The organism is Aquamicrobium ahrensii, assembly GCF_040545755.1.
Lineage (GTDB): Bacteria > Pseudomonadota > Alphaproteobacteria > Rhizobiales > Rhizobiaceae > Mesorhizobium > Mesorhizobium ahrensii.
The window spans coordinates 56274-168483 of record NZ_JBEPMN010000003.1 but is presented as its reverse complement, the minus strand read 5'-3'; the positions used below and the strand labels follow the sequence as shown (position 1 = coordinate 168483).

At 63.4% G+C, this 112210-nt stretch carries 109 protein-coding genes and 2 other RNA genes (2 of these 111 only partly in view); 78 read left to right on the top strand and 33 right to left on the bottom strand.

The window, feature by feature from the left end; genetic code table 11:
* On the bottom strand, positions 1–533 hold the 5' portion of the coding sequence (locus tag ABID44_RS05840; RefSeq protein WP_354150752.1) for a transglycosylase SLT domain-containing protein. The gene continues 64 nt to the left of window position 1, outside the view; 533 of the gene's 597 nt are visible here — the first part of the coding sequence; its start codon is at positions 531–533; the stop codon falls past the left edge of the window.
* Between the two features lie 240 nt (positions 534–773).
* Here ABID44_RS05840 and ABID44_RS05835 point away from each other — a divergent pair, with 240 nt between their 5' ends.
* From ABID44_RS05835 to ABID44_RS05820, 4 genes are all read left to right on the top strand, one after another.
* Positions 774–2144 carry an NAD(P)-dependent oxidoreductase gene (locus tag ABID44_RS05835; protein WP_354150751.1) on the top strand — a complete coding sequence of 457 codons (1371 nt, stop codon included), beginning with the start codon at positions 774–776 and terminating at the stop codon, positions 2142–2144.
* Between the two features lie 2 nt (positions 2145–2146).
* Positions 2147–3460, top strand: a complete 1314-nt coding sequence (gene preA / locus ABID44_RS05830) for an NAD-dependent dihydropyrimidine dehydrogenase subunit PreA (protein ID WP_354150750.1) — start codon at positions 2147–2149, stop codon at positions 3458–3460.
* Positions 3461–3655: 195 nt separating this feature from the next.
* Complete coding sequence (locus ABID44_RS05825; RefSeq protein ID WP_354150749.1) at positions 3656–4168, top strand: RrF2 family transcriptional regulator; 513 nt, start codon at positions 3656–3658, stop codon at positions 4166–4168.
* A gap of 17 nt (positions 4169–4185) precedes the next feature.
* Entirely contained in the window at positions 4186–4644 is a 459-nt protein-coding gene (locus ABID44_RS05820; RefSeq protein ID WP_354150748.1) for a carboxymuconolactone decarboxylase family protein, read from the top strand.
* Between the two features lie 85 nt (positions 4645–4729).
* Here the strand turns inward: ABID44_RS05820 and ABID44_RS05815 are convergent, their stop codons facing one another.
* Positions 4730–5353, bottom strand: a complete 624-nt coding sequence (locus tag ABID44_RS05815; protein WP_354150747.1) for a TetR family transcriptional regulator C-terminal domain-containing protein — start codon at positions 5351–5353, stop codon at positions 4730–4732.
* 224 nt (positions 5354–5577) lie between these two features.
* Between ABID44_RS05815 and aptA the strand changes: the two genes are divergently transcribed.
* From aptA to ABID44_RS05780, 7 genes are all read left to right on the top strand, one after another.
* The gene (gene aptA, locus ABID44_RS05810; RefSeq protein ID WP_354150746.1) at positions 5578–6906 is read left to right on the top strand and encodes an omega-aminotransferase AptA; all 1329 of its coding nucleotides are present in this window, start codon (positions 5578–5580) and stop codon (positions 6904–6906) included.
* Between the two features lie 172 nt (positions 6907–7078).
* A complete protein-coding gene (locus ABID44_RS05805) occupies positions 7079–8329 on the top strand; it encodes a Zn-dependent hydrolase (protein ID WP_354150745.1) in 1251 nt (416 codons plus the stop codon).
* A 68-nt stretch (positions 8330–8397) separates the two neighbouring features.
* Positions 8398–9849 carry a dihydropyrimidinase gene (gene hydA / locus ABID44_RS05800; RefSeq protein WP_354150744.1) on the top strand — a complete coding sequence of 484 codons (1452 nt, stop codon included), beginning with the start codon at positions 8398–8400 and terminating at the stop codon, positions 9847–9849.
* Positions 9850–9895: 46 nt separating this feature from the next.
* Entirely contained in the window at positions 9896–10732 is an 837-nt protein-coding gene (locus tag ABID44_RS05795) for an ABC transporter ATP-binding protein (protein WP_354150743.1), read from the top strand.
* 8 nt (positions 10733–10740) lie between these two features.
* Complete coding sequence (locus ABID44_RS05790; protein WP_354150742.1) at positions 10741–11619, top strand: ABC transporter permease; 879 nt, start codon at positions 10741–10743, stop codon at positions 11617–11619.
* A complete protein-coding gene (locus tag ABID44_RS05785; RefSeq protein ID WP_354150741.1) occupies positions 11616–12731 on the top strand; it encodes an ABC transporter permease in 1116 nt (371 codons plus the stop codon). Before ABID44_RS05790 ends, ABID44_RS05785 begins: the two co-directional genes overlap by 4 nt.
* Before the next feature lie 25 nt (positions 12732–12756).
* A complete protein-coding gene (locus ABID44_RS05780; RefSeq protein WP_354150740.1) occupies positions 12757–13722 on the top strand; it encodes an ABC transporter substrate-binding protein in 966 nt (321 codons plus the stop codon).
* Between the two features lie 93 nt (positions 13723–13815).
* Here the strand turns inward: ABID44_RS05780 and ABID44_RS05775 are convergent, their stop codons facing one another.
* On the bottom strand, positions 13816–14274 hold the full coding sequence (locus ABID44_RS05775) for an Lrp/AsnC family transcriptional regulator (RefSeq protein ID WP_354150739.1): 459 nt from the start codon (positions 14272–14274) through the stop codon (positions 13816–13818).
* 135 nt (positions 14275–14409) lie between these two features.
* On the opposite strand from ABID44_RS05775, the gene ABID44_RS05770 reads away from it, so the two are divergent.
* A complete protein-coding gene (locus ABID44_RS05770) occupies positions 14410–15693 on the top strand; it encodes a cystathionine gamma-synthase family protein (protein WP_354150738.1) in 1284 nt (427 codons plus the stop codon).
* Positions 15694–15698: 5 nt separating this feature from the next.
* On the opposite strand, the gene ABID44_RS05765 is transcribed toward ABID44_RS05770, so the two are convergent.
* Together ABID44_RS05765 and ABID44_RS05760 are read right to left on the bottom strand one after the other, a co-directional pair.
* A complete protein-coding gene (locus ABID44_RS05765; protein WP_354150737.1) occupies positions 15699–17348 on the bottom strand; it encodes a thiamine pyrophosphate-binding protein in 1650 nt (549 codons plus the stop codon).
* 91 nt (positions 17349–17439) lie between these two features.
* Positions 17440–18426 carry an alpha/beta hydrolase gene (locus tag ABID44_RS05760; protein ID WP_354150736.1) on the bottom strand — a complete coding sequence of 329 codons (987 nt, stop codon included), beginning with the start codon at positions 18424–18426 and terminating at the stop codon, positions 17440–17442.
* Between the two features lie 152 nt (positions 18427–18578).
* On the opposite strand from ABID44_RS05760, the gene ABID44_RS05755 reads away from it, so the two are divergent.
* The 3 genes from ABID44_RS05755 to tam all read left to right on the top strand — a co-directional run bounded on the left by ABID44_RS05755 (position 18579) and on the right by tam (position 21565).
* Positions 18579–18977: a DsrE family protein gene (locus tag ABID44_RS05755; protein WP_354150735.1), complete on the top strand. Its 399-nt coding sequence runs from the start codon at positions 18579–18581 to the stop codon at positions 18975–18977.
* A 109-nt stretch (positions 18978–19086) separates the two neighbouring features.
* A complete protein-coding gene (ettA, locus tag ABID44_RS05750) occupies positions 19087–20736 on the top strand; it encodes an energy-dependent translational throttle protein EttA (RefSeq protein WP_354150734.1) in 1650 nt (549 codons plus the stop codon).
* A 58-nt stretch (positions 20737–20794) separates the two neighbouring features.
* A complete protein-coding gene (gene tam / locus ABID44_RS05745; protein WP_354150733.1) occupies positions 20795–21565 on the top strand; it encodes a trans-aconitate 2-methyltransferase in 771 nt (256 codons plus the stop codon).
* Between the two features lie 25 nt (positions 21566–21590).
* On the opposite strand, the gene ABID44_RS05740 is transcribed toward tam, so the two are convergent.
* Positions 21591–21905 (bottom strand): DUF2293 domain-containing protein, encoded by a 315-nt coding sequence (locus ABID44_RS05740; protein WP_354150732.1) that lies wholly within the window; start codon positions 21903–21905, stop codon positions 21591–21593.
* Complete coding sequence (gene tsaA, locus ABID44_RS05735; protein WP_354150731.1) at positions 21902–22408, bottom strand: tRNA (N6-threonylcarbamoyladenosine(37)-N6)-methyltransferase TrmO; 507 nt, start codon at positions 22406–22408, stop codon at positions 21902–21904. Before tsaA ends, ABID44_RS05740 begins: the two co-directional genes overlap by 4 nt.
* A gap of 122 nt (positions 22409–22530) precedes the next feature.
* Here tsaA and ABID44_RS05730 point away from each other — a divergent pair, with 122 nt between their 5' ends.
* The 3 genes from ABID44_RS05730 to ABID44_RS05720 all read left to right on the top strand — a co-directional run bounded on the left by ABID44_RS05730 (position 22531) and on the right by ABID44_RS05720 (position 24920).
* Complete coding sequence (locus ABID44_RS05730) at positions 22531–23544, top strand: ArsR/SmtB family transcription factor (RefSeq protein WP_354150730.1); 1014 nt, start codon at positions 22531–22533, stop codon at positions 23542–23544.
* Positions 23544–24461, top strand: coding sequence for a methylenetetrahydrofolate reductase [NAD(P)H] (gene metF, locus ABID44_RS05725; RefSeq protein ID WP_354150729.1), 918 nt, complete (start codon positions 23544–23546; stop codon positions 24459–24461). The genes ABID44_RS05730 and metF overlap by 1 nt, the downstream gene beginning before the upstream one ends.
* 228 nt (positions 24462–24689) lie before the next feature.
* On the top strand, positions 24690–24920 hold the full coding sequence (locus tag ABID44_RS05720; protein ID WP_354150728.1) for a hypothetical protein: 231 nt from the start codon (positions 24690–24692) through the stop codon (positions 24918–24920).
* Positions 24921–25031: 111 nt separating this feature from the next.
* On the opposite strand, the gene ABID44_RS05715 is transcribed toward ABID44_RS05720, so the two are convergent.
* Positions 25032–26207, bottom strand: coding sequence for a lytic murein transglycosylase (locus ABID44_RS05715; RefSeq protein ID WP_354150727.1), 1176 nt, complete (start codon positions 26205–26207; stop codon positions 25032–25034).
* 123 nt (positions 26208–26330) lie between these two features.
* Positions 26331–27134 (bottom strand): glycoside hydrolase family 25 protein, encoded by an 804-nt coding sequence (locus ABID44_RS05710; protein ID WP_354150726.1) that lies wholly within the window; start codon positions 27132–27134, stop codon positions 26331–26333.
* Positions 27135–27283: 149 nt separating this feature from the next.
* On the opposite strand from ABID44_RS05710, the gene ABID44_RS05705 reads away from it, so the two are divergent.
* Complete coding sequence (locus tag ABID44_RS05705; RefSeq protein ID WP_354150725.1) at positions 27284–28666, top strand: serine hydrolase domain-containing protein; 1383 nt, start codon at positions 27284–27286, stop codon at positions 28664–28666.
* 92 nt (positions 28667–28758) lie between these two features.
* On the opposite strand, the gene ABID44_RS05700 is transcribed toward ABID44_RS05705, so the two are convergent.
* Positions 28759–32499, bottom strand: a complete 3741-nt coding sequence (locus tag ABID44_RS05700; RefSeq protein ID WP_354150724.1) for a hydantoinase B/oxoprolinase family protein — start codon at positions 32497–32499, stop codon at positions 28759–28761.
* A 179-nt stretch (positions 32500–32678) separates the two neighbouring features.
* Between ABID44_RS05700 and ABID44_RS05695 the strand changes: the two genes are divergently transcribed.
* From ABID44_RS05695 to rnpB, 5 genes are all read left to right on the top strand, one after another.
* A complete protein-coding gene (locus ABID44_RS05695; RefSeq protein ID WP_354150723.1) occupies positions 32679–32930 on the top strand; it encodes a hypothetical protein in 252 nt (83 codons plus the stop codon).
* A gap of 119 nt (positions 32931–33049) precedes the next feature.
* Positions 33050–33769: a TerB family tellurite resistance protein gene (locus ABID44_RS05690; RefSeq protein WP_354150722.1), complete on the top strand. Its 720-nt coding sequence runs from the start codon at positions 33050–33052 to the stop codon at positions 33767–33769.
* On the top strand, positions 33766–34530 hold the full coding sequence (locus tag ABID44_RS05685; RefSeq protein ID WP_354150721.1) for an N-acetylmuramoyl-L-alanine amidase: 765 nt from the start codon (positions 33766–33768) through the stop codon (positions 34528–34530). The genes ABID44_RS05690 and ABID44_RS05685 overlap by 4 nt, the downstream gene beginning before the upstream one ends.
* A 183-nt stretch (positions 34531–34713) precedes the next feature.
* On the top strand, positions 34714–35367 hold the full coding sequence (locus ABID44_RS05680; RefSeq protein WP_354150720.1) for a lytic transglycosylase domain-containing protein: 654 nt from the start codon (positions 34714–34716) through the stop codon (positions 35365–35367).
* Between the two features lie 58 nt (positions 35368–35425).
* An RNA gene (gene rnpB, locus ABID44_RS05675) (RNase P RNA component class A) lies at positions 35426–35824 on the top strand.
* Positions 35825–35899: 75 nt separating this feature from the next.
* On the opposite strand, the gene ABID44_RS05670 is transcribed toward rnpB, so the two are convergent.
* Both ABID44_RS05670 and ABID44_RS05665 read right to left on the bottom strand, forming a co-directional pair.
* Entirely contained in the window at positions 35900–36046 is a 147-nt protein-coding gene (locus tag ABID44_RS05670) for a hypothetical protein (protein ID WP_354150719.1), read from the bottom strand.
* Complete coding sequence (locus ABID44_RS05665) at positions 36018–36425, bottom strand: hypothetical protein (protein ID WP_354150718.1); 408 nt, start codon at positions 36423–36425, stop codon at positions 36018–36020. Before ABID44_RS05665 ends, ABID44_RS05670 begins: the two co-directional genes overlap by 29 nt.
* A gap of 444 nt (positions 36426–36869) precedes the next feature.
* Here ABID44_RS05665 and mraZ point away from each other — a divergent pair, with 444 nt between their 5' ends.
* The 22 genes from mraZ to ABID44_RS05555 all read left to right on the top strand — a co-directional run bounded on the left by mraZ (position 36870) and on the right by ABID44_RS05555 (position 63081).
* Positions 36870–37325, top strand: coding sequence for a division/cell wall cluster transcriptional repressor MraZ (gene mraZ, locus ABID44_RS05660; protein ID WP_354150717.1), 456 nt, complete (start codon positions 36870–36872; stop codon positions 37323–37325).
* Positions 37322–38311: a 16S rRNA (cytosine(1402)-N(4))-methyltransferase RsmH gene (gene rsmH / locus ABID44_RS05655; RefSeq protein WP_354150716.1), complete on the top strand. Its 990-nt coding sequence runs from the start codon at positions 37322–37324 to the stop codon at positions 38309–38311. Before mraZ ends, rsmH begins: the two co-directional genes overlap by 4 nt.
* Positions 38312–38315: 4 nt before the next feature.
* On the top strand, positions 38316–38678 hold the full coding sequence (gene ftsL, locus ABID44_RS05650; RefSeq protein WP_354150715.1) for a cell division protein FtsL: 363 nt from the start codon (positions 38316–38318) through the stop codon (positions 38676–38678).
* On the top strand, positions 38675–40390 hold the full coding sequence (locus ABID44_RS05645) for a peptidoglycan D,D-transpeptidase FtsI family protein (protein ID WP_354150714.1): 1716 nt from the start codon (positions 38675–38677) through the stop codon (positions 40388–40390). Before ftsL ends, ABID44_RS05645 begins: the two co-directional genes overlap by 4 nt.
* A gap of 47 nt (positions 40391–40437) precedes the next feature.
* Positions 40438–41892, top strand: coding sequence for a UDP-N-acetylmuramoyl-L-alanyl-D-glutamate--2,6-diaminopimelate ligase (locus ABID44_RS05640; RefSeq protein ID WP_354150713.1), 1455 nt, complete (start codon positions 40438–40440; stop codon positions 41890–41892).
* A complete protein-coding gene (locus ABID44_RS05635) occupies positions 41889–43310 on the top strand; it encodes a UDP-N-acetylmuramoylalanyl-D-glutamyl-2,6-diaminopimelate--D-alanyl-D-alanine ligase (protein ID WP_354150712.1) in 1422 nt (473 codons plus the stop codon). The genes ABID44_RS05640 and ABID44_RS05635 overlap by 4 nt, the downstream gene beginning before the upstream one ends.
* A gap of 35 nt (positions 43311–43345) precedes the next feature.
* Complete coding sequence (gene mraY, locus ABID44_RS05630) at positions 43346–44428, top strand: phospho-N-acetylmuramoyl-pentapeptide-transferase (protein ID WP_354150711.1); 1083 nt, start codon at positions 43346–43348, stop codon at positions 44426–44428.
* 5 nt (positions 44429–44433) lie between these two features.
* Entirely contained in the window at positions 44434–45834 is a 1401-nt protein-coding gene (murD, locus tag ABID44_RS05625; protein ID WP_354150710.1) for a UDP-N-acetylmuramoyl-L-alanine--D-glutamate ligase, read from the top strand.
* Positions 45834–46985: a putative lipid II flippase FtsW gene (gene ftsW, locus ABID44_RS05620; protein WP_354150709.1), complete on the top strand. Its 1152-nt coding sequence runs from the start codon at positions 45834–45836 to the stop codon at positions 46983–46985. Before murD ends, ftsW begins: the two co-directional genes overlap by 1 nt.
* Positions 46986–48113 (top strand): undecaprenyldiphospho-muramoylpentapeptide beta-N-acetylglucosaminyltransferase, encoded by a 1128-nt coding sequence (gene murG, locus ABID44_RS05615; RefSeq protein ID WP_354150708.1) that lies wholly within the window; start codon positions 46986–46988, stop codon positions 48111–48113.
* Positions 48110–49516, top strand: coding sequence for a UDP-N-acetylmuramate--L-alanine ligase (gene murC, locus ABID44_RS05610; protein ID WP_354150707.1), 1407 nt, complete (start codon positions 48110–48112; stop codon positions 49514–49516). Before murG ends, murC begins: the two co-directional genes overlap by 4 nt.
* Positions 49513–50478, top strand: coding sequence for a UDP-N-acetylmuramate dehydrogenase (gene murB / locus ABID44_RS05605; protein ID WP_354150706.1), 966 nt, complete (start codon positions 49513–49515; stop codon positions 50476–50478). The genes murC and murB overlap by 4 nt, the downstream gene beginning before the upstream one ends.
* Before the next feature lie 220 nt (positions 50479–50698).
* A complete protein-coding gene (locus ABID44_RS05600) occupies positions 50699–51625 on the top strand; it encodes a D-alanine--D-alanine ligase (RefSeq protein ID WP_354150705.1) in 927 nt (308 codons plus the stop codon).
* On the top strand, positions 51613–52524 hold the full coding sequence (locus ABID44_RS05595) for a cell division protein FtsQ/DivIB (protein ID WP_378226875.1): 912 nt from the start codon (positions 51613–51615) through the stop codon (positions 52522–52524). The genes ABID44_RS05600 and ABID44_RS05595 overlap by 13 nt, the downstream gene beginning before the upstream one ends.
* Entirely contained in the window at positions 52521–53828 is a 1308-nt protein-coding gene (gene ftsA / locus ABID44_RS05590) for a cell division protein FtsA (RefSeq protein ID WP_354150704.1), read from the top strand. Before ABID44_RS05595 ends, ftsA begins: the two co-directional genes overlap by 4 nt.
* 67 nt (positions 53829–53895) lie before the next feature.
* Positions 53896–55596 (top strand): cell division protein FtsZ, encoded by a 1701-nt coding sequence (gene ftsZ, locus ABID44_RS05585; RefSeq protein ID WP_354150703.1) that lies wholly within the window; start codon positions 53896–53898, stop codon positions 55594–55596.
* Positions 55597–55878: 282 nt separating this feature from the next.
* On the top strand, positions 55879–56817 hold the full coding sequence (gene lpxC, locus ABID44_RS05580; RefSeq protein ID WP_354150702.1) for a UDP-3-O-acyl-N-acetylglucosamine deacetylase: 939 nt from the start codon (positions 55879–55881) through the stop codon (positions 56815–56817).
* A 168-nt stretch (positions 56818–56985) separates the two neighbouring features.
* Positions 56986–57867, top strand: coding sequence for an outer membrane protein assembly factor BamD (locus ABID44_RS05575; RefSeq protein ID WP_354150701.1), 882 nt, complete (start codon positions 56986–56988; stop codon positions 57865–57867).
* An 8-nt stretch (positions 57868–57875) separates the two neighbouring features.
* The gene (gene recN, locus ABID44_RS05570; RefSeq protein WP_354150983.1) at positions 57876–59552 is read left to right on the top strand and encodes a DNA repair protein RecN; all 1677 of its coding nucleotides are present in this window, start codon (positions 57876–57878) and stop codon (positions 59550–59552) included.
* 234 nt (positions 59553–59786) lie between these two features.
* Complete coding sequence (gene ligA / locus ABID44_RS05565; protein WP_354150700.1) at positions 59787–61934, top strand: NAD-dependent DNA ligase LigA; 2148 nt, start codon at positions 59787–59789, stop codon at positions 61932–61934.
* 101 nt (positions 61935–62035) lie between these two features.
* Positions 62036–62788, top strand: a complete 753-nt coding sequence (locus ABID44_RS05560; protein ID WP_354150699.1) for an AzlC family ABC transporter permease — start codon at positions 62036–62038, stop codon at positions 62786–62788.
* Positions 62785–63081 (top strand): AzlD family protein, encoded by a 297-nt coding sequence (locus ABID44_RS05555; RefSeq protein ID WP_354150698.1) that lies wholly within the window; start codon positions 62785–62787, stop codon positions 63079–63081. The genes ABID44_RS05560 and ABID44_RS05555 overlap by 4 nt, the downstream gene beginning before the upstream one ends.
* An 88-nt stretch (positions 63082–63169) precedes the next feature.
* Here the strand turns inward: ABID44_RS05555 and ABID44_RS05550 are convergent, their stop codons facing one another.
* The 3 genes from ABID44_RS05550 to ABID44_RS05540 form a co-directional block, all read right to left on the bottom strand.
* Positions 63170–65017 (bottom strand): aminopeptidase P family protein, encoded by a 1848-nt coding sequence (locus tag ABID44_RS05550; protein ID WP_354150697.1) that lies wholly within the window; start codon positions 65015–65017, stop codon positions 63170–63172.
* 92 nt (positions 65018–65109) lie between these two features.
* Positions 65110–65988, bottom strand: a complete 879-nt coding sequence (locus tag ABID44_RS05545) for a 50S ribosomal protein L11 methyltransferase (protein WP_354150696.1) — start codon at positions 65986–65988, stop codon at positions 65110–65112.
* A gap of 21 nt (positions 65989–66009) precedes the next feature.
* On the bottom strand, positions 66010–66585 hold the full coding sequence (locus ABID44_RS05540; RefSeq protein WP_354150695.1) for an SCO family protein: 576 nt from the start codon (positions 66583–66585) through the stop codon (positions 66010–66012).
* Between the two features lie 244 nt (positions 66586–66829).
* Between ABID44_RS05540 and ABID44_RS05535 the strand changes: the two genes are divergently transcribed.
* From ABID44_RS05535 to ABID44_RS05525, 3 genes are all read left to right on the top strand, one after another.
* Entirely contained in the window at positions 66830–67267 is a 438-nt protein-coding gene (locus ABID44_RS05535; protein ID WP_354150982.1) for a CreA family protein, read from the top strand.
* A 55-nt stretch (positions 67268–67322) separates the two neighbouring features.
* Positions 67323–67964, top strand: coding sequence for a DapH/DapD/GlmU-related protein (locus ABID44_RS05530; protein WP_354150694.1), 642 nt, complete (start codon positions 67323–67325; stop codon positions 67962–67964).
* Positions 67965–68175: 211 nt separating this feature from the next.
* Positions 68176–68562 (top strand): hypothetical protein, encoded by a 387-nt coding sequence (locus tag ABID44_RS05525; protein WP_354150693.1) that lies wholly within the window; start codon positions 68176–68178, stop codon positions 68560–68562.
* 115 nt (positions 68563–68677) lie between these two features.
* On the opposite strand, the gene ABID44_RS05520 is transcribed toward ABID44_RS05525, so the two are convergent.
* On the bottom strand, positions 68678–69883 hold the full coding sequence (locus tag ABID44_RS05520) for a hypothetical protein (RefSeq protein ID WP_354150692.1): 1206 nt from the start codon (positions 69881–69883) through the stop codon (positions 68678–68680).
* 235 nt (positions 69884–70118) lie between these two features.
* On the opposite strand from ABID44_RS05520, the gene ABID44_RS05515 reads away from it, so the two are divergent.
* A complete protein-coding gene (locus ABID44_RS05515) occupies positions 70119–70532 on the top strand; it encodes a low affinity iron permease family protein (RefSeq protein WP_354150981.1) in 414 nt (137 codons plus the stop codon).
* Between the two features lie 49 nt (positions 70533–70581).
* Complete coding sequence (locus ABID44_RS05510; protein WP_354150691.1) at positions 70582–70869, top strand: hypothetical protein; 288 nt, start codon at positions 70582–70584, stop codon at positions 70867–70869.
* A gap of 16 nt (positions 70870–70885) precedes the next feature.
* Here the strand turns inward: ABID44_RS05510 and ABID44_RS05505 are convergent, their stop codons facing one another.
* Positions 70886–73504 carry an ATP-dependent helicase gene (locus ABID44_RS05505; RefSeq protein ID WP_354150690.1) on the bottom strand — a complete coding sequence of 873 codons (2619 nt, stop codon included), beginning with the start codon at positions 73502–73504 and terminating at the stop codon, positions 70886–70888.
* A gap of 204 nt (positions 73505–73708) precedes the next feature.
* On the opposite strand from ABID44_RS05505, the gene ABID44_RS05500 reads away from it, so the two are divergent.
* Positions 73709–73852, top strand: coding sequence for a hypothetical protein (locus tag ABID44_RS05500; RefSeq protein ID WP_354150689.1), 144 nt, complete (start codon positions 73709–73711; stop codon positions 73850–73852).
* A 259-nt stretch (positions 73853–74111) separates the two neighbouring features.
* Positions 74112–74360 carry a hypothetical protein gene (locus ABID44_RS05495; protein ID WP_354150688.1) on the top strand — a complete coding sequence of 83 codons (249 nt, stop codon included), beginning with the start codon at positions 74112–74114 and terminating at the stop codon, positions 74358–74360.
* A 126-nt stretch (positions 74361–74486) separates the two neighbouring features.
* Here the strand turns inward: ABID44_RS05495 and ABID44_RS05490 are convergent, their stop codons facing one another.
* Both ABID44_RS05490 and ABID44_RS05485 read right to left on the bottom strand, forming a co-directional pair.
* A complete protein-coding gene (locus ABID44_RS05490) occupies positions 74487–74729 on the bottom strand; it encodes a hypothetical protein (RefSeq protein ID WP_354150687.1) in 243 nt (80 codons plus the stop codon).
* Between the two features lie 59 nt (positions 74730–74788).
* The gene (locus ABID44_RS05485; protein WP_354150686.1) at positions 74789–75310 is read right to left on the bottom strand and encodes a thioesterase family protein; all 522 of its coding nucleotides are present in this window, start codon (positions 75308–75310) and stop codon (positions 74789–74791) included.
* Positions 75311–75427: 117 nt separating this feature from the next.
* Between ABID44_RS05485 and ABID44_RS05480 the strand changes: the two genes are divergently transcribed.
* Positions 75428–76837 carry an FAD-binding oxidoreductase gene (locus tag ABID44_RS05480; protein WP_354150685.1) on the top strand — a complete coding sequence of 470 codons (1410 nt, stop codon included), beginning with the start codon at positions 75428–75430 and terminating at the stop codon, positions 76835–76837.
* 90 nt (positions 76838–76927) lie between these two features.
* Positions 76928–80671, top strand: a complete 3744-nt coding sequence (locus tag ABID44_RS05475) for an AsmA family protein (RefSeq protein ID WP_354150684.1) — start codon at positions 76928–76930, stop codon at positions 80669–80671.
* Positions 80672–80738: 67 nt separating this feature from the next.
* On the opposite strand, the gene ABID44_RS05470 is transcribed toward ABID44_RS05475, so the two are convergent.
* The 5 genes from ABID44_RS05470 to ssrA form a co-directional block, all read right to left on the bottom strand.
* On the bottom strand, positions 80739–80960 hold the full coding sequence (locus ABID44_RS05470) for a ribbon-helix-helix domain-containing protein (protein ID WP_354150683.1): 222 nt from the start codon (positions 80958–80960) through the stop codon (positions 80739–80741).
* Between the two features lie 21 nt (positions 80961–80981).
* Positions 80982–81179: a DUF4169 family protein gene (locus ABID44_RS05465; RefSeq protein WP_354150682.1), complete on the bottom strand. Its 198-nt coding sequence runs from the start codon at positions 81177–81179 to the stop codon at positions 80982–80984.
* Between the two features lie 14 nt (positions 81180–81193).
* Positions 81194–81715 (bottom strand): SspB family protein, encoded by a 522-nt coding sequence (locus ABID44_RS05460; RefSeq protein ID WP_354150681.1) that lies wholly within the window; start codon positions 81713–81715, stop codon positions 81194–81196.
* 128 nt (positions 81716–81843) lie between these two features.
* Complete coding sequence (locus ABID44_RS05455; RefSeq protein ID WP_354150980.1) at positions 81844–82404, bottom strand: AAA family ATPase; 561 nt, start codon at positions 82402–82404, stop codon at positions 81844–81846.
* A gap of 116 nt (positions 82405–82520) precedes the next feature.
* Positions 82521–82876, bottom strand: a transfer-messenger RNA (tmRNA) gene (gene ssrA / locus ABID44_RS05450).
* A 164-nt stretch (positions 82877–83040) separates the two neighbouring features.
* On the opposite strand from ssrA, the gene ABID44_RS05445 reads away from it, so the two are divergent.
* Entirely contained in the window at positions 83041–83349 is a 309-nt protein-coding gene (locus ABID44_RS05445) for a DUF2853 family protein (RefSeq protein WP_354150680.1), read from the top strand.
* A gap of 267 nt (positions 83350–83616) precedes the next feature.
* Complete coding sequence (locus ABID44_RS05440) at positions 83617–84411, top strand: thymidylate synthase (protein ID WP_354150679.1); 795 nt, start codon at positions 83617–83619, stop codon at positions 84409–84411.
* Positions 84412–84638: 227 nt separating this feature from the next.
* Here the strand turns inward: ABID44_RS05440 and ABID44_RS05435 are convergent, their stop codons facing one another.
* The gene (locus ABID44_RS05435; protein ID WP_354150678.1) at positions 84639–84848 is read right to left on the bottom strand and encodes a TOBE domain-containing protein; all 210 of its coding nucleotides are present in this window, start codon (positions 84846–84848) and stop codon (positions 84639–84641) included.
* Between the two features lie 148 nt (positions 84849–84996).
* Between ABID44_RS05435 and modA the strand changes: the two genes are divergently transcribed.
* The 4 genes from modA to ABID44_RS05415 all read left to right on the top strand — a co-directional run bounded on the left by modA (position 84997) and on the right by ABID44_RS05415 (position 88060).
* On the top strand, positions 84997–85803 hold the full coding sequence (gene modA / locus ABID44_RS05430) for a molybdate ABC transporter substrate-binding protein (RefSeq protein ID WP_354150677.1): 807 nt from the start codon (positions 84997–84999) through the stop codon (positions 85801–85803).
* 15 nt (positions 85804–85818) lie between these two features.
* Positions 85819–86523, top strand: a complete 705-nt coding sequence (gene modB / locus ABID44_RS05425) for a molybdate ABC transporter permease subunit (protein WP_354150676.1) — start codon at positions 85819–85821, stop codon at positions 86521–86523.
* Positions 86520–87629, top strand: a complete 1110-nt coding sequence (gene modC, locus ABID44_RS05420) for a molybdenum ABC transporter ATP-binding protein (protein WP_354150675.1) — start codon at positions 86520–86522, stop codon at positions 87627–87629. Before modB ends, modC begins: the two co-directional genes overlap by 4 nt.
* A gap of 89 nt (positions 87630–87718) precedes the next feature.
* On the top strand, positions 87719–88060 hold the full coding sequence (locus ABID44_RS05415; RefSeq protein WP_354150979.1) for a winged helix-turn-helix domain-containing protein: 342 nt from the start codon (positions 87719–87721) through the stop codon (positions 88058–88060).
* A gap of 22 nt (positions 88061–88082) precedes the next feature.
* Here ABID44_RS05415 and cobF read toward each other — a convergent pair whose 3' ends face one another.
* Complete coding sequence (cobF, locus tag ABID44_RS05410) at positions 88083–88856, bottom strand: precorrin-6A synthase (deacetylating) (protein WP_354150674.1); 774 nt, start codon at positions 88854–88856, stop codon at positions 88083–88085.
* A 198-nt stretch (positions 88857–89054) separates the two neighbouring features.
* Here cobF and ABID44_RS05405 point away from each other — a divergent pair, with 198 nt between their 5' ends.
* The 5 genes from ABID44_RS05405 (at position 89055) to ABID44_RS05385 (ending at position 93612) form a co-directional block, all read left to right on the top strand.
* Positions 89055–89555, top strand: a complete 501-nt coding sequence (locus tag ABID44_RS05405) for a dihydrofolate reductase (protein ID WP_354150673.1) — start codon at positions 89055–89057, stop codon at positions 89553–89555.
* A gap of 166 nt (positions 89556–89721) precedes the next feature.
* Positions 89722–90825: an FtsH protease activity modulator HflK gene (hflK, locus tag ABID44_RS05400; RefSeq protein ID WP_354150672.1), complete on the top strand. Its 1104-nt coding sequence runs from the start codon at positions 89722–89724 to the stop codon at positions 90823–90825.
* Positions 90825–91757 (top strand): protease modulator HflC, encoded by a 933-nt coding sequence (hflC, locus tag ABID44_RS05395; RefSeq protein ID WP_354150671.1) that lies wholly within the window; start codon positions 90825–90827, stop codon positions 91755–91757. Before hflK ends, hflC begins: the two co-directional genes overlap by 1 nt.
* Before the next feature lie 3 nt (positions 91758–91760).
* Positions 91761–91946, top strand: a complete 186-nt coding sequence (locus tag ABID44_RS05390) for a DUF2065 domain-containing protein (RefSeq protein WP_354150670.1) — start codon at positions 91761–91763, stop codon at positions 91944–91946.
* Between the two features lie 142 nt (positions 91947–92088).
* Positions 92089–93612 (top strand): DegQ family serine endoprotease, encoded by a 1524-nt coding sequence (locus ABID44_RS05385; protein WP_354150669.1) that lies wholly within the window; start codon positions 92089–92091, stop codon positions 93610–93612.
* Positions 93613–93747: 135 nt separating this feature from the next.
* On the opposite strand, the gene ABID44_RS05380 is transcribed toward ABID44_RS05385, so the two are convergent.
* Together ABID44_RS05380 and serB are read right to left on the bottom strand one after the other, a co-directional pair.
* A complete protein-coding gene (locus ABID44_RS05380; RefSeq protein WP_354150668.1) occupies positions 93748–94317 on the bottom strand; it encodes a GNAT family N-acetyltransferase in 570 nt (189 codons plus the stop codon).
* Positions 94314–95201, bottom strand: coding sequence for a phosphoserine phosphatase SerB (serB, locus tag ABID44_RS05375; RefSeq protein WP_354150667.1), 888 nt, complete (start codon positions 95199–95201; stop codon positions 94314–94316). Before serB ends, ABID44_RS05380 begins: the two co-directional genes overlap by 4 nt.
* On the opposite strand from serB, the gene miaA reads away from it, so the two are divergent.
* Positions 95191–96129, top strand: coding sequence for a tRNA (adenosine(37)-N6)-dimethylallyltransferase MiaA (gene miaA, locus ABID44_RS05370; RefSeq protein WP_354150978.1), 939 nt, complete (start codon positions 95191–95193; stop codon positions 96127–96129). The two genes, serB and miaA, sit on opposite strands and share 11 nt — an antisense overlap.
* Before the next feature lie 137 nt (positions 96130–96266).
* Here the strand turns inward: miaA and ABID44_RS05365 are convergent, their stop codons facing one another.
* Complete coding sequence (locus ABID44_RS05365) at positions 96267–96473, bottom strand: hypothetical protein (protein WP_354150995.1); 207 nt, start codon at positions 96471–96473, stop codon at positions 96267–96269.
* On the opposite strand from ABID44_RS05365, the gene ABID44_RS05360 reads away from it, so the two are divergent.
* On the top strand, positions 96375–97118 hold the full coding sequence (locus ABID44_RS05360) for a GGDEF domain-containing protein (RefSeq protein ID WP_354150977.1): 744 nt from the start codon (positions 96375–96377) through the stop codon (positions 97116–97118). The two genes, ABID44_RS05365 and ABID44_RS05360, sit on opposite strands and share 99 nt — an antisense overlap.
* Positions 97119–97256: 138 nt before the next feature.
* Here ABID44_RS05360 and ABID44_RS05355 read toward each other — a convergent pair whose 3' ends face one another.
* Positions 97257–99104 carry an ATP-binding protein gene (locus ABID44_RS05355; protein WP_354150666.1) on the bottom strand — a complete coding sequence of 616 codons (1848 nt, stop codon included), beginning with the start codon at positions 99102–99104 and terminating at the stop codon, positions 97257–97259.
* A 343-nt stretch (positions 99105–99447) separates the two neighbouring features.
* On the opposite strand from ABID44_RS05355, the gene ABID44_RS05350 reads away from it, so the two are divergent.
* The 4 genes from ABID44_RS05350 (at position 99448) to ABID44_RS05335 (ending at position 103831) form a co-directional block, all read left to right on the top strand.
* Positions 99448–101229, top strand: coding sequence for an acetolactate synthase 3 large subunit (locus ABID44_RS05350; RefSeq protein ID WP_354150665.1), 1782 nt, complete (start codon positions 99448–99450; stop codon positions 101227–101229).
* Between the two features lie 72 nt (positions 101230–101301).
* Entirely contained in the window at positions 101302–101874 is a 573-nt protein-coding gene (gene ilvN / locus ABID44_RS05345; RefSeq protein WP_354150664.1) for an acetolactate synthase small subunit, read from the top strand.
* A gap of 168 nt (positions 101875–102042) precedes the next feature.
* A complete protein-coding gene (locus tag ABID44_RS05340; RefSeq protein ID WP_354150663.1) occupies positions 102043–102639 on the top strand; it encodes a LysE family translocator in 597 nt (198 codons plus the stop codon).
* A gap of 64 nt (positions 102640–102703) precedes the next feature.
* A complete protein-coding gene (locus ABID44_RS05335) occupies positions 102704–103831 on the top strand; it encodes an ATP-dependent DNA helicase (protein WP_354150662.1) in 1128 nt (375 codons plus the stop codon).
* Between the two features lie 16 nt (positions 103832–103847).
* Here ABID44_RS05335 and ABID44_RS05330 read toward each other — a convergent pair whose 3' ends face one another.
* On the bottom strand, positions 103848–104246 hold the full coding sequence (locus tag ABID44_RS05330; protein ID WP_354150661.1) for a SpoIIAA family protein: 399 nt from the start codon (positions 104244–104246) through the stop codon (positions 103848–103850).
* Positions 104247–104352: 106 nt separating this feature from the next.
* Here ABID44_RS05330 and ABID44_RS05325 point away from each other — a divergent pair, with 106 nt between their 5' ends.
* Together ABID44_RS05325 and ABID44_RS05320 are read left to right on the top strand one after the other, a co-directional pair.
* Entirely contained in the window at positions 104353–105096 is a 744-nt protein-coding gene (locus tag ABID44_RS05325; RefSeq protein ID WP_354150660.1) for a pyridoxine 5'-phosphate synthase, read from the top strand.
* Positions 105097–105191: 95 nt separating this feature from the next.
* Entirely contained in the window at positions 105192–107111 is a 1920-nt protein-coding gene (locus ABID44_RS05320; RefSeq protein ID WP_378226878.1) for a potassium transporter Kup, read from the top strand.
* Between the two features lie 15 nt (positions 107112–107126).
* Here the strand turns inward: ABID44_RS05320 and ABID44_RS05315 are convergent, their stop codons facing one another.
* Together ABID44_RS05315 and ABID44_RS05310 are read right to left on the bottom strand one after the other, a co-directional pair.
* Positions 107127–107972 (bottom strand): hypothetical protein, encoded by an 846-nt coding sequence (locus ABID44_RS05315; RefSeq protein WP_354150659.1) that lies wholly within the window; start codon positions 107970–107972, stop codon positions 107127–107129.
* 10 nt (positions 107973–107982) lie between these two features.
* Entirely contained in the window at positions 107983–108747 is a 765-nt protein-coding gene (locus ABID44_RS05310) for a hypothetical protein (protein ID WP_354150658.1), read from the bottom strand.
* A gap of 47 nt (positions 108748–108794) precedes the next feature.
* On the opposite strand from ABID44_RS05310, the gene ABID44_RS05305 reads away from it, so the two are divergent.
* The 4 genes from ABID44_RS05305 to ilvC all read left to right on the top strand — a co-directional run.
* Complete coding sequence (locus ABID44_RS05305) at positions 108795–109316, top strand: hypothetical protein (protein ID WP_354150657.1); 522 nt, start codon at positions 108795–108797, stop codon at positions 109314–109316.
* Positions 109317–109518: 202 nt separating this feature from the next.
* Positions 109519–110787, top strand: a complete 1269-nt coding sequence (locus tag ABID44_RS05300) for an FAD-dependent oxidoreductase (RefSeq protein WP_354150656.1) — start codon at positions 109519–109521, stop codon at positions 110785–110787.
* A gap of 199 nt (positions 110788–110986) precedes the next feature.
* Complete coding sequence (locus ABID44_RS05295; protein ID WP_354150655.1) at positions 110987–111637, top strand: TetR/AcrR family transcriptional regulator; 651 nt, start codon at positions 110987–110989, stop codon at positions 111635–111637.
* Positions 111638–111678: 41 nt separating this feature from the next.
* On the top strand, positions 111679–112210 hold the 5' portion of the coding sequence (ilvC, locus tag ABID44_RS05290) for a ketol-acid reductoisomerase (RefSeq protein WP_354150654.1). 488 nt of this gene lie beyond the right edge of the window; 532 of the gene's 1020 nt are visible here — the first part of the coding sequence; its start codon is at positions 111679–111681; its stop codon lies off the right edge, out of view.

Below are 112210 nucleotides of genomic sequence, written 5' to 3'. Positions count from 1 at the left end.
GCATAGTTGCGGATGCCGGAATTGTTCTTCCAGGAGCCGCGCCTGTAGCCGATCCATCCGGAATAATAGGCGAGATAGAGATTGTAGGTGTCGTTGCGTGCGATGCCCAGCGTGCTGGCGCTCCTGGCGTGATACCAGCCGACGAAATCGACCGCGTCGGCGAATGAGGTGCGCCTTGCCGCGAAGTTGCCGGTCTCGGAACGATACTGCGCCCAAGTTCCGTTGAGCGCCTGTGAATAGCCGGCGGCGGTGGAGGGCCGCTTCCATGGAATGAAGCCGAGCAGCTTGCCGCGCGGCGGCTTCGCATTGGCCTTGAAACCGGATTCCTTGCGCACCGTGGCCATCAGCACCGGCACCGGTATGCCGTGTTTCGCCTCGGCGCGCTTCGCCGCCGAATGCCAGTTGTCGATCCAGCCGTCGCGCTGGTCGAAGACCGCGCAGACATTGTTGATCTGGCTGGGCGGCGTGGCGCAGGCCGAGAGGCCGAGCAGCGCCACAACAGGTAAAACCCGACTAAAATTGTACGCAAACATGCGCCGAGCTTTAGGCGCAAATCATAAAGGGAGTGTTGACGGGATTTTAACGGATGCGGCGGCTTTGCGAAGCTGCGGCAGCCGTTTTTTGGCGGGGCTGTTCACAGGCGACAAGACAAACATGATTTTAATAATCATGTTTGTCTTTGTATTTTCAATCACTTGGTCAAAATTGACTAATTGATAAAAGCTCCGGATATGCTAGCCTTCCCCAAAACATAAAAACAAGGGGAACGTGGAATGGCGGCAGGTCATTTCAAACAGGGCATCGCCGGAGGCCGGCTGCCGGCGGAAGCCTATGCCGAAAACTTTGCCGATCTTCATCCGCCGTTCGATCACCACGAGGCGCTGGTCGAATCCGACAGATGCTATTTCTGCCACGATGCGCCGTGCATGGAAGCCTGTCCGACCTCCATCGACATACCGATGTTCATCCGGCAGATTTCGACCGGAAACCCGCTCGGCGCGGCGAAGACGATCTTCGACCAGAACATATTGGGCGGCATGTGCGCGCGGGTCTGTCCGACCGAGACCCTGTGCGAGGAAGCCTGCGTGCGGCAGGCCGCCGAGGGCAAGCCCGTGCAGATCGGCCGCCTCCAGCGCTACGCCACCGATGTGGCGATGGAGGAGGGGCGGCAATTCTACCATCGCCCCGGTCACGGCAGCGGCAAAAGGGTGGCGGTCGTCGGCGCTGGCCCGGCGGGCCTCGCCTGCGCCCACCGCCTTGCGCTTCGCGGCCATGACGTCACCATATTCGAGGCGCGGCCCAAGGCCGGCGGCCTCAACGAGTACGGCATCGCCGCCTACAAAAGCACGGACGATTTCGCGCAGGCCGAAGTCGACTATGTAACGGCCATCGGCGGCATCGAGATCAAAAACGGCATGGCGCTCGGGCGCGACGTCCAACTCGCAGATCTCGCCGGCGGTTACGATGCCGTGTTCCTCGGCATGGGGCTCGGCGGCATCAATGCGCTGCGGGCGGAGGGCGAGGATGTGGCGGGCGTGGAGAACGCCGTTGATTTCATCTCCATCCTGCGCCAGACCGCCGATCTCGCATCGCTGCCGGTCGGTCGGCGCGTCATCGTCATCGGCGGGGGCATGACGGCCATCGACGCCGCCATTCAGTCGAAGCTGCTCGGCGCGGAGGAGGTGACGATCTGCTACCGGCGCGGCAAGCAGGATATGAAAGCCTCTGTGTACGAACAGGACCTCGCCACAGCCAACGGCGTGATCATCCGCCACTGGCTCCAGCCGCGACGGGTGATCTCGCATAACGGCAAGGCGACAGCTCTGGAACTGGAATACACGACCATGGAAGGCGATCGGCTGGCCGGCACGGGCGAATTGCTCAGCCTGCCGGCTGACCAGATATTCAAGGCCATCGGCCAGACCTTCGCCGCAGCCGGCCTCAACGGCTCCGGCGGCGTCGCCATCGAACTGGGGAACGGCCGTATCAGAGTGGACGGTGAAGGGCGCACCACCATGGCGAAAGTTTGGGCCGGCGGCGACTGCATCCATGGCGGGGACGACCTGACCGTGACCTCGGTGGCGCAGGGGCGCGACGCGGCCGAGAGCATCCATCGGGCGCTGACGGCAAACGGGAGGGCATGAGCATGGCGGACCTGCGCAGCAATTTCGTCGGCATAAGGTCGCCCAATCCGTTCTGGCTGGCGTCCGCGCCGCCGACCGACAAGGCCTACAATGTCGAGCGAGCCTTCAAGGCGGGCTGGGGCGGCGTCGTCTGGAAAACGCTGGGGTCGGAAGGACCGCCGGTCGTCAACGTCAATGGTCCACGCTACGGCGCTATCTGGGGGGCGGACCGGCGTCTGCTCGGCCTCAACAATATCGAACTGATCACCGACCGCGACCTGCAGACCAACCTGCGCGAGATGAAGCAGGTGAAGATGAACTGGCCGGACAGGGCTCTGGTCGCCTCGATCATGGTGCCTTGCGAGGAGGAGGAGTGGAAGGCGATCCTGCCGCTGGTCGAGGAGACCGGGGCGGACGGCATCGAGCTCAATTTCGGCTGTCCGCACGGCATGAGCGAGCGCGGCATGGGCGCCGCCGTGGGGCAGGTGCCGGAATATATCGAGATGGTGGTGCGTTGGTGCAAGCAATATACGCGCATGCCGGTCATCACCAAGCTGACGCCCAATATCACCGATATTCGCAAGCCGGCGCGGGCGGCGAAGGCCGGCGGCACCGACGCGGTGTCGCTGATCAACACCATCAACTCCATCACTTCGGTCGATCTGGACAATTTTTCGCCGGAGCCATCGATCGACGGCAAGGGCAGCCATGGCGGTTATTGCGGGCCGGCGGTGAAGCCGATCGCGCTCAACATGGTGGCTGAAATCGCCCGCGACGCCGAAACGGCGGGGTTGCCGATCTCTGGCATCGGCGGCGTGACTACATGGCGGGACGCCGCCGAGTTCATGGCGCTGGGGGCGGGCAATGTGCAGGTCTGTACGGCGGCCATGACCTATGGCTTCAAGATCGTTCAGGAAATGATTGCGGGTCTTGAGAACTGGATGGACGAGAAGGGGCATCGCTCGCTCTCCGACATTGTCGGGCGTGCCACGCCGAACGTCACCGACTGGCAGTATCTCAACCTCAACTATGTCGCCAAGGCGCATATCGACCAGGAGCTCTGCATCAAGTGCGGGCGCTGCCACATCGCCTGCGAGGACACATCGCATCAGGCGATCACCTCCATGGTCGATGGCGTGCGCCATTTCGAGGTGATGGAGGCTGAGTGCGTCGGCTGCAATTTGTGCGTCAATGTCTGTCCGGTGGAAGGCTGCATCACCATGCAGCCGCTGCCTGCAGGCGAGATCGACGAGCGCACGGGCCAGCCCGTCTCGCCCGTTTACGCCAACTGGACCACACACCCGAACAACCCGATGGCGCGCACGGCGGCCGAATAAAGTTCCTCCCGGGCCGGGCGGAGCCGCGACCGGGGGGAAGCGGCTCCGCCTGTGCTTGTCGGGCAGCGGATAAGATGCCTGAAATCGCGGGCCCCATTTCAGGAGGTGTCAGCAGAGACGCCTGCATTCGTTCTGTCTAATTGTGGATATTATTTATCCATGATAATCCTTATCCATGAAATGGAGCAGGACTGAATGAAACTCAGCGAGGGCGTCGAGGCGGCCATTCATTGCGCGGCGACGCTGGCAGGGGTCGATGGAGGGGCGACGATACCGGGTTCGGCGCTGGCCGAACAGTTTGGCCTGTCGCAGAGCTATCTGCTCAAGCATCTGCAGGCGCTGACTGGCGCAGGCATTCTGGAATCCGTTCCCGGGCCTGCTGGCGGCTACCGGCTGGCGCGTGCCGCAGAGCACATCTCCCTGCTCGATATCGTGCTGGCGGTTGAAGGGCCGCAGCCGGCGTTTCGCTGTGGTGAAATTCGCCGTAACGGTCCGGTGAAACTGCCGGACGCCGCCTATGTGAAGCCGTGCGGCATCAAGGTTGCGATGCTTCGCGCGGAGAAAGCCTGGCGTGCGGCGCTGGCCGCCGAAAAGCTTTCCGCCATCGTGGCCGACTTCATGGGCGACGCAGATCCCCGTTCGGTCGCTGCCGCCTGCGCCTTCGTGGCGCAACACCGGCGGCCGCAAAAGCCTGTTTCAGGCAAGTGAAATGAAAGGATGAAGAGATGAAACAGAGGATGGATTTTTTCGCGGCGGCGCCTGCGATCATGAAACAGGTGCGGGCGCTCAATCAGGCAGTCGAGGCGTCCGGCCTTGAACACTCGCTGCTGCATCTGGTCAAGCTCAGGGCCTCGCAGATCAATGGCTGCTCCTTCTGTGTCGACATGCACAGCCGCGAGGCGATGCGGGACGGCGAGAGCCAGCAGCGTGTGTTCCTGGTTTCGGCCTGGAAGGAATCGCCGCTCTACTCCGAGCGCGAGCGCGCGGCTTTCGCCTACACCGAAGCGGTGACGCTGATTTCCGGGCAGGGTGTTCCGGAGGCGCTTTATGAGGCGAGCCTGAAGCACTTTTCCGAAGAGGAGCTGGTCAAGCTGACGGTCGCCATCGGCATGATCAACGTCTGGAATCGCCTGTGCGTGTCTTTCCACGCGCTGCATCCGGCCGAGGCGGCCAGGGCTGCCTGAGGCCGCCGGGCCGTTGTCGCAAGTTACGACGCTGATTCAGGCTATTGGCGCAAGCGGCTGATATGTCGTCCGTTCGCAGCGCTGCTTAAATCCTGAGGCAGCCGATGAAGAGCTGTTCGAGGAAGCGGGCGGCGTCGTCGTAGCGACCGTCGCCGTCGCGCGCCGGGCTGAGTACGGCACGCACCTGTACGTCGAAATCGGCATAGTGCTGGGTGGTCGCCCAGATGGCGAAGATGAGGTGATAGGGATCGGCTTTGGCGATCTTGCCGGTGCGCATCCACTTTGTGATGATGCGCGCCTTCTCGTCCACGAGCTGCTTCAGCTCGCCTTCCAGCAGGGACGCAATCCGCGGTGCGCCCTGAAGAATCTCGTTGGCGAACAGGCGGCTTTCCCTTGGAAAGTCGCGCGCCATTTCGAGCTTGCGACGGATATAGCTCCTGATCTCGGTGATGGGGTCGTCCCCGTCATCGAACTCGCGCAGGGGAGCCAGCCAGGTGTGCAGCAGACGCTCCATCAGCGTGGCGTGGATTTCTTCCTTGCTGCGAAAATAATAGAGCAGGTTGGGTTTGGACATGCCGGCCGCGTCTGCAACCTGATCGATGGTGGAGCCCCGGAAACCGTTGGCGGAAAAGACATCGAGCGCGGCTTCAAGGATCACCTCCCGCTTTTCCTGCTGGATGCGCGTCAGCGGCCGTGCTGCGGTTTCCATGAAATGAGCGTCCTTCCTGTCCGGTGCAATCTGGACCAATTCTCTGGACCAGTTGTTCCCGCCCCTGTGGAACGGGAAAACCGCAGGGCTTTTCGGCTAGTAATGGCTTGACCGCTCATACAGCGGTGCTAACGTTTGTCCAACCGGTCAAAAATTGCCTAGCATGAATTGACGCGACGGACCAAGCGTTGGCCGCGAGACATCAACCATCAGGAGGCTTGGTCATGTCCAACAGGCTCAAGGTAACGCCAAACGATCTTTCCGCATTCTGGATGCCTTTTACGGCAAACAGGCAGTTCAAGCAGGCGCCGCGCATGCTGGTCGCCGCCAAGGATATGCATTACACCGCTTCGGACGGCCGCAAGATCCTGGACGGCACCGCCGGCCTGTGGTGCGTGAACGCCGGCCACTGCCGACCCAGGATCACCGAGGCCATCCAGAATCAGGCCGCCGAGCTCGATTATGCACCGGCCTTCCAGATGGGGCATCCCATCGTGTTCGAACTGGCCAACCGGCTCGTCGACGTCGCGCCGAAGGGCATGGAGCATGTGTTCTTCACCAATTCCGGTTCGGAATCGGTCGACACCGCGCTCAAGATGGCCATCGCCTATCATCGCGCCAAGGGCGAAGGTTCGCGCTTCCGGCTGATCGGCCGCGAGCGCGGCTATCACGGCGTGAATTTCGGCGGCATCTCGGTAGGCGGCATCGTCTCCAATCGCAAGATGTTCGGCACGCTGCTGACCGGCGTCGATCATCTGCCGCACACCCATCTGCCCGGCAAGAACACCTTCACGAAGGGTGAGCCCGAGCACGGCGCGGATCTCGCCGACGAACTGGAGCGCATCGTCGCGCTGCACGACGCTTCGACCGTCGCGGCGGTGATCGTGGAGCCGGTGGCGGGTTCGACCGGCGTTCTCATTCCGCCGAAGGGCTATCTCAAGCGTCTGCGCGACATCTGCACCAAGCATGGCATCCTTTTGATCTTCGATGAGGTCATCACCGGTTTCGGCCGTCTGGGCACGCCGTTCGCCGCCGATTATTTCGACGTGATTCCCGACATCATCACCACCGCCAAGGGCGTTTCCAACGGCGTGATCCCGATGGGCGCGGTGTTCGTGACCAAGGACGTGCATGACGCGTTCATGAACGGTCCCGAGCACATGATCGAGTTCTTCCACGGCTACACCTATTCGGGCAACCCGATCGCTTCGGCGGCGGCGCTCGCCACGCTGGACACCTACAAGGAAGAAGGCTTGCTGACCCGTGGCGCGGAACTCGCTCCCTACTGGGAAGAGGCGCTGCATTCGCTCAGGGACGAGCCGCATGTCATCGATATCCGCAATATCGGTCTCGTCGGCGCCATCGAACTGGAGCCGATCGCCGGGGCGCCGACGAAGCGCGCCTTCCAGGCTTTCGTGGAGGCGTTCGAACGTGGGGCGCTGATCCGCACCACCGGCGACATCATTGCGCTGTCGCCGCCGCTGATCATCTCCAAGGGCCAGATCGACGAACTGATCGATCATGTCCGCGAGGTGTTGAGAATGGTCGACTGACCGGCCACAATGATCGGGTGAGGGACGGCGCGGGGAGAAGCGCCGCCCCCGCCTTCAGGACAGTCCCGCCAGAGACGGAAAAAATTCCGCCGGGGCTGCCAAGGAAAACAATAATGGGTGTTTCCGCGTCCCGGTAAGGGGTGAAAGCGCTCGCTGAAAGAGAGGGAATGGAATGGCCGCCTCCGGCGAGAACCTTCGCATTGATCCGGATCGTTTGTGGTCGTCGCTTATGGAGATGGCGCAGATTGGGCCGGGGGTTGCGGGCGGCAACAACCGCCAGACGCTGAGCGACGCCGACAATGAGGGCCGCCATCTGTTCCGGCGCTGGTGTGCGGATGCGGGGCTTGAGATGGGCGTCGACCGCATGGGCACGATGTTCATGACGCGGGCGGGCGCTGACCCGGATGCGCTGCCGGTCTATATCGGCTCGCATCTCGACACCCAGCCGACCGGCGGCAAGTTCGACGGGGTTCTGGGCGTGCTGGCGGGGCTGGAGGTGGTGCGCTCGCTCAACGACCTCGGCATCCGGACGAAGCATCCGATCGTCGTCGCCAACTGGACCAACGAGGAAGGGGCGCGCTTTGCGCCGGCCATGCTGGCGTCGGGGGTGTTCGCGGGCGAGCTTTCCCTCGACTACGCCTATGCGCGCACCGATCAGGAGGGGCTGCGCTTCGGCGACGAGTTGCAGCGCATCGGCTGGGTGGGCGAGGAAGAGGTGGGGGCGCGCAGGATGCACGCCTATTTCGAATACCACATCGAGCAGGGGCCGATCCTGGAGGCGGAAAACCGGCAGATAGGCGTCGTCACCCATGGCCAGGGGCTGTGGTGGCTGGAGTTCACGCTGAGCGGCAAGGAGGCGCATACGGGCTCGACGCCGATGGCGATGCGGGTCAACGCCGGGCTGGCGATGGGCCGCATCCTTGAACTGGTGCAGGCGGTGGCGATGGAGAACCAGCCGGGCGCGGTGGGCGGCGTGGGGCAGGTGACGTTCTCGCCCAACTCGCGCAACGTGCTGCCGGGCACGGTGGTGTTCACGGTCGACATCCGCTCGCCCGACCAGGCCAAGCTCGACGCCATGCGGGCGCGGATCGAGGCGGGGGCGCATGAGATCGCAAAAGAACTCGGCGTCGGCTGCGCGGTGGAGGCGGTGGGGCATTTCGATCCGGTGAGCTTCGCGCCCGAACTGGTGGAACGGGTGCGGGCTTCTGCCGACAAGCTTGGCTACTCGCACATGGACATCGTCTCGGGCGCGGGCCACGATGCGTGCTGGGTGGCGAAGGTGGCGCCGGCGACGATGATCATGTGCCCGTGCGTGGACGGGCTGTCGCACAACGAGGCCGAGGACATCTCGAAGGAATGGGCCGCCGCCGGAGCCGACGTCCTCCTCCATGCCGTCATCGAAACGGCGGAGATCGTCGAATGAATTGAATCGCATGAACCGAATGCTTCAAGCCGCTCGTTAAAGAAGCGGCGGCAACAAGGGGAACCAGAATGACGAGAGTAATCAGAAACGGCACTGTCGTAACCGCTGACCGCAGCTGGAAGGCGGACGTGCTGATCCAGCACGGCAGGATAGTGGCGATCGGGCAGGACCTGCACGCCGATCACGAGTTCGACGCTTCCGGCTGTTATGTGATGCCGGGCGGGATCGACCCGCACACCCACCTCGAAATGCCCTTCATGGGCACCTATTCCGCTGACGATTTCGAAAGCGGCACGCGCGCGGCGGTGGCTGGCGGCACGACGATGGTCGTCGATTTCTGTCTGCCGGGACCACAGCAATCGCTGCTCGAAGCCTTGCAGATGTGGGACAACAAGACATCGAAAGCGGCCTGCGACTTTTCCTTCCACATGGCCATCACCTGGTGGGGCAAGCAGGTGTTCGACGAGATGGCCGAGGTGGTGGACAAGGGCATCCCCTCGTTCAAGCACTTCATGGCCTACAAGGGCGCGCTGATGGTGGACGACGACGAGATGTACGCCTCGTTCCAGCGCTGCGCGGAACTGGGCGCGCTGCCGCTTGTCCATGCCGAGAATGGCGATGTCGTGGCGGCCCTTTCGCAGAAGTTGCTGGCCGAGGGCAATAACGGGCCGGAGGGGCATGCCTATTCACGTCCGCCGGAGGTGGAGGGAGAGGCGACCAACCGCGCCATCATGATCGCCGACATGGCGGGCGTTCCGCTCTATGTGGTGCATGTCTCCTGCGAGCAGAGCCATGAGGCGATCCGCCGGGCGCGCCAGAAGGGCATGCGCGTCTATGGCGAGCCGCTGATCCAGCACCTGACGCTGGATGAAAGCGAATATTTCGATAAGGATTGGGACCACGCCGCGCGCCGCGTGATGAGCCCGCCGTTCCGCAACAGGCTGCATCAGGATTCGCTGTGGGCCGGCCTGCAAGCGGGTTCTCTGCAGGTGGTGGCGACGGACCATTGCGCTTTCACCACCGAACAGAAGCGTTTCGGCGTCGGTGATTTCACCAAGATTCCCAACGGCACCGGCGGTCTGGAGGACCGCATGCCGGTTCTGTGGACGAGGGGGGTGAACACCGGGCGGCTGACCATGAACGAGTTCGTGGCGGTCACCTCCACCAACATCGCCAAAATCCTCAACATGTATCCGAGGAAGGGCGCGATCGTCGAAGGGGCCGACGCGGACATCGTGGTGTGGGACCCGGAGCGGAAGAAGACCATTTCGGCTGGGGGGCAGCAGTCGGTGATCGACTATAACGTCTTCGAGGGGATGGAGGTGAGGGGCCTGCCGCGCTTCGTCTTCTCGCGGGGGGAATTGGTGGTTCAGGAAAGCGAGATGAAAACAAAGCCCGGCCACGGACAGTTCGTGGCGCGCGAACCCAATGCGGCGCCGAACCGGGCGTTGTCGACATGGAAGGAGATTACGGCGCCGCGCAGGATCGAGCGCAGCGGCATCCCGGCCACGGGGGTGTAAGGTCTATGGCGGACGACAAGAACAATCGGGAAAAGGCGTAAACTTCATGAATGCGATTGCCAGTCACCAGCCAGCCCCCGCAATCCCGATCGCCCAGGGCGGCATTGCCGATGTGGTCGCCGCCAGCAAGCTCAGCCTCGTCTTCGATACGAATGACGGCCCCGTGCAGGCGCTCAGCAATGTCGACCTGACCATCGGCAAAGGTGAATTCGTGTCCTTCATCGGCCCTTCGGGATGCGGCAAGACCACGCTGTTGCGGGTCATCGCCGATCTGGAGAAGCCGACCTCGGGCACGATAATGGTGAACGGCATGACGCCCGAACAGGCGCGTGAACGCCGCGCCTACGGCTATGTGTTCCAGGCGGCGGCGCTTTTCCCCTGGCGGACCATCGCCGACAATGTGGCGCTGCCGCTGGAAATCATGGGCCTTTCGAAGACCGAGCGGGCCGAGCGGATCAGACGCACCCTCGAACTCGTCAATCTCTCGGGCTTCGAGAAGAAATATCCCTGGCAGCTTTCAGGCGGCATGCAGCAGCGCGCCTCCATCGCCCGGGCGCTCGCCTTCGACGCGGACCTGCTTTTGATGGACGAGCCGTTCGGCGCGCTGGATGAGATCGTGCGCGACCATCTCAACCAGCAGCTTCTGGAACTGTGGGCGCGGACAAACAAGACGATCTGCTTCGTGACCCACTCCATCCCGGAGGCCGTCTATCTTTCCACCCGCATCGTGGTGATGTCGCCGCGTCCTGGGCGGGTCACCGACGTCATCGACACCAACCTGCCGCTTGAGCGGCCACTGGATATCCGCGAAAGCCCGGAATTCCTCGCCATCGCTGCGCGCGTGCGCGATGGCCTCAAAGCCGGGCACAGCTATGAGGATTGAGAGCTGAAATGGACAGTTTTCGATCCAAAATCATCCCCGTCACCACGTTGCTGGCTGTGCTGGTGGTGGCGTGGTACGCCTTCGCCGTGGTGCTGAACGGTCCGTTCCAGCGCGATCTCGACCGCCGGGCGGGCGAGACGCCGGGACAGATCGAATTCCTTATGCGCACCTGGTCGCAACCCAAGCCGACGCTGCCGGCGCCGCATCAGGTGGCGCAGAATTTCTACAAGTCCACCTTCACGGTGAAGCCGTGGAGCAACCGCAGCCTCATTTACCATTCATGGGTGACGCTCTCCTCCACCTTCGTCGGCTTCGTCTTCGGGGCCGCGCTCGGCATTCTGATCGCCGTCGGCATCGTGCATTTCGCCTCGCTCGACCGCAGCCTGATGCCGTGGATCATCACCTCGCAGACCATTCCCATCCTCGCCATTGCACCGATGGTGGTGGTTGTGTTCGCTTCCATCGGCATCACCGGCCTGTTTCCCAAGGCGCTGATCTCGACCTATCTGTCGTTCTTCCCCGTGGCCGTCGGCATGGTGAAGGGGCTGCGCTCGCCGGAAGTGATGCATCTTGACCTGATGCGCACCTACAACGCCACAAGGCCCCAGGTGTTCTGGAAGCTGAGGGCGCCGGCGTCGCTGCCGTTCCTGTTCGCGTCGATGAAAGTGGCTGTGGCGGCGAGCCTCGTCGGCGCGATCGTCGCTGAACTGCCGACCGGCGCTGTCGCGGGCATTGGCGCAAAATTGCTCAACGGCGCCTATTACAGCCAGACCATCGACATATGGGCGGCGCTGGTGGCCGGATCGCTGGTCGCCGTCATGCTGGTGGCGCTGGTGGGGCTGGCCGGGCGCATCACCGACCGCGCCATGGGCGGGAGGCCGGCATGAGAGCTTCGCTTCCATGGCAGATCGCGCTGGTCCTGCTGGCGGCCGCTGCCGGCGGCGTCTTGCAGGTCGCAGCGGCCGGGGATGGCGGCCCCGGCAATATATGGCCCGCTCTCGGGCTGATCGCCCTTGCGGCGGCTGGCGCATGGTCAATGGCCGGCAAGCCGGCTGCGCAGGCCATACTTCTCTTCATCGGCGCGCATGGCGCTGCATGGCTGCTGCTCAATGGTGTCTCCGGGCATGAAGGGCGGGCGGGGCCTTCCTTCTATCTGGCGCTCGTCGGCGCATGGCTGCTCGCCTGGCGCTGCGTGAGCGTGCTGTCCATGCTGAAGCCCGCTTCGCTGGGCGGAAGGCGGCTGCTTGGCCTGATCATTCCGCTGATCTTCGGCGCCTGGGTGCTGATCCTGTGGGAAGCGATCGTGCGCGGCGCAGGCATACCATTCCTGCTTCTGCCTCCGCCGAGCGCCATTGCGGAGCGTATCGGGGTCTCGACGGCGGTGCTGGCCGCCGATTTCAGGCAGACGGTGCTGAAGGCGGTTCTGGCCGGCTACATCATCGGCTGCGCGAGCGGCTTCATAGCGGCCATAGCCGCCGACCGCTTCGTGTTCCTGCGGCGCGGGCTTTTACCCATCGGCAACATGGCGGCGGCGCTGCCTATCATAGGGGTCGCGCCCATCATGGTCATGTGGTTCGGCTTCGACTGGCCTTCCAAGGCGGCGGTGGTGGTCATCATGACCTTCTTCCCAATGCTGGTGAACACGGTGGTGGGGCTTTCCGCATCCGGGCACATGGAACGCGACCTGATGCGCACCTATGCGTCCGGCTACTGGCCGACGCTCGTCAAGCTGCGGTTGCCGGCGGCCATGCCCTTCATCTTCAACGCGCTGAAGATCAACTCCACGCTGGCGCTGATCGGCGCGATCGTGGCCGAGTTCTTCGGCACGCCGGTGGTGGGCATGGGCTTCCGCATCTCCACGGAAGTGGGGCGCATGAACATCGACATGGTGTGGGCAGAAATTGCGGTGGCGGCGCTGGCCGGCACGCTGTTCTACGGCGTGGTGGCGCTGGTGGAGCGCGCCGTCACGTTTTGGCATCCGTCTATCCGTGGTGGCTAGGCGGCTCTTTCAGAGGGTGAGAACAATGAAAAAAATGCTTGTATCATTGCTGGCGGGGGCCATGTCTCTCGCCGCAGCTCAGGCCATGGCCGCCGACAAGGTGGTGCTGCAGCTCAAATGGGTGGCGCAGGGCCAGTTCGCCGGCTATTTCGTGGCCAAGGAGAAGGGTTTTTACGAGGAAGAAGGCCTTGACGTCGAAATCAAGAACGGCGGACCGGATATCGCGCCCGAACAGGTGATCGCCGGCGGTGGCGCCGATGTGATCGTGACGTGGATGGCGGCGGGTCTGGCCGCGCGCGACAAGGGCGTCAAGCTGGTCAACATCGCCCAGCCTTACGCCAAGTCCGGCCTTGAACTGATCTGCCCGAAGGATGGACCGATTCAGACCGAAGCCGACTTCAAGGGCCATACGCTGGGCGTTTGGTTCTTCGGCAACGAGTATCCGTTCTATGCGTGGATGCACAAGCTTGGCCTGCCCACCGAGGGCGGTCCCGATGGCGTCACGGTGCTGAAGCAGAGCTTTGACGTGCAGCCGCTGATCCAGAAGCAGGCCGACTGCATTTCGGTCATGACCTATAACGAATATTGGCAGGCCATCGACGCAGGCTTCAAGCCGGAAGACCTCGTGGTCTTCAATTACACCGAGCTCGGCAACGACCTGCTCGAGGACGGGCTCTACGTCATCGAGGACAATCTCAAGGACGCAGCCTTCGAGGACAAGATGGTGCGGTTCGTGCGCGCCTCCATGAAGGGCTGGAAATATGCCGTCGACAACCCGGAAGAAGCGGCGGAAGCCGTGATGGAAGCTGGCGGGCAGGATGAAAACCATCAGCAGCGCATGGTGGGCGAAGTGGCGAAGCTGATCGGCGACGGCAAGCTTGATCCGGTCGTCTACGAGCGCACGACCAAGGCGCTCCTCGACCAGAAGATCATCACCAAGGAGCCGGAGGGCGCCTATACGACGGCGATCACAGACAAGGCGCTGCAATAAAGGCAGCCGGTTCGAAACAAGGCCGAAGGGGCGGGAAACCGCCCCTTTTTTCGCCTGCGGCTTTCCGTTGACCCCGGAACGGAATTACCGGTTTCACATGCGTCGTTCCTTGATCGTGTTCATGATGAAACTGGTCTCGATCGAGGCGACGCATTTCAGCCGCGCGATCTTTTCCTTGATGAAACGCTCATAGTCGCCAAGGTCGCGGGCGACGACCTTGAGCATATAGTCGCGCGAGCCGGTGACGAGATGGCACTCCAGCACCTCTTCCCAGCCGCGCACCGCCTGCTCGAACATGACGATGTCATCCTCATTCTGCTGGACGAGCCGTATGGTGGCGATGGCCGTCATGGTCCAGCCATAGGCGGCCGGATCGACCAACGCCGTGTAGCCACGGATGACGCCGGTTTCCTCCAGCCGGCGCACGCGGCGCAGACAGGGTGAGGGCGACAGGCCGATGCGCTCGGCCAGTTCGATATTCGGCAGGCGCGCATCGGCCTGCAACTCTTTCAATATCCTGCGGTCGAAATCGTCGGCAATTTTCTGGGTCATGAATTGATATTTTTGGATGAGGATTGCGCTATCTCAGTCATGGCTGGTCGAAAATAGCAAGGATTGAGCCGTCTGGTTGCGCTAGATTGCGCGAGAGACTGAAAAACGGCCGCAAGGCCACTTCCGGGGATCGTCATGACAGCGCCAAAACCCTCCAGAACCCATATCGGCAACCACAAGCTCCATCCCGAAACGATGATGCTGAGCTACGGCTTCGATCCGCTGCTTTCGGAAGGCGCAGTGAAGCCGCCGGTGTTTCTCACCTCGACATTCGTGTTCCGTTCGGCGGAAGAGGGCCGCGATTTCTTCGATTACACCTCTGGCCGCAAGGAGCCGCCGCAGGGCACGGCGGCCGGGCTTGTCTATTCGCGCTTCAATCACCCCAACAGCGAGATCGTTGAGGACCGGCTGGCCGTCTACGAGAATACGGAAAGCTGCGTGCTGTTCTCGTCGGGAATGTCGGCCATAACCACCGCGATCCTCGCCTATGCGCGGCCGGGCGATGTGGTGCTGCATTCTCAGCCTCTCTATGGCGGCACGGAAGTGTTGTTGGCGCGTACGCTGGCCGGATTCGACATTGGCGCGACAGGATTCTCCGACGGGGTGAACGGCGAAGCGGTGCGCAAGGCGGCGCAAGAGGCGGTGGCAAAGGGCAGAGTGTCGATCATACTGGTGGAAACGCCGTCAAATCCGATCAACAGCGTCATCGACCTTGCACTGATGAAGGCGGTGGCCGACGAGCTGGAGCAATCGCAAGGCCATCGCCCGGTGGTGATGTGCGACAATACGCTGCTCGGGCCGGTTTTCCAGCGCCCGGTGGAGCTCGGCGCAGACGTGTCGCTTTATTCGCTGACCAAGTATGTCGGCGGCCATTCCGACCTGATCGCCGGTGCGGCGATGGGCAGGACGGACGTCATCAAGCCGATCAAGGCGCTGCGCGGGGCCATCGGCACGCAACTCGATCCGCACTCCTGCTGGATGCTCGGCCGCTCGTTGGAAACGCTGGCGCTGCGCATGGAAAAAGCGGACGCCAATGCGAAAATCGTGGCCCAGTTCCTGCGCGATCACGCCAAGGTGGAAAAGGTGCAGTACCTGCCGTTTCTCGATCCCGAAAGTGCTTCCGCAAAGGTGTTCCGGGCGCAATGCTCGGGTGCGGGCTCGACCTTCTCCTTCGACATTCGCGGCGGCGAGAAGGCGGCGTTCGCCTTCCTAAACGCGCTGCAACTGTTCAAGCTGGCCGTCAGCCTGGGCGGCACGGAATCGCTGGCCAGCCATCCGGCGGCGATGACCCACTCTGGCGTGCCGCTGGAAGTGCGCCAGCGCATCGGCGTGCTGGACACCACCATTCGCCTGTCGATCGGCGTCGAGCATCCCGACGATCTGGTCGCCGATCTGGCGCAGGCGCTGGCGGCGGCCTGAGGGCGTCAGCGCTTCTCCCGAATGTCGGTCAGCGTGCGTGTGGGTGTGATCGCGTCCGGATCCAGCCGGATCTCTATGATCGCCGGCTTGCCGCTCGCCCGTGCGCGCTCGAATGCGGGCGCGAATTCGATGGTCGTCTCCACAGTCTCGCCATGCCCGCCGAAGGCGCGGGCATAGGCGGCGAAATCCGGGTTCTTCAGGCTGGTTCCTGATACGCGACCGGGATAGTCCCGCTCCTGGTGCATACGGATGGTGCCGTAGATGCCGTTGTTGAGGATGACGACGATGACCGGCAGGTCATATTGCACGGCCGTTGCAAATTCCTGACCATGCATCAGGAAGTCGCCGTCTCCGGCCCAGACGATCACCTCGCGGTCCGGAAACACGCTCTTGGCGCCGACGCCTGCCGGCACGCCGTAGCCCATGGAGCCCGAAGTCGGCGCGGCCTGCGTGTTGTATCGGCGAAAGCGGTGGAAGCGGTGCATCCAGGTGGCGAAATTGCCGGCGCCGTTGCAGATGATGGCGTCCTGCGGCAGCGTGCTTTCCAGATAATCCATGATCGGCCCCATCTGCACGGGACCGGGGCCGGTTTCGGGCGGTGTCGACCATGCCAGATAGTCTGCGTGGCGCTGCTTCGTCTCATTCGCCCAGACCGGCGCAGCCTTCGGCTTGCGGTTGGCGAACGCCTCGACGAAGGCGGCGGGGGACGCGTTGATCGCAAGCGCCGGCCGGTAGACGCGCCCGAGCTCGTTGGCGTCGACATGGACATGGACAAGCTTCTGGTCCGGATAGGGGCTCTTCATAAGCGTATAGTCCGACGACGGCATTTCGCCGAAGCGCCCGCCGATGAGCAGAACGAGATCGGCGTCCTTGATGGCGCTCGCCAGCTTCGGGTTGACGCCGATGCCGACGTCGCCGGCATAACTCCCGTGCAGATGGTCGAACAGCATCTGGCGGCGGAAGGACACGCCGACCGGCAGCGCCCAGTTTTCCGAAATGCGCTGCATGTGCTCGACCGCCCCCGCGTTCCAGCGCGTTCCGCCGAGAATGACAAAGGGGCGTTTCGCCTCGGAAAGCAGTTTTTCCAGCTCATCGATCTCCGCCACGCCGGGACGAGTTTCGACCGGCGTGTGGGGCAGGGCGGCGGGCGCTTCGACTTCCGAGACAAGCATGTCTTCGGGCAGTGAAATGATGACCGGGCCGGGCCGGCCGGAGGTGGCCACCGCGAAGGCGCGCGTGACCAGTTCGGGGATGCGCGCGGCGTCGTCGATCTCGACCACCCATTTGGCGATATCGCCGAAGAAGGCGTGATAATCGACTTCCTGAAAAGCCTCACGATACTTTGCATGGCCGGCGATCTGGCCGATGAACAGGATCATCGGGATAGAATCCTGCATGGCGATGTGGACGCCAGCGGAGGCGTTGGTCGCGCCGGGGCCGCGCGTGACGAAGCAGACGCCGGGCTTGCCGGTGAGTCGACCCTGACAGTCGGCCATCATGGCCGCGCCGCCTTCCTGACGACAGACGATGGTGCGGATGCTGGAATCGTGCAGCGCGTCCAGCACGGCGAGATAGGATTCGCCCGGCACGCAGAAGATACGGTCCGCACCATTGGCCTCAAGCGCCTCGACGATCAGCTTTCCACCGGTTTTCATTGCTAATTTAACTCCAGTTCAGTCCGATTTGTTCGGTGTGTTCGCTAAATGGCGCGGCGAGCTTCGGTGGTAACAAGCCTTTCCGATGCTGTCACGCGCTGTAGGATGGGCCAGAAAAGGTGGCGTCCGCTCCTGTCGCAGCCGGATTGCGAGGACAGATGCGGTCGAGCCAGACCGCGAAATCGTCCATCACCTGCTCGCGGTTGATTTCGTTGAGGCTTTCGTGGCGGGTTCCAGGGTAGGTGGTGGAGGTCACCTCCGAAAAGCCCATGGCGTTGAGGCGGGAGGCAAGCTGCGACATGCTTTCGCCGCCATTGGTGGCGGGGTCTTTCTCGCCACCTGTCAGATAAAAGGGCAGGCTCCTGCGAACACCGGCGAAATTGGCGTTGTCCGCGCCGGTTCCGGCAAGGCGGAGCAGATCGAACCAGAGGGAGATGGAGCCGTTCCAGCCGCAAAGCGGATCCGCGATATAGGCGTCCACCTCGGCCGGATCGTGCGAGAGCCAGTCGAAAAGCGTACGATGAGCGGGAACCGCCTTGCCCCACGCCTCAAAGGTGAGTTTCGGCAGCAGGCGGGACGGCACATCCGAGCCCAGGCGGAAGCGCTCCCAGGAAAGGATCGCCTTCGCGGCGAGCGCAAGCGGACCGGACTGGAAATTCGAGTTCCAGACGGCGGCGGCGTGGATGCGGCTGGAATGGCGAAGCACATGGTTCAGCGCGATCATGCCACCCATCGAATGGCCGAAGATGACGACCGGCAGACCTGGATGCTCGTCGGCGATCAGATCGTGTACGGCGTTGACATCGGCGATGACCTTGTCAACGCCGTCCCGTTCGGCGAAGCGGCCGATCGGCTCATCGGGCGCACGGGTGAAGCCGTGGCCGCGATGGTCCTGCGCATAGACGTGGAAGCCTCGCGCCGACAGGAATTTCGCAAAAGGTGCATAGCGGGCCGCATGTTCGGCCAGCCCGTGATTGATCTGCACAATACCGCGCGGGGACGCCGCCGCCGGCTCGATATACAGGTTGAGCGCTGCGCCGCTCGCAGTAGAAAGAGTTCGCTGGCTGTTGAAGCTCATTTCCTTCCCCCGCCCGCCGCAAAATTGCATGGTCGATGTCGAGGCGTCGCCCTTGTCGGCAGTCGATCGTCAATCGCGTGGCTGCATAAAACGCTTTTACGTGCAACAAGCGCAATCCGGTCATGACAAATTTACATGGGATGATGCGCGTCGTGGTGAACAGAACCCCGGAAAGATACCGAAAGCAGCAGGTCGTCTATCATATCAATGGCGATGGCGGGCCGGAAGGCGGCCTCTACAAGGCGGCGCTGGTGAATGTGCGCAACCACATCGCGGCGCTGGGCGCGGACAATATCTCGGTGAAGGTCCTGCTGCACGGCGACGGCGTGACGCTGCTGACGACGGCGCGGCGGGATGTTGAACTGCAATCCGCTGTCGTCGCTCTCAAGGCGGATAAAGTTTCGTTTCTGGTTTGCGCCAACACGCTGCGGGGTCGCAACATCGATAGCGGGTCGGACCTGTTCGATGTGGCCGACGGCGATATCGTGCCGTCAGGCGTAGCGGAACTCAGCCATCTGCAGCAGCAGGGATATACATATATAAAGCCATAGCGGCCTTCAGCGCCGGGCGCGGCAAGGGGGAGTTGGGGCATTGCCCCGGGCCGGTCTTTCGCCTACATAGCGGCCAACCTCCGATCACAAATTGTTCAAGGAAGAGCGCGTGGCACGCCAGTTCATCTATCATATGGCCGGCCTGAACAAGGCCTACGGCACCAAGAAGGTGCTGGAGAATATCCATCTTTCATTCTATCCGGACGCCAAGATCGGCATTCTGGGCCCGAACGGCGCCGGCAAGTCGACCATCCTGAAGATCATGGCCGGGCTCGACAAGGAATATACCGGCGAGGCCTGGCTGGCTGAGGGCGCGACCGTCGGTTATCTCGCGCAGGAGCCGAACCTCGATCCGCAAAAGACGGTATTCGAAAACGTCATGGACGGCGTCGCCAAAAAGACGGCAATCATCGAGCGCTACAATGAGCTGATGATGAACTATTCCGACGAAACGGCGGAAGAATCGGCCAGGCTTCAGGACGAGATGGATCGCCTGAACCTGTGGGATCTCGAACAACAGGTCGAGATGGCCATGGAGGCGCTGGCCTGCCCGCCCAAGGATGCGGACGTGACCAAGCTTTCCGGTGGTGAGCGCCGCCGCGTGGCGTTGTGCCGCCTGCTGCTGGAAGAGCCGGACCTGCTGCTGCTCGACGAACCGACCAACCACCTTGACGCCGAGACGACCTCGTGGCTGGAAAAGCACCTGCGCGCCTACAAGGGCTCGGTGCTGCTCATCACCCACGATCGCTACTTCCTCGACAACGTCACCGGCTGGATTCTCGAACTCGACCGTGGCCGCGGCATTCCTTACGAGGGCAACTACACCAAGTATCTGGAAGCCAAGTCCAAGCGCCTCAAGCAGGAGGGCCGTGAGGACGACGCCCGCCAGCGCGCCATCAGCCGCGAGCGCGAGTGGATCCAGTCGAGCCCCAAGGCCCGCCAGACCAAGTCCAAGGCGCGTATCAAGGCGTTCGAGGATCTTCTGGTGGCGGCCGATTCACGGCGTCCCAGCGACACCCAGATCGTCATCCCGCATGGCGAGCGCCTCGGCAACGTCGTCATCGAGGTCGATGGCCTGTCGAAGGGCTTCGGCGACGAATTGCTGATCGAGAACCTCTCGTTCAAGCTGCCGCCCGGCGGCATCGTCGGCGTGATCGGCCCTAACGGCGCGGGCAAGACCACGCTGTTTCGCATGATCACGGGCCAGGAAAAGCCCGACAGCGGTTCGATACGCGTCGGAGAGACCGTCAAGCTCGGTTATGTCGACCAGAGCCGCGACGCGCTCGACCCCAACAAGACCGTGTGGGAAGAGATTTCCGGCGGCGCGGAGGTGGTGAAGCTCGGCAAGTTCGACGCGAACACCCGCGCCTACTGCTCGTCCTTCAACTTCCGCGGACAGGACCAGCAGCAGAAGGTGGGCAATCTGTCGGGCGGTCAGCGCAACCGCGTGCATCTGGCCAAGATGCTGCGCAATGGCGGCAACGTGCTGTTGCTCGACGAGCCGACCAACGACCTCGACACCGAGACGCTGGCGGCGCTTGAAGATGCGCTGGAAAACTATGCCGGCTGCGCCGTCATCATCTCCCACGACCGCATGTTCCTTGACCGTCTGGCCACGCACATCCTCGCCTTCGAGGGCGACAGCCATGTCGAATGGTTCGAGGGCAATTTCGAGGATTACGAGCAGGACAAGATCCGCAGGCTCGGCCCGGAGGCGGTCAACCCGCATCGCATGACCTACAAGCGCCTGACGCGCTGATGTTTGACGACGACGCCCCGCCAAGTGCGGGGCGTTTTTCTTTTCGGGGAGAGAAACCATGCAGGACTGGTCCGCCGCGCAATATCTGAAGTTCGAGGACGAGCGCACGCGCCCCTCGCGCGATCTGCTGGCGCAAGTGCCGGTGGCCGCACCCCAGCGCGTGGTGGACATAGGCTGTGGACCGGGGAATTCGACCGAGCTACTGGCCGCGCGTTGGCCGGAGGCTGAAGTCAGCGGCATCGACACTTCACCCGACATGCTGGAAAAAGCCCGCAAGCGATTGCCGGGTGTCAGCTTTGAACTGGTGGACGCCGAGACCTGGACGCCTCCGCAAAAGGTGGACGTGCTGTTCGCCAACGCTGTGTTCCAGTGGCTGCCCAACCATCCGCAGGTGCTGGTGCGCCTGATGGACCGGCTTTCGCCGGGCGGTGCGCTGGCCGTGCAGATGCCAGACAATCTGGGCGAACCCTCGCACCGGCTGATGCGCGAAACGGCGGCGGAAATGCCGTTCGCATCGAAGATCGCCGAGGCGGCGCGCGACCCGCTGCCGCCGGTGCAGCGCTATTACGATCTGCTGACGCCGCTGAGCGCGCGCCTCGATATCTGGCACACATTCTACAACCATCCGCTGGCCGGGCCGGGCGCGATCGTCGAATGGCTGAAATCGACCGGCCTGAAGCCGTTCGTCGATCCGCTGGAGGAGGATGAAAGGCAGGCGTTTTTATCCCGCTATCTGGAGAAGATCGCGGCTGCCTATCCGGCTGCGGCGGATGGCAAGGTGCTGCTGCGCTTTCCGCGCCTGTTCATCGTGGCCGTGCGCAAGGGCTGACCAGGCGCAACCAAACAGCTTGGGCTCACACGTCCTCGTCGTCGGGGTCGAGCAGGCGGGTGGCGCGCCATTTCGTCAGCCAGACGTTGATTTCGTCAATGACGAAGAAGCGCGCCGAATCCCGGTCGTATCCTTCGGCCAGAAGCTTTTCGTAATCCGTGTGGGCGTGGCGGATATGGGCGACCGCCGCAAGCCAGACCGCGATGGAGGCGGGCAGGGCTTTCAGATGCGGCGCGCCGGCGTCCGCCCTGATTTTCTCGATATCCGCATAGGGCGCCATCGGCAGCAAGGCGGTCACCGCCTTCGCCATAGACTTCTTGCGGCCCGTTGCCCGGTTCATATGCGCTCCGCCTTCGGAATAGCGGCTTCCTCGATTGCATCGACGGATGCAAAATAGGGCTTGAGGTCCAGCACCGGCGTTCCGTCAAGCACATCGATGGCGTCGAGCTTTATCGTTCCGGCGCTCTGGTCGATTGCGACCATGCGGGCGGTGTGCAACCCGATAGGGTTCGGCCGGGCGGGCGAACGAATAGAAAAAACGCCTTTGGCCTCAGGTGCATGGCGCGGTTTCTGAACAATCAGATTCCGGGGCGAATGATGCAGCCATGTCAGGATGTGGACGTGGCTGTAGCCTTCCAGACCCGACAACCCTTCACGATAGGCGGGGTCGAGCACCAGGGTCGCTGTTGCGTTGCGCTCGCGCGCCTGCCGCATGTTTTTCGGGCATTCTTCCCTCAAGGTCCATGGTGAAGAGATGCGGCCGATGAAGACGACATGCCCATCCGGCTCCATCCCGGCAGGGTCATTCGCCAGCCTTTTCTCGCCATCGCGCGGTTCAAACATAGGCGCCGTCTCCCTTCGTCCACAGCCTGGGCGTGGTGGAAATCCCCCATTGCAAATTTTGCGAGAATGACATAAACATATCTTTATATCTTTCTTATTGTCACTCGAAGAGAGCCAGGGGCATGACCGTCACGCTCGATACGATGGTAGATACATTGAAGGCGGCGGCCGAATCCAGCCGGCTGCGCATTCTGGTGCTTTTGGCGCAAGGCGACCTGACGGTCTCCGACCTCACCGAAATCCTCGGCCAGTCGCAGCCGCGCGTCTCGCGACACCTGAAGCTCTTGATGGAAGCCGATCTGATCGGCCGTTATCAGGAAGGCTCGTGGGCCTTTTTCCGCCTTTCCGATCAGGAGACGGCGCGCGCTTTCGTGTTGCGGCTGATTACGGGCGTTGATCCTGCCGATCCCCAGATCGAGCGCGACATGGAGCGCCTCGCCACCGTCAAGCGTCGTCGGCAGGAAAGGGCGACGGAATATTTTTCGCAGAATGCCGCAAGCTGGGATGAAATCCGCTCGCTGCACGTACCCGACAGGGCGGTCGAGGCGGCGCTGCTGGAACTGGTCGGCAAGCGCCCGTTCCAGTCCATGCTCGACCTCGGCACCGGCACCGGGCGTCTGCTGGAGATCCTCGCGCCGCTTTACAGGCGGGGCGTCGGCATCGACATGTCGCGCGAGATGCTGGCGGTGGCCCGCGCCAATCTGGACCGCGCCGGCGTCACCAATGCGCAGGTCCGGCAGGGCGACATCTTCGCGCCGCCGGTGGAGCGCGACGCCTATGATCTCGTCACCATCCATCAGGTGCTGCACTATCTCGACGATCCGGCCCGCGCCATCGCCGAGGCGGCGAGGCTGTTGCGTCCGTCCGGGCGGCTGATCATCGTCGATTTCGCGCCCCACACGCTGGAATTCCTGCGCGAGGAGCATGCGCACCAGCGCCTCGGCTTCTCGGACAAGCAGATCGAGGATTGGTTCGCCGATGCCGGGCTCGACCTTGAAAGCAGCGAGGAATTCGAGCCGCGCGGCAACGGCGCAGCCGGCCTGACCGTCAAGTTGTGGCTTGGCCGCGACCGCCGGCTGCTGATTGCCGATCCTGTTGAAACCTTGCAAATCACCCAAGTCGGGGAAGTCGCCTGATGAGTTCGTACCGTTTTTCGCGCCGTCCCGATATTGGCGAGGGCATTCGCGTTTCCTTCGAGTTCTTCCCCCCGAAGAGCGACGACATGGAAACGCGGCTGTGGGACACGGTCACGAGGCTGCAAGCCTTGCAGCCCCACTTCGTATCCGTGACCTATGGCGCGGGCGGCTCCACCCGCGAGCGCACGGCGCGCACGGTGGCGCGCATCCTGCACCAGACCGACCTTGCGCCGGCCGCGCATCTGACCTGCATCGACGCCTCGCGCGACGAGGTGGACGAGGTGATCCGGCAGTTCGTGGAACTCGGCGTGACCCGTTTCGTGGCGCTGCGCGGCGATCCGGCCACGGGCGCCGGCACCGGCTACCAGCCGCACCCGGGAGGCTATGCCAACGGGGCGGACATGGTGGGAGCGCTTCGCCGGCAGGGCGATTTCGATATCTCCGTCTCGGCCTATCCGGAAAAGCATCCGGAAAGCCCGGATTTCGCCACCGACATCGACATGCTCAAGCGCAAGGTCGACAATGGCGCGACGCGGGCGATCACCCAGTTCTTCTTCGACAACGATATCTACGAGCGCTACGTCGAGCGGGTGCGCAGGGCCGGTATCTATATCCCCATCGTGCCGGGCATATTGCCGGTTCACAACATCGTGCAGGTGGCCAATTTCTCGGCGCGCGCCGGCGCGCATGTGCCGGCATGGCTGCGCGAGCGCTTCGCCGGGCTTGAAAGCGATCCGCAGACCCATGCGCTGGTCGCCGCCGCCGTCGCGGCGGAGCAGGTGCACGACCTGGTCGAGCGTGGAGTGGGAGACTTCCACTTCTACACAATGAACAGGGCCGATCTGGCTTTCGCGGTGTGCCACATGATCGGCATCCGCCCTCGTTCAAACGGGGGAGAGAAATCCGCCGCGGCCTGAGCATGGGACCGAAAAATGGAACCCTGTTTTCAGAAAATCCGATGCTCAATCAAAGCGTTAGAACGTCCTTTATGCGTCCGGTTGGACGCATGTCGCTCTATAGCGCGACAGGATCTGAATGGAAACGAAAAGGCCGGGCTTGAAGCCCGGCCTTTCTCGTGAACTCTGTTTTCAGATACTGGGTTCGGTTACTGGCCTATCCGCTCATGCGGTCAGGGCAGGACGCCGATGATCAGAGCGCCAACGAAGGCAAAAGCGGCGCAAAAGATCAACGCGTTGATCGGCCTTGTAAGTCCCATGGATAGCCTCCTTCTGAAAAGCTATCAGGGGAATCTAGAAATATTCAGCGCCGGCACAAGCAAAAATTTTGCTGCATTGCGGCGGATTTGTGGAACGTTTTGTGCGTTCTTATTGAAATCGCTGGATAAAATGCGTTTAATCTTTGTGCATAAATTATGACTGACGGGAGACGCCAGGCGGGGAAACGCCCATGCCGGGGGCGAATTGCGGCTACCCCTTCCGGCGGATACGGGCGAAGCGCCGGCTAACGGGATTCGGAGCGGAGCGGGATTACAGCCTGGACAGAAGTTCGGCCGTCGGCCAGCCGTCGGCGGGAATGCCGAGGCGCAATTGCTCCCGGCGCACGGCCTCGCGTGTGTTGGTGCCGAGGATGCCATCCACATTGCCGACGTCGTAGCCGCCGGCCTGAAGCTTGCGCTGCAGGCCCTTCATCTGCTCCATGTCGAGGCCGGGCTCGGGCGAGCGCGGATCATAGGCCGGAGCACCCTCCAGACGGGTGGCGAGCACGGCCGCCGTGAGCGCATAGGTGAAGGACTGGTTCCATTTCAGGTAGACTTCGAAATTGTCGTAGGTGAGGAAGGCGGGACCCTTGCGGCCCATCGGCAGGGCGAGACCGGCTGTCTGTCCGTTATCGGCCAAAGCGCCGCCGTCGCGGCGGGTCACTCCCCATGCGTTCCACTGGGAAATAGGCAGCTTGTTGGTGCGGCTGGTCTCCTCCCATGGCAGATTGTCCGGGAGACGGACCTCCTCGATCCACGGCTGGCCGGGGACCCAGCCGCGGGACTGGATCTTTTTGCCCGTGGTCATGATGGCGTCGGGGGCGCTATTACGCAGGTCGACAACGCCGTCATTGTCGCCGTCGACGCCATTGTTGAGATAGTCGGCGGGCAGGATCTGGGTCTGGCCGATCTCGCCGGCCCACGCGCCCTTCACGTCGGCGGGCAGAACGCCGTGATCGATCAGCGTCAGCAGCGGCGTCAGATGCGGGCGGAAGAGCTGCGGCCTGCGGCAGTCATGCGCCAGCGTCACCAGTGCGTTGAGCGTGAGAAAATCGCCCTGCACCGCGCCGAAATCGGTTTCCAGCGCCCAGAAGGCGGTGATGACAGACGCCGGTGCGCCATATTCCTGCTCGGCGCGGTCGAATACGGAGGCATATTTGCCCAGGTTGGCCGCGCCGTGCTTCAGCCGGTATTCCGAGATCATGCGGCCGGAAAATTCGATGAAGGTCTGTGAGAACACGCCTTGCGAGCGGTCGCGGGCGAGAACGCGGGTGTCGATATCGGCGCCCGCCAGCGCGCGCAAGCCCGCCTCACCAACGCCGGCGGCGCGAGCCTCCCCGGCCACGTCCTGCTTCCACACCTCGAAATCGATGCCGCATTCCTGGGCGACGGCGGCTGCGGGCAACGCCGTCAGCAGCGTGGCAATGGCAAGAATACGCGCTCGCATGGTGTCCTTCCAGCTTCGACGGGATTTTGACCGCGCCTCAAGGTGCGCGCTATGGCCATCACTTATGTCGAAAACCGGGCGAGACCATAGCCACGCCCCATCAATGCGATCGGCTTCCCCCTGTCAACGGGTGTTCTGACGCAACCAGTTGCTCCAGGCTGCCTGTGTCCCGTTGAAGACGTTGATGTCGGCTTTGCCCCTGATTCCAGGCACGATGCCGGTGCCGGTGTATTGCCAGAAGGTGAAGGGGTGCGGACCATAACGCTTCGACGGGTGGCCGGCGACCGAGCGCAGCCAGTAGGGATAGCCGTGGAAGGTCGAGAGGTTGTTGTCGTCGAAGAAGTCGATCGAGGTGTAGATGATCGGCTTCTTGCCGTAGTGGTTCTCGATGGTCTTCAGGAAGATCGACATTTCCGTGCGCACGGTCTCCGGCGGCGGCCGCAGCTTGCAGGAGGGCGAGAGCGGATTCCATTCCATGTCGAGCACCGGTGGCAGCGCTGAGGGATCTTTTGGAACGTTCCGGATGAACCAGCGCGCCTGCTCGACCGCCGGCCGGCAGAAATAATAGAAGTGATAAGCGCCGCGCGGCACGCCGGCGGCCTTTGCATCGCGCCAGTGCTCGTGGAAATAGTCGTCCACCCGGTCTCCGCCTTCGGTCGCCTTGATGAAGGCGAAAGAGATGCCGGACGCCCTGGCCTGCGCCCAGTCGACCGAGGTCTGGTATTTGGAGACGTCGGTGCCGTGCACGGCGTAATGCCATGGTGCGGCCCCTTGCCAGTCATGCGGGTTGCTGTCGCCATAGCGCGGCGCCTTGCCGGCGACCCCGGAAGCCGGGGCGGAAGGGGTGCTGGTGGGGACCATGTCTTCAAGCGTGGTGGAGCAGGCGCCGAGCAGAGCCAGTCCGAAAAGGAACGCAAGTCGGCGCATTGTTTTCCCCAAAGTCCTTCCCGGCGGCTGCCGATGCCGGAGCCGCTTCCTCCCCGGTGATTGCCGAACATGGTTTATATTCGGTTGATGGCCTCCCGCAGAACCGCAAATATGAGCGGAAATGCACGGCGAATCGAGGGGCGGGAGCGATGCGGCTGTTCACAAGGTTGCTACGAGGGCTGGTTGCGTTGCTCCTCGCAGCAGGCCTCGGGCTTTTCGGCTGGCTCTATGCCGCGCCGCCGCAACTGATCCGCGTCGGATCCGGCTATGCCGCCAAGATCGTCTGCTCCAACGTCTTCATCGCCGGTCGCGATCCGCAACAGGTGCTTGAAGTGGACGTGCAGGCGCCCGGCCACCCACTACTGAAGCTGATGCGGGTTTCCGTGGATCGTGACGAGAAACTGGTGCGGGCGGGCCTGCTCGGTTTCCTTGGCGAAAGCACAGCCGTGGCGCGCGAGGGGCTGGGATGCGCGAATGTTCCCGATGGCGATCTGGAAAAGGCGCGGGCGGTGCAACTGGATGAAGTGCTGTCTTCCCAGCCTTTGCCGGCGCTGTGGCCGCAAGGTGATCAGGTGGAGGCTGCGACGGCGGAGGTCGCCGCCGTTCTCGCTGACGACGATCTTGTCGGGAAAGGGATGCGCGCCGTCGTCGTGGTGCACGACGGACGCATTGTTGGCGAACGCTATGGCGAGGGTTTTTCGGACACCACGCCGCTGCTCGGCTGGTCGATGTCCAAGACCGTGAACGCCGCGATCATCGGCACGCTGGTGCGCGATGGCCGCATGTCGCTTGAGGACGCTCAGCTCTTTCCGGCGTGGGAGGGCGATGAACGCGCCACGATCACCATCGCCGACCTGATGGCCATGTCGAGCGGACTCGCGTTCAATGAGGATTACGGCGCGGTCGCGGATGTGACCCGCATGCTCTATCTGGAGCCGGACATGGCGGGTTTTGCAGGGACGAGGCCGCTGGCTGCTCCGGTCGGCACGAGCTTTTCCTATTCGAGCGGGACCTCCGTTCTGCTTTCGCGGCTGTGGCAGGAAGCGCTGGGCGACCCGCAGCAGGCGCCGCAATGGCCGCGGAGCGCGCTGTTTTCCCCGCTCGGCATGGACAGCGCGGTCATCGAGGCCGACGAAAGCGGCACGTTCGTCGGCTCGTCTTACATCTACGCCACGGCGCGCGACTGGGCGCGCTTCGGCCAGTTCCTGTTGCAGGATGGCGTCTGGAACGGAGAGCCGATCTTGCCGCCGGGCTTTGTGTCCTGGATGCGCGAGCCTGCGCCTGCCTCGAATGGCGTCTACGGCAGGGGTCAGCTTTGGCTCGAAGCGCCGGACGGCAATGGCCACAGGATGGGGGTGCCCGCCGACACCTTCTGGCTCAAGGGCCACGACGGGCAGACGGTCGCGGTGATCCCTTCACGGCGGATGGTGGTGGTGCGCATGGGCCTGACGCCGAAGGCCGTCGGCTATACGCCCGAGCTTCTGGTTTCGGCGCTGGTCACAACGCTCAATCGATCCGGCGGGCAGGAGTGAGGGTGCCGGATACCGATTCAAGACATCCCGATTCAAGACAAGGGGTTACGCCGTCTTTCGCAGATTTCGATTCCGGAACCTCGCCCGGCGACTCAAGCGGGGTCTGATCCACTTTTCTCCGAATTGCCTAAGTCTTCAGGCGCGCCGTTACCGCCCGGCGTCGGGGTGGTGACGATCACCGCTTCGCCGGCTTCGAGCACCGTCTGGTCGCAGGCTCTCAACGTTTCGATGCGGCCGTCCTTCCGGCGTATTCCGGTATGTCCCACCTCGCCGTCTCCGCCGCCGTCCAGCCCGCGCGGCGGATGGGAGCGATGCGAGGAGAGGATCGCGCATTCCATGCGTTCGAGGAAACGGATGGTGCGGCTTATACCGTCGCCGCCTTTCCATCTTCCGTCGCCGCCCGATCCCTGGCGGATATGAAAATCCTCCAGCAGCACCGGGAAGCGCAGTTCAAGGATTTCGGGATCGGTGAGGCGAGAATTGGTCATGTGGGTGTGCACGCCGGAGACGCCGTTGAAACCGCGCCCGTCATTCATGCGGCCGGCCGGCGAACCGGAGCAGATCGTCTCGTAATATTGATAGGTCTCGTTGCCGAAGGTCAGGTTGTTCATGGTGCCCTGTGCGTTGGCGAGCGCGCCCATGGCGGAAAACAGCGCATTGGTGACGTGCTGCGATGTCTCCACATTGCCGGCCACCACGGCGGCCGGGTAGGCGGGGCGTAACATGCAGCCCTCGGGAATGATGATGTTGACGGGCCTCAGGCAGCCGGCATTCATCGGGATGCTGTCCTCCACCATCACGCGGAACGCATAAAGCACCGCCGCACGCGTCACCGGCTCCGGGGCGTTGAAATTGTTCTTCTCAACGGGCGAGGTGCCGCTGAAGTCCACGGTCGCCTCGCGCTTTTGCCGGTCGACGGTGATCCTCACGCGGATCACCTGTCCGGTGTCGGTCACGTATTCGCAGGCGGAGTCGTCGGGCAATCGCACCAGCACACGGCGAACGCTTTCGGCGGCGTTGTCCTGCACATGGCCCATATAGGCCTCCACCACGGGCAAGCTGAAATGCGCCACCATCTTGCGCAATTCCGCTGCGCCCTTCTCATTGGCGGCGATCTGGGCTTTGAGGTCGGCGATGTTCTGGCGTGGGTTGCGCGCCGGCCAGGGGTGATCGCTGAGCAGGGAAAGCAGTTCCGATTCGCGGAAGCGGCCTTGCTCGACGAGCCGGAAATTGTCGAACAGCACGCCTTCCTCATCCACCGTGGTGGCAAGCGGCGTCATCGAGCCGGGCGCGACGCCGCCGATATCTGCATGGTGGCCGCGCGAAGCCACCCAGAACAGGATGCCTTGCTTCGCCTCGTCGAAAACCGGTGTCACCACCGTAATGTCGGGCAGGTGCGTGCCGCCATTATAGGGGGCGTTGAGCGCGAAGACGTCGCCGGGGCGCACATCGCCCTCGTTAAGGCGGATGATGGTTTCCACGGAGCGGTCCATGGACCCCAGGTGCACCGGCATGTGCGGGGCATTGGCCACCAGCGCGCCCGCCTGGTCGAACACGGCGCAGGAAAAATCCAGCCGTTCCTTGATGTTCACCGAATAGGCTGTGTTCTGGAGCGTGACGCCCATCTGCTCGGCGATCGACATGAACAGGTTGTTGAACACCTCCAGCATGACCGGATCGGCCGCCGTTTTTCCCGAGAGGCCGGTGCCCGGAGCCGCGCGCCGCGTTTTCTTGTGCGGGCGGCGCAGCAGCACATGGTTGCGCGCTGTGATCTCGGCCCGCCAGCCAGGTTCGATGACGATGGTCTGATGGCTTTCGATCAACAGCGCCGGTCCCGAAATACTGTGGCCGGGACGCAGGGTATCGCGGCGATGAACGGCGGCGTCCCGCCACTCTCCCTCGCAGAACACCTTTCGCGTTTCGCCCTGCTCCGCTTGGGCATGGACCAGAGCCGCTTCAGTTTCGTCGCGGCCGCCGCCCTGCCTGTCATGGCCTTCGACCTCGACAGTCTCGATCACCATCGGGCGGTCACCATAGATGAAGCCGAATTGCGCCTTGTGGGCGGCCTCGAAGGCTTGGCGGCTCTCTTGAAGGGAACGAGCGGAAAAATCCACGGGCAGGGCGGTGTCGGTGCCTTCGTAGCGGATGTGCAGCTTCGGACGCCAGTCGATCGATGCTTGCGGCACGCCCTGAGCGACGATTTCCTCTCTCACCAGCGCATGCAGGCTTGTGATGACGGTTTCAACTTCGTTGAGGCTTTCATGCGCCAGCGGCTTCACCAGACCCTGCTGGCGCGAGGCGGACACACTGGCCAGTCCGATGCCGTAAGCTGAAAGCAGGCCGGAAAAAGGATGGATCAGCACCGCTTCCATGCCGAGCGCATCGGCGACAAGGCAGGCGTGCTGGCCGCCGGCGCCGCCGAAGCAATTGAGCAGATATCCGGTGACGTCATGGCCGCGCTGCACGGAAATCTTCTTGATGGCGTTGGCCATGTTCTCGACGGCCACGGTGATGAAACCTTCGGCCACGGCTTCTGGCGAGCGGCCGTCGCCGATTTCGCGGGCCAGCGCCGTGAATTTCTCCTGCACTGTGGCCTTGTCCAGCGGCTGGTCCTGACCCGGTCCGAAGATGGCGGGGAAGAATTCCGGCTGGAGCTTGCCCAGCATGACATTGGCGTCGGTGACGGCCAGCGGCCCTCCATGGCGGTAACAGGCGGGGCCGGGGTCGGCGCCGGCCGAACCCGGACCGACGCGAAAGCGGCCTGTTTCATAATGGAGGATCGAACCGCCGCCGGCGGCGACCGTGTGGATACGCAGCATGGGAGCGCGCACCCGCACACCGGCCACCTCGGTATCGAAGGCGCGCTCATATTCACCGTCATAGTGGGCGACATCGGTGGACGTGCCGCCCATGTCGAAGCCGATCACTTTCCGAAAGCCGGCCAGCCGCGCGGTCCCGGCCATGCCGACGACGCCGCCGGCCGGGCCGGAAAGCAGTGCGTCCTTGCCCTGAAAGAAGTCGGCTGCGGTCAGCCCGCCGGACGACATCATGAACATGAGCCGCGGGCTTTCGTTCCCGGTCGGGCGCTCGCCCGCCTGCGCGCCGGCACCAGCGGCCTGCGCCTCCTGGCTGGCTATGCCGAGTTCTCCGGCCACCTGCCGCACATAGCGGGAAAGTATAGGCGAGAGATAGGCGTCCACCACAGTGGTGTCCCCGCGACCGACCAGCTTGACCAGCGGCGAGACGCGGCTGGAGACGGAAATCTGGGAAAAGCCTGAGTCTTCGCAAAGTCTTGCCGCCATTTCCTCATGCGCCGGCCACTTCCAGGCGTGCATGAAGACGATGGCGACGGCCTCGATTCCGTCGGCCTTCGCCTGGGCGAGAGCGGCGCGGATCGTGTCCGGGGCGAACGCCGTCTCGACCGTGCCGTCGGCGCGCACGCGCTCGTCCACTTCCACGACACGCTCATAAAGCTGTTCGGGCAGGATGATTTCCTTGGCGAAGATGTCGGGTCGCGCCTGATAGGCGATGCGCAACGCATCGCGGAAGCCGCGTGTGACGAGAAGAAGCACCCTGTCGCCGCGCCGCTCCAGCAGGGCGTTGGTGGCGACAGTGGTGCCCATGCGGATTTCGCCAACGAGGCCGGGCGGGATCGGCGCGCCGGTATGGAGTCCAAGCAGCCGGCGCACGCCCTCTACCGCGGCGTCGCGATAGGCGGCGGGATTTTCCGACAAGAGCTTGAGCGGATGGAGACCGCCTTGCGGGTCACGGCCGATAATGTCGGTGAAGGTGCCGCCGCGGTCGATCCAGAAATCCCATTGTCCGCCCGGCATCTTCACTCTCCCCGCATGTTCCGGATGACTGTTAGACCGCTGCGCCGCATCGGACAACCACCGGCGTCGCGCTCCCCCTGTTACAGAGCGAAACGCAACGTTATGAAACAGATAGCTGATTTCGGCATTACATTTGCAACCGCCTGACGAAGGCGGGGGTGTTTGTAAGGAGACGAAATATGAAGAAGCTCGTTCTTGCCTCTCTTTCCGCTCTGGCCCTGCTGGGCGTAGCCGCCTGCAGCGACAGCGGTTCCGATGCCACCACCACCCAGAGCACCACGCCGCCGGCAGACGAACAGCCGATCGCGCCTGACGCCACGGCCCCGGCGACGCCTCCGGCAACGGATGGGTCGACGACGCAAAGCATCACGCCGACCCCGGATGATGGCGGCTCGCAGACCGATCCCGCCATGCCCGCGCCTGTGGAGTAAACTTTTTCCTCCCTCGACTTCCAATGGGCCGGCATTGCCGGCCCTTTTTTTCGCCCGGATCGCCTGTCAGGGGGAACAGCATGCTTTCCTGTCCCCTCGAAAGATTCTAAACAGCCTCCATGTCCATCTGGAACCGCATCGGCGATTTCATCCAGCGCCTTTCAACTTTCACCGCGGCCGGGGTGGCCGACATGGTGGAGGCGTTGCGCACGCTGTTCGCCGGCGATCCCGAACTGCGCCGCAAGGTGGCGTTTTCGGTCGCCATGATCGCGCTGTCGGCCAAGATGGCGAAGGCGGACGGCGTCGTCACCCAGGACGAGGTGAGGGCTTTTCAGGCGATTTTCGAGGTTCCGCCGCAGGAGGCGCACAATGTCGCGCGCGTCTATGACCTCGCCAAGCAGGATACGGCCGGCTTCGAGGTCTATGCCCGGCAGATGGCGGGTCTGTGCGGCAATGGCGGCCCCAATTGCATGATGCTGGAAGACATACTCGACGGGCTGTTCCATATCGCGACGGCGGATGGGGTGCTGCACGAGCGCGAGGAAGGTTTCCTGCGCCGGGTGGCCGAGATTTTCAGCATCGGGGAAGACCATTACCAGATGATCCTCTCACGCCATGTCGAGCTTGGAACGGCCGATCCTTATGTGGTGCTGGGCATCGAACGAGGACAGCCGCTGACCGAGGTGAAGAGGCGCTACCGAAAGCTGGTGGCGGAAAACCATCCGGACCGGCTGATCGGCCGGGGCCTACCGCAGGAATTTATCGCCATCGCCACCACGCGGCTGGCGGCGATCAACGCGGCCTATGAGCTTATCGAGCGGAGTCTGCAGGCGGCATGAGCGGCTTCTCTCCCGACCATCCCGGAGCGGAAGTGAGGGTGTCGCCGAATTTCGGCCCGCGTCGCGGCGGGCTGCGGCCCGACATGATCATCCTGCACTATACCGGCATGGAGAGCGGGAAGGCTGCCGAAGCCCGGCTCTGCGACGCCGAAAGCGAGGTGTCTTCGCATTATCTTGTGCATGAGGACGGCCATATCGTGCAGATGGTGCGCGAAAGCGACCGCGCCTGGCATGCCGGAAAAAGCTCATGGCGGGGGCTCAACGACATCAATTCGAGTTCGGTCGGCGTCGAGATCGTCAATCCCGGCCACGAGCTGGGATATCCCGCCTTCCCGAAACGGCAGATCGACGCCGTCATCGCCCTGTGCAAGGGGATAGCCGACCGCCACCGGGTGAGGCCCGAAAGAGTTCTTGCCCATTCCGATATCGCGCCCGGCCGCAAGGTCGATCCGGGCGAGAAATTCCCGTGGAAGCGCCTGTTCGAGGCGGGCGTCGGGCATCTGGCGCTCCCGTCGCCTTTGCGCCCGGGAGCGATGCTCAGGCAAGGCGATGCGGGGCCGGACGTCGAGAAGCTGCAGTCGATGCTGGCGCTCTATGGCTATGGCGTGGAGATCACCGGCGCCTTCGACGCGCAGACGCGCATCGTCGTGGAAGCCTTCCAGCGCCACTTTCGCCGCCGCATTGTTGACGGAATCGCCGATGGTTCCACTTTACGGACCCTTGAGCGGCTTCTCGCTTCCGTGCCGCAAGGCTTTGAATAACATATAATAAAATAACCTGCGTAATATAATGTAATTTTAATTGAACGGCTTCGCCATTTTTGGCCCGGCATCTGCATCCACAGGAATGCCCAAGCCGATCGGATCTCCTCCCAAGTAATTCCCGGTCGCATCCAATCCACGGCATGCGCTGTTCTTCGCATGCCCGGCACTGAACAGGACAAAATGAAGAAGTTGACCGTTTTCACGGCAGCTATTGCTGCTGCTATGCTCACTATCGCCGCCGGGGCCGCCAGGGCGGACCGCTTCGATCCGCAACTGGGCGGGCGTGGCCTCGTCGTCAATAAGGAGGCCGAAGTCAAAAAGGCTGTCGCCAAACCTGCCGCCAACCCTGCCGCCAAGCCGGAAAAGACGGCTTCCAAAAAGAAAGCCCCTGCAAAGGCCAGGAAAACTCCGGCGAAGAAGGCAGCCGCCAGTTCTTCGGCAACCTCGGGAACGCAATATTCCACGCTCATCAGCCAGTATGCCGCGAGCTACGGCGTGCCGGTTTCGCTGGCCCATGCCGTGATCAAGGTGGAAAGCAATTATCGACCCAACGTTGTTGGCAGGGCCGGAGAAATCGGTCTCATGCAGATCAAGCCGTCGACCGCGCGCATGATGGGCTACAGCGGCTCGGCGAAGGGATTGTTCAATCCGGAAACCAACATCAAATATGGCATGAAGTATCTCGCCAAAGCCCACAGCCTCGGCGGCGGCACGACTTGCGGCACGATCCTGAAATACAATGCCGGCCATGCTGCAAAGCGCATGAACCCGGTGTCTTCCGCCTATTGCGGCAAGGTGAAGGTGCATATGGCCTCGGCCGCTCCCACCAGTTGATAGGGAACCGGACGCTTTTCTGTTGCCTTTTGTTCCCGGAACACCTTTATACGCTCTGCCAGCTGGCCGGGCGGCCGCACCAGCAAGAGCCGAAAGGCTGCGGGTGAGGAAAGTCCGGGCTCCATGGAAACACGGTGCCGGCTAACAGCCGGCGGGGGCGACCCCAGGGAAAGTGCCACAGAAAGCAAACCGCCGCACTTTATGTGCGGCAAGGGTGAAAGGGTGGGGTAAGAGCCCACCGCGCGACCGGTAACGGAAGCGGCACGGTAAACCCCACCGGGAGCAAAACCGAATAGGGGCGGTGCGAGGGGAAACCTTCGGGGCTGTTTCCGGCCCACCGTCCGGGTAGGTTGCGTGAGGCGTCTGGCGACAGACGTCCAAGATGAATGGCCGCCACGTTTCCGCGCCGCAAGGCGCGGAGGCCATACAAAACCCGGCTTACAGGCCGGCTGGCACCATCCTGTGCTCTTGCCCGAGGCGAATGGCGGCATGGCGCTGCCTGGCCGGTTTCGCCAGGCTTCGCCGGCCCTGTTCAAACAAAGATCATTACCGCCAGCGCTCCGATCACGATCAGGACAAGTCCGGCGACAAGCATGGGCACCAATGTGCTGCCATCGCTATCCTTGCCGCTGGCGTGATCGGCCGACAACTCAACCCTGCGATGGTCCCTGACGCCCATGGATCTCTCCTTTAAAAGGGTATTTACAATACCACTTTAACGATGCCCGCGCCATGGACAAAAGAAAACCCCGCCTCAGCGGGATTTTGTGAAGGCTCAGTTCAGCTTGTTCAGGCCTGAAACGGTCTTCATTGCCTTCTTTGCGCCGCCGCCGCCCGAAGTGTCGATAATGCTGCTGTCCCGTTTCGCGCAGATGTTGGCTGCGTCCGCATGGGTGATCTGCTGGGGCGCCGTCGCCGCGCGTCCGGCGATCGCCCTTGTCGTGGGTAACGCTGTATTTCCCGACCTTGTAGTGGATCGAATATGCATAGACGCCGGAGACAGAGGTGGCCAGCGCGGAGGCGACGATGGCCAGTCTGGCGAGGGTCCTGAAATTCATGGGTTGTCCCGCCTGTTGACCACGCTTGGAGATTGCGGGGCTCGGGATGAACTCGCACTGAATGGCGGCTTCATAGCGCCTTCGGGATAGAGGCGCGCCTTATGACAGGGACCATCTCAGCACCCTGCGGGTAACGGTTCGTTAGGCTTAATGGAAGATAAAGGAGGATACCGCACGAGCGCCCGCAGAGGTGAGGGTCGGGCGGTGATCGTGCAACCCGTTCCCGTTGACGCCCATAAACCCCCATGTTATCCCATTTACAGATTCAAGCCTTCGTTTCGTGTCAGGGTGAAGCGTATGCCAGACGGGCGGCCGCGGCGGCAGCTCGCATGATGGCGTGCGCATGTTCGAAGCGTGGCGTGAATTTGAACGAGGGACCGCACCGCGGCGACGCTGGTGCGACCATGGAAAGGGGTGCGGCGGCAAAGGCGGCCGGAGCGCGTCATGGACCGTTTTCTGTCAAGCTCTGTGAACAGGATCGACGCCAAGGGAAGGGTGTCGGTGCCGGCTCATTTTCGCTCCGTGGTGCAGAAACGGGGCTATTTGGAACTCTACGCGCTGCGGTGTCTGGACCAGCCGGCCATGGATGTGGGCGGGCTCGACCTGCTCGACCGCTACGAACAGCGCATCGCGCAGGAAGACCCGTTCCAGCAGGCTGCGGACGACATGTCCTTCTTCTGTCATGGCGACGGCTCCTTCCTGAAACTGGATCAGGACGGGCGCATCACGGTGACGGATTTCATCCGCGAACATACGGGTATCGGGCAGGAAGTGGCTTTCGTGGGGCGTGGACAGTTCTTCCAGATATGGGAGCCGGACAGGCTTGCCGGGCATGGCGCGAAGGTGCGCGAGCGTCTTCTGATGCTGCGGCAGGCGTCAGGCGGAGGGCCGTCGCGATGACGGCCGGTTCCGACGCCTCGGCTCCCCACCTTCCGGTTCTGCTCGATGAGGTGATCGTGGCGCTTGCGCCGCGACCGGGCGAAGTGATCGTCGATGGCACGTTCGGGGCCGGCGGTTATACGCGCGCCGTTCTGGCGACCGGCGCGTCCGTCGTCGCCATCGACCGCGATCCCGACGCCATCGTGGCTGGCCGGGCGCTGGAAGCGCAGCATGAGGGCCGCCTGCGGCTGGTGCACGCGCCGTTTTCATCGCTGGACGAACATGTGGAGCAGGTCGAGGGCGTCGTTCTCGATATCGGCGTTTCCTCTATGCAGCTTGATCAGGCCGAGCGCGGCTTTTCCTTCCGCGCCGACGGACCGCTCGATATGCGCATGGCGCAGGCGGGCCTGAGCGCGGCCGATGTCGTCAACACCTACAAGGCTTCGGATCTCACCCGCATCTTCGGGCTGTTGGGCGAAGAACGCCATGCCGGGCGCATCGCCCGCATGATCGAGGCGCGGCGCGAGAAGCGGCCCTTCACCCGCACGCTGGAGCTGGCCGACGCCATCGAGACGCTGGTTGGCCGTTCGCCGAAAGACAAGATCCACCCCGCCACGCGCGTTTTCCAGGCGCTGCGCATTTATGTCAACGACGAACTCGGCGAGCTGTCGCGTGCGCTGGTCGCCGCCGAACGCGCGCTGAAGCCTGGCGGACGGCTGGTGGTGGTGACTTTCCATTCGCTGGAAGATCGCATCGTCAAGCGCTTCCTTGCAGATCGCGACGAGACGGTCGCCGGATCGCGCCATCTGCCGCAGGTCGTCGTGAAGGCGGCCACCTTCAGGCGCAGCGGCGGCGGCCTCGTTCCGGGCGAGGCGGAGGTGGAGCGCAATCCGCGCGCCCGCTCGGCAAGGCTGCGCGCCGCCGTGCGCACCGATGCGCCGCCGCGCGGTGACGATCTTTCGGTTTTCGGACTTCCAAGACTTCCCGCCATTTCGGGAGAGAGGTGAGATCATGTTCCGCACCAGCGATATCGTCCTGATAGGCGTCATGGTGGCCGCGGCAGCCATGACCTACACGATCAAGCGCGACGCCGGCGAGCAGCTTGCGACGGTGCGCAAGCTTCAGGCGCAGATCCGCACCGAGGAGGAAACCATCGACCTGCTGAAGGCCGACTGGAGCCTGCTCACCCAGCCGGCGCGGCTGCAGCGACTGGTTGAGCGCTATCAGGAGCAGCTTGGACTGGAGCCGGCCGACCCGCACCAGTTTGCGCGCATCGACAGCCTGCCCGAGCGGCCTTTGACCATCGAGGCCATCACCGCCGCCGATGCAGCCGGCAAGCTGATCGATCTCACACAGACCGGAGCCGTCGAATGATCGGCAAGCTCAATCCCTTCCGGCGCAATGGCCAGATGGCTGGCGACACCTCCATCGTGATGGATTCTGCCCGCAAGTCCACCGGCGGGCGCACGCGAAACCGCATCGTCATGACGATGGCGGTTTTCTTCGGCATCTACGCCATCATCGGCGGCAGGCTGGTCTATCTCGGCTTTCAGGACCCGATGCCTTCCGGCGCTCCCGCCAGCCGGGTGACGGCGTCCCGGCCCGATATCGTCGACCGCAACGGCGAGGTTCTGGCCACCGACATCAAGACCTCTTCGCTGTTCGCCGAACCGCGCCACATCGTCGACGCCGACGAGGCTATCGAGAAGCTCTCGACGGTGCTGCCCGAACTCGACTACGAGCAAACCTACAACAAGCTCAGAAGCGGCGCGGGCTTCGTGTGGTTGCAGCGCCAGCTCACGCCGCGCCAGCAGTCCGCAATCATGCAGCTCGGCGTTCCCGGCATCGGTTTCCGCACCGAGACGCGACGCTTCTACCCTGCCGGCCCGACCACGGCCTATATTGTCGGCCTCACCAATATCGACAATCAGGGCATTTCAGGGCTTGAGAAATATATCGACGGTCAGGGGCTCGCCGATCTTCAGCAGAGCGGGCTTGCGCTGCCGAAGGATCTGGCTCCGGTGCGCCTGTCGGTCGATCTGCGCGTGCAGCATATCGTGCACGACGAAATCACCTCGGCGATGGAGCGCTACAAGGCGATCGCCGCCGGCGCGGTGGTGCTGAACGCCAAGACCGGCGAGGTCGTGGCCATGGCCTCAGTGCCCGACTTCGACCCCAACAACCCGATCCATGCGCAGGACAAGGACCGCCTCAACCGCATGTCGGCGGGCCTCTACGAAATGGGCTCGACGATGAAGAGCTTCACCACCGCCATGGCGCTCGATTCAGGCAAGGCGAGCCTGACCTCGACATTCGACGCCACGCGCCCGATCACCATCGGCCGCCAGACCATCCGTGACTTCCACGGCAAGGGCCGGGTGCTGACGCTGCCGGAAGTGTTCATCTACTCCTCCAACATCGGTTCGGCCCGCGAGGCCGACATGGTGGGTATCGAAGGCCACCGCGAGTTCCTGCACCGGCTGGGCATTCTGGAACGCATGAAGACGGAGTTGCCGGAAGTAGCGCGCCCCGTTGAGCCGAAGGTGTGGAAGAAGGTTCACTCCATCACCATCTCGTTCGGCCACGGCATGACCACGACCCCGCTGCAAACGGCTGTCGGCGCGGCGGCGCTGATGAATGGCGGCTTGCTGATGAACCCGACCTTCCTCGCCCGTTCCGAGGAAGAGGCAAAGGCCGGCGCGACGCGGGTGATCAGCGAAAAGACAAGCGCCGACATGCGCTATCTCTATAATCTCAACGCGACTGCTCCGGGCGGTTCCGGCAAGCGCGCCACCGTACCCGGCTATCGGGTGGGCGGCAAAACGGGCACCGCCGAAAAGGTGGTCAACGGGCGTTATGTCAGCGGCGTGCGCTTCAATGCCTTCCTCGCGGCGTTTCCGATGGACGATCCGCAATACATCGTGCTGTCGGTGGTCGATGAGCCGAAGGCTTTGCCCGGACAGGGGGCGACCGCCGGCTTCAATGCCGCGCCGATGGTCGCCAATATTATTCGCCGTTCCGCCGCGATGCTTGGCGTCGAGCCAGAATTCGGCCAAGAAAAGGCGGCAACGCTTGCATCCTACTGAGTGATTCTGCGGCGTGGACCGCAGCTTGAAAGGGTAATCGAATCCAGATGAAACTCGACGATCTGACCGGCATAGTGCCTCTCCACGAGGCGTTTCCCTCCGATACGGAGATTGCCGGCCTGTCGTCGGATTCGCGCGCCATCGAGCCGGGAATGCTGTTCTTCGCGCTGGCGGGCGCGAGGGCCGACGGCGCGGCCTTCGCCGCCGACGCCGCCAGCCGCGGCGCACTCGCGGTGGTCACGGGCAAGGGGCGCGCCAACGGCGCGCTTTCCGTGCCGGTGATCGAGGTGGACGATCCGCGCCGCGCGCTGGCGTTGGCCGCCGCTAAATTCTATCGCGCGCAGCCGAAGACGATGGTGGCCGTGACCGGCACCAGCGGCAAGACCTCCGTCGCCGCCTTCACGCGCCAGATATGGGAACAGGCCGGCTACGCCGCCGCTTCCATCGGCACGACGGGCGTGGTCGCGCCCGGCCGCAACGAATATGGTTCGCTGACGACGCCCGATCCGGTGGCGCTGCACAGGCTGCTGGCGGAACTGGCCGGGGCCGGCGTGACCCATGCCTCGATGGAGGCTTCCAGCCACGGGCTTGACCAGCACCGGCTGGACGGCGTGCAGCTTGCCGCCGGCGCTTTCACCAATCTCGGCCGCGACCATATGGATTATCATCCGACCGTGGAGGAATACCACGCCGCCAAGCTGCGCCTGTTCCGCGACCTGCTGTCCAAGGACGCTCCGGCCGTTATCTTCGCCGACGATCCCTGGTCGCAGGCCACGATCGACGCGGCGAGGGCGGCGGGCGTCAAGGTGCTGACCGTTGGTCGCAAGGGCGATTTCCTCAAGCTCAATCGCGTCGAGCACGAGCGGGCCAAACAGCGCGCCGAGATCGTGCATGACGGTGAAATCTACGAGATCGACCTGCCGTTGGCGGGCGACTTCCAGATCGCCAACGCGCTGGTTGCGGCGGGCCTCGCCATCTCCACCGGAACGCCTGCCGCAAAGGCGATCACCGCGCTGGAAAGGTTGAAGGGCGCGCCCGGCCGGCTCGATCTGGTCGGCGCCACCCGTGCCGGCGCACCGGTCTATGTGGATTATGCCCACAAGCCCGATGCGCTGGAAAATGTCCTGGCCTCGGTCCGGCCCTTCACCACGGGGCGCGTGGTGGTGGTGTTCGGATGCGGCGGCGACCGCGATCGCGGCAAGCGTCCCATCATGGGCGAGATCGCAACGCGGTTGGCCGACGTCGCCATCGTAACCGACGACAACCCGCGCACCGAAGCGCCTGCCGAAATCCGCGCCTCGATAATGGCCGCCGCACCCGGAGCCATCGAGATCGGCGACCGGCGCAAGGCCATCCATGAGGCGGTGGCCATGCTGCGGGCGGGCGACACGCTGATCGTGGCCGGCAAGGGCCATGAGGAAGGCCAGACCGTCGGGGCTGAAACGCTGCCCTTCTCCGATCATGAGGAGGTGCGCGCGGCGCTGAAGGAGGTGGCGCAATGAGCTATCTCTGGACCGCTGAGGCGCTGATCGAAGCCACGGGCGGACGCCCGCTCGGGCAGATGCCCGCCGGCGTTCACGGCATTTCCATCGACACGCGCACATTGCAGGCCGGGGACGCGTTTTTCGCCATCACGGGCGAGACGATGGACGGGCACGACTTCGCCACCGCCGCCATCAAGGCAGGCGCTTCGATATTGGTCATAGCCGAAGGCAAGCTGCCGGCGCTTGGCCGCCTGATCGCGCCGATGATCGTGGTGCCGGACGTTCTGGCGGCTCTGGAGGCGCTGGGCGTCGCGGCCCGCGAGCGCGCAAAGGGCAGGGTGATCGCGGTGACCGGCTCGGCCGGCAAGACGACCACCAAGGAAGCGTTGCGCCATGCGCTGGGCTCGGTCGGCTCGGTGCACGCATCGGACAAGTCGTTCAACAATCACTGGGGGGTGCCGCTGACGCTGGCGCGCCTGCCCGAAGACACCGAATATGCGGTGTTCGAGATTGGCATGAATCATCCGGGCGAAATCCGCCCATTGGTGAAGATGGTGCGCCCGCATGTCGCCATCGTCACGCTGGTGGCGGCCGCCCATCTCGGCTTCTTCCGCGATCTCGATGAGATCGCGGCGGCGAAAGCCGAAATCTTCGAGGGCATCGAGCCGGGCGGCGCGGCGCTGATCAACCGCGACGATCCGCGCGCCAATCTGCTGGGCAAGATGGCGCGTGATGTTGGCGTCGAGCATGTGCTGGGTTTCGGCGAGCATCAGCGCTCGACCTATCGGCTGATCAACTGCGTTCTTAATGCCGACCATTCGACCATGACCGCGCGGGTCGGGCGTCGCGAAGTGGTGGCGCGCATCGGCACGCCCGGCCGCCACATGGTGCAGAATGCGCTGGCCGTGCTGGGGGCCGCCGATCTGGCCGGCGCCGACATCGATCGCGTGGCGTTGGCGCTGGGCGACCTGCCGGCCCAGCAGGGGCGGGGCCGCCGGCATGTCCTTGCTCATGGCGGCGGCTTCTTCACGCTGATCGACGAAAGCTACAATGCAAATCCGGCCTCGATGAAGGCCGCGCTCGACCTGCTCGACGCCACCCCGGTGGAGGGCGACGGACGCCGTATCGCAGTGCTCGGCGACATGCTGGAGCTTGGCGACCAGTCCGAACGCCTGCACGCGGAGCTTTCCGAACTGATCGTCGATAGAGGCATCAGCCATGTGCTGCTCGGCGGTCCGCATATGAAGGCGCTGGCGGAGGTCCTGCCGAGCGATATCGCCGTCGTCCATCGTGACGAGGCGGACGATCTCGGGCGTCTGCTTATCGACACAGTGCAGCCCGGCGACGTGGTCATGGTCAAGTCGTCGAAGGGGATCGGCTTCTCAAGGATCGTCGAGGCGCTGCTCAACAGGTTTCCGGCCCACAGCGGAAATTGAACAACGGGCCGCGCGGCCCAGGGGACGAAAAACGCATGCTGACGCTGCTCGTGGAATTCGCGGACCGGATCACGGTCTTCAACGTATTCCGGTACATCACTTTCCGCACGGGCGGCGCGCTGATCACTTCGGCGCTCATCGTGTTCATCTTCGGGCCGGCGATCATCGCCTCGTTGCGTCTGCGGCAGGGCAAGGGCCAGCCGATTCGCGCCGACGGGCCGCAGACCCATTTCAAGAAGGCGGGAACGCCCACCATGGGCGGGCTGATGATCCTGACCGGCATCATCGTGTCATCCCTCTTGTGGGCCAATCTCTCCAGCGTCTACGTCTGGGTGGTGCTGCTGGTGACGCTGGGCTTCGGGGCCATCGGATTCTATGACGACTATCTGAAGGTCACCAAGCAGTCGCATCTCGGCTTTTCGGGCAAGGCGCGGCTGACCTTCGAGTTCCTGATCGCCGGCGTCGCGGCATGGGTCATCATGCAAAGCGGACAGGAACCGTTCTCATCGTCGCTGACCTTTCCCTTCGCCAAGGAATTTTTGATCAATCTTGGCTGGTTCTTCATCCCCTTCGCCGCCTTTGTTGTGGTGGGGGCGGGCAACGCCGTCAATATCACCGACGGGCTCGACGGCCTCGCCATCGTGCCGATCATGATCGCGGCGGCTTCCTTCGGCGTCATCGCCTATCTGTCGGGCAACGCCATCTTTGCAGACTATCTGCAAATCCACTTTGTGCCCGGTACGGGTGAACTGGCCGTCATCCTCGGCGCGGTGATTGGCGCGGGACTCGGCTTCCTGTGGTTCAATGCGCCGCCGGCCGCCATCTTCATGGGCGACACCGGCTCGCTCGCCATGGGCGGACTGATCGGCACCATCGCGGTCGCCACCAAGCACGAGATCGTGCTGGCCATCATCGGCGGCTTGTTCGTGGTGGAAATCCTGTCGGTCATTATCCAGGTCGGCTATTTCAAGCTGACCGGCAAGCGCGTCTTCCTGATGGCCCCGATCCACCACCATTTCGAGAAACTCGGCTGGACGGAGAGCCAGGTGGTGATCCGCTTCTGGATCATCGCCGTCATCCTCGCCCTGATCGGGCTCTCCACCCTCAAGCTGCGGTAGGCGCGATGATCCCGGCCACTTCTTTCGCAGGCAGGCAGGTGGCGCTCTTCGGGCTTGGCGGCTCGGGGCTGGCGACGGCGCATGCGCTTGTTCAGGGCGGAGCCGAGGTGCTGGCGTGGGACGACAATCCGCAAAGCGTCGAAAAGGCGAATGCGGAAGACATCGACACCGCCGATCTGCGCGCCGCCGACTGGTCGCGCTTCGCCGCCTTTGTGCTGTCGCCCGGCGTGCCGCTGACCCATCCCAAGCCGCACTGGAGCGTCGAACTGGCGCGTGCGGCCGGCGTCGAGGTGATCGGTGATGTCGAACTCTTCGTGCGCGAGCGCAACGTCCGCGCCGCCGACGCCTCGTTCATCGCCATCACCGGCACCAACGGCAAGTCCACGACCACGGCGCTGATCGCCCATATCCTGCAATCGGCCGGGCGCGACACGCAGATGGGCGGCAATATCGGCCGGGCCGTGATGACGCTCGATCCACCCGAGCCGCAGCGCCACTATGTGGTGGAGTGCTCATCCTACCAGATCGACCTCGCACCCTCGATCAATCCGTCAGCCGGCATATTGCTGAACCTGACGCCGGATCATCTCGACCGCCACGGCACAATGCAGCACTACGCCGAAATCAAGGAACGGCTGGTCGCCGGCTCCGAAACGGCGATCATCGGCGTCGACGACAGCTTCTGCGTGCAGGTCGCCGAGCGGCTGGAGCGGGCTGGCGCCAAGGTGGTGCGTATTTCCAGGCGTCTGCCGCTCAAGGACGGCTATTTCGCCGAGGGAAGCGATCTCATCGAGGCGGTCGACGGGCGGCGCACCCGCATCGCCTCGCTTGAAGGCATCGGTTCGCTGCGCGGCCAGCACAATGCGCAGAACGCGCTTGCGGCGCTCGCGGCTTGTCTCAGCGTGGGCCTGACAGTCCGGGAGATACAGGCGGGCCTCGCAAGCTTCCCCGGACTTGCGCACCGCATGGAGCAGGTGGGGCGCAAGGGGCATGTGCTGTTCGTCAACGATTCCAAGGCGACCAATGCGGACGCAGCCGCACCGGCCCTGTCGAGTTTCGAGCGCATCTACTGGATCGCCGGCGGCCTGCCCAAGGAAGGCGGCATCGAGCCGTTGCGCGGGCTCTTTTCCCGCATCGCCAAGGCCTACCTGATCGGCGAGGCCGCGCCCGCATTTTCGGTGACGCTGGGCGAAACGGTTCCTTACGAGATTTCCGGTACGCTGGCGGCAGCCGTGGAGCACGCGGCAGCCGAAGCGGCGGCGGACGGGGTCGGGGAGGCGGTGGTTCTGTTGTCGCCGGCCTGCGCCAGCTTCGACCAGTTCAGGAATTTCGAGCTGCGCGGCGAAGCCTTCAGGCAAGCCGTATATGCCATTGACGGGATGGAACCCATCGGAGGGACACGATAATGCAGAGCCGTCTCGACACCAGCCCGATTTCCAACTGGTGGTGGACCATCGACCGCTGGTTCCTTGCTGCGTTCCTGTCGCTGCTCGGCCTCGGCATCGTGCTGTCCTTCGCCGCGAGCCCGGCCGTGGCGGAGCGCATCGGCCTCGATTCCTTCCACTTCGCCACAAGGCAGATCATCTTCAGTATCCCCGCGCTTGGCGTGATGCTGGCGGTTTCCTTCCTCAATGCGCGCCAGATCAGGCGTCTGTCGCTGGCCATGCTGTGCGTGATGCTCGTGCTGATGGTGGCCGTGCTCTATGTCGGGGTCGAGGTGAAGGGCGCGCGGCGCTGGCTGTCGCTGGCCGGCATGTCGATCCAGCCTTCGGAGTTCCTCAAGCCCGCCTTCGTGGTCATCTGCGCCTGGCTGTTCGCCGAGCACAGGCGGCAGCCGGAAATTCCCGGAAACCTGTTCGCGATGATCCTGCTCGGCCTCGTGCTGGCGCTGCTGCTTGCGCAGCCGGATATGGGCCAGACGCTTCTGGTGGTCGGAACCTGGGGCGTGATGTTCTTCATGGCCGGCCTGTCGTGGGTGTGGATTATCGCGCTTGGCGGGATCGGCGTCGTCGGCCTGTTCGCCGCCTATGAAATTTTCCCGCACGTGGCGGGCCGCATCGACCGCTTCCTGACCGGCGAGGGCGACACTTTCCAGGTCGATATGGGCCATGAGGCGCTGGTCAACGGCGGCTGGCTGGGCCTTGGGCCCGGCGAGGGCGCAATCAAGCGCCTGATCCCCGACAGCCATGCCGATTTCGTGTTCGCGGTCGCGGGGGAGGAGTTCGGTCTCATCAGCTGCATGGTGATCGCCGCGATCTTCGCCTTCATCGTGCTGCGCGGGCTTTCGGTCGCGCTGAAGGAACACGACGATTTCACCCGCTATGCCATCGGCGGACTGGTCACCGTGTTCGGTTTCCAGTCGGTCATAAACATGTGCGTGAACCTTCAGCTCATGCCGGCGAAGGGCATGACTCTGCCCTTCATCTCCTATGGCGGCTCCTCGCAGATCGCCATCGCCATCTCCATGGGCATGGTGCTGGCGCTCACCCGTCGCAAGCCGCAGAAACGCAAGCCGCTGGCCTACGGTTTCTCAAGCTCGATCCTGCCGGCGGAATAAATGGCGAAGGGCACCATTCTTCTGGCCGCCGGCGGGACCGGCGGCCATCTGTTTCCGGCCGAGGCGCTGGCGCATGAGCTGAAGGCGCGCGGCTGGAGCGTGCATCTGGCCACCGACGACCGGGCGGAACGCTTCGCCGGGCGGTTCCCGGCCGACGCCATCCATCCGATCCCGTCCGCCACCATCGGCTCGAAGAACCCGCTGGCGCTGGCGAAGACGTTCTGGAGGCTGTGGCGGGGCGTGCGGGCCGCTTCGACGGTCATAGCGAGAATCAGGCCCGCGGCCGTCGTTGGCTTCGGCGGCTATCCGACGCTGCCGCCGCTCTACGCGGCGACCCGACGCGGCCGCCCAACGCTGATCCATGAGCAGAATGCGGTGATGGGGCGCGCCAACCGCGCGCTGGCGGCGAGAGTGACGGCGATTGCCGGCGGCTTCCTGCCGGAAGATGCAAGTGCAGCCGGACGCAAGACGATCACCACCGGCAATCCGGTGCGCCCTGCGGTGATCGACGCCGCAGCGCAGCCCTACACGGTTTCGCAGGACAATGAGCCGTTCCATCTACTGGTGTTTGGCGGCAGCCAGGGCGCGCAGTTCTTTTCCGACGCCGTGCCCGCGGCTGTGAGGCGGCTTCCCGATGCATTGCGCACGCGGCTCGTCGTGACCCAGCAGGCGCGCAAGGACGATGTGGAACGGGTAAAGGCGGCCTATGCGGAACTTGGACTGGCCGCCGAAATATCGCCCTTTTTCACCGACATGGCGCAGCGCATGGCCAAGGCCCAACTCGTCGTTTCCCGCTCCGGCGCTTCAACCGTCTCCGAAATTGCCGTGATCGGCAGACCGGCGCTGCTGGTCCCCTATCCGCATGCGCTCGACCACGACCAGGCGGCCAACGCGGCTGCGCTTGCAGCAGCCGGCGGGGCGGAGGTCCATGCCCAGTCGTCGCTCGATGCGGAAAAGCTGGCGGGGCTGATCGGCGCGCTGATGGCCGAGCCGGAACGGTTGCGGAAAATGGCCGAAGCGGCGCGCTCTGCCGGTCGTCCCGATGCCGCGAACTTGCTCGCCGATCTGACAGAGGCTATTGCGTCGGGCCAATCACCGGACGGATTCAGGAAGGAACACAACGCATGAAGATGCCGCAGACGATAGGGCTTGTGCACTTCATCGGCATAGGCGGCATCGGCATGAGCGGCATTGCCGAAGCCCTGCACAACCTGGGTTACAAGGTGCAGGGTTCGGATCAGAACGACAGCGCCAATGTGCAGCGCCTGCGCGACAAGGGCATCGAATGCTTCGTCGGTCACCGCGCTGAAAACCTTGGCGATGCCGAGGTGGTGGTGGTTTCGACGGCGATCCGCAACACCAACCCCGAGATCGCGGCGGCGCGCGAGAAGCTGCTTCCTGTGGTGCGCCGTGCCGAGATGCTGGCCGAGCTGATGCGTTTTCGCAACGCCATCGCCATCGGTGGCACGCATGGCAAGACAACGACGACTTCCATGGTGGCGACGCTGCTCGAAGCCGGCGGGCTCGACCCGACAGTCATCAATGGCGGCATCATCAACGCCTATGGCACCAACGCACGCATGGGCGACGGCGAGTGGATGGTGGTGGAGGCCGACGAGAGCGATGGCACTTTCCTCAAGCTGCCGGCTGACATCGCGGTCATCACCAATATCGACCCAGAGCACCTCGACCATTACGGTTCGTTCGATAAGGTGCGCGACGCCTTCCGCCAATTCGTCGAGAACGTGCCGTTCTACGGTTTCGGCGTGATGTGCGTCGATCATCCGGAAGTGCAGGCGCTGGTCAGCCGCATCGGCGATCGCCGCGTCGTCACCTATGGCGAGAACGCGCAGGCCGACGTGCGCTTCACCAACCACCGCATGGATGGCGCGGTCTCGGTGTTCGACGTGATCATCCGCAACCGCAAGACCGGCAAGGAGACGGAGATTGCCGATCTTCGCCTGCCGATGCCCGGCCGTCACAACGTCTCCAACGCCACGGCGGCGATCGCCGTCGCCAATGAGCTCGGTCTCTCGGGTGAGGCGATCCGCAAGGGCCTGTCCTCTTTTGGCGGTGTGAAGCGGCGCTTCACCCATACCGGTTCATGGAAAGGGGTCGAGATCTTCGACGACTACGGTCACCATCCGGTCGAGATCAAGGCAGTGCTCAAGGCCGCGCGCGACGCCACCAGGGGGCGCGTCATCGCCATTGCCCAGCCGCACCGTTTCACCCGCCTGCGTGACCTGTTCGACGATTTCGCGGTCTGCTTCAACGACGCCGACACGATCATGGTCGCGCCGGTCTATGCGGCGGGCGAGGATCCCATCGATGGCATTTCCAGCGACACGCTGGTTTCGCGCATGCGTGCCGGCGGGCATCGCGATGCCCGTCATATCGCGGATGCGGCGGCCGTCGCCCCGGTGGTGCGCGAACTGGCGCAGCCGGGCGATCTGGTCATCTTCCTCGGCGCGGGCAACATCACGCAATGGGCCTACGCCCTGCCGAACGAACTGAATGGAGAGCCAGGTTGAGCCGGGGACAGGCGCTGCTCGACAGCTTGGGCGACAGGCTTGCCGGCCTGCGCGGCCGCCTCACGCCCGATGCGGAGATGGACAAGATCACCTGGTTTCGTGTCGGCGGACGGGCGGCGGCGCTTTTCCAGCCGGCTGACGAGGACGATCTTGCCGCCTTCCTGAAGGCGGTGCCGGGAGAAGTTCCTGTAATGGTTGTCGGCATCGGCTCCAACCTTCTGGTGCGCGACGGCGGCATTCCCGGTTTCGTGGTGCGGCTCTCCGCCAAGGGCTTCGGAGCGGTCGAGGCGATTTCCGAAACTCGCATCCGGGCCGGAGCCGCCGCGCCGGACAAGCGCGTGGCCGCCGCCGCGCTGGAGGCCGGCATGGCCGGTTTCCATTTCTATCACGGCATCCCGGGCGCCATAGGCGGGGCCCTGCGCATGAATGCCGGCGCCAATGGCGTGGAAACGCGCGAGCGGGTGGCCGAGGTGAGGGCGCTGGACCGCAAGGGCCGGCTGCACGTGCTTTCAAACGCCGATATGGGTTACGCTTACCGGCACAGTTCCGTGCCGGCTGATTTCATTTTTACTTCCGCCGTCTTCGAGGGCTATGCCGGGGACAAGGAGACGATCCGCGCGGCGATGGACGAGGTTCAGCATCACCGCGAGACGGTGCAGCCGATCAAGGAAAAGACCGGCGGCTCGACCTTCAAGAACCCTGAGGGAACGTCCGCCTGGAAAGAGATCGACAAGGCCGGCTGCCGGGGCCTGACGATCGGCGGGGCGCAGATGTCGTCCATGCATTGCAACTTCATGATCAACACCGGTTCGGCCACCGGTTATGATCTGGAGCATCTTGGTGAGACGGTGCGTGCGCGCGTCCTCGAAAATTCCGGCGTCCGCCTGCATTGGGAAATCCGGCGCATCGGTGAATTTCAGCCTGGCCGTGAAGTGCGGGAGTTCCTCGGACAGTTGCCCTGAGGACTCACGAAGGTAAAATTTCATTCAAATTCGCATAAAGTGAATCTCTCGGAATCCTAAGGGCTTGCCACGGAATCAACTCTCTGATTCTTTGGGCTCAGGCGTTTCCTGATTTGAGTCGTTCGGCGCGTAGGTCGCGGTTCCCGGCGGGGCTGCAACCACAGACTCGGACTCTGACTCAGGAAGCAAGGATGAGTGCCCGCCAAGGGGATGACGGGATATGACCAGCAAGCACGTTGCCGTTTTGATGGGGGGATTCTCGACAGAGAGGCCTGTGTCCCTGTCGTCCGGCAATGCCTGCGCCGACGCTCTCGAGGCTGGAGGCTACAAGGTCACCCGCGTCGATGTCGATCGCGACGTCAGCGCTGTTCTTTCCGGGCTGAAGCCGGATGTGGCCTTCAATGCGTTGCATGGCCCGTTCGGCGAGGATGGCGTCATCCAGGGTATCCTTGAATATCTGCAAATCCCCTATACGCATTCGGGCGTGCTGGCCTCGGCTCTCGCCATGAACAAGGAGCAGGCCAAGAAGGTTGCGCGCGCAGCCGGCGTTCCGGTGGCGGAATCGAAAATCATCAATCGCTTCGCGGTCAATGGCGCGCATCCGATGAAGCCGCCCTACGTGGTCAAGCCGGTCGCTGAAGGGTCGAGCTTTGGTGTGGTCATCGTCGGGGAGGATCAATCGCATCCGCCGCAGATCGTCTCTTCGCCTGACTGGAGCTATGGCGAGAGCGTGATGGTTGAGCGCTATGTGGCGGGTCGGGAGCTGACCTGCGCGGTGATGGGCGATGTGGCGCTCGGCGTCTGCGAAATTATCCCGACGGGTCATTCCTTCTACGATTACGATTCGAAGTATGTGGCGGGCGGATCAAAACACGAAACGCCTGCGAAACTTTCACCGAATATTTACCAAAAAATACAGACACTGGCGCTTAAGGCTCATCAAGCGATCGGCTGCCGGGGCGTGTCCCGGTCTGACTTCCGTTACGACGACCGCCATTCCGAGAATGGCGAGGTCGTGTGGCTGGAAGTCAACACCCAGCCGGGCATGACGCCGACGTCCCTGGTGCCTGAGATCGCCGCGCATGCAGGGCATTCCTTCGGCGATCTTTTGAGCTGGATGGTGGAGGACGCTTCGTGTCTTCGTTGAGGTCGGGACGTATGGGCGATGGCGGGCTGGCGGGTCTGGCGCCTGCCGTGCGTCCTGTCATGCCGCGCTGGCTGCGCCGTCCGTTGCGTGTGTTTTCACGGCTGGGCGAGGGCGTCTACGCCGCGCCTCCCTTCGCCGCCACCATCCTGTCCGTCGTGCTGCTGTCGTCGAGCGCGACCTATGGCGCCTATCTCGGCGGCCAGCTTGAGGGTTTCGTGCAGGGTGTGACGGCGCGAACCGGCTTCGCTGTGGATCAGATTCGGGTTGTGGGCAATCAGTACACGTCCGAGATCGATATTCTGGACCGGCTGGAGTTGAATGGCTGGACCGCGCTGGTGGGGCTCGATGCGGCTGACGCGCGCGACAGGATCGCGTCGCTGCCCTGGGTCGAGCATGCGACGGTTCGCAAGGTCTATCCCAATACGCTGGAGGTTCGGGTCGAAGAGCGCGAGCCGTTCGCCATCTGGCAGCAGGGGCAGGCGCTGAACGTCATCGAAAAGAGTGGCCGGATCATTGCGCCATTTTCCGGCGGCAGGCTGGCTTCGCTGCCGCTGATCGTCGGCAATGGCGCGCCCCAACATGCGCCGAAGCTGATCGCAAGCATTGCGGATGTGCCGGAGCTGGCGGGCCGTGTGAAGGGTTACGTGCGCGTCGGCGAGCGCCGCTGGAACCTGCATTTGGACAATGGCGTGACCATCAGGCTGCCGGAGCATGGCGTGGGAGCGGCGCTTGAGCTGCTGGTGAGGCTCGATCGCGAGCAGGGCCTCCTCGGGCGTGACATCGTGGCGGTCGATCTGAGGATTTCCGATCGCGTGGCCGTGGCGCTTTCGCCCGACGCATCCACGGCGCGGCTGGCGGCGCTCAAAGGCGCTGCGCGCAAGTCGGGGAGCCGCATATGAATTGGCTGCGCAAAAACGGCGATGCATCGGCCAGGCGTTCCGGCGTTCTGACCGTGCTCGATGTGGGGTCGAGCAAGGTGTGCTGCGTGGTGGCCAGGCTCCAGCCCTGCGAGGAGGGAAACCTGCTGCGCGGGCGTACGCACCGCATCCAGGTGATCGGCATCGGTCACCAGAAATCGCAGGGGATGAAGTCCGGGGTGGTCGTGGATCTGGAGCGCGCGGAGCATGCGATCCGGCTGGCCGTGGATTCGGCCGAGCGCATGGCTGGACTGACCGTCGACTCGCTGATCGTCAATATGACTGCGGGCCGCCTGAAAAGCGAAACCTTCTCCGCAACCGTCAATCTCGGCGGTCATGAGGTGGATGAGAGCGACATCAAGCGCGTGCTGGCGGCCGGCGCGCGGCAGGCGCTGAAGTCCGAGCGCGAGGTGATCCATTCGCTGCCGATGGGCTTCTCGCTGGACGCCGAGCGCGGCGTGCGCGATCCGCGCGGCATGGTGGGCGACGCTCTGGGTGTGGACATGCATGTGCTGACCGGCGATGCGGCGCCTTTGCGCAATATCGAGCTGGCCATCAACCGTTCGCATCTTTCTGTCGAACGCATGGTGGCGACGCCTTATGCCAGCGGTCTCGCGGCTCTCGTGGACGACGAGCTGGAAATGGGGGCGGCCTGCATCGATATGGGTGGCGGCACGACCACCATTTCCATTTTCTCCGAAGGGAATTTCGTGCATGGCGACGCGATTCCCGTCGGCGGAAACCATGTGACGCTGGACCTCGCCAAGGGGCTTTCCACCACCATCGATGCGGCGGAACGGCTGAAGGTCATGCACGGCTCGGCCTTGCCCGGCAGCGCCGACGACCGCGATCTCGTGACCATTCATCCCATCGGCGACGACCATGGCGCGCCGATGCAGATTCCGCGTTCGGTGATGACGCGCATCATCCGCGCCCGCGTCGAGGAGACGCTGGAAATGCTGCGCGACCGGATCAGCAAATCAGGTTATGCCAGCGCGATCGGCAAGCGAATCGTGCTGACGGGCGGCGCCAGCCAGCTTGCCGGTCTCCCGGAAGCGGCACGTCGCATTCTTGGGCGCAACGTGCGCACCGGACGTCCGCTGGGCGTCGCGGGGCTGCCCGAAGCGGCCAAGGGGCCGGCGTTCTCGACGGTGGTCGGGCTGCTCATCTATCCGCAGGTGGCGAATTTCGAGAGCCGGCCGGCGAAAGGTGGAGCCGTGTTCAGGATGACCGGGACGGACGGGCGACTGTATCGCGTAAGTCAGTGGTTGAGAGAGAGTTTCTAGAGTTAACGGGGACAGCCCCCAGACAGCCGCTACGGCGAAGCGGCGGGAAAGGCAAAGGACGAGGACAATGGCAATCAATCTTCAAAAGCCGGACATCACCGAGCTGAAGCCGCGCATCACCGTTTTCGGTGTCGGCGGCGGCGGCGGCAACGCAGTCAACAACATGATCACCGCCGGCCTGCGCGGCGTCGAATTCGTTGTGGCGAACACCGACGCCCAGGCGCTGACCACGTCGAAGGCGGAGCGGCTCGTCCAGCTCGGCGCGCATGTAACCGAGGGGCTGGGCGCGGGTTCGCAACCTGAAGTCGGCCGCGCCGCGGCTGAAGAGTGCATCGACGAGATCAACGACCACCTTTCCAACGCCCATATGTGCTTCGTCACCGCCGGCATGGGCGGCGGCACGGGCACCGGGGCCGCCCCGGTCGTCGCCCGTGCGGCGCGCGAGAAGGGCATCCTGACGGTCGGCGTCGTCACCAAGCCGTTCCACTTCGAAGGCCAGCGCCGCATGAAGACGGCTGACCTCGGCATCGAGGAACTGCAGAAGTCCGTCGATACGCTCATCGTCATTCCGAACCAGAACCTGTTCCGTCTGGCCAATGACAAGACCACCTTCGCCGACGCCTTCGCCATGGCCGATCAGGTGCTCTATTCGGGCGTCGCCTGCATCACCGATCTGATGGTCAAGGAAGGCCTGATCAACCTCGACTTCGCCGACGTGCGTTCGGTGATGCGTGAGATGGGCAAGGCCATGATGGGCACCGGCGAAGCTTCGGGCGAAGGCCGTGCGATGGCCGCCGCCGAGGCGGCTATCGCCAATCCGCTGCTCGACGAGACCTCCATGAGGGGCGCCAAGGGCCTGCTGATCTCGATCACCGGCGGGCGCGATCTCACCCTGTTCGAGGTGGACGAAGCCGCGACCCGCATTCGCGAAGAGGTCGATCAGGACGCCAACATCATTCTCGGCGCCACTTTCGATGAAGAGCTGGAGGGTGTCATCCGCGTGTCGGTCGTCGCCACCGGCATCGACAAGTCGGCCGAGGAAATCGCCGCGACCCCGATCTCGATCCGCCCTCCGCAGGCCAAGCCGGCTGCCCGTCCGGCAGCGCCTGCGGCTGAGGCCCGTCCGGCTGTCCAGCCCGCGCCGCAGCCGTCCCAGCTTCAGGAGCCACGCGCTGCCGATCCGGTCGCCGAGGCGTTCCAGATGGCCGAGCAGAACGCCGCCGCCATGGCGCATCGCCCGGTACAGGCTTCCGACGACTTTCGCCCCCAGAGCAAGCTGTTCCAGCAGGCCCAGCCTCACCAGCCCGCGCAGCAGTTTCAGCAGCCGGTGGTGATGCAGCAGGCCGCACTGCAGATGCAGCCCGCTCCGCAGCCTGCGCCGCAGCAGCGCGAGATGCATCAGCCGGCGGCGCCGCAGCGCATGCCGCGCGTGGAGGATTTCCCGCCGGTGGTGCGTGCAGAGGTCGAGGCCAAGAACAACCCGGTCAGCCATGAGGAGCGTGGCCCGATGGGGCTGCTCAAGCGCCTCACCAACGGGCTGACCCGCCGCGAGGAAGAGCCCGCCCGCCTTCAGCCGGCCCAGCCGCGGGAGCCGAAGCTGCGTCAGGCCCAGCCGGAAGTGCGCCGCATGCCTTCGCAGGATTCGCAGCTCTACGCACCGCGCCGTGGCCAGCTCGACGAACAGGGCCGGCTGGTCGCCCAGCCGCGCGCTGCTCATGACGACGATCAGCTGGAGATTCCGGCGTTCCTGCGCCGTCAGGCCAACTGATCGCCGCAGACGCGTCACAATTCGAGAGGGGCAACCGGGACACCGGTTGCCCCTTTTTGCTGAAGTCTTTGGAAAACAAGGACTAAAAGCACCTACCGTGGTGACGTTCCGGGTTACATGGGGTAAAAAAGCGTGATTTGGAGGAAGTCCGACGCATTACTATCTTCGCCGGCAGCATATCGAAGCGGCTTGCAGGTTGGGGGAGATGCCTTCTTGCCGTAACTGGACAGTCGGCTTGACCGGCGCAGGAAGCAACGAACGAGCGGGCATACGGGGATCGTTTTGAACGATTATCAAACGACGATAAGATCGCGCGTGACGCTGGCCGGAACCGGCGTGCATAGCGGCAAGCCCGTTTCGGTGACCTTCGCGCCCTCAGACGTGGACACCGGCGTCGTCTTCCACTTTGTCGGCGGCGCGGAGCCGGGCAAGGAAATACGCGCTCTCGTGTCCGAAGTCGGCGCGACCGATCTTTCCACCCTGCTTGGGGACCCGGCCGGCGTTCATGTCTCGACTGTGGAACATCTGATGGCGGCCATTCTGGGCGTCGGGATCGACAATCTGGTCATCGAGACCGAGGGCAACGAAATTCCGATTCTCGACGGCAGCGCCGCCGTGTTCGTGGAGGCCATCGATCAGGTCGGGCTTGAAATGCAGCCGGTCAAGCGGCGTTTCATTCGCGTGCTCAAGGAAGTGCGCATCGAGAGCGGAGCCTCCTGGGCCGAATTCCGGCCTTATTCCGGCACGCGGTTCGAGGTCGAGATCGATTTCGAGAGCCGCGCCATTGGCCGTCAGCAGTTCGCCATCGACCTGACCGGGGATTCCTTCCGCAATGAGGTTGCGGGGGCACGCACATTCGGGTTCCTGAAGGATGTCGAGCGCCTCTGGGCCGCGGGGTATGCGCTGGGGTCCTCGCTGGAGAATTCCGTCGTCATCGGCTACGACAACCGCGTAATCAATATGGGCGGCCTGCGTTATCCCGACGAATTCGTGCGGCACAAGACGCTCGACGCTCTGGGCGATCTGGCGCTGGCCGGGGCACGCTTCATTGGCTGCTTTCGCTCCTATCGCGGCGGACACAGGCTCAATGCGGCGGCGCTTCGCCGCCTGCTGTCGGATCGCAGCGCTTTCGAGATCGTCGAGACGACGCGCCGGAAGCACGGGCGCATCGCCGAGATCAGCGCTGTCAGCGGCCCGGTCTTCGCGCCGTGGGCGATCTGAAGGCCCGACAGGGCGGTCCGGCGGCATTTTTCGGTGGACGAATGCGCAAACGCCACCTTCGCCACAAAAATGTGCGATTGCCGGACGATAGCGTTGCCGCGCGTGCCGATTATGGTCTATGGCTGCACGCTGACCGAGGAAACGGCGCCGAAAGGGCGAATCCCAATCATGTTGTTCAAACGGGCTGATCGATCGATGGCAACAGTGAAGAGCCCGGTGGGTCGGGTTGTCCTGGCTTTATCGCTCGCCGCGACGCCGTTGCTGCTCGCGGGCTGCATGTCCTCTTCGGACAAGGATCTTGATCTCTCCACCTATGTCGAGCAGACCGAACCGGCTGACGTGCTCTACAATCAGGGCCTGGCAAATCTGAACGCCGGCCGCCTCGGCGAGGCGGCGAAGAAATTCGCGGCCGTGGACCGCCAGCATCCTTATTCGGAATATGCCCGCAAGGCGATGGTGATGGGCGCGTTCACCAATTACCGTCAGGGAAATTATGATGACGCCATCCAGATGTCGCAGCGTTATCTGAACCTCTATCCGACATCGGAAGACGCCGATTACGCGGTCTACATCGCCGGCCTCAGCTATTTCCGCCAGATCCGCGACGTGACGCAGGACCAGAAGGAAGCGCGCCAGACCGTGCAGACCATGCAGGAACTGGTCAATCGCTGGCCGGATTCGCAATATGCCGAGGATGCGCGCACCAAGATCCGCCACGCCAACGACCAGCTCGCCGGCAAGGAGATGCAGGTCGGCCGCTACTATCTGGAGCGTCGCGAATATCTGGCGTCGATTAAGCGTTTTCGCGCGGTCGTCGAGCAATATTCCAACACCCGCCATATCGAGGAAGCGCTGGCGCGTCTCGTCGAAGCCTATTACGCGATGGGCCTGACGGACGAGGCGCAGACGGCTGCCGCTGTTCTCGGACAGAATTACCCGAGCAGCCAATGGTACAAGGATTCCTTCAAGCTGCTGCAGAGCGGCGGTCTTACGCCGCGTGAGAATGCCGGCTCGTGGATATCGAAGGCCGGGAAGATGATTACCGGCTGACGGTCGCCATGCTATCCAGGCTGTCGATCCGCGACATCGTTCTGATCGAGAAACTGGACATAGACTTTGCTCCAGGTCTCTCCGTGCTGACCGGAGAGACGGGAGCCGGCAAGTCAATCCTGCTCGATTCGCTTTCCCTCGCGCTGGGCGCGCGCGGCGATGCCTCGCTCGTGCGTCACGGTGCGGCTCAGGGTCAGGTGACGGCTGTGTTCGACGTGCCGCGCAACCATCCCGCCCGCGCTATTCTTGCCGGAAACGCCATCGACGATGACGGCGACATCATCCTGCGCCGGATCCAGACGGCGGACGGGCGCACGCGCGTCTTCGTCAACGACCAGCCGGCAAGCGTGGCGCTGATGCGAACCATCGGCCATGCGCTGGTGGAAATCCATGGCCAGCACGACGAGCGGGCGCTTGTGGACGCCAGCGCCCATCGCGAGGTTCTGGACGCTTTCGGAGGCCATGCCAGCGCGGTGCGCGAAACGGCGGAAGGATGGCGCGGCTGGCGCACCACCGAGCAGGAACTCGCGCGCCACAAGGCGCGGGTGGAAGCGGCTGCGCGTGAGGCGGACTATCTGAGAGCGGCCGTCGCCGAGCTCGTGCAGCTTGATCCTCAGCCCGGTGAGGAGAGCCAGCTTGCCGAGCTTCGCGCCACCATGATGCGGGCGGAAAAGATCGCTTCCGAAATCAGCGATGCGCAGGATGTGCTGTCAGGCCCGTCGTCGCCCTTGCCGCAACTGGCCAGCCTGCTTCGGCGCTTGCAGCGCAAGGCGGCTGAAGCGCCGGGCCTGCTCGATGATGTGGTGACTTCCCTGGACGAGGCGATGCTGTCGCTCGACGCCGCGCAAGCGGGCGTTTCGGCTGCGCTGCGCGCCACCGAGTATGATCCGCAGCGGCTGGATCAGGCCGAGGAGCGGCTGTTCGCGCTACGCGCCGCCGGTCGCAAGCATAACGTTCAGGTGGATGACCTTGCCCGCCTGCGCGACACCATGGCCGCCGACCTGGCCGATCTCGACGCCGGAGAAGAGCGGCTGGCGGCGCTGGAACAACAGGCGAAGCAGGCGCGTGATCTGTACGACCAGAGCGCGGCGCATCTTTCCGCACTTCGACAGGCCGCCGCGAAGGGCCTGCGCGACGCTGTGATGGCTGAACTGCCGGAACTCAAGCTGGAGCGGGCCGAATTCATCGTGGAAATGTCGAGTGAACCCGACAGCCGTATGGAGGAGGGCGTGGATCAGGTCGAGTTCTGGGTGCGCACCAACCCCGGCACCCGCCCCGGCCCGATGATGAAGGTAGCGTCGGGCGGCGAGCTTTCGCGCTTCCTGCTGGCGCTGAAGGTGGCGCTGGCAGATCGTGGCTCGGCTCCGACGCTGGTGTTCGACGAGATCGACACGGGCGTGGGTGGCGCGGTCGCCGACGCCATCGGCCAACGTCTGGCAAGACTGGCCGGGCGCGTGCAGGTGCTTTCCGTGACCCACGCGCCGCAGGTGGCGGCGCGCGCCTCGACCCATTTCCTGATCTCCAAATCCGGCGGCGCCGACCGTGTCGCTACTGGCATTGTCGCCATGGACGTGGATGCGCGACAGGAGGAGATTGCGCGTATGCTGGCCGGCGCGACCATCACCGACGAGGCGCGGGCGGCGGCGGAAAGGCTTTTACGCGAGAATACGGCTGCGGCCGTCTGAGCCCGCTTTCTCCAGAACGCCATCGGTCCAATCGGATGCATAAAGGACGCTCAAACATTTTGAGCGAGCATCGGCTTTTCCGAAAACCGGACTCCACTTTTCGGTTCGATGCTCTATCCACAATTGACAAGATGATTCAGGAGAGAGAGGCAGGCGCCTGTTTCCGTTCGGCTTTGTGCGCGCTACATACGCATGTCGTAACCGGGGCTTCTGGCCGAACCGAGAGATGTCGTCATGTCCGAAAAATCAGTTGACGCCCTGACAGAGGCCGAGGCCGTCGCTGAACTTGAGCGACTGGCGGGTGAGATCGCGGAGCATGACCGGCGCTACTATGCGGAAGATGCGCCGACCGTCTCGGATGCTGAATATGACGCGCTGCGCATTCGCAATGCGGAGATCGAAGCACGCTTTCCGCAGCTCGTGCGCGAGGATTCGCCGTCGCTTAAGGTGGGAACCGCGCCATCCGGCGCTTTCGGCAAGGTGGTTCATGCCGTGCCGATGCTGTCGCTCGACAACACTTTCTCTGACGAGGATGTACGCGACTTCGTGGTGAGCGTGCGGCGCTTCCTCGCCCTGCCGGCGGATCGGGAACTGGTGTTCACCGCCGAGCCGAAAATCGACGGGCTTTCCATGTCGCTGCGCTACGAGAACAGGCGGCTGGTGACAGCGGCGACGCGCGGTGACGGCGCGACCGGCGAGAACGTGACGACCAATATCCGCACCATCGGTGAAATTCCCGAAACGCTGCCGAAGGATGCGCCGGACGTGGTGGAGGTGCGCGGCGAGGTCTACATGCGCCGTGACGACTTCTTCGAACTCAACCAGCGCATGGCTGAGACGGGGCGCGTCTTCGCCAATCCGCGTAACTCCGCCGCCGGAAGCCTGCGCCAGCTCGACCCGGAAGTGACGCGCCAGCGCCCGCTGCGCTTCTTCGCTTATGCGTGGGGCGACACCTCCGCGTCGCTTGGCGAAACGCAATATGATGTCGTCAGGCGGTTCGGCGACTGGGGGTTTCGCGTCAACGACCTCATGGCTCGCTGCAATACGATTGAGGCGATGCTGGAACATTACCACCGCATCGAGGCTGAGCGCGCCGAAATTCCCTATGACATCGACGGCGTCGTCTACAAGGTGGACCGGCTCGACCTTCAGGAACGGCTGGGCTTCCGCTCGCGCAGCCCGCGCTGGGCGACGGCGCACAAATTCGCCGCCGAAAAGGCGATGACGGTGCTGAACGGCATCGACATCCAGGTCGGGCGCACGGGCGCGATGACGCCGGTGGCGCGGCTGGAGCCGGTGACGGTGGGTGGTGTGGTCGTCACCAACGCCACGCTGCACAATGAGGATTATATCAGGGGTATCGGCAACAGCGGCCAGCCGATCCGCGAAGGGCGCGATATCCGCGTCGGCGATACGGTCGTCATCCAGCGGGCTGGCGATGTCATTCCGCAGATCCTCGACGTGGTGCTGGAGAAGCGGCCGGCGGATGCCGCACCTTACGAGTTCCCCCATACGTGTCCCGCCTGTGGCAGTCATGCGGTGCGCGAGGAGGGCGAGGCGGTGTGGCGCTGCACCGGCGGCCTGATCTGCCCGGCGCAGGCGGTGGAGCGGCTTCGCCATTTCGTGTCGCGCAACGCCTTCGATATCGAGGGGCTGGGCGAAAAGCAGATCGAGTTTTTCTTCCAGTCGGACGATCCGGCGCTTCAGGTGCGCTCGCCTGCCGACATTTTCACGCTGAAGGAGCGCCAGCAGGCGTCGCTGACCAAGCTGGAGAATGTGGACGGTTTTGGCGCTGTTTCGGTGAAGAAGCTGTTCGCCGCCATCGACGAGCGTCGCCGGGTCGAGTTCTCACGCTTTCTGTTCGCGCTTGGCATACGCCATGTCGGCGAGACCAACGCCAGGCGTTTCGCCCGCCATTTCCTGTCGTTCGAGGCGTTTCGCAAACTGGCCGAGGAAGCGGATATGCCCGAAGGCAAGGGCGATCCCGGCAATGCCGCCTGGCAGGAACTGAACAACATCAACGGCATCGGCTCCATCGTCGCCGGCGCGGTCGTGGAGTTCTTCGAGGAGGATCATAACCGGCAGGTGCTCGATGCGCTGCTGTTGCAGGTGACGCCGGTGGACGAAGAGCCGATTGGCGCGACCGATTCTCCAGTGGCCGGCAAGACCGTGGTGTTCACCGGGGCGCTGGAGAAGATGTCGCGCGACGAGGCCAAGGCCATGGCCGAAAAGCTCGGCGCGAAGGTTTCCGGCTCGGTGTCGAAGAAGACCGATCTGGTGGTGGCCGGGCCGGGCGCTGGCTCCAAGCTCAAGCAGGCGAATGAACTCGGTATCGAAGTGATCGACGAAGACGCATGGTTCGCCCGCGTCGGCAGGGAATAAGGGCTCCGTACATCCAGTTTCGCTGATCGTCTGGCTCAAGAGAATTCATGTGACAGCGCCTGACAGGCTGCATAGATAAAATCCTTTTTCGGGAGTGATCCATGACAGCGCAAGCAACGGGCAAGCGCGCGCCCTTGAACGAGTTCTGGCGCGGGGCACGGTTCGGGTTTCCGGTCTGTGTGGCGATTGCGCCTTTCGGGCTGCTGTTCGGCACGCTTGCCGTGGAGAACGGCCTTTCCGTTTTCGAAGCTTTCTTCATGAGCTTCGCGGTCTACGGCGGCGCCAGCCAGATGGTCGGCATCGAGTTGTTCGGCCAGAAGGTTGCACCCTGGCTGATCGCCTTTTCCATTTTTGCGGTGAACTTCCGCCATGTGCTCTATTCGGCGGCGATCGGCCGCCATCTGGCAAAATGGCCGGTTGCGCAGCGGGGGGCCGCTTTCTTCCTGTTGACCGACGCGCAATATGCGCTTGCCGAAAGCCAGGTGCAGAGCGGGCGCAGTTTCACTTTCGCCTGGTATGTGGGGGCGGGGTTCACCAGCTACCTGTCATGGGTTGCGGCGACGGTGCTTGGCGCTGTTTTCGGCAAACTCATCCCCGACACGAGCGCCATCGGCATCGACTTCCTGCTGCCGATCTATTTCCTGGGGCTGGTGATGGATTTCCGCAAACGACCGCTCTGGCTGCCGATTGTCGCCGTCAGCGCCGTGGCCTCGATCCTGGCCTACAGGTTTGTCGGCTCGCCATGGCATGTGTCCCTTGGCGCTCTGGCGGGCGTTGCGCTCGCCGTCATCCTGCCCCCGTCCCGCAGCGGCATTGAGGTTACCTCCGGACAGGTCGTGGAGGAGCCGGCATGAGCAGCACCTTATGGATCATTGTGGCAGGCGCGATCGCCACCTATCTGACGCGAATCGGCGGACATCTCGTGATTTCGCGGCTGGAACGCATTCCGCCGCGCGTCGAGGCCGGTTTGAACGCGGTGCCGGCGGCGGTGCTCACCACGCTCGTGGCGCCGGCCGTGCTGACGGCCGGACCGGCGGAATGGCTGGCGTTGATCGTGGCGGGGCTGGTCGCGTTGCGCGGCGGGCTGCTGAGCATGTTTCTGGCAGGGGCGGTGGTGCTCGTCGCCGCCCGCCAGTTCATGGCCTGAAGTTCAGCTAGAGCGGTTCTGGTTTTCATTGAACCGGCAGAACCACTCTACTCACTGTTTTGGCCGCATTTCCGAACGCAAAACCGCTTCACACTTTTGCTGGAAATGCTCCAAGCGGCGCGCAGGCCTGTTCGAGCCACGCCAGCACGTCGCCGTGGACCGTTGGGCCGATCTCGGCCAGCACGTGTGCATGATAGGCGTCAAGCCAGTTCCGCTCGACCGGTGACAGCAGCTCGGCAACGATCATGCGCCGATGGAAGGGGGCCAGCGTCAATGTTTCGAAGCTGTGCATGGCGATGTCGCCACCTTCGATCTGCGCTGCCGGCTTGACCGCGATGAGGTTTTCCAGCCTGACGCCGTAGTGGCCTTCCTTATAGTAGCCCGGCTCGTTGGAAAGGATCATGCCTTCGCGCAGTCTCTCCGTACCGGTCCTGGCGATGCGCTGCGGACCCTCGTGGACGGCGAGATAGGAGCCGACGCCATGGCCAGTGCCATGGGCATAGTCGAGCCCATGGCCCCAAAGCGCCAGACGGGCGACGGCATCGATGTCCGAGCCGCGCGTTCCGGCAGGAAAGCGCAGGGTGGAAAGGCCGATCAGGCCTTTCAGCACCAGCGTGTAGCGCTCGCGCATCTCATCGCTTGGCTTGCCGATGGGGACGGTGCGGGTGATATCGGTGGTGCCGTCCTGATACTGCGCGCCGGAATCGAGCAGGAACAGTTCGCCGTCGCCCAGTTTGCGGTTGGTCGCGCGCGACACGCGGTAGTGAATGACAGCCCCGTTCGGGCCGGAGCCGGAAATGGTCTCGAAAGAGACGTCGCGCAGCGGCATCTGCGTTTCCTCGCCTGCCCGCCGGCGGAAATTTTCCAGCGCCTCGACGGCTCTGATCTCGTCGGTTTCGCCCGGCTGCTGGCGGTCGAGCCAGCACAGCATGCCCGCAATGGCCGCTCCGTCGCGGCGATGGGCGGCGCGGCTGCCTTCCAGTTCGGCCCTGTTCTTGGTGGCGCGTGGAATGCGGGCCGGATCGGCTGCCGCCACGACCGTGCCGCCATTGGCCTCGACCAGCATGCGCAGCTTCTCGGCCGCCAGAACCGGGTCGAGCGCGATGCGCGCTCCTTGTGTGGCGAGGTCGGCGATTGCCGGCGCGAACGTGTCGGGTTGATGCGGTTCGGCAAGCTGGGTGAGATAGGCTTCGACCTCGCGAGAAAACTTGGCTCTGTCCATGAACAGGCGATGCGAGCCGTCGGCGGCGAGAATGGCGAAGCCAAGCGCCAGCGGCGTGTGCGGCACGTCGTTGCCGCGAATGTTGAATGCCCAGGCGATGGAGGAGGGGTCGGTCAACACCGCGTGTGTTGCGCCATCCTCCTCGATCGCCGCCGCCAGCCGAACCAGCTTGTCCTTCGCCAGTTCGCCGGCGAAGGCGACAGGCTGGATTTCGACCGGGGTGAGCGGCGGGGCCGGCTGGTCTTCCCAGATGGCGTCGACCGGATTCGTCTCCAGCGGCACGAGTTCCACGCCAGCCTTCTTTGCCGCCGCCTTCAGCGTGTCGACTTCGCCGGTCGTGTGCAGCCATGGGTCGAAGCCGAGCCGCGCGCCGGATTTCAGATTCTGTCCGATCCACTTCGCGGGTGGATTGTCGATGAGGCTGTCATAGCCGAAGATGGCGGGATCGGTTTCCTTGCGGACTTGCAAGGTGTAGCGCCCGTCGATGAAGATGACGGCGCGGTCGGCCAGCACCAGCGCCACCCCGGCCGAGCCGGAAAAGCCGGTCAGCCACTTCAGCCGGGCTGCGCGCGCCGGCACATATTCGCCCTGATGCTCGTCGGCGCGGGGCACCAGGAACCCGTCCAGGCCGTTGGCGGCCAGCCATGCGCGAAGGGCGGCGACGCGCGCCGAGGCAAGCGAAGGATCGCTGGACGAATCGAACGACTGGAACATGTCAGGATTTCCCGGAAATGAATCTCGCGGGAACCTAACTCCCCGGCGTCATGCTGACAATGAGGTAGCAGGCAGCGGCTCAGGAGCCTGTTTCAGGCGGCTGGCTTGAGATGGATCGTGACCCAGCCTTCGCGATGCAGCGTGGTGATGTGCGCAAAACCCTGTGCGACATAGGCCTCGACCACGGCGTCGTGCTGGCGCTCGAGAATGCCGGACAGAACCAGCGAGCCGCCGGGGCGCACATGGGCCGCCATCTGCGGGGCGATCTCGATCAGCGGTCCAGCCAGAATGTTGGCGACGATCAGCGCGAACGGGCCGCGCTGCGCGAAGCTCGGGTGCTCGAAGCCTGTCGCGGTGACGGTTTCGACATAATCGGCGACGCCGTTGAGTTTCACATTGGCGGCGGCGACTTCCGTTGCGACCGGGTCGATATCGGTCGCCAGGACCGGGATGCCGGACAGCTTGGCAAGCGCAATCGCCAGAACGGCGCTTCCCGTTCCAAGATCGAGCGCGCTGGCGGGGCGCTCGGCCGCCACAACCTGCTCCAGCATTTCGAGGCAGCCGGCGGTGGTGCCGTGATGGCCGGTGCCGAAGGCGAGGCCGGCCTCGATCTCGATGGCGATGTCGCCATCCCGGCGCTGGTCCCTGTCATGGGAGCCGTGGACGAAGAAACGGCCGGCGCGCACCGGCTGCAACCCCTCCAGCGAGCGGGCCACCCAGTCGATGTCCGGCAGTTCCTCCCGCTGCACCGCGCAATCTAGGGACAGGGACAAAAGCACCTCGCGCAGACGGTTTTCCGCACCGTCAATATCGCCGTCCGCGTAAAGCGAGACTTCGTGGATGTCGCGGTCCTCGTCGACCTCCAGAACGCCAATCGGCCAGCCATCGTCCTCGAAAGCCGTTTCGAGGCTGGCGAAAATGCGCCCGGCCTCTTCCTTCGAGGTGGTGAAGTGGAGGCGGGTCTGGGTCATGAGGTCGAGAACCTGTTGGTGTCAGCTTCCCGCGGCAAGCCGCTTCAGCTTGGCCTTGGCCGCGTCGGGGCTCTCGCCATAGGCGATGGTGCCGAAAAAGTCACCCTGCGAATTGAGCAGCAGCACCGAGGCGGTGTGGTCGAGCGTGTAGTCGCCATCGTCGGTCGGAACCTTCTTCCAGTAGATGCCGAAGGACTTGGCCATGGCGAAGACCTTTTCCGGGTCACCGGTGATGCCGGTGATGCGGTCGGAGAAGTTGCTGATATAGGTGTTCAGTATCTCCGGCGTGTCGCGCTCGGGATCGACCGACACGAAATAGGCGTGGATGTCCTTGCCCTCATCCCCCAGCGCGTTGAGGTAGCCGGCAAGTTCAAAAAGGGTCGTCGGGCATACTTCCGGGCAATGTGTGAAGCCGAAGAACACGGCGGCGGGCTGGCCACGGAAAGCCTGCTCGGTGATTGGCTGGCCCGTTTGGTCGGTGAGCGTGAAGGGCGCGCCGAAAGGCTCGCCGCTGTGACGCTGGCTGTACCAGTTGAAGACCAGAAAACCGATGCCGGCGGCAATGAGGACGAGAATGCCGGCGAGAATTTTGCGCATGGGGAACAGTCCGCTTTCAGGCGGCCTCGGGCCGCGTCGATCCAACAGATGGATCTGTTCTAGTAGTCCGGCGGAAACTGTCAAAGTGGGCCCATTGCCGCAAGGCCTCGCGAGGTCACATCATCGTGCTTGCAACGGAAAGCCCCGCACCCCAATTGCAGGGCGATTCCCCAACCGGACGGAGACCATCGTGCGCAAGACCGTAGCCAGCCTGACAGCAGCCGCAGCCATCGCCGGCACCCTCATGTCGGCCCGGGCCGAGCAGGTGGGCAAGATCGGCGTCGACTGGTTCGGCAACGACATCAAGATCGAAGCCGTGAGCGATCCCAAGGTGGAGGGCGTGACCTGCCATCTGGCCTATTTCGACCGTGGCGTGATCGACCGTCTCCAGAAAGGCAACTGGTTCGAAGACCCGTCCAACGCCGCCATTTCCTGTCAGCAGACGGGGCCGATCAGGATCGGCGACATCGATTTCAGCAGAAGCGGCGAAGAGGTGTTCCGGCAGTCGATCAGCCTGATCTGGAAGAAGCAGGTGGTCAAGCGCATCTACGACAAGACCAACGACACGCTGATCTATCTGGCCCATTCGCAGCAGGTTCAGGACGGATCGGCCAAGATGGCGATTGCGACCATTCCGCTTTTCGGACAGCAGGTCGAATGGACGAAAGGCAAGCCGCAATAAGCCGGCTGCGGGCAGGAGGCTTGCTCAAGGGCGGGGAGCGTCGTACAGCCGCCTGATGGACGAGCCTCAACAGCCAGAGCCGCGCGAGGCGCAGCCGCGTATCCACCCGTCAGCGGAGCTGAAGGGCTGCCGGCTGGAATCCTATGTGGCGATAGGCGAGCGGGTTGTGCTGCGCGAGGTGGTGGTTGGAGCCTTCACCTATTTCGAGCGCCATGCGGAAGCCATCTACGCAAGCCTCGGCAAATTCTGCTCGGTCGCCGCCAACACGCGCATCAATGCGCTGGAACATCCGATCGAGCGCATCACCCAGCACAAGCTGAGCTATCGTCCGAACGAATATTTCCGCTATCTCGGCGTTGATTCCGGCTTTCGCGAGCGCAGGCAGGCGAAGCGGGTGACCATCGGCCATGATGTGTGGATCGGGCATGGCGCGGTGATCATGCCCGGCGTGACGGTCGCCAACGGCGCGGTCATTGGCGCCAACGCCGTGGTGACGCGCAATGTCGAAGCCTATGCGATCGTCGCAGGCTCTCCCGCGCGACTGGTTCGCTACCGTTTTCCGCCGGAGATAGCGAAACGGATTGAAAAGCTGAACTGGTGGGATTGGTCCGCCGAAAAGATCGGCCGCGCCATTCCCGACATGCAGGCGCTTCCCATCGAAGACTTTCTCAAGCGCTGGGAAGAACGGCGCGACTAGATGAAGTTGAAAGATTGCCGTTCCTTGATGCAGCGGCTGCGCTGGTAACCATGTCCCTTAACGTAAAGCATTAGCGTTAAAATTCTGTTTATCGGTTGAATTGCATAAAAATAGCAATTTATAGTTGTAATCACTTCGGGGTTTCGTATCCTGACATCGGAGGTATTCATCTGAAGCGCAAGGAAAAACGGAACAGTCAGAGGAGAATGTCATGAACAAGTTCACCGTTATTCTTGCAACCGCAGTTATTTCTTTCACTGGCGTCAGCGCCCATGCCGGCGGATGGGGTTCCAAAGGCAACAACAACAATTCGAGCGGCGGTCTGATCAACGTTGCGCCGGCTGTGGCGCTCGGCGACATCAAGGTGCTGAACGGTCTGTCCGTCCTCAACAAGTCGCCGATCCTGTCCGGCAACAACACGGTGCTCGGCAACGGCATCCTGAGCGGCGTCGGGCTCGGTATTCTGGGCGTCGGGGCGGGCTCGGCCAACTCGCCGGTGGGCATTTCCGGCGGTGGCAACACCTACACCGACAACAGCGGCAACACCTACGACAGCGGTAACGGCAATTCGTCCTACTCCGTGAAGAAGCGTCGCTAGACCAATAAGTCGGATGTCCGGGTCCGGCGGCGGGCAGGAGGGTTCGCGTCCCTCCTGCCCGCATCCGTTCGAAGGAACAGGCGCGGGATGCTGCGTAGCGCCTTGCGCCCGAACCTTAAATCTGCGCCCGCAGCCCGATGAAGACATCGGTGGTGCGTTCGCGGATGTCCAGAATAGTCTTGAACGTCTTCGACATGTCGACCCGGACCACCGCGCTGAGAGGTTTGCTGAGCGCATAGGTGGCTTGCGCGTAGAAGCCGCGGCCGCGTTCTTCGTTTTCCATGAGCAGGTTCTGCTTCACTTCGCGATAGACGCCGGTCGACAGAGCAAGCCGCCCGGTCGCCTTCCAGCCCAGCTCCACTTCGGCGCGGTGGAGCCAGGAAGCGAGAGGATCGTCGCTGTCGCCGGTCTCGTACCGGCCGAACCATGCACCGCGCAACTCGAAATCCTTCGGCAACGGCATGGCGGCTTTCACATTCCATGCAGGCCTGATTTCCGAATAGATGCCCTGCGCACCGCGCAAAGCTTCGGCGCCGGAAGCCATTCCGACCGACAATCCGGCCTCGCTGCGCATTTCCAGTTCGCCCTGTGCGCCATAAAGCGCATAGGAAAGCGATACGGGCGGCGAGCCGAGCTTCTCGACGGAGGCGAACAGCGCCGAAAGCGACCCGCCGGCCGCCAGCGGCCCGATTGTGCGCATGACGCGCGCCGCCAGCCGGAACTTGTTCACGTCGGGATCGAGGCGCGTCGGCCCGATCACATCTTCCTCGAAGCGGGTGCGGCCCGTGGTCTCGAAGACATTCGAGAGGTCGAGAACGAGAGCCGTGACCTCGTCCAGAGCAACGCCCATCTGCACCTGCGCCGCGGCGATCTGCTTCAGTGCGCGCGTGCCGATGACGAGCGGGCCGATTTCCAGATGATCGCCCTTGCTGAACGCCGACCAGGTGAGCGTGCCGCGCAGTTCCAGTGTCGGGGACAGGCGGCCGAAAGCATGCGCCGAGACGGCGATGCTGCGATCGTCCTCAATGGCGATGCGGTCATGACGCGTGAGCTGAAATTCGGCCGCGATGCCGGCATTGGCCTCATCGTCCCCGATGTCCTGACGCAGTGACCCGCGCAGCAGCGTGTACCAGTCCGCCACGGCAAATTCGCTGTCCAGAGCATTGCTGGTCCAGTGACGGTCGAGGGACGCGGAGATTTTCGGGGCCGGCTGGTTGGCCAGCGCCGGACAGGAAAGGAAAAGGGCCGAAAAACCGAGAACCAGCGCGGGCGCAGGAACCGCAAGGGTCAACTGCCGCCTCAGCTTCGGCCTCTTCGCCATTTCGCCTCTCCCGGTGCCGGAACCCCTCCCGCCGTGCGGGGGTGGCGAGGCGGAAGGGGCCGGAGGTTCCGCTGAAGCGGAAGGAACAGGCACCATTGCCTGCGTGGGTCATCATGTGATTGCATGCATAAGATGGGGTTTCCAAAAAACACATCTAATAGTTGTATCGGGTTGCGTGTCGACGCCTGTGGAACCTATCGCCATGCGCGATGGTTGTTCCGGTTTCGAGGACGCCATGCTGGAGAAAGCTTTCACCAGAGCGGCCAATGTGGTCGCCTATGTCACCGGCTTGCCGGTAGCGTTCATTGCCTGTCTGGCGCTCGTGCTGGGATGGGCGATCAGCGGGCCGCTGTTCGGTTTTTCCGATACATGGCAGCTCGTCATCAACACCGGCACCACCATCGTCACCTTTCTGATGGTCTTCCTGATCCAGAATACGCAAAATCGCGACGGCGCGGCAATGCAGGCAAAGCTGGACGAGCTGATCCGCATCAGCAAGGCCAATAACCGCTTCATCGGCATAGAGCATCTGACGGAAACGGAGGTCGAGGAAATTCGCAAGGCTTGTGAACTGGCGGCGGGGCGTCAGTCGTCCCGGCCGAAGCCTTCGCGGCGGACAACCGGAAAACCTCAACCGGCCGACGATTGACCTTTGTGTTCAGGCAGGCATGCTTGGGCTGGGCGAACAAGAGGATGCCGTGGCGGACTGGATCGAAATCCTGCGCAAGCAGACCGAAACGGGCGAGAAGATGGCGCGCGAGGTGCCCGCGGTCCTCGAAAATCCGCATGTGACGGAAGCGCAGGTGCGGGCCTTGTTCGATGAACTGGACCGGCAGGCGGAATTCGTCGAGGGCCTGCGCGAGACGCTGGAAAAGTTCGACCACGATTTTTCCGTCATCGAAGCGGCTGAAAAGCTGGAGGAGCGCTTTGGCGATCTCGCCGCCGCCGCGGCGGAGAAGCTCAAGGCCATGCGTTCGGGCGCATGAGGCAGGCGAGGCTCCGTCAGGCCGCGGTCACGAAACTGTCCAGCACCTTCTTCTGGCCTGCACGGTCGAAATCGATGGTCAGCTTGTTGCCGTCGATTGACGCGACATTGCCGTTGCCGAACTTGATGTGGAAGACGCGATCGCCGACCTTGAAGGCGGACGGCGCGTCGGCCACCGATTTCGCGACCAGTTCGCCATCGATCGTGCGGCCCTTGACCGAACCGCGCCCCGCGCCATAACCGGAATCCGCCTCGCCATAACCGATGCGTTCGACCGCATGGCCGGAGCGCGTGCCCCAGTTGCGGCTGGTGGCCTCGGTGCGATTCTGACGCGCGCGCTGCCAGCCCGGCGTTGCATAAGTGTTGGAGAAGGCCTGATTGCCGCCGCCTTGATCCCCTCTCTTGGCATAGCCCCCGGAGGGCGAACCGAGATTGTCGAAACGCGAGGCGCCATAGGGGTTGCCGTAGCCACCGAAGCTCGATCCGCTTTCGTTCACTTCGACATGGGCTTCGGGGAGTTCGTCGAGAAAGCGGGAAGGCATGGTCGACTGCCACAGGCCGTGGATGCGGCGGTTGGACACGAACCAGATGTGCAGGTTCTTCTTGGCGCGCGTGAGCCCGACATAGGCGAGACGGCGTTCTTCCTCGAGGCCGGATCGGCCGCCTTCGTCCAGCGCGCGCTGGTGCGGAAACAGGCCTTCCTCCCAGCCGGGCAGGAATACGGTCTCGAATTCGAGCCCCTTGGCCGAGTGCAGCGTCATCAGCGAAACGGCGTCGAGGTCCTCGTTCTGTTCGGTATCCATGACGAGCGCGACGTGTTCGAGGAAGGCGCGCAGCGACTCATAGTCCTCCATGGAGCGGATCAGCTCCTTGAGGTTGTCGAGCCGCGTCGGCGCGTCGGCCGCGCGGTCGTTCTTCCACATGTCGGTGTAGCCGCTTTCCTCCAGGATCGTCTCGGCCAGCTCCGTATGCGGCGTTGTCTCCAGAAGGTCCTGCCAGCGGGCGAAATTGGCCGCAACCTCGCGCAACGCCGCGCGCGGTTTGGGTTTCAGCTCGTCGCTCTCCGCCAGATTGGCGGCGGCTTGCAGCATCGGCACGCCGAGCGCGCGGGCAGTGTCATGGACCTGACGAATGGCGGCTTCGCCCAGACCGCGCTTCGGCACGTTGACGATGCGCTCGAAGGCGAGATCGTCGCCCGGATTGGCCACGACGCGTAGATAGGCCATGGCGTCGCGGATTTCCTGCCGCTCATAGAAACGCGGGCCGCCGATGACGCGGTAATTCAGGCCGATCTCGATGAAGCGGTCCTCGAAGGCGCGCATCTGGAAGGAGGCGCGCACCAGAATGGCGATGTCGTTGAGCGCATGCTTTCTGCGCTGCAACGCCTCGATCTCTTCGCCGACGGCGCGGGCTTCCTCGTCGGAATCCCAGGCGGCGTGGACATTGACCTTGGGGTCTTCGGGGTCGGGCCGATCCGTAAACAGCGTCTTGCCGAGCCGCCCCTCGTTATGAGCGATGAGATGGGCGGCAGCGCCAAGGATATGGGCGGTGGAGCGGTAGTTGCGTTCCAGCCGGATCACCGTCGCGCCCGGAAAATCCTTCTCAAAACGGAGGATGTTGTCCACTTCCGCTCCGCGCCAGCCGTAGATCGACTGGTCGTCGTCGCCCACGCAGCAGATATTGACCTTGTTTTCGCTCGCCGTGGGGGCAGGCGAAACCTCGCCCGGCGCGCCGTCGCGCGCCCGGCCTGCTGATGGTTGGACAGAGGTGGAAGCCGAAGTTCGAGGCCGCTGGGCGAGCAGGCGCAGCCACATATATTGCGCGGTGTTGGTGTCCTGATACTCGTCCACCAATATGTATCTGAAGCGCTTGTGATACTCGGCCAGAATATCGTGATGGGCGCGAAGGATACGGATCGGATGCAGCAGAAGGTCACCGAAATCGCAGGCGTTCAGCGTCGTGAGGCGGGCCTGATAGGCGCGGTAGAGTTCGCGGCCGCGACCATTGCCGAACGAGCGGGCATCGCCTTCCGAGATTTCCTCGGGGCCAAGGCCCTTGTTCTTCCAGCCGTCGATCATCTGGGCGAAGGTGCGCGGCGCCCAGCGCTTGTCGTCCAGCCCCTCCGCCTGAATGAGTTGCTTGATCAGGCGGATGACGTCGTCGGTGTCGAGAATGCTGAAATCCGAGCGCAGGCCGGCCAGTTCGGCATGGCGGCGCACTATCTTGACGCCAATGGAGTGGAAAGTGCCGAGCCAGGGCATGCCCTCGACCGCTTCGCCGACCAGCAGGCCGATGCGCTGCTTCATCTCGCGCGCGGCCTTGTTGGTGAAGGTCACCGCAAGGATCTGCGACGGGAAGGCGCGGCCGGTGGCCAGAATATGGGCGATGCGGGTGGTGAGCACCCGTGTCTTGCCGGTGCCCGCGCCCGCGAGAACCAGAACCGGACCTTCCGTGGTCTCGACGGCCTGCCGCTGCTCCGGATTGAGGCCGTTGAGATAGTCGGGCGGGCCGTTCTGCGCCTGTCGCGCGGCCATGGCGCGGGCGGCGATGCCGGACGGCGCGCCATGACCCGCGGCGGCCGGAGGTCTCGCACCCGGTTCATCAAAGAAGGGCATATCGTCGGAAAAGCCGGACATTGTTCCCGAATGTAGTGATTCGATCCCGAAAGACCAGAAGTGTCGCCGTTTTGTTCTGTTTTCAGGGCTCGGCTTACCCCTCCCGGCGCGCGGCTGCAAGGAAAGCCTGCAATGGGCGGAACATTGCGCTTGTGACGTCATTATTCCCGATTACCCGTCCGGCTCCCGATGCGGCCTCCGGCCAGATTTGCCCTTCACTCGGCAATGAGGGAACCCATCGACCTGATGGAGCGCATCTCCTATCCGAAGGCCAATTCCTCCACCTCGGTCCTGCTCATCGCCCGCGACAAGATCATCGTGAGCGGCGCGGTCAACGACAACTGTTCAAGCAAGGGCCTTCCGGCGTGATCCGTGCCTTACCGGCAAGGTTTGCGGGGTTCGCCTGCATCGCGATCTGTGGGACATGGACGTTGCGGCGCAGCTTCGCTGATCGACCTGACGACGGCGGCGGAGCGGCAAAACCGTCTCCCGAAATCCACACCTGAAGGCTTCTCGCGAGGGGTAGGGCCAGTTTGGCCTTGCCCCTCACGCGTGCTCGGTTAAGTCTGTGGGCAATGCCCGTTCCGGAATCGTCCCGGAGGGTGCGGGCGGGTGCAAGGGATGAGGCATGGACGATAATTTCGACAAGGCCGGCATTGCAGTCATCATCGTGTTCGGTGCGTTGTGCCTGGGCGGACTGATGGCGGCCAATCTGGTGGTGGGCGACCGCAGTGGTTTCCTGCTGGCGCTGGCAGGCTCCTTAACCGCCTATGTCGCCGGCTATGCGGTGCTGTTCGATCTGCCGCGCATCTACGCGATCCTGATCGCAATCGCGCTCCTGTTCGGCATTGCCTCCACCATCGCCTACGCATTCTAGATTCTGCCAGATCGGGCACAGGCGAGGCATGCGGCGAAGCAATTTCGTTGCGCGCGTGGGGGCTTATGCGTTGATTCCGGAGATTCTCTCAAGTCGCTGATTTTTAAACGACTTGCGCGGCTCGCTTCAGGCGTGCCCGCGTCGTGAACGCGCCTGCTTCAGGATGGCGCGCCAGCGCACCATGTCGAAGGGTATGGGGTCGCCCCTGGCCGAAATCTCGAAGATGCGGTTGTCGACATTCCTGAGCGAACGCCAGAAATCATAATCCGACACGCGCGGATCGGCGGCCAGCCTTTCGGCTTCCATCGTCACGCTGCGTATCGGGTCGGCCATCGCGGGGGATGGCGGCAGGTCGTTCTGCGTAGCCATGCGAATGGATTGGCTGGCGCGGCGATTCGTTGCAACGGCCCGGGCTCGCTATCCCCTGCTTATGACCGGTCGGCGGTGGCGGCGGCGTCAGCGCCGCGGGCGGCTTTGCGGCGAATGCCGATGGACCTCCCGGCGCGTTCGGGAAACGGAAGCGCGGCATGCGTCGCGCGCATCGATTCGAGCTTGGCCGCAATATCCTCGGGAAAGGGGACGACCTTGGGCCCTGCCAAGTCGACATGCAGCGAGAGGGTTTCGGCGGTGGCCGCCAGCCAGCCATCGGCGTGGCGGATTTCCTGATAGGCGCGCAAACGCTTGTCGTCGCTGTCCAGCAAGTGGAAGCTCACCGTCACGCGGTCGTCCAGATGCAGTTCCTGCACGTAGCAGACATGGATTTCTGCGGTATAGATGGTGAGCTTGCGCTCCCGCGCATAGCTTGCGCCCATGCCGAGCAGGTTCAGAACCTCGTCCGAGCCGCGGTCGAACAGCACGTTGTAATAGGCCATGTTCATGTGGCCGTTGTAATCGATCCAGTCCTTTTCGATCTCCATGACGGGAGAGACGAAGGGGGAGGAAACGCTCATGAAAGTTCCTTCTGAAGCTGGACAAAACTCTCCGAAAAGCAGATCAGATATAAACATATTCGCGGACCAAACCTAATCGCAACCACATGGTCCGTCTGTTCTGCCGGCGGAGGATCAATGGCTCTCAGCGACCTGATTGCAGTGGAACGCAACGATGACGGCGTCGCGACGGTGCTGGAAATCCTGCGTAGCGAGTTCGGCGACCGCGTGCAGACGGGCCATTCGATTCGCGAGCAGCATGGCCACACCACTACCTACCTTCCGAACCAGATGCCGGATGGGGTCGTGTTCCCCGAAAGCACCGAAGAGGTGCAGAAGATCGTACGCGCCTGTGCCGCGCATCGCGTGCCGCTGATTCCGTTTGGAACAGGCACCTCGCTGGAAGGCCAGATCAATGCGCCGGGGGGCGGCATTTCGCTGGATACCTCGCGCATGAACCGTATCCTCGCGGTCAACGCCGAGGACCTCGACTGCACCGTCGAGCCGGGTGTGACCCGCGAAGATCTCAACCGGCACCTGCGTGACACGGGCCTGTTCTTTCCGATCGATCCCGGCGCAAACGCATCGCTGGGCGGCATGGCGTCAACGCGCGCGTCCGGCACCAATGCGGTGCGCTACGGCACAATGCGCGAGGCTGTGCTGTCGCTGACGGCGGTGATGGCCGATGGCGAGGTGGTGAAAACGGGAGGCCGGGCGAAGAAGAGCGCTGCCGGCTACGATCTCACCCGCCTGCTGGTCGGCGCCGAAGGCACGCTTGGCGTCATCACCAGTCTCACCCTGCGCCTGCAGGGCATTCCGCAGGCGATATCCGGGGGCATCTGCCCGTTCCCGACGCTGGAGGCGGCCAGCCGGGCGGTGATCGCGACCATCCAGATGGGCATTCCGGTGGCGCGCATCGAACTGGTCAATGCGTTGCAGATGAAGGCCATCAACATCTATTCCAAACTCGACTATCCTGAAAGTCCTTGCCTGTTCCTCGAATTCCATGGCAGCGACGCCGGCGTCGCCGAGCAGGCGGAACTGTTCGGCATGATCGCCGAGGAGCAGGGCGGAGGACAATTCCTGTGGACCACGGTGGCCGAGGAGCGCAGCAGGCTGTGGAAGGCGCGGCACGACGCCTATTGGGCTTCGTATTCGCTGCGGCCCGGGGCCAAGGGCCTTTCCACGGATGTGTGCGTGCCGATTTCGCGGCTGGCCGAATGCGTTGCGGAAACCGAGGCGGACATCGCCGAGAACGGTCTGATCGCCCCCGTCGTCGGCCATGCCGGCGACGGCAACTTCCATACGCTTGTGCTGATGGATCCGGACGATCCGGCCGAAATCGCCAGGGTCGAGGCGTTCGTCGCCCGCCTTAACAGGCGTGCCATCGCCATGGACGGCACCTGCACCGGGGAGCACGGCGTCGGCCAGGGAAAGGCCGGGTTTCTGCGCCATGAGCTCGGTCATGGGGTCGATGTCATGCGCCTTATCAAGCAGGTGCTCGACCCGCATGGCATTTTCAACCCCGGCAAGACGATCATCGGATAGGAATTTGGGGTGGGGCAAGCCCGCTTTGCCTCTTTATCGTCATCGATATCCGGGTAGGATCGGCGAACCTTCAGGATTTGCAGTGAGGACATGCTCGCACGCCTGTTCGTGATCGTCGGCGGATTGCTGGTGCTGGTGCTGCTTGCGGCACTGGCGGCGCCGCCGTTCATCGACTGGACGGGCTACCGGGCCGATTTCGAGCGGGAGGCCAGCGCCATTCTCGGCCGCAAGGTGACGGTGCGCGGCGAAGCAAGGGCTCGGCTGCTGCCGTTCCCTTCGGTCACATTCACGGATGTGGCGGTTTCCGGCGGCGCGGAAGGTCAACCTTCCATGACCGTGGACACCTTCTCCATGGATGCCGAACTTGCGCCGTTCCTGCGCGGCGAGGTCTTGATCTTCGACATGCGGCTGGAGCGGCCGCGCGCGGTCATCGGCGTGAGCGAGGACGGCAAGGTGGACTGGGCCATGCGGCCGTCCTCGCCTTTCGATGCGGCCCAGATCGCCATCGAGAAGCTGACCATCACCGACGGTGAGGTGGAATTGCAGCATGGTGTGGGCGGTCGGACCCATTCGCTGACGAACATCAACGCCGCCGTTTCGGCAAAATCCCTTCTGGGCCCCTGGCGCGTCGATGGGTCCATGTTGTTTGACGGAGAGTACAGCGATATTTCCGCATCCACCGGCCGGGTCGCGGCGGACGGGCAGATGCGCGTGCGATTGCGCGTTCGCACGGATAGCTATGCGGCCACTGCCGAGAGTGATGGCAACGCCAGCATCGAACAGGGCGTGTTGAAATATGCCGGTCAGTTCAAGCTGGCGGAAGACCTTGCCGACGCAATGGAATTGCGCGGCGGCGATGGCGAGACAGTCGCCCTGGCGCCGGCCAGGGCGGCACCCGGATACCGGGCCAGCGGCAAGTTCCAGTTCGATCATCGAAGGCTGGTCCTTGATGAGTTCCGCTTCGAGACGGGCCCGCTGGACAATCCATATGCGGCGGACGGCTCCGCCTTCCTCGACCTCGGACAGGAGCCGCGTTTCCGGATCGAGGCCTCGGGCGCGCAGGTGCAGTTCGATGAGGCTGTTTCAGGCGAGCGCGGGCCCGTGCTCGGCGCTGCGGCGCGCATCACCGCACTTCAACAGGCGCTGCGTCGCCTGCCGCGTCCGACCATCCCCGGCTCCGTCGATGTGAAACTTCCGGCCGTGGTGGCCGGGGACACCACTATCCGTGACGTCCACCTTACGGCCGAACCGGCGCGGGACGGCTGGCTGGTGCATTCGCTGGGCGCGACCTTGCCGGGGCGCGCCACGCTGGAAGCCGGCGGCCTGCTCAACACCGGCGACGCCTTCGGCTTCCGGGGCAAGATGCTGCTGGCGGTGGCGCAGCCTTCCGGTTTTGCGGCTTGGCTGGCGAAAGATGTGGACGAGGCGGTGCGCCGCCTGCCGGCGGCTGGTTTCAGCGCCGAAGTCGATCTGACGGCCGGACGCCAGCGGTTCAGCGATCTGGAACTGGTGCTGGGCGGTGCGAAATTCACCGGCCGCATAGAGGCTGCGCAGGAAGGCGATGCGCGTCCTTCGGTCATGCTCGCGCTGGATGGCGGGGCGCTCGATCTTGAAGGGCTTTCCGCGTTCGCTTCGATCTTCGTCAGCAGCGAGGGGGCGAACCGCTTCACCGGACAGGATCTCGATCTCGACATCAAGGCCGGGCCCGTGCAGGCATGGGGACTTTCGGCGGATCAGGTGGATACGGCGCTGCGGTTGCGCGGCGGGGTGCTGGAGATCGACCGTCTCTCCCTGACCGGGCTGGCCGGAGCTTCCGTCAGCGCCACCGGGCGTATTTCGGATTTCCCGGAAAATCCGGCTGGCCGCCTCGACGCCTCGCTGGTCGCCGTGGACCTGGCGCCGCTGGTTGGGGCGTTGGAGAGCCAATACGGGACGAACGCCGTGATTGCGGGGCTTGGCCAGCGCGTGCAGGCCTATCCGGGCCTGCTCGAAGATGCGCGTATCGATTGGGTGATGAGCGTCGCCGCTGGCGATGGCGGTGATGGCGGTTTCGCCATTTCGGCTCAGGGCGGCGCGGGCGGCTCGGCTTTCTCCGCCAGTCTTTCGGGCCAGCGCAACGGCGACGACCTGTTGCGCTCGTCCCTGTCCGCAACGCTCGGTATCCGCAATGACGACGCGACCGTGCTGATGGCCCTTGCCGGTTTGCCGGCATTGCCGCTGGGCCTCACCGGGCCCGGGACGGCGGACATTTCCGCAAGGGGCGACCTGCATGACGGCATGGAAACCCACGCCCTGCTGACCGGCGACGATTTCCGCGCTTCTTTCGAAGGTACGGTTTCGGCCGTGGATGGAGCAGCGGTGAAAGGCAAGGCCGGCCTCGAAGCGGCGGACATCGAGCCCTGGCTGATGACGGCGGGCGCCGTACTGCCCGGAATGGGCGCCGGGACCTCGATATCGCTGGCGACGGACGCCGACTATGGCGGCGGCCTCCTGATCCTCAACGGGCTTTCCGGTGCTGTGAACGAAGCCGCCTTTTCCGGTGACATCAATGTCGAGGTGAAGGAGGGCAGGCCGCACATCACCGGCGAGCTGGCGCTCGACGAACTCGACCTCGCTCCGATGGCGGCCATGCTGATGGGCGACGCAGCTTTTGCGCCTGTCGCTGAAGGATGGCCGACCGCGCCCTTCGCGGCGGTTTCGACAGCGCCGTTCAATGCGGAACTGGATATTTCCACCGCAGCATTGCTGGCGGGACACCTCGCCACCGCCTATGACGCCTCGCTTGCGCTGAAACTGGATGGCGAGGGCCTGCGCGTTTCCGGTTTGAAGGGGAAGCTTTTCGACGGTGCGCTCTCCGGCCTTTTCGAGTTGAAGAACTCGGCAGGCACAGGATTGCTCAATGCGCAAATGAGCCTTTCGGGCGCCGACCTCGCGGCGATGCTGCCGGAAGCCGGCTTGTCCGGAAGAACCGATTTCTCGACCTCGGTTTCCACCACCGGCAAATCTGTGGATGGAATGGTGACGTCGCTGTCCGGTTCGGGCACTGCATCGCTGAAGGAGTTGCACATCGCCAATCTCAACGAGGATGCGCTGCCCGCCTTCCTGCATGCGGCCGATGCTGCCGGGCGTGACATCGACGCCCGCAGGACGGCCGAATTCGCGCCGGGCATAGCGGCCCAGGGCGACTTCGCCGCGCAGGATGCCGCTATCGCCTTTACGATCGCGAATGGCGTGGTTCGCGCGCCGCCCGTCAAGCTTGCTGGCAAAGCCGCGGATATTTCAGCCGATCTCACGGCCGATCTGGCGAGCAGCAATGTGCATGTTCAGGGTGCAATCGCCTACAGGCCGGGCGAGGATGCGCTGGTCGGCTCGGAGCCTGTGCTCAACTTCGCCATCGAAGGGGAAGCTCCGGCCGGGGATATGCAGCGGAGTTTCGACAGCGCGCCTCTGGCGCAGTATCTGACGCAGCGCGCGCTGGAGCATGAGCAGCAGCGTGTCGAGGCGATGCAGGCCGAGCTGCTTGAAAAGCAGCGGCTGCGGCGCGAGGCGAGATATTACGCCGACTTGCAGGTCCAGCGGGAACGCGCGGCGGAAGAAGAGCGTCGCCGGCAGGAAGAGGCGCGCCTGAAGGCGGAAGAGGAGGCGCGGGCGAAAGCCGAGGCGGAACGTGCCGCACGCGAGGAGCAGGAGCGCTTGCGGCGGGAGGCGGAGGCAGCGCGCACCCGCGCGCAACCGGCAATCGAGCGCATGCCGCCGCCCGCGACGAACGACAATGGCCCGGCGACCGAGCCCTTCACCTTGCAGAACCTGCTGAAATCTCTGGAAGGCGGGTGAACCACGCTGTTGCCGTCGTCGCAGCCAGTGGAGCGGAGCGATAGCGGGGACGCGCGCACCGAACCTGTCAATCCTGTTTGCCTTTGGCCCAGTCGAGCACATAGAGCCGCAGGGCGGACGACAGGTTGGAATCCCTTGGCCGCTTTTCATCGATTTCGGCCACCAGGGCGGCCAGCGGCATATTACGGGTGAGGGAGATCGTGACAAGATCATCGTAGAACGGTTGCTCCAGCGAATAGCTGGTGCGGTGACCGCGAATGGTGACGGAGCGCTTTTTCACCAACCCCATGCCGTCATTCACCGGCCGCGTTCATTTTTCATCCACAGGGGAGACCGGTGAGCGCTTGTGGCCGTCCAGAAAGCTGGCCACCTTCTCGTCCGCGTTGCGGTCGCGCTCGCGTTCGGCTTTGCTGCGGCCGTGAAGTGCACGGTTTTCCGCCGCGGTGCGCTCCTTGTCCTCCCGCGCCTTCCGTTTGCGGACCTGACGCAGGTTGACGATCCCGGTCAACGGGCAAGCCCGCCCTATTTCTTGCGGAAGGCGTCGAGCGACACGACTTCGGCGCCTTTGCCTTCGGCCGTTTCGGCGGCCGGCGTTTCCTTTTTCGATTCGGCCGGCTTTTTGGCGCTCGCCGGCTTCACTTCGACAGGAGCGGGGGGCGTTTCCGATTCCTCTTCTTCCGACGGTTCGGTGCGTACGTCGAATTCCAGTTCGAAGTTCACGGAGGGGTCATAGAAGCCACGTACCGCCGAGAAGGGAATCTCGAGCTTTTCGGGAATATCGGAGAAGGACAGGCCGATCTCGAAGCCGGTGTCGGTGACTTTCAGGTCCCAGTACTGGAACTGGATGACGATGGTCATCTGCTCGGGATAGCGCTCGCGCAGGCGGCTGGAGATGCGCACGCCGGGCGCGCCGGTCAGGAAGGTGATGAAGAAGTGGTGGTTGCCCGGCAACCCTGTGCGCGCAACCTCGGCCAGCACCTTGCGCATGACGCCGCGCAGGGCTTCCTGGGCCAGGATGTCGTATCTGATATGGTCGTCCGACATGAACAGTTCCGTTGAATCGTCGGCTTAGCTGTAATCAAGCTTGGCGGCGGCGTAAACCGCATATAGCGCCCTAAACGCCTCCCGGAGGCTCTGGCTGCGAAGATTTGATCGGCAGGCTGCCGGGTCGTCTATGCGCGGCATGCCGGGCCGAGGGTCTCCATAACGAATTTCACCCGTCCCGTAACGGAAGTGAAGGGCAGGGGAACGAGTTCGTAGCCGAGTTCGTCGTAAATGGTTTCCATCGCATCGAATGTGCGCCGGGCTTCGTCGGCCGTCTGCCTGCGTTCGGCGTCCTGACCGAAGATTTCCGGCCAGAACGGGGCGATGAAGACACGGCGATTGTAACGCATGGTCTCAGTCGCGCGCATTATATGGTCCGGTACGGGCAGGCCGGTCAGGCGCAGATAGCCGATGGTGTCGGGAATGCCTCGGTCGAAGAACAGCGCGCCTGGCATATTCCTGGCGGCGGCGTATGAGCGCATTTCCCATGACAGCATCAGTTCCGCGAAGAGGGCTGGGTTGCGCCATGGCAGGGCAGGCCCGTCTATCGCCTGCTGGGCGCGGATGACGCCGCGCCCGGCTTCCGGCAAGGTTTTGAAGTCTTGTGCGGCCAGCGCTTCCAGAAGCGTGGTCTTGCCGGAACCGGGGCCGCCCGTGATCACGACGAAGCGTTCAGCATCCATGCGGATACTCCATTGTACGGCGCCTATGGCGAGTTGAACGACAGGGAAAACGCCCCGGGAAGCGCGCGAAAGCCTTCGGCATGCGGGCGCATAACCGGCAGAGACGTGAGCAGAGGGGAAAAAGTGGAGGTTTCTGTTGCCAGGTACCTCCGAACCCCGCCTAGAGGTGCGAACCCCTAGGAGTTTAGTTGAAGCTGTCGCACCGCATTACGCAGCGAGACGTGCTTCCGCATAGTTGTCGTTGGCAACTATAAATTTAGCCCGATAACGGTGGTACAATGCCGGGCAAAAGTACGATCTTTACACCTTCGTCGATCCTGTTTCGCCCCCAGCAAAAGCCGCCCGTAACGGCGGTTTTTGGTGGAGGCGCCGGGTACCGCCCCCGGGTCCGAACGGCTTATTTCATCGCCCGTTTATCGCCATAGTCGGTCGAGCCGACGATGCGAATATAGGCAGTCGCGCAGCCAAATGGAAGAGCGTGCGGGCAAGCAATTCGCCATATTGGCGACGATTTCTTTAACTTGACTTGCACGCGCGATTTCTTGCAGGCTTGCACGCGGTACGGGAATCTGGCCCGGCAGGAGATTACGCTGGCCGATCGCCCGTTAAGTGGGGATTTCTAACTCCGGAGAGGGGATATCGATGAGCGATTATCTGGCCGATGTGAAGAAGTACGACGCTGCGGCCGACGAGGCAGTGGTGACCAAAATCGTGAAGCATCTGGGCATTGCCCTTCGCAATCGCGATTCCTCGCTGGTCTCGGCGAGCGACCAGAAGGAACTGGACCGCGTGCGTGACAGCTGGTGCGTCAAGAAGCTGGGCGTTGATGCGGCCGCCGGCGAGTCCGCTGTCGCCAAGGTTGCGCAGATCATGGCGGCCGACCGCTCCAAGGGCCGCGTGACCTTCTATTATCTGGTGGCCAAGGAACTGGGCAAGCTCGACTCTCTGTGAGCGCCAACTCTTGCCGGTCATCGTCGATTGCTTCCAAAGGCTGAAGCGGCGGTCGTTCTGACGAACACGGACTGTTGCCCGAACCTCTGGCGTTGATCGCATTGTTGCGACGACGGACTCTCCATTCGGCTGCAGGATGCTCTGCGCATGCAGGCGGCATTTCTGCGGCGGTATGGTTTGGCTGTGGACGGGCTGCGGATCGGCGGCTGCGCCGTAATGCATTCACGCTTATAATGCAGGCCGTGCGAATCCTTTGGAACGGAGCCGATGCGGCAATATCTCGACCTTCTGCGCCATGTGCTTGAGACCGGCGTCGATCGCGGCGACCGCACCGGCACCGGCACGCGCTCGGTGTTCGGCCACCAGATGCGGTTCGATCTGGCGGATGGTTTTCCCGTCACCACGACGAAGAAACTCCATCTGAAGTCGATCATCCACGAGCTTCTCTGGTTTCTGGCCGGCGACACCAACATCAAATATCTCAACGACAACGGCGTCACCATCTGGGACGAGTGGGCGGACGGGAACGGCGATCTGGGGCCGGTCTATGGCCGTCAGTGGCGGTCGTGGCCTGACGGCAAGGGCGGCGAGATCGACCAGATCGCTAATCTTCTCACCGAGTTGCGCCGCAATCCGCAGTCACGGCGTCTGATCGTCTCGGCATGGAATCCGGCGCAGGTGGACACGATGGCGCTGCCGCCCTGCCACTGCCTGTTCCAGTTCTACGTCGCGCAAGGGCGGCTTTCCTGTCAGCTCTACCAGCGCTCGGCCGACATCTTCCTCGGCGTTCCCTTCAATATCGCCTCCTATGCGCTGCTGACCATGATGATCGCGCAGGTGGCGGGGCTGAAGCCCGGTGAATTCATTCACACGCTGGGTGACGCGCATCTCTACGCCAACCATTTCGATCAGGCGCGCGAACAGCTTTCGCGAACTCCGAAGTCGCTGCCCACCATGTGGATCAATCCGGCGGTGGATGATCTGTTCGCCTTCCGTTTCGAGGATTTCCGGCTGGACAACTACATCGCCGATCCGAGCATCCGCGCGCCGATCGCCGTCTAGAGCGTTTTGCAGTCAGACGGAATCGTCTGACTTTGCACAAATGGGGCCTGGAAAAGAAGCTGGAGCAGCGGAAGCTGCGTTCGTCAGAACGCCCGCTGCACCTAGAGCGTTTCCGGTGATAGCCGGATCACCTGCAATGCTCTATCTCTTTGTTTTTACGCAATTCCGGACGCAAAACCGCTTCGCACTTCTTACTGGAGCTGCTCCAGGCGCTGGCGGCGAGATACTCAGTCCACTGCGATCATGACGTCGGACGCCTTGACCACGGCATAGGCCTCATCGCCTTGGCTGAGCTTCAGTTCGTCCACCGCCCCATTGGTGATGGACGCGGTGATGACCGCGCCGCCGCCGATGTCGATGCGCACATGAGCGGTGGTGGCTCCCTTCGCTACTTCCACGATCCTGCCTCTGATCTGGTTGCGGGCGCTGATCTTCATGATTCTCTCCTTTTTTCAGACCTTGCGCGTTAGTGAAACACGGTTGCGCGCGAAGCGCAAAAGGCTTCCCTTGTTATATTCATCCGTATATATCGGTTATGGGCTGCACAGGCGGCGCGTGAGCAACGATTCCATAGGGAGAGACGTGATGGGTAAGGTCAAGGGAACTGGTTTGAAGGCGCTGATGGCCGCGGGTGCTCTTTCAGCTCTGCTGATTGCGCCGGTTTCGACGGTGCAGGCCGACGACAGTCAGATCGTCGTTTTCGCGGCGGCAAGCCTGAAGAACGCGCTCGACGCCATCAACACCGCCTGTGAGGCTGATGTTGGCGAGGCCGCGAAGATTTCCTACGCCTCGTCCTCGGCGCTGGCCAAGCAGATCGAGGAGGGCGCGCCGGCCGACGTGTTCATCTCTGCCGATCTGGACTGGATGAAGTATCTGTCCGACAAGAATCTCATCAAGACCGATACCGAAGAGCAGTTGCTGGGCAACCGCATTGTGCTGGTCGCGCCATCGGATTCCACCGCAGAGGCAAAACTGGAAAAGGGTTTCGATCTGGCGGGCCTGATCGGCGACGGCCGGCTCGCAATGGGCGATGTCCAGGCTGTTCCGGCGGGTAAATATGGCAAGGCGGCGCTTGAAGCCCTCGATATGTGGGGCTCCGTGGAGGGCAAGCTGGCGCAGGCGGAAAATGTGCGTGCCGCGCTCAAGCTGGTCGCCACCGGCGAGGCCGCAGCCGGCATCGTCTACGCCACGGATGCGGTGGCCGAGCCGGGCGTCAAGGTGATCGCGACCTTCCCCGAGGAAACCCATGCGCCGATCATCTATCCGGTCGCGCAGACGGCGGAATCGAAGGATGAGGACACGCCGGCGTTCCTGAAGTGCCTGCACACCGAAGCGGCGCGCAAGCTGTTCGAGGAGCAAGGCTTCACGGTCCTTGCGCCGGCCTCGAACTAAACCCTTTCGCAGTCCATGAACTGGTTGCTGGACCTGACGCCGGACGAGTGGACGGCGGTCAGGCTCTCGGTGAAGGTGGCGACGGTGGCGATGCTCGCCTCCGTCCCGCCCGGAATATTGATAGCCTACGCGCTGGCGCGCGGCCGTTTCTGGGGCAAGACGCTGCTCAACGGCATCGTTCACCTGCCGCTGGTGCTGCCGCCGGTCGTCACCGGCTATCTGCTTTTGCTGGCCTTCGGCCGGCGCGGGCCGATCGGCGCTTTCCTGGCCGAGCATTTTGGCATTGTCTTTTCGTTTCGCTGGACGGGTGCGGCGCTGGCCTGCGGGGTCATGGGATTTCCGCTGATGGTGCGGGCGATCCGGCTTTCGATCGAATCTGTCGACCGCAAGCTCGAGGCCGCCGCCGGAACGCTCGGCGCAAATCCGTTGTGGGTGTTCTCCACCGTGACGCTGCCGCTTATCCTTCCCGGCATCATCGCCGGCGCGATCCTCTCCTTCGCCAAGGCGATGGGCGAGTTCGGCGCCACCATCACCTTCGTTTCCAACATTCCGGGCGAAACCCAGACGCTGCCTTCCGCCATCTACACTTTCACGCAGGTGCCGGGCGGCGATGAAGGCGCGCTGCGGCTCACCCTCATCAGCATCATCATTTCCATGCTGGCGCTGGTGGCTTCGGAAGTGCTGGCGCGGCGGCTCGGCAAGCGGATGGATGTGGAATGACGCTTTGTGTCGATATCCGCCATCGTCAGGGTGATTTCCGGATCGAGGCGAGCTTTACCGGCTCCGGCCGGCTGACGGCGTTGTTCGGACCTTCGGGCTCCGGCAAAAGCTCGCTCATAAATCTCATCGCCGGTCTGATCCGGCCGGACCAGGGACGCATCGAGGTTGACGGCAAGGTGCTGGTCGACACGAAGGCGGGTGTTTTCCTGCCGCGTCACAAGCGCCGCATCGGTATGGTGTTTCAGGACGCGCGGCTATTCCCGCACATGAACGTGCGTTCCAACCTGCTCTATGGGCGCTGGTTCACTCCGCCGGCCGAGCGCTATCTGGACATGGACGCCATCGTCGATCTGCTCGGCATCGGGGCGCTGCTGGAACGCAAGCCGGCGCTGCTTTCCGGCGGCGAGAAACAACGGGTGGCGATCGGGCGTGCGCTGCTCAGCAGCCCGCGGCTGCTGCTGATGGACGAGCCGCTCGCCTCGCTCGATGAGGCGCGCAAGGCCGAAATCCTGCCCTATATCGAGCGCCTGCGCGACCAGATGAAGATCCCGATCGTCTATGTCAGCCATTCGGTGGCGGAAGTGGCGCGGCTGGCGAGCGATGTGGTGGTTTTGGCGCAGGGCAAGGTGACGGCGTCCGGCCCGGTGTCCGACATATTGCAGCGGCTCGACCTGCTGCCCGCCGGCGAGCGCGGCGAGGGCGGCGCGCTCATCGAGACTGTCGTCCTCCGCCACGACGATACCTTTTCCATGACCGTTCTGGGTTCCGGGGCGGGCGAAATTCGCGTGCCGCGCATCGATATTCCTGTCGATCAGCGGGTGCGCCTGCGTATCCGCGCCCGCGACGTGATGATCGCCACGGAGCGTCCGAACGGCCTCAGCGCCCTGAACATATTGCCTGGCAAGGTAGCCGCCATCACGCATGGAGCCGGGGCGGAGAGCGAGGTGCGCATAGACTGCAACGGCGTGCCGGTCATGTCGCGCATCACCGAACAGTCGCGGCAGGCGCTGGGTTTGGAGCCTGGCCAGCAGGTGTTCGCGGTGGTCAAGACTGTAAGCTTCGACGAAACCAGCACGGGGATGGGGGTGGGGGAGGTCAGTGCGTGAGGCGTGGCGATGTCGTTATTCCAAAATAGAATAGCGATTCTGCTTGAATGGCGCTAAGGGTGAAGGAGACCGGATTGCGGGAAGAGAAGATGCCGTCGCTGACCTTGCGGATAAATCTCGATCCTGACGGGCGAATCGGGCCCGGCAAGATCGAACTTCTTGAGCACATCGCCTCCTTTGGCTCGATCTCGGCTGCCGCACGAACCATGCAGATGTCCTACAAGCACGCCTGGGACTTGGTTGAGGACATGAACCGGGTGTTCGGCAAGGCTCTGGTCAGCGCCCAGACAGGCGGCAGGCGTGGCGGCGGCGCGCAGCTCACTCCGGTGGGACTCGCCGTGGTCAGCCGCTACCGGGCCATAGAGCGCGCAGCCGCCGCCGCGGCGGAAACACATATGATGGCGTTGCAGGCCGAGATAGACGCGGGATAGGTTTTTCGCGTCAGGGGCGGCCTTATTCCTCCGATTCGCCCGGCTTGCGCAGAAGATAGGTGTCCATGATCCAGCCCTTGGCTGCGCGGGCCTCGGTGCGTGTCCCCATGATTGTGTCTTCGACCTCCCGCAGGCGGCCCGAAATGACGATCTCGTCCGGCGTGCCGAGATAGGCTCCCCAATGGATCGTCACATCCTTGTCCTTTACGGTGCGGAAGGCGCAATTGCCGTCCAGCATCACCACGACGGTGCCGGCGTTGCCGGGCATGCCTTCAGCGGCGAGACGCCGGCCGGTGGTGATCAGCACCGGCTCTCCGATGCGATTGAGCGCGATCCTGTGGCTGGCGCACAGCGACTGGATGGCGGTGATGCCGGGGATGACCTCGACGATGAAATCGACATTGCCGCGCTGGCGCACCCTTTCGAGGATGCGAAGCGCGCTGTCGTAAAGCATCGGGTCGCCCCAGATGAGGAAGGCCGCGCAACCGTCCTCGGAAATCTCATTGAGGATCAGCGTTTCATAGATGCCGGCGATGTCTTCATGCCAGTCGTCCACGGTGCTGCGATAGGATGAGGCGGGCTCCGCCCGCTTCGGCACGGCGAACCCGACGCGCCGGGAGGCCGGGTTGGTGACGAAGCGGTCGCAGATTTCATGGCGCAGAGCGGACAGGTCGCTCTTGTCCGAACCCTTGTCCGGCACGAACAGCACATCGGCCCGATTGAGCGCCGCGATGGCCTGTACGGTCATATGCTCGGGATTGCCGGCGCCGATGCCGATGACGAGAAGGGTGCGCATGACGCAGTTTCCTGCCCGAAGGCCTGTCTTCTGTCCAGTGGCGAAGGGCGTGCACCGGCTGGGAAAAGGCGCGTCGGCCCTAGGAAGCTCCGGGCAGAATCTTTAGTATCGTGCGTATGATCCCGGGAGATGGGAACTCGATGCTGCGTTCCTGCACGGCTTGCGCCGGAAGGCGGCGCGCTGGAACAAGGACATGGAATGAAGACTGCGATCTATGTGGCCATCGCGGAGAATGGCGTGATCGGGCGCGAGGGTGGGCTGCCGTGGCGGCTTTCCACCGATCTGAAGCGATTCAAGGCCGACACGATGGGCAAGCCGGTCATCATGGGCCGCAAGACATATGAGGGAATCGGACGGCTTCTGCCGGGCCGGCTAAACATCATCGTCACGCGCGACACGGGCTACAGTGTCGAGGGCGCCGAGATCGCGCATTCTCTCGACGAAGCCATCGGTATTGCCGAGCGCCATGTCGGGCCCGACGGAGAAGCATGCGTCATCGGCGGCGGCGAAATCTACGCGCAGGCGCTGCCGCTGGTCGACCGGCTGCATGTGACCCATGTTCTGGGCACGGTGGAGGGGGACGCTTCCTTCCCCGCCATCGACTCCGCAATCTGGCGGGAGACCGCCAGTCAGGACGTTCCTTCCGGGGAGAGGGACAGCCACGCGACGCGTTATGTCGTCTACGAACGGCGCGGTTGAGGCGTCCATACCTCTCCCGATGACAGAAAGTTGCGCAATGCCGCAGGGACAAAGGACTTTTTAGCCCCTCTGCGCGTTGAAAGCAGGCTTTGGCCTCCCTATAGAGGATCAAGGCTTGTGCGTCGTATGGACGGCGTATGAGGGGACTGCGGACGAAAGGACATTTATGCCCTGGAACGACAAGAGCGGCGGCGGCGGCCCATGGGGTGGCGGCGGCGGAAATAACGGCGGCCCATGGGGCCAGGGTCCGAGAGGACCGGGCGGGCCCCAAGGCACGCCGCCCGATCTGGAGGACATCATCAGGCTGGGGCAGGACAAGTTGCGCCGGGCGTTGCCGGGCGGCAATGGCGGCAACAAGGCCATGTTCCTGGTCGTCGCCCTGATTCTGCTTGGCATGTGGGCCTTCAAGGCCATCTATACCGTGCAGCCGGATGAGGTGGCGGTCGAGTTGCGCTTCGGCAAGCCGAAGCAGGAACTCTCCGAACCGGGCCTTCACTTCCACTGGTGGCCGGTCGAAACGGTCGAGACCGCCAAGATTTCCGAGCAGCTTGTAAACATTGGCGGTCTTGCGCGCAGCAACGACACCTCCGGTCTCATGCTTTCCGGCGATCAGAACATCGTCAATGTGCAGTTTTCGGTGGCCTATCAGGTTTCCGATCCGCGCGCTTATCTGTTCGCCGTTTCCGACGCTGACGGCATGCTGACCCAGGTCTCCGAAAGCGCCATGCGCGAGGCGGTCGGCCGGCGTCCGGCGCAGGACATCTTTCGCGACGATCGTCAGGGCATCGCGGAATCTGTCCGCCAGATTCTTCAGAATACGCTCGACGGCTACAATGCCGGCCTGAACGTCAACGCCATCTCCATCGAGGATGCGGCGCCGCCGCGCGAAGTGGCAGACGCCTTCGACGAGGTGCAGCGCGCCGAGCAGGACGAAGACAGGTTCGTCGAGCAGGCCAATCAGTATTCGAACCAGAAACTCGGTCAGGCCCGAGGTCAGGGAGCGCAGATTCGCGAAGAGGCGGCCGCCTACAAGAATCGCGTCGTGCAGGAAGCCCAGGGTGAGGCGCAACGCTTCATCTCGGTTTACGACGAATACGCCAAGGCGCCCGATGTCACGCGCAAGCGTCTCTATCTGGAAACCATGGAGAAGGTCCTGAAGGATTCCAACAAGGTGGTCGTGGAGCAGGGAGGCGGCCCGGGCGTCGTGCCGTATTTGCCGCTGCCTGAACTGCAGAAGCGCTCCGGCGCCGCTACCGGAGGGACGCAATAATGGCGAACCGTTTTCCAGCCATCGTCGTTGCCGGCGTCGTCATCCTGTTCCTGGCCTATTCGTCGATCTTCGTGGTCAACGCGCGCCAGCAGGCGATCGTGCTGCGCTTTGGTGAGATCGTCGACGTGAAGAGCGATCCGGGCATCTACTTCAAGATGCCGTTCTCCTTCTTCGACGCCGACAATGTGCAGATGATCGAGAACCGCGTGCTGCGTTTCGATCTCGACAACATCCGCGTGCAGGTTTCGGGCGGCAAGTTCTACGAGGTGGACGCCTTCATCGCCTACCGCATCTCCAACCCGCGCGTCTTCCGCTCGGCGGTTTCGGGCAGCATTGAACTGGCCGAGCAACGGCTTCGGACCCGCCTCGATGCGGCCTTGCGTCGTGTCTACGGTCTGCGTGGATTCGAGGCGGCGCTTTCGGAAGAGCGCGCCGACATGATGCGCGAGGTGCGTGATCAGCTTCGTCCCGATGCGACCTCGCTGGGTCTCGAAATCGTGGATGTGCGTATCCGCCGTACCGACCTGACGCAGGAAGTGTCGCAGCAGACCTTCGAGCGCATGAAAGCCGAGCGTCTTGCAGAGGCCGAAAGGCTGAGGGCGCGCGGTAACGAGGCGGCCCAGCGCATCCGCGCCCGTGCCGATCGTGAGGTCGTCGAGATCGTCGCGGAAGCCCAGAGGGAAAGCGAGATCCTGCGGGGTGAGGGCGATGCCGAGCGCAGCGCCGTCTTTGCCGACGCCTATCTGCGCGACCCTCAGTTCTTCGACTTCTACCGTTCGATGAGCGCCTATGGAACGGCACTGAACGGTGATGGCACCACCATGGTTCTGTCGCCCGAATCGGAATTTTTCCGCTTTTTCAGGGATCCGAGCCAGAGCGGCGGCGGGCAGGCCGCGCCTGCAAGACCGGCCCCGGCAACCGCCGGCCAGTAATCCGTGCAGGATTTTCTGGCGGCCCTTGGCCTGGTCCTCGTCATAGAGGGCCTGGTCTACGGGGGCTTTCCCCGCATGGCGCGCCGTCTGGCGGCGGAGGTTCAGTCCATGCCGGAGGGCGCGATGCGCATGGCCGGCCTGCTGGCCATCGCCTTGGGCGTCGGCGTCGTGTGGCTGGTGCGCGGCTGAAATCAAAGGGGTGGAACGACATCGTTCCACCCCTTTTTGCATATACGCAGGATTTACCTGACGCTGGCGCTTTGTGTCGCAAACGTGCCGTATTTCGTGTCATCATGATGCACGCAACTTCGAGACGCCCGGAGCCCGTTACATGACATCCCACACCCTTCTGCGCGCAGCGCGGACCACATTGCTGGCGGCCAGCGCGCTGGCCGTGGCCGCAACCGGTATCGCGCCGCCGGCAATGGCGCAGACGGCGACGCCTCCTGCCGCTCCCGCACTGGACGCCGGACCGGCGTCGGTGGCTGATCTTGCCGAGCGGCTGCTTGGCGCGGTGGTCAATATTTCCACCTCGCAGACGGTGAAGGGGACCGATGGCCCGGGCGCGGTGCCGATGCCGCAGCTTCCCGAAGGCTCGCCCTTTCAGGACTTCTTCGACGAGTTCTTCAAGGATCGCGGCGGTTCGCGTGGAGGCGGCTCCCAGAAAGTGCAGTCGCTCGGTTCCGGCTTCGTCGTCGACGCGACCGAAGGCTTCGTTGTCACCAACAACCATGTCATCGCCGACGCTGATGACATCGAGGTCAATTTCTCGGACGGGCTGACGCTGAAGGCCGAACTCGTCGGCACCGATTCCAAAACCGATATCGCCCTTTTGAAGGTCGATCCGGCGGGCCATGAGTTGACCGACGTGAAGTTCGGCGATTCCGACAGAATGCGGATCGGAGACTGGGTCATGGCCATCGGCAACCCGTTCGGGCTTGGCGGAACGGTCACGGTTGGCATCATCTCCGCCCGCAACCGCGACATCAATGCCGGCCCCTACGACGATTTCATCCAGACGGACGCCGCCATCAACCGCGGCAATTCGGGAGGACCGCTGTTCAACATGCATGGTGAGGTCATCGGCATCAACACGGCCATCATCTCGCCCACCGGCGGTTCGATCGGTATCGGTTTTTCCATTCCCACCCAGTTGGCCGAAGGCGTCATCAATCAGTTGCGCGAGTTCGGCGAGACGCGGCGCGGCTGGCTGGGCGTGCGCATCCAGCCGGTGACCGAAGACATCGCTGAAAGCCTCGGCATGAAGGACGCCAGAGGAGCGCTGATTGCCGGCATCATCAAGGGTGGGCCGGTGGATGACGGCTCCATACTGCCCGGCGATGTGGTGAGGACGTTCGACGGCAAGGAGATCGACGAGATGCGCGACCTGCCGCGCATCGTGGCGGAAAGCCCGGTCGGCAAGGCGGTGGACGTGGTTGTGATCCGAAAGGGCGAGGAGATGACCGTCAAGGTCACGCTCGGCCGCCTCGAGGACGGCGAGAAGATGGCCGAGGGTGAAGACGACGAAACGGTGCAGAAGGGCGAGGCGATGGCCACCGCAACCGTTCTCGGCATGACCGTGGGCGAACTCGACGACGCCGCGCGCGACAAGTTCGAGATCGCTTCGGGTGTCAACGGCGTGGTGATAACCGAGGTGACGCCCGATTCGGCCGCCGCCGAGCGCGGCGTTCAGGCCGGTGAGGTCATTACCGAAATCGCACAGGAATCGGTGGCGAACCCGAAGGACGTCATGGACCGCATTGCGGCGCTGAAGGAGCAGGGACGCAAGAACGCCCTGCTGATGCTGGCCTCGAAAAGCGGCGAACTGCGTTTCGTGACGATCCGCGTGGATTGAGAGCGGGTTGCCGTGTCTCACGGCAGTTCGCTTCGCTCACGCTTCCGATGGGGCGGCCTGACCGGTCGACGGGCGGTCGCCCTTGCGAACCCTGCGGGTTCGAGCAGCCATCGGGTGCGTAGACTAAAAAGGCGGTCAGCAGGCCGCCTTTTTTGTTGCCCATTCCGCACGCGTAACCTGATAGAAGCTGTGGCGTTTCAGGTGCGGGTGACTGTCAGGTACGCCGGGGTGATCGAAGTCGCGGGCCGGATCGGCAATCATGCCGATGCGCTCCATCACCGCGGTCGAGCGCTGGTTGGCCGTCACAGCGAAGGAGACGATCTCCTTGAGGCCAAGCGCCTCGAAGCCATGGTCGAGCCAGGCGCGTGCGGCTTCCGAGACATAGCCCTGGCCCCAGAATTCCGGCGCGATCCGCCAGCCGATCTCGACCGTACCTTCAGGCATGAAGGGCGTATCTTCGGTATGGCTCAGACCAACGAAGCCGATGCATTGGCCGGTGGCGGCGATTTCAGCCGCCGTCCAGCCAAAGCCCTGCCTGGCGATCGCCTCGCGGAATTCGTCCATCTTGGCGTCGGCCGTAGAGCGATCCCGACGAAAGGGGAAAAATTCCATCACTTGCTCATCGGAGTTGATGCGATGGAAGAGGTCGCGGTCGCACTCTTTCCAGTTGCGCAGGATCAGCCTTGCGGTGCGGATCGGTTTCACAGGACGAATTGCTCCCGCCGGTAGCCTTGCAGGTAGAGCAGGGCGGTGAGGTCGCCGTGGTCGATGCGGATTTTTGCCTCCGCGGCGACCGAAGGCTTGGCGTGAAGCGCGACGCCGGCGCCGGAAAGCCGGATCATGTCGAGATCGTTTGCGCCGTCTCCGACCGCGATGGCGTCGGCGGGCGTCAGCTTCAGGCGTGCGGAAATGTCGTGCAGCGCCTCCGCCTTGGCGGCGCGGCCGAGGATCGGTTCGGCGACCTCGCCGGTTAGGCGTCCGTCGCGCTCCAGAAGGCGGTTCGCGCGATTCTCATCGAAGCCAAGCATGGCGGAAATGCGTGAAGTGAACACGTCGAAACCGCCCGACACCAAGGCTGTCCACGCCCCGTTGGCGCGCATGGTGGCGACAAGCGCGCGACCGCCCGAAGCGAGGGTGATACGGTTTTGGACGATGCGGTCGACCACGCCGATGTCGAGGTCTCGCAGCAGGGCGACGCGTTCCCGCAACGCCGGTTCGAAGGCGATTTCGCCATTCATGGAGCGTGCGGTGATTTCGGCGACATGTTCCTTCACGCCCACTTCGTCGGCGAGTTCGTCGATGCATTCCTGATCGATCATGGTGGAATCCATGTCGGCAATCAGAATTTTCTTCCGGCGGGCGCTGGCGTCCTGCACCGCTACGTCCACAGGGGTGTCAGCAAGCAAATCGCGCAGAATTTCCGCCGCCGCCTGATCTTCCATGCCTGCGGGAAGGGCGATATCGCAGGCGATGCTTTCGGCAAGCCAGTCCACGCCACTTGCGCCGACCGCAGTCGACGCCTTATTCGCTATATCTGCCGTCAGCGCACGGCCGGAAGGATTGGAAATGAGCGTGGCGATGAGCGGCATCGGAGCTTCCGGTGAAGAGGACAGGGAAGGGCGCGTCAGAAATGCGATCCTGATAGCCGGGCCGACCGCCAGCGGCAAGTCGAAGCTCGCGCTCGATTTCGCCGACAGGCTGGGCGGGGCTATCGTGAACGCCGATTCCATGCAGGTTTATGGCGTGCTCGACGTGCTGACGGCGCGTCCCGACGCAGATGACCTGAAGTGCGCGCCGCACCATCTCTATGGCCATGTGCCGCCTGCAACCGCCTATTCGACCGGAGCCTGGCTGCGCGATGTGATGCAATTGCTCGATGGCGGTGCGCTGGGCAACCTGCGGCCGATCTTCGTGGGCGGCACAGGCCTCTATTTCCGGGCTCTGACCGAAGGCATGTCGGAGATGCCCGACATTCCGGCTGAAATCCGCGACCGCTGGCGTGGAGCGTTGCAGGAGGAAGGCGCAGGGGCGCTGCACAGGCGGCTTGCGGAGCGCGATCCCGAAGCCGCCGTCCGTCTCAAGCCTGCTGACGGTCAGCGCATCGTTCGCGCGCTGGAAGTTCTTGAAGCGTCCGGTCGCTCGATCCTCGAATGGCAGGGCAGGCGTGGGCGACCTCTGGTAGAGCGAGCAAGCGCGCAATGCTTCGTGATCGAACCCGACCGCGATGAACTCGGCGCACGCATCGACATGCGTTTCGACGCCATGCTGGAGCGGGGCGCGCTGGACGAGGTTCGCAAATTGCTCAGGCTCGGTCCCGACCCCGCGCTGCCGGCCATGAAGGCCATCGGCGTTCGCGAATTGCAGGCGGCCCTGGCCGGAGAAGTGACATTTCCCGAGGCCATTGAACGGGCCAAGATCGCGACGCGGCAATACGCCAAGCGGCAGTCTACGTGGTTTCGAAACCAGCTCGGGTCCGAATGGAAAAGGCTTGCGATCGGGGAAACTGTCGGTGGGTGAGGCGGAAGGGCGGATAAATCCTGTTTGCCACATTTGTGGGGCGTCAGATGATTCCCGCCGGACTGCAAAATGATCGGGCGGCAGGATGCAATCGTTCTGGTCGATATCACCCGAAATTCGCGCTCTGGTTGTTGAAATCAGATTTTGTTAAGCTTGACCGTGAGATAAACCGGTGGGCAGGTTTCAAGCGGGCTGCGATGCGTTTCCATAAAGCGGAATCGGCGTTTTTCGTTTTCATTTGTGTGATCCTGGGGGCCGGGATGCTCATGCTGTTCGCGCATGGCGCCCTGGAATCGCTCGTTCAGGAAGTGCGGCGGCCTGATCGGATTGCGGAAATTTCGCAATTGCAAAATCTTCTGTTCTTCACCAGCGTGCTGCTGGCGACCGCGCTGTTCTTCGGCATGTTCTTCATCTATCCGCTGATTCGCCGTCAGGTGCGGGAAGAGAGCAAGTTGCGCCAGATGACCGCCTCGCTCAGCGCGCGATCCGAGACACTGGAAATGGAAGCGCTGACGGATGGGCTGACCGGAACGCAGAACCGCCGCTATTTCGATGATGCGCTCAGGGAATATATCGAGGAGTTCCGGCGCATCGACAGGCCGGTGGGTCTCATGATCCTCGATCTCGACCATTTCAAGCAGGTGAACGACAATCACGGGCACGATGTCGGCGACAAGGTGCTGCGCGCGGTCGGCCACTGCCTGCGCGACATGACCCGCTATCACGATGTGGTGGCGCGCCTCGGCGGCGAGGAATTCGCCATCGTCACGCCAAACATGAACGCGCCGGGACTGGAAAAGCTGGCCGAGCGCATTCGCGACGCCATTGCTTCGCTGGCCATTCCCATCGGGCGCGGCAATCTGAAGGTTACGACCAGCGTGGGGCTGGCGATCTGGGACAGCAAGGAAACGGCGGAGGAGTTCTACCGCCGCGCCGACCGCCAGCTCTACGAGGCCAAGCGGCAGGGCCGCAACAGGGTCTGTGCTTAAAGCATGTCGCCCGAAAGCGGGAACCGGTTTCGGGACAACGACATGCGTAAAACAAGAACCTGAAGCGCAAGGAGCGAATCTGAAAGATCGCGACACGCTTCAGGACGCCTGAGGTGACCCACCCGCGCCCCGACCGGATCAGCCGTTGTGCGGCCGCACGCCGAACGTCGTCGGCTTCAGCCCGTAGCGCTGTTCCGGTTCTTCGATGACCGGACGGCGCAGCAACGAGGATGGCCGGCGATAGTCCGGGTCGCCCGGCTGGCTTGTGACGTCGGCAGGTTCCGCGAACATCAGGGAGGTTTCCGGTGAAAGCGTCTGCTGGGCGGAGCCCGCGCGCAACCGGTTGACGATCGCCGCCAGATCGACGTCCCGTCCGGGTTCGGCGGCGGTCGGGTCGCTGCCGCCGCGTTGCTGGCCGGGCAGCAGGCTCCTGTCCAGCTTCTCGAATTTCAGGCGCATGGTGGTGGCCACGCCTTCGCCGAAGGCGATCGCTTCCCGCTGCCCCATGGAAGACAGGAAGGAGAGGCTGGAGGCCGACGAGTCCGAGATGGCCGAACGGATGATCGCCTTGTCCTGCTCGTTGGCCAGGCGCATGGCGAACACCGTCGAGCATTGCGACAGGATGGTGGGATCGAGCTCGCCCGGCCGCTGGGTGACGATCCCAAGGAAACAGCCATATTTACGGCCTTCCTTGGCGATGCGGGCAAGGGCTTCACGCGTGGGTGCGAAGCCCTGGCGGGAATTGGCCGGCATATAGCGATGCGCTTCCTCGCACATCACCAGCAGTTTCAGTTGCCCTTCGCTCCACAAGGCGAGGTCGAAGGCAAGGCGGGCCAGCACCGAACACACGGCATTGACCACCTCGGAGGGAAGCCCCGCCATCTCGAAACATGTCACCGGACGCCCGCCATGCGGCACACGGAAGATAGCGCCGATGGTCTGATGGATCGTATCCTCGATCAGGCGTGAGTTGAACATGAAGCGGTAGCGCGGATCGGCGGCGATCTGCTCGATGCGAACCCGCAGCGATTTCAGCGCCGGGCGATCCGTTTTTCCCTCCAGCAGGCCGATGCGATCGTCGATCTGCTTCAGGAGATCGGCAATGCGATAAGGAACCGGCGTATCGGCCGTGATCGTATCGGCTCCGCGCCGAACATGGCTGCCGCCATGCCGGTATATGGTCCTGGCGAGCGGAATGAGATCGCGCAGCAGGTCCATTTCCTCGGGAATCGTTTCGCGGCCGCGAAACAGAACCTCGGCGAACTCTTCCAGTCGGAACATCCAGAAGGGCAGGTCCAGCGTGGAGCTGTCGATGCGCACACTGTGTTCGGGCAGCGAAGCGGCGAACTCGTTGTGCGGATCGAGGATGAGAACACGCAGGTCGGGGCAGGCTGCGATCGCCTTGCGCATCAGCAGCGAGACGGCCGTGGATTTGCCCACGCCGGTGGTTCCGACAACTGCGAAATGCCGGGACAGCGTGTCTTCGATGGCGATATTGGCGGCGATTTCCTCATCCTGCGAGAGATGGCCGATGGTGACGCCGCGTCGTCCGGCAAGGTCGTAGACGGCTTCCAGATCGCGGGCGCGGATGCGATGCGCATGAGCGCCGACATGGGGGTAGCAGGTGATGCCGCGGTCGAACACCGGCGGCGCGGAGGACAGTGCGCTGTCCCGCACCTCGCCAACCAATTCCACCTCGACCTCGATCGGATTGAGTTCGCCGGCTTTCCACTCATGGCCCGGCTTGCCGACACCATAGACCAGGCCGACGGTGCGGGTTGACCCCAGATTGATCGAGATCATGCGTCCGACCGTCCAGCGCTCCGCCGGGTCGTCAATGCTGTCATCCGCCGCGAAGGCGGCGAGCACGGCGCGCGCGCCGTCGCAGCGCACCACATGCCCCAGAATGCGGTGATCGGATTGCTGCGCCTCGCGCCGTTCTTGCGACGTGGCTTCTCCAGGCGGATTTCCGCGCTCGACATACATATTTAGAGACCCCCGTACTCTATCGCAGTGGACTTTAGGCGCTGGCGGTTAAGGTCGCGTGAGGGGGCATGGTTGCGGCAATCTTAACGCCGGCGCGCCGCGCGGCCGCCTTTTCGGGCGATATTGGGCGTTGACACGATAGGAAAATCGCTTCTATTGTCGCGCACCATGAAGAAGGCATTCATTCTCGTAGTAGGACGGCGCGTGGGCAAGGTGGTGTAACCACCGGGCGAAAACCTCCCATGCGCGACACACAGGCTCCCTCGGGGGCCTTTTTTATTATCCGAAACAGCACTAAACGACGATAGCCTCGCGGAAGCGGAAACAGGACGGAACCAGACCGATGAGCAACGGACAGAACGAGCGGCGCGAAATGACGGGCGCCGAGATGGTGGTGCAGGCGCTGAAAGACAACGGCGTCAAGCACATCTTCGGCTATCCGGGCGGCGCGGTCCTTCCCATCTACGACGAACTGTTCCAGCAGGAGGATGTCGAGCACATTCTTGTGCGCCATGAGCAGGGTGCCGGGCACGCGGCCGAAGGCTATGCCCGCTCCACCGGAAAGGCGGGAGTCATGCTCGTCACTTCCGGTCCCGGCGCCACCAATGCGGTGACCCCCCTGCAGGACGCGCTCATGGACTCCATCCCGCTGGTCTGCATCACCGGCCAGGTTCCGACCAGCCTGATCGGCTCCGACGCCTTTCAGGAGTGTGATACGGTCGGCATCACGCGCCCCTGCACCAAGCACAACTGGCTGGTGAAGGATGTCAATGAGCTGGCGGCCATCATCCATGAGGCCTTCCATGTCGCCACGACAGGCCGTCCCGGTCCGGTGGTGGTCGACATTCCGAAGGATATCCAGTTCGCCAAGGGCACCTATGTTTCTCCGCAGACCGCGCCGCGCACCAGCTACAAGCCGCGCATCCAAGGCGATCTCAATCAGATCAAGGCCGCCGTCGAACTGATGGCCAGAGCGAAGAAGCCGATCCTCTACACCGGCGGCGGCGTCGTGAACTCCGGCCCCGAGGCCAGCCAGTTGCTGCGCGAACTGGTCGACCTGACCGGTTTTCCGATCACTTCGACGCTGATGGGGCTGGGCTGCTATCCGGCTTCCGGCAAGAACTGGCTGGGCATGCTCGGCATGCACGGCACCTATGAAGCCAATATGGCCATGCATGATTGCGATGTCATGGTGTGCATCGGCGCGCGCTTCGACGATCGTATTACAGGCCGCCTCGACGCATTCGCGCCGAACTCCAAGAAGATTCACATCGATGTCGATCCGTCTTCGATCAACAAGAACGTGCATGTCGACATCGGCATCCTCGGCGACGTCGCCACGGTGCTGGAGGACATGGTGCGCCTGTGGCGGGCGACGGCGAAAGCCGACAAGAAGGCGCTGCATCCATGGTGGGAGCAGATCGCCAGATGGCGGGCGCGCGACTCGCTCGCGTTCAAGACCAATCCCGACGTCATCATGCCGCAATATGCGATCTCCCGGCTCTATGAGCTGACGAAGGATCGCGACACCTACATCACCACGGAGGTTGGCCAGCACCAGATGTGGGCGGCGCAGCACTTCCACTTCGACAAGCCCAACCGCTGGATGACAAGCGGCGGCCTCGGCACCATGGGGTATGGCCTGCCGGCGGCGCTCGGCGTGCAGGTCGCGCACCCGGATGCGCTGGTCATCGATATCGCCGGCGACGCTTCGGTGCAGATGTGCATTCAGGAAATGTCGGCGGCCATCCAGCACGATGCGCCGATCAAGATCTTCATCCTGAACAACCAGTATATGGGCATGGTGCGCCAGTGGCAGCAGCTTCTGCACGGCAACCGCCTGTCGCACTCCTATACGGAGGCGATGCCGGATTTCGTCAAGCTGGCGGAGGCCTATGGCGCGCACGGCATACGCTGTGACAAGCCGGACGACCTCGACGATGCGATCCGTGAGATGATCTCGGTGAAGAAGCCGGTGATCTTCGATTGTCGCGTGGCGAATCTGGCCAACTGCTTCCCGATGATCCCCTCGGGCAAGGCGCACAACGAGATGCTCCTGCCGGACGAGGCGACGGACGAAGCGGTCGCCAACGCCATCGACGCCAAGGGCCGGGAGCTGGTGTAAGGCGGTTCCACGTGAGTGAAAACTACGTGAAAACAATGAATTGTTGCAGATTTTGAAGATCGGGATTCAATCATGAATGCACAGCTTCAGCCCACCGGCTCGGCCTATTTCATGGCCAGGGAGACGGAGAAGCCGGAAACGCACACGCTTTCGGTGCTGGTGGATAATGAGCCGGGCGTGCTCGCCCGCGTCATCGGTCTGTTTTCCGGGCGCGGCTACAATATCGAGAGCCTGACCGTCTCGGAAACCGAGCATGAAACGCATCTGTCGCGCATCACCATCGTGACGCGCGGCACGCCGCATGTGCTGCAGCAGATCAAGCACCAGCTTGAACGCATCGTGCCCGTGCACCGGGTGGTGGATCTCACGGTGCGGGCGCAGGAACTGGGACAGGAGCGGTCGCTGGAGCGCGAGCTTGCACTGGTCAAGGTCGCGGGCGCCGGCACGGACAGGGTGGAGGCGCTGCGCCTCGCCGACGCCTTCCGCGCCCATGTGGTCGACGCCAACACCGGGCATTTCATCTTCCAGATTACCGGCAAGAGCTCCAAGATCGACCAGTTCATCGCCATTATGCGGCCGCTCGGCCTGGTGGAAATCTGCCGCACCGGCGTGGCGGCCATGAACCGCGGCCATCAGGGCATGTAGCCCTTTTTCGGAGAAGCGGTGCGAGATATCAAATTCGTGTCGCTTCGGGAAAACTGTTTGCGTTCACGAACAGGGGCCGCGGCTGGCGCAAGGCCCGCCGGGTTTTTGGCGCGTCCCGCCGCCGGCTGTTTCGTTAAAGGTCAGCATGGCTGACATTGAAGGTTGTTCATGACCTCTGACATCCTCTTCGCGCTGGCCGCCTATGCGTTCGTGAGTTCGATCACGCCGGGGCCGAACAATTTCATGCTTCTGTCGTCCGGTGTGAATTTCGGCTTCGTCCGTTCCATTCCGCATATGCTGGGGATCGGCATCGGCTTTGTCGTGCTGCTGCTGGCCGTTGGTTTCGGACTGGGGGCGGTGCTGACGGCCTTTCCGGCCCTGCACACCGCGCTCAAAATCGTAGGTGGGGCTTATCTGCTTTATCTGGCGTGGAAGATCGCCATGTCGCGTTCCGTCGAGAGCGGAGGAGACGGCAGCGCGCAGCCGATGACATTCCTGCAAGCGGCCGCCTTCCAGTGGGTCAACCCCAAGGCGTGGGTGATGGCCGTCACCGCCATGGCCGTGTTCTCCAATCCGGCGAATCCATTTCTGTCGGTGGTGCTGATCTCGGTGGTGTTCGGCGTTATCAACCTGCCATGCGTTTCGAGCTGGGCGGGGTTCGGCATGGCGATGCGCGGCTTCCTGTCCGATCCCATGCGCCTGAAGTGGTTCAACATCGCCATGGGCGTGCTGCTGGCCGCCACGCTGTGGCCGATGGTTCGGTAGCGGCAGGCACGGGTCCGGGCGTATCGAGCTTGCTCCGCTGGCCCGAATCGGGTCTGACCATCCCATGCAATTTTCACCGCAGCAGGACGAGGCGCTTAAAGCTGTCGCCAAATGGCTGAAAGCTGGCCGCCCGCAACTGTTTCGCCTGTTCGGCTACGCCGGTACGGGCAAGACTACGCTGGCGCGCTATTTCGCCGAGCATGTCGACGGGCAGGTGCAGTTCGCCGCCTTCACCGGCAAGGCCGCGCAGGTGCTGCGCTCGAAGGGCGCAACCAACGCCCGCACCATTCATTCGCTGATCTACCGCCCGCGCGGCGAGGAGGCTGTGGAAGACGAGACAACCGGCAAGACATCGATGTCACCGACCTTTTCTCTCAACCGCCAAAGTCCGATTTCAAAGGCGGCGCTCGTCGTCATCGACGAATGCTCGATGGTGGATGAACAACTCGGCCGTGATCTGATGAGCTTCGGCACGCCGATTCTCGTGCTGGGCGATCCGGGGCAGCTTCCGCCCATTTCCGGCGGCGGGTTCTTCACCGAGCAGGAGCCGGATTTCCTGCTCACCGAAATCCACCGGCAGGCACGCGACAATCCCATTATCCGCATGGCGCTGGATGTGCGCGAGGGGCGGGAACTCGGCTATGGAGATTACGGGGCGGCGCGCGTCATCGGCAAGGAAGAGGTGGATCAGGATCTGGTGCTCGACGCCGATCAGGTGCTTGTCGGCACCAACCGCACGCGCCGTCGCTACAATCGCCGGCTGCGCGAGCTGAAAGGATTCACCGCCGATTATCCGCAGGCGGGCGACAAGCTCGTGTGCCTGCGCAACGATCCGGCCAAGGGCCTGCTCAACGGTTCGCTGTGGAAGGTGATGACGGCCTCGCGCGAGACGGTGAAGCCAGGCATCAACCTGCTGGTGTCACCGGAGGAAGACGACCCGGACCGCGGCGTCGCCAAGATCAAACTGCTCAAGGCGGCGTTCGAGGAAACGGAAGCGGAAATTCCGTGGCAGCAGAAGCGGCGCTTCGACGATTTCGACTATGGCTATGCGCTCACCGTCCACAAGGCGCAGGGCTCGCAATGGAACGATGTGGTGCTGTTCGATGAGAGCTGGGCGTTCAAGGACAACCGTGAACGCTGGCTTTATACTGCGATCACGCGTGCGGCGGAAAAGCTGACCATCGTCCGGTAAAGCGGACAGATTACGTTCAGGCGCCGCCGCGCGGTTCGGCCTCCAGCCATCGCCAGGCGTCCGCCTCGCGGTCCGCCGGAAAATGCCGCAGCTCAACCCCTTCCGGCAATTCGCCACGCGCATATCCGGTCCAGTCCGGGCCGCCGACGCTGGCGCATTTTCTGACATGCCCGAGCGCCGCAGTCTGGCCCTGTTCCAGCGTCTGTCGCGAAATCTCGGACCAGTCGGCGCTTTCGAAATCCGTCAGGCGTACGAGCACATCGATCTGCGCATGGAGCGCATAGGCGGCTTCCAGCAAGCCATACAGGTTTTCGGCGTCGGCCGCGTTCACCTCTCCCACGATGTCGACGGCGAACAGATCGTCCCGGTCGGTATCGATGCGGCGCACCGCCGGTACTGCTTCGAGGTAGTTCATCCAGCCTCCTTCGCGAAACGCTTCCATACTGGAACACATAAAACCTCTGTCTGTTCCCGACAAAGCGGCTATAGATGCCAGCGCACACGCCTCGGGAGGAATGGATATGCCGGTTAAACTGTCGGTCAATCTCAATGCGGTGGCCATGCTGCGCAACAGGCGCGACCTGCCATGGCCGAGCGTGGCCGGATTGGGGCGCATCGCGCTGGCCGCTGGCGCACACGGGCTGACCGTGCATCCGCGCCCCGACCAGAGGCATACGCGCTACTCCGACCTGCCGGACCTGCGCGCGCTGATCGACGACGAGTTTCCGCAGGCGGAGTTCAATATAGAGGGCTACCCGACTGAGGAATTCCTGGCCTTGGTGGAGCAGAACCAGCCCGAGCAGGTCACGCTGGTGCCCGACGATCCGGCGCAGGCCACTTCCGATCATGGCTGGAACTTTCTGGAGCAGTCCGTGTTCCTTACTCCGATCGTCAAGCGGTTGAAGAAGGAGGGGACGAGAGTGTCTCTGTTCGCGAACGCCGAAACGGAAGGATTGTCGGCCGCCCGTGACACCGGGGCCGACCGGGTCGAGTTTTATACCGGTCCCTATGCGAGTCGCCACGCCGACGCGGACGCTATGGCGCGGGAGTTGGAAAAGTTGGGGCTTGCGGCTGACGCGGCGCTGGAAAAGGGGCTGGAGGTCAATGCCGGGCATGATCTGGTGGTCGCAAACCTGCCTGCTCTGGTGAAGCGAATTCCGAGGCTTGAAGAAGTGTCCATCGGCCATGGACTGACGGCGGATGCACTGGAATTCGGCATGGAAAAGAGCGTCAAACGCTTCCTGAAGGCCTGCGGCTGGCCGTGAGAGATTCGCTCAGCTCTTGCGCGAACGGATATCGAGGCACTTGATATTGCGCTGCAGCAAGAGTAGAGCACCGCGCTCTTAACGGAGTTCTGTCCATGGCTGTTGCCGATACCGGTAGCGCGGTCGAGCCCGCCCCGCAGGCAGACCACCCCGAACACAAGCCGCACAGCACGCCCTATATGATGCTTGCCGCGCTTGGCGTGGTCTATGGCGACATCGGCACCAGCCCGATCTACGCATTCCGCGTGGCGCTCGGCGCAGCGTCCGCGGCGGACAATGCAGCCCGCAACGATATTCTGGGCGTGCTCTCGCTCATCATCTGGGTGCTCACCATCGTCGTGGCGGTGAAGTACATGATGTTCGTGCTGCGGGCCGACAACAAGGGCGAGGGCGGCACGCTCTCCCTGATGGCGCTTGGCCGCTCCGCCTTCCCGACGCGTCCGGCCATCATTCTGGGCATCGGCATGGTGGGCGCGGCGCTGTTCTATGGCGACGCCGTCATCACGCCAGCGATCTCGGTGCTTTCGGCTACGGAAGGCTTCACCATCATCGCCGATGGTTTCGGGCCTTACATCGTGCCGCTGACTGTGGTCATCCTGCTGATCCTGTTTTCGGTGCAGCGTTTCGGCAGCGGCGGCGTGGCCCTCATCTTCGGTCCCATCACGCTTATCTGGTTCGTCGCCATCGGGTTTGCGGGACTCCGTCACATCATTCACGATCCCGAAATCCTGCTCGCGATCAACCCGCTCTATATGCTGCGTTTTCTCGGCCATGAGCCAGTGGTCTCGCTGGCCATCATCGGCGGTGTGTTCCTGGCCGTCACCGGTGCGGAATCGGTCTATGCGGATCTTGGCCATTTCGGGCGCAAGCCCATCGTTCTGGCCTGGTTCTGGGTCGTGTTTCCCTGCCTGCTGCTGAACTATCTGGGGCAGGGGGCTTTCGTTCTGGCCCACGATGGCCATGTCGGCCATCCGTTCTTCCAGATGAACGACGGCTGGCTGCTTTATGTAATGGTGGCGCTCGCCACGGCGGCGACAGTCATCGCCAGCCAGGCGGTGATCACCGGGGCCTATTCGCTGACCCGGCAGGCGGTTCAGCTCAACATGCTGCCACGCATGGAAATCCGTCATACGTCGGAACGCCAGTCAGGCCAGATCTACATGCCGCGCGTGAATTTCCTGATGGCGGTGGCGGTGCTGCTGCTGGTGCTGGGCTTCCGTGAATCCGCGGGGCTGGCCTCGGCGTACGGCATCGCCGTGACCGGCGTGATGCTGGTGACGACCACGCTGCTTTCCATCGTGATGATCCGCATCTGGAAGTGGCCGCTGTGGCCGGCGCTCGCGCTGACGGCGCTGTTCGGATTGATCGAGCTTGGCTTCCTCGTCACCAACGCCATGAAGGTGAGGGACGGCGGCTGGGCCTCGCTGGTGGTGGCGTTCATGATCATCGTCGTGATGGTGACATGGGTGCGCGGATCGCGCCTGCTGTTCGAAAAGACGCGCAAGAACGAGGTGCCGCTGGAGTTCCTTGCCGGCAACCTCGCCAGGAAGCAGCCGCAGCTCGTGCCCGGCACCGCGATCTTCCTGACCAGCGATCCGATCAGCGCGCCGACCGCGCTCATGCACAGCCTCAAGCATTACAAGGTGCTGCATGAGCAGAACGTCATCCTCTCCGTGGTGACCGCGCCACAGCCGAAGGTGCCGGACAGCGAGCGGGTGAAGCTGGAGACGATCAACGACCTGTTCATGCGCATCACCCTGACATTCGGCTATATGGAGCAGCCGAACATTCCGCGTGCGCTGGCCTCCTGCCGCAAGCAGGGCTGGAAGTTCGACATCATGACGACCTCGTTCTTCCTGTCGCGACGTTCGCTCAAGGCCGCGCCGAATTCAGGCATGCCGATGTGGCAGGACCGCCTGTTCATAGGGCTGGCGCGATCGGCGGCGGATGCGACGGAGTATTTCCAGATTCCGACCGGCCGGGTGGTGGAGATCGGCACGCAGGTGGCGATCTGAACGGCTGGCGGGGCGCTACTCGGTCACCGTCATCTTGAAGAAATCGCCCTGTATCTCGAATTCCTCCACACCGGGCATGGTGGCGGTAAAGACGATGGCCCTTGCCGGGGTCAGCCCCTGGCAGAACTTGCTGAACCGGCGCGCCAGTCCCCCATCGGAGAAGGTTCCGGTGCGTAGCGTTGGAAGGTCCGACTCCACCATTTCCCAATCACGCGGCAGTTTCCCGCAATCGCCGCGCTCGGCGTAGATCGGGCGGCTGTCGCCGACCTTCATGGTCACCACCGGTTTGAACGGGACGATTGGCGCATTGTCTGCCGGTCCTGCCCATGGCCGCCAGCCGGTGGCGGTGATGAGGGAGCCGGCGGCGATCCCGACCGTCAGCAGGAAAATACCGCCGGATATGGCCTGAAGTATCGAGAAGCGCTTGTGGCTCAATCTTTCCCGGCTGAGCAGGGCCGGCAGGCGCGACTGCGGATGCGGTGCGTGGGCAAGGAACGTCATGGGTCTTGCGCTCGCAACGGCAGGAGACGCGACCGGCACCGGCAGACCCGAGCGGATTTTGCTCTCCGTATCTCCCGCTTGCTTGTAGAGCCGGCTCCAGAGTTCCTGCGTGGGCGGATCGTTCGCCATGTCGAGCAGCTTCGCCAGCACCCGCAGATTGCCGGCGCGGGGCAGATGACGCCCGGAGCGCCAGTTGTTGAGGTTGCGCATGGCCGTCTCGAACTGGCGCTGCCCCTTGCTGGCGGTCAGGGCGCAATAGGCGCTGGCGAGCGTCGCGTCATCATAATAGCCGGCGCGATTGCACAACTCATCGAACAGCAGATGCCAGTGCGCGAATGTCGTCTCTTCAGTTTCTCCCATCGCCCCTCGCTTACTGAACCAGATGTGCCGGATCGGTGACGAAAATCTTGACGAAATCGTCCAGCAGCCGGACCTCCTCGACCCCTGCCTTCCGCGCGGTGAAGCGGACCGCCCGCACCGGCACCACGGCGTTGCAGAAATTGCTCATCTTGCGGGCAAGGCCGCCGTCCGAAAATGTCCCCAAAGTGCTGAACGGCACGCGCGGCATTGTGTAGCCCCAGCCGGGCACGTTGCCGCCGTCGCAATCGCCGCGATCTCCGTGGATGAGCCGGCTTTCGCCCACCAGCATCCGCACGCGCGCATCATAGCCGATCATCGGGAGATCAGCGTAGGGGTCCGAGGCCATCCAGCGGAAACCGGTGACGGCAAGCACGGCCGTGAGGGTAATCGCTCCTGCCCATAGCAGCCTGCGGGCGGGGCGATGATTGGCCTGCCGGACGATTTCCGCTTCATCGGCGATTTGCCGCCGATCCGGTACATCGCGGCCACGGGCGGCGCTATAGAGAAGGTTCCATTGCCGGAGCAGTTCGGGATCGTCCGAAACTCCCAGCAATTCGGCAAGGATCATGAAGTTGCGGCGCAGCGGCAGATGACGGCCGAGCCGCCAGTTGCGGAGGTTCTTCTCCGCCGCGTTGAAATCCTCCTGTGCGGATTTGCCTGACCTGCGGCAGAGCTGGCTCGCCAGCTTTGCATTGTCGATGTAGCCACGGCATTCGCACAGCTCATCGAGCAATATGTGCCACTGGCTGAATCTGTTCCATTCAAGGCGCTGCATGCCTTGTGCACCCCGCGCTTCCCATGGGCTGATTTAAGAAGCGATTCATGGAGATAGCAACCGGGATTGCTTCCGTTTTTCCGTATTTTCCGGTGATTGGCGGACTTTTCGATTTGCTGACGCGGATGGATTTGGCACCCCGGAAAGGCCACCGCCGATGTTCTGCCTGGCTCCGGTGGACCAATTTTCAGGCGTTGAAAGAGGGGCTTATCGAGATGCGAAACGCAATTGTCGTCGGCGCTGTGTCGATCTTTTCGGTGTTGATGCTGTCCGGCTGTGTCACGCCGACCAACGCCGACAAGACAGTGGAGATGAGGGTGGGTGAAACGCGGCACCTGACCGCCTACCGGGGCAATTCATGCGGTGCAGGTGCGCCGAGCTATTCCGAAATCGTAGGCCGGCTGCCGAAGTCCTCCATCGTGAAGTATTCCGATGGAGGGCTTTCCAGCCGCGTCAGCCGCGATTGCGGCAAGCGGGTGCCGACGCGCGCGGTGAACGGCACTGCGATCGCGACCGGCTCGGAGGGCCATCGCTACCAGTCCGGAACTGTCGCGATCGTCGTGAAATAGGTTGCGGCTGGACAGCAGTCGAAAAGGATGACGTGCGGGGGCGACCGGGCGGCGCGGCAATGCGCCGTCCGGTTTCGTTTCGGGCATGGTTGTGGCGGTGCAAGGCTTCGGTGTATCCCGGCTGAGGAGGACGCATCCGCAGGCGCATGATCCGGCAAGCGGCGGTGTGGAACTGGCATCGCCGGACAGAGCAGGGTGGGCCGTGCAGGCAGTATCGTCTATCGCCATTGCAGGCGCCGGTCCGGCTGGCCTTGCGGCAGCGCTTTATCTTCATCGCGCCGGGCACAAGGTCACCATATTCGAGCGGTTCGAGAAGCCGTCTCCGGTCGGTTCGGGGCTTATCCTGCAACCGACGGGGCTTTCCGTGCTGCACGATCTGGGTTTGCTCGGCGACATCATGATGCTCGGCAACCGGATCGACCGGCTGCATGGTCTCGATGCACGTTCCGGCCGTACCGTGCTCGACGTGCGCTATCGGGCGCTGCCCGGCAACAGGTTCGGCCTGGCTGTGCATCGCGCCGCTTTGTTCGGTGGGCTTTACCGCGCTGTACTGCGTGAAGGAATTGCCATCGAGACAGGCGTGGAGATCGACGCGCTCGACACGGGTGAGGCGGCAAGGCTGATCGACGGCGAGGGAAGGCGGATCGGCTCGTTCGATCTGGCCATCGACGCCAGTGGCACGCGGTCCAGATTACGTGGTCATGCGGATATACCGGTCGAACCGAAACCGCTCGCCTATGGCGCCTTCTGGGCGTCGCTCGGCTGGAGGGGCGAGGGTTTCGACGAGCACGCGCTGCTGCAACGCTATGACAGGGCGCGGGTGATGATCGGCGTGCTGCCCATTGGCCGCGCCGAGCCCGACGGGGAGAAGATGGCGGCATTTTTCTGGAGCCTGAAGCCGGAGGATGCCGAGCGGGTTCGGACCGCCGGGCTTGAAGCATGGAAGGCGCGCGTGACCGGCTATTGGCCTGAATGTGCGGGCTATGTCGACCAGATCGACAGTTTCGAGCAGCTTTCGCTTGCCCGGTATGGTCATCACACCCTGCCGATGCCTGCCGGGCGGCGGTTGGCGGTGATCGGTGACGCCGCGCATTCCACCAGCCCGCAACTGGGGCAGGGAGCCAATATGGCGTTGCTGGACGCAGCCGCGCTTGCACATGCGCTGAAGGAGAACACGCGGCTGGAGGATGCGCTTGCAGCCTATGCCAGATCCCGCCGCTGGCATATCCGCAGCTTTCAGGCACTGTCGCGCCTGTTCACTCCCTTCTACCAGTCGGACGGCTGGTTGCTGCCGTTCATGCGTGACAGCGTGGTGGCGACCGCAGCGAAAATCCCGCCGACGCCACATATCCTTGCAGCGCTGGTCGCCGGAACCATCATCGACCCATTGCGCCGTATCGGGCTTCGGGAAGTGGACTGGACACAGACTCCTTCTCCTGCCCCAGAGCGGATCGCAATTGCCGCAGACTGAGTCATTTTCTTATCTTTAGCTGTGCAGGGCTCGCCTTTTTAAAAGAACGCGTTGCGTGAAAACACCCTCTTGCCTTCGCTTCGGCGATGGGGCATAGCAGGAACCGTAACGTACGGTACGGCTCGATAAGGTGAAGTCGAACGGCTGGGAGAAGGGCGCTGGCGGGATTTCCCCTGCCGTGCGGTGAGCGGACGGTGTGGTGACGCAGGCGTACGAACAGGAGGAAGAGCAGAAGCTGACGGAGCGTCAGAAGGACATTCTGGACGCGGCTTTGCGCCTGCTGGTCGAGGATGGCGACAATCTCACCATGGCCGCCGTGGCGCGGCGGGCGAGATGCTCCAAGGAAAGCCTCTACAAATGGTTCGGCGACCGCGATGGACTGCTGACGGCAACGGTGCGCTGGCAGGCCTCCAAGGTGCGTGTGGTGCCCGTCGATCAGGGCAAGCCGGACCTGCTCTCGCTCTCCGAAAGCCTCGAAAGCTATGCGCGCGACTGGCTGAAGGTGATTTCCAGCGATACCTCGGTCGCGCTCAACCGCGTGGCGATCAGCCATGCCGGATCGGGCCGCGACAAGCTCGGCGAGATCGTTCTGCAGAACGGCCGCTTTGCGCTGGCCGCGCGGCTGAAGCCTGTGCTCGATGCCGGCAAGCGGGCCGGGTTGCTGGTGTTCGAGGACGCCGAGACGGCGTTCAGGACATTTTTCGGGCTGGTCGCACGCGATGTGCAGATCCGGCTTTTGCTCGGTGACTGGCCGGGCATGACGGAGGCGGCGATCGAGGAAGACGCGGTGCGCGCCACCAAGCAGTTTCTTGCCCTGCACGGGGCCGGGAAGGGTCAACAGGCCAAGTAATCCAAAACAGCTAAATCCATAGAACGGGAAGGATTTCTAACATGCGTGTCTATTACGATCGCGACGCCGATCTGAACCTCATCAAAGGCAAGAAGGTCGCCATTATCGGCTACGGTTCACAGGGGCGCGCCCATGCGCTGAACCTCAAGGATTCCGGCGCCAAGGAAATCGCCATCGGCCTCAAGGCGGGTTCCGCCACCGCGAAGAAGGTCGAAGCCGACGGGCTCAAGGTGATGACGGTCGCCGAAGTCGCCAAGTGGGCCGACCTGATGATGATGGCGGCGCCCGACGAATTGCAGGCCGACATCTACAACAGCGAGATTGCTCCGAATATCCGCGACGGCGCAGCGATCGCCTTCGCGCACGGCCTTAACGTGCATTTCGGCCTGATCGAGCCGAAGTCGACCGTGGACGTGCTCATGGTCGCTCCGAAGGGCCCCGGCCACACGGTTCGTGGTGAATACCAGAAGGGCGGCGGCGTGCCGTGCCTGGTCGCCGTGCATCAGGATGCTTCTGGCAACGCGCTCGATCTCGGCCTGTCCTACGCCTGCGGCGTCGGCGGCGGCCGTTCCG

What these genes read in the sequence shown, in the direction of transcription:
- ABID44_RS05730 (WP_354150730.1), top strand. Translation starts at nt 22,531, where the DNA reads ATGACCGTCACGCTCGATACGATGGTAGATACATTGAAGGCGGCGGCC.
- ABID44_RS05760 (WP_354150736.1), bottom strand. Translation starts at nt 18,426, where the DNA reads ATGAGCTTCAACAGCCAGCGAACTCTTTCTACTGCGAGCGGCGCAGCG.
- ABID44_RS05470 (WP_354150683.1), bottom strand. Translation starts at nt 80,960, where the DNA reads ATGGGGTTGGTGAAAAAGCGCTCCGTCACCATTCGCGGTCACCGCACC.
- ABID44_RS05820 (WP_354150748.1), top strand. Translation starts at nt 4,186, where the DNA reads ATGAAACAGAGGATGGATTTTTTCGCGGCGGCGCCTGCGATCATGAAA.
- ABID44_RS05635 (WP_354150712.1), top strand. Translation starts at nt 41,889, where the DNA reads ATGAGCTATCTCTGGACCGCTGAGGCGCTGATCGAAGCCACGGGCGGA.
- ABID44_RS05355 (WP_354150666.1), bottom strand. Translation starts at nt 99,104, where the DNA reads ATGTATGTCGAGCGCGGAAATCCGCCTGGAGAAGCCACGTCGCAAGAA.
- ABID44_RS05795 (WP_354150743.1), top strand. Translation starts at nt 9,896, where the DNA reads ATGAATGCGATTGCCAGTCACCAGCCAGCCCCCGCAATCCCGATCGCC.
- mraZ (WP_354150717.1), top strand. Translation starts at nt 36,870, where the DNA reads ATGGACCGTTTTCTGTCAAGCTCTGTGAACAGGATCGACGCCAAGGGA.
- ABID44_RS05805 (WP_354150745.1), top strand. Translation starts at nt 7,079, where the DNA reads ATGGCCGCCTCCGGCGAGAACCTTCGCATTGATCCGGATCGTTTGTGG.
- ABID44_RS05540 (WP_354150695.1), bottom strand. Translation starts at nt 66,585, where the DNA reads ATGCGCAAAATTCTCGCCGGCATTCTCGTCCTCATTGCCGCCGGCATC.
- ABID44_RS05710 (WP_354150726.1), bottom strand. Translation starts at nt 27,134, where the DNA reads ATGCGCCGACTTGCGTTCCTTTTCGGACTGGCTCTGCTCGGCGCCTGC.
- ABID44_RS05775 (WP_354150739.1), bottom strand. Translation starts at nt 14,274, where the DNA reads ATGACCCAGAAAATTGCCGACGATTTCGACCGCAGGATATTGAAAGAG.
- ABID44_RS05665 (WP_354150718.1), bottom strand. Translation starts at nt 36,425, where the DNA reads ATGAATTTCAGGACCCTCGCCAGACTGGCCATCGTCGCCTCCGCGCTG.
- mraY (WP_354150711.1), top strand. Translation starts at nt 43,346, where the DNA reads ATGCTGACGCTGCTCGTGGAATTCGCGGACCGGATCACGGTCTTCAAC.
- ABID44_RS05445 (WP_354150680.1), top strand. Translation starts at nt 83,041, where the DNA reads ATGAGCGATTATCTGGCCGATGTGAAGAAGTACGACGCTGCGGCCGAC.
- ABID44_RS05715 (WP_354150727.1), bottom strand. Translation starts at nt 26,207, where the DNA reads ATGCGAGCGCGTATTCTTGCCATTGCCACGCTGCTGACGGCGTTGCCC.
- ABID44_RS05405 (WP_354150673.1), top strand. Translation starts at nt 89,055, where the DNA reads ATGAAGACTGCGATCTATGTGGCCATCGCGGAGAATGGCGTGATCGGG.
- ABID44_RS05525 (WP_354150693.1), top strand. Translation starts at nt 68,176, where the DNA reads ATGAACAAGTTCACCGTTATTCTTGCAACCGCAGTTATTTCTTTCACT.
- recN (WP_354150983.1), top strand. Translation starts at nt 57,876, where the DNA reads ATGCTATCCAGGCTGTCGATCCGCGACATCGTTCTGATCGAGAAACTG.
- ABID44_RS05330 (WP_354150661.1), bottom strand. Translation starts at nt 104,246, where the DNA reads ATGAACTACCTCGAAGCAGTACCGGCGGTGCGCCGCATCGATACCGAC.
- ABID44_RS05495 (WP_354150688.1), top strand. Translation starts at nt 74,112, where the DNA reads ATGGACGATAATTTCGACAAGGCCGGCATTGCAGTCATCATCGTGTTC.
- ABID44_RS05350 (WP_354150665.1), top strand. Translation starts at nt 99,448, where the DNA reads ATGAGCAACGGACAGAACGAGCGGCGCGAAATGACGGGCGCCGAGATG.
- ABID44_RS05310 (WP_354150658.1), bottom strand. Translation starts at nt 108,747, where the DNA reads ATGCAGCGCCTTGAATGGAACAGATTCAGCCAGTGGCACATATTGCTC.
- ABID44_RS05670 (WP_354150719.1), bottom strand. Translation starts at nt 36,046, where the DNA reads ATGGGCGTCAGGGACCATCGCAGGGTTGAGTTGTCGGCCGATCACGCC.
- ABID44_RS05305 (WP_354150657.1), top strand. Translation starts at nt 108,795, where the DNA reads ATGGAGATAGCAACCGGGATTGCTTCCGTTTTTCCGTATTTTCCGGTG.
- ABID44_RS05340 (WP_354150663.1), top strand. Translation starts at nt 102,043, where the DNA reads ATGACCTCTGACATCCTCTTCGCGCTGGCCGCCTATGCGTTCGTGAGT.
- ABID44_RS05325 (WP_354150660.1), top strand. Translation starts at nt 104,353, where the DNA reads ATGCCGGTTAAACTGTCGGTCAATCTCAATGCGGTGGCCATGCTGCGC.
- ABID44_RS05535 (WP_354150982.1), top strand. Translation starts at nt 66,830, where the DNA reads ATGTCGGCCCGGGCCGAGCAGGTGGGCAAGATCGGCGTCGACTGGTTC.
- serB (WP_354150667.1), bottom strand. Translation starts at nt 95,201, where the DNA reads ATGCCGCTCATCGCCACGCTCATTTCCAATCCTTCCGGCCGTGCGCTG.
- ABID44_RS05500 (WP_354150689.1), top strand. Translation starts at nt 73,709, where the DNA reads ATGAGGGAACCCATCGACCTGATGGAGCGCATCTCCTATCCGAAGGCC.
- ABID44_RS05490 (WP_354150687.1), bottom strand. Translation starts at nt 74,729, where the DNA reads ATGGCTACGCAGAACGACCTGCCGCCATCCCCCGCGATGGCCGACCCG.
- ABID44_RS05515 (WP_354150981.1), top strand. Translation starts at nt 70,119, where the DNA reads ATGCTGGAGAAAGCTTTCACCAGAGCGGCCAATGTGGTCGCCTATGTC.
- ABID44_RS05555 (WP_354150698.1), top strand. Translation starts at nt 62,785, where the DNA reads ATGAGCAGCACCTTATGGATCATTGTGGCAGGCGCGATCGCCACCTAT.
- tsaA (WP_354150731.1), bottom strand. Translation starts at nt 22,408, where the DNA reads ATGTTTGAACCGCGCGATGGCGAGAAAAGGCTGGCGAATGACCCTGCC.
- ABID44_RS05690 (WP_354150722.1), top strand. Translation starts at nt 33,050, where the DNA reads ATGTCCATCTGGAACCGCATCGGCGATTTCATCCAGCGCCTTTCAACT.
- ABID44_RS05485 (WP_354150686.1), bottom strand. Translation starts at nt 75,310, where the DNA reads ATGAGCGTTTCCTCCCCCTTCGTCTCTCCCGTCATGGAGATCGAAAAG.
- ABID44_RS05780 (WP_354150740.1), top strand. Translation starts at nt 12,757, where the DNA reads ATGAAAAAAATGCTTGTATCATTGCTGGCGGGGGCCATGTCTCTCGCC.
- ABID44_RS05320 (WP_378226878.1), top strand. Translation starts at nt 105,192, where the DNA reads ATGGCTGTTGCCGATACCGGTAGCGCGGTCGAGCCCGCCCCGCAGGCA.
- ABID44_RS05740 (WP_354150732.1), bottom strand. Translation starts at nt 21,905, where the DNA reads ATGAACCGGGCAACGGGCCGCAAGAAGTCTATGGCGAAGGCGGTGACC.
- ABID44_RS05315 (WP_354150659.1), bottom strand. Translation starts at nt 107,972, where the DNA reads ATGGGAGAAACTGAAGAGACGACATTCGCGCACTGGCATCTGCTGTTC.
- ABID44_RS05560 (WP_354150699.1), top strand. Translation starts at nt 62,036, where the DNA reads ATGACAGCGCAAGCAACGGGCAAGCGCGCGCCCTTGAACGAGTTCTGG.
- hflK (WP_354150672.1), top strand. Translation starts at nt 89,722, where the DNA reads ATGCCCTGGAACGACAAGAGCGGCGGCGGCGGCCCATGGGGTGGCGGC.
- ABID44_RS05770 (WP_354150738.1), top strand. Translation starts at nt 14,410, where the DNA reads ATGACAGCGCCAAAACCCTCCAGAACCCATATCGGCAACCACAAGCTC.
- ABID44_RS05575 (WP_354150701.1), top strand. Translation starts at nt 56,986, where the DNA reads ATGTTGTTCAAACGGGCTGATCGATCGATGGCAACAGTGAAGAGCCCG.
- murG (WP_354150708.1), top strand. Translation starts at nt 46,986, where the DNA reads ATGGCGAAGGGCACCATTCTTCTGGCCGCCGGCGGGACCGGCGGCCAT.
- ABID44_RS05520 (WP_354150692.1), bottom strand. Translation starts at nt 69,883, where the DNA reads ATGGCGAAGAGGCCGAAGCTGAGGCGGCAGTTGACCCTTGCGGTTCCT.
- ABID44_RS05600 (WP_354150705.1), top strand. Translation starts at nt 50,699, where the DNA reads ATGACCAGCAAGCACGTTGCCGTTTTGATGGGGGGATTCTCGACAGAG.
- ftsL (WP_354150715.1), top strand. Translation starts at nt 38,316, where the DNA reads ATGTTCCGCACCAGCGATATCGTCCTGATAGGCGTCATGGTGGCCGCG.
- rsmH (WP_354150716.1), top strand. Translation starts at nt 37,322, where the DNA reads ATGACGGCCGGTTCCGACGCCTCGGCTCCCCACCTTCCGGTTCTGCTC.
- ABID44_RS05415 (WP_354150979.1), top strand. Translation starts at nt 87,719, where the DNA reads ATGCCGTCGCTGACCTTGCGGATAAATCTCGATCCTGACGGGCGAATC.
- ABID44_RS05440 (WP_354150679.1), top strand. Translation starts at nt 83,617, where the DNA reads ATGCGGCAATATCTCGACCTTCTGCGCCATGTGCTTGAGACCGGCGTC.
- miaA (WP_354150978.1), top strand. Translation starts at nt 95,191, where the DNA reads ATGAGCGGCATCGGAGCTTCCGGTGAAGAGGACAGGGAAGGGCGCGTC.
- ABID44_RS05720 (WP_354150728.1), top strand. Translation starts at nt 24,690, where the DNA reads ATGATCAGAGCGCCAACGAAGGCAAAAGCGGCGCAAAAGATCAACGCG.
- ilvN (WP_354150664.1), top strand. Translation starts at nt 101,302, where the DNA reads ATGAATGCACAGCTTCAGCCCACCGGCTCGGCCTATTTCATGGCCAGG.
- ABID44_RS05685 (WP_354150721.1), top strand. Translation starts at nt 33,766, where the DNA reads ATGAGCGGCTTCTCTCCCGACCATCCCGGAGCGGAAGTGAGGGTGTCG.
- ABID44_RS05700 (WP_354150724.1), bottom strand. Translation starts at nt 32,499, where the DNA reads ATGCCGGGCGGACAATGGGATTTCTGGATCGACCGCGGCGGCACCTTC.
- ABID44_RS05335 (WP_354150662.1), top strand. Translation starts at nt 102,704, where the DNA reads ATGCAATTTTCACCGCAGCAGGACGAGGCGCTTAAAGCTGTCGCCAAA.
- modA (WP_354150677.1), top strand. Translation starts at nt 84,997, where the DNA reads ATGGGTAAGGTCAAGGGAACTGGTTTGAAGGCGCTGATGGCCGCGGGT.
- ftsW (WP_354150709.1), top strand. Translation starts at nt 45,834, where the DNA reads ATGCAGAGCCGTCTCGACACCAGCCCGATTTCCAACTGGTGGTGGACC.
- ABID44_RS05825 (WP_354150749.1), top strand. Translation starts at nt 3,656, where the DNA reads ATGAAACTCAGCGAGGGCGTCGAGGCGGCCATTCATTGCGCGGCGACG.
- ABID44_RS05475 (WP_354150684.1), top strand. Translation starts at nt 76,928, where the DNA reads ATGCTCGCACGCCTGTTCGTGATCGTCGGCGGATTGCTGGTGCTGGTG.
- modC (WP_354150675.1), top strand. Translation starts at nt 86,520, where the DNA reads ATGACGCTTTGTGTCGATATCCGCCATCGTCAGGGTGATTTCCGGATC.
- ABID44_RS05550 (WP_354150697.1), bottom strand. Translation starts at nt 65,017, where the DNA reads ATGTTCCAGTCGTTCGATTCGTCCAGCGATCCTTCGCTTGCCTCGGCG.
- ABID44_RS05765 (WP_354150737.1), bottom strand. Translation starts at nt 17,348, where the DNA reads ATGAAAACCGGTGGAAAGCTGATCGTCGAGGCGCTTGAGGCCAATGGT.
- ABID44_RS05815 (WP_354150747.1), bottom strand. Translation starts at nt 5,353, where the DNA reads ATGGAAACCGCAGCACGGCCGCTGACGCGCATCCAGCAGGAAAAGCGG.
- ftsZ (WP_354150703.1), top strand. Translation starts at nt 53,896, where the DNA reads ATGGCAATCAATCTTCAAAAGCCGGACATCACCGAGCTGAAGCCGCGC.
- metF (WP_354150729.1), top strand. Translation starts at nt 23,544, where the DNA reads ATGAGTTCGTACCGTTTTTCGCGCCGTCCCGATATTGGCGAGGGCATT.
- cobF (WP_354150674.1), bottom strand. Translation starts at nt 88,856, where the DNA reads ATGCGCACCCTTCTCGTCATCGGCATCGGCGCCGGCAATCCCGAGCAT.
- preA (WP_354150750.1), top strand. Translation starts at nt 2,147, where the DNA reads ATGGCGGACCTGCGCAGCAATTTCGTCGGCATAAGGTCGCCCAATCCG.
- ABID44_RS05435 (WP_354150678.1), bottom strand. Translation starts at nt 84,848, where the DNA reads ATGAAGATCAGCGCCCGCAACCAGATCAGAGGCAGGATCGTGGAAGTA.
- ABID44_RS05835 (WP_354150751.1), top strand. Translation starts at nt 774, where the DNA reads ATGGCGGCAGGTCATTTCAAACAGGGCATCGCCGGAGGCCGGCTGCCG.
- hydA (WP_354150744.1), top strand. Translation starts at nt 8,398, where the DNA reads ATGACGAGAGTAATCAGAAACGGCACTGTCGTAACCGCTGACCGCAGC.
- ABID44_RS05695 (WP_354150723.1), top strand. Translation starts at nt 32,679, where the DNA reads ATGAAGAAGCTCGTTCTTGCCTCTCTTTCCGCTCTGGCCCTGCTGGGC.
- murC (WP_354150707.1), top strand. Translation starts at nt 48,110, where the DNA reads ATGAAGATGCCGCAGACGATAGGGCTTGTGCACTTCATCGGCATAGGC.
- murD (WP_354150710.1), top strand. Translation starts at nt 44,434, where the DNA reads ATGATCCCGGCCACTTCTTTCGCAGGCAGGCAGGTGGCGCTCTTCGGG.
- ligA (WP_354150700.1), top strand. Translation starts at nt 59,787, where the DNA reads ATGTCCGAAAAATCAGTTGACGCCCTGACAGAGGCCGAGGCCGTCGCT.
- modB (WP_354150676.1), top strand. Translation starts at nt 85,819, where the DNA reads ATGAACTGGTTGCTGGACCTGACGCCGGACGAGTGGACGGCGGTCAGG.
- ABID44_RS05545 (WP_354150696.1), bottom strand. Translation starts at nt 65,988, where the DNA reads ATGACCCAGACCCGCCTCCACTTCACCACCTCGAAGGAAGAGGCCGGG.
- ABID44_RS05705 (WP_354150725.1), top strand. Translation starts at nt 27,284, where the DNA reads ATGCGGCTGTTCACAAGGTTGCTACGAGGGCTGGTTGCGTTGCTCCTC.
- ABID44_RS05645 (WP_354150714.1), top strand. Translation starts at nt 38,675, where the DNA reads ATGATCGGCAAGCTCAATCCCTTCCGGCGCAATGGCCAGATGGCTGGC.
- ABID44_RS05785 (WP_354150741.1), top strand. Translation starts at nt 11,616, where the DNA reads ATGAGAGCTTCGCTTCCATGGCAGATCGCGCTGGTCCTGCTGGCGGCC.
- ABID44_RS05480 (WP_354150685.1), top strand. Translation starts at nt 75,428, where the DNA reads ATGGCTCTCAGCGACCTGATTGCAGTGGAACGCAACGATGACGGCGTC.
- ABID44_RS05680 (WP_354150720.1), top strand. Translation starts at nt 34,714, where the DNA reads ATGAAGAAGTTGACCGTTTTCACGGCAGCTATTGCTGCTGCTATGCTC.
- ftsA (WP_354150704.1), top strand. Translation starts at nt 52,521, where the DNA reads ATGAATTGGCTGCGCAAAAACGGCGATGCATCGGCCAGGCGTTCCGGC.
- ABID44_RS05530 (WP_354150694.1), top strand. Translation starts at nt 67,323, where the DNA reads ATGGACGAGCCTCAACAGCCAGAGCCGCGCGAGGCGCAGCCGCGTATC.
- aptA (WP_354150746.1), top strand. Translation starts at nt 5,578, where the DNA reads ATGTCCAACAGGCTCAAGGTAACGCCAAACGATCTTTCCGCATTCTGG.
- tam (WP_354150733.1), top strand. Translation starts at nt 20,795, where the DNA reads ATGCAGGACTGGTCCGCCGCGCAATATCTGAAGTTCGAGGACGAGCGC.
- ABID44_RS05460 (WP_354150681.1), bottom strand. Translation starts at nt 81,715, where the DNA reads ATGTCGGACGACCATATCAGATACGACATCCTGGCCCAGGAAGCCCTG.
- ABID44_RS05640 (WP_354150713.1), top strand. Translation starts at nt 40,438, where the DNA reads ATGAAACTCGACGATCTGACCGGCATAGTGCCTCTCCACGAGGCGTTT.
- ABID44_RS05505 (WP_354150690.1), bottom strand. Translation starts at nt 73,504, where the DNA reads ATGTCCGGCTTTTCCGACGATATGCCCTTCTTTGATGAACCGGGTGCG.
- ABID44_RS05385 (WP_354150669.1), top strand. Translation starts at nt 92,089, where the DNA reads ATGACATCCCACACCCTTCTGCGCGCAGCGCGGACCACATTGCTGGCG.
- ABID44_RS05790 (WP_354150742.1), top strand. Translation starts at nt 10,741, where the DNA reads ATGGACAGTTTTCGATCCAAAATCATCCCCGTCACCACGTTGCTGGCT.
- hflC (WP_354150671.1), top strand. Translation starts at nt 90,825, where the DNA reads ATGGCGAACCGTTTTCCAGCCATCGTCGTTGCCGGCGTCGTCATCCTG.